At 61.8% G+C, this 111,868-nt stretch carries 115 protein-coding genes (1 of these 115 cut by a window edge); 58 read left to right on the forward strand and 57 right to left on the reverse strand.

Going from position 1 to position 111,868, the window contains the following annotated elements:
• Window positions 1-206 precede the first annotated feature (206 nt).
• The 3 genes from hemH to ASD83_RS08750 form a co-directional block, all read right to left on the reverse strand.
• Entirely contained in the window at window positions 207-1,229 is a 1,023-nt protein-coding gene (hemH, locus tag ASD83_RS08740) for a ferrochelatase (RefSeq protein ID WP_056310021.1), read from the reverse strand.
• A gap of 102 nt (window positions 1,230-1,331) precedes the next feature.
• On the reverse strand, window positions 1,332-3,008 hold the full coding sequence (locus tag ASD83_RS20920; protein ID WP_056310023.1) for a DUF1007 family protein: 1,677 nt from the start codon (window positions 3,006-3,008) through the stop codon (window positions 1,332-1,334).
• Between the two features lie 12 nt (window positions 3,009-3,020).
• Window positions 3,021-3,917, reverse strand: a complete 897-nt coding sequence (locus ASD83_RS08750; protein WP_200946487.1) for a LysR family transcriptional regulator — start codon at window positions 3,915-3,917, stop codon at window positions 3,021-3,023.
• Window positions 3,918-4,236: 319 nt separating this feature from the next.
• On the opposite strand from ASD83_RS08750, the gene ASD83_RS08755 reads away from it, so the two are divergent.
• Both ASD83_RS08755 and ASD83_RS08760 read left to right on the forward strand, forming a co-directional pair.
• On the forward strand, window positions 4,237-4,659 hold the full coding sequence (locus ASD83_RS08755; RefSeq protein WP_056310028.1) for a MarR family winged helix-turn-helix transcriptional regulator: 423 nt from the start codon (window positions 4,237-4,239) through the stop codon (window positions 4,657-4,659).
• 150 nt (window positions 4,660-4,809) lie between these two features.
• A complete protein-coding gene (locus ASD83_RS08760) occupies window positions 4,810-5,295 on the forward strand; it encodes an SH3 domain-containing protein (protein WP_056310030.1) in 486 nt (161 codons plus the stop codon).
• 51 nt (window positions 5,296-5,346) lie between these two features.
• On the opposite strand, the gene ASD83_RS08765 is transcribed toward ASD83_RS08760, so the two are convergent.
• The 3 genes from ASD83_RS08765 to ASD83_RS08775 form a co-directional block, all read right to left on the reverse strand.
• On the reverse strand, window positions 5,347-5,781 hold the full coding sequence (locus ASD83_RS08765) for a hypothetical protein (RefSeq protein WP_056310032.1): 435 nt from the start codon (window positions 5,779-5,781) through the stop codon (window positions 5,347-5,349).
• 60 nt (window positions 5,782-5,841) lie between these two features.
• A complete protein-coding gene (locus tag ASD83_RS08770; RefSeq protein WP_056310034.1) occupies window positions 5,842-6,759 on the reverse strand; it encodes a DMT family transporter in 918 nt (305 codons plus the stop codon).
• A gap of 72 nt (window positions 6,760-6,831) precedes the next feature.
• Window positions 6,832-7,140 (reverse strand): hypothetical protein, encoded by a 309-nt coding sequence (locus ASD83_RS08775; protein ID WP_056310035.1) that lies wholly within the window; start codon window positions 7,138-7,140, stop codon window positions 6,832-6,834.
• A gap of 203 nt (window positions 7,141-7,343) precedes the next feature.
• Here ASD83_RS08775 and ASD83_RS08780 point away from each other — a divergent pair, with 203 nt between their 5' ends.
• The 8 genes from ASD83_RS08780 to ASD83_RS08815 all read left to right on the forward strand — a co-directional run bounded on the left by ASD83_RS08780 (window position 7,344) and on the right by ASD83_RS08815 (window position 15,339).
• Window positions 7,344-8,129 carry an SDR family oxidoreductase gene (locus ASD83_RS08780; RefSeq protein ID WP_056310037.1) on the forward strand — a complete coding sequence of 262 codons (786 nt, stop codon included), beginning with the start codon at window positions 7,344-7,346 and terminating at the stop codon, window positions 8,127-8,129.
• A complete protein-coding gene (gene uvrC, locus ASD83_RS08785; protein WP_056310039.1) occupies window positions 8,126-10,018 on the forward strand; it encodes an excinuclease ABC subunit UvrC in 1,893 nt (630 codons plus the stop codon). The genes ASD83_RS08780 and uvrC overlap by 4 nt, the downstream gene beginning before the upstream one ends.
• Before the next feature lie 240 nt (window positions 10,019-10,258).
• Window positions 10,259-10,612, forward strand: coding sequence for a YciI family protein (locus ASD83_RS08790; protein ID WP_056310041.1), 354 nt, complete (start codon window positions 10,259-10,261; stop codon window positions 10,610-10,612).
• 88 nt (window positions 10,613-10,700) lie between these two features.
• Window positions 10,701-11,204 carry a pyridoxamine 5'-phosphate oxidase family protein gene (locus tag ASD83_RS08795; protein ID WP_056310043.1) on the forward strand — a complete coding sequence of 168 codons (504 nt, stop codon included), beginning with the start codon at window positions 10,701-10,703 and terminating at the stop codon, window positions 11,202-11,204.
• Between the two features lie 97 nt (window positions 11,205-11,301).
• The gene (locus ASD83_RS08800; protein WP_056310045.1) at window positions 11,302-12,300 is read left to right on the forward strand and encodes an ATP-binding cassette domain-containing protein; all 999 of its coding nucleotides are present in this window, start codon (window positions 11,302-11,304) and stop codon (window positions 12,298-12,300) included.
• Window positions 12,297-13,100, forward strand: coding sequence for an ABC transporter permease (locus ASD83_RS08805; RefSeq protein ID WP_056310047.1), 804 nt, complete (start codon window positions 12,297-12,299; stop codon window positions 13,098-13,100). Before ASD83_RS08800 ends, ASD83_RS08805 begins: the two co-directional genes overlap by 4 nt.
• 1 nt (window position 13,101) lies before the next feature.
• Window positions 13,102-13,902 carry an ABC transporter permease gene (locus tag ASD83_RS08810; RefSeq protein WP_056310049.1) on the forward strand — a complete coding sequence of 267 codons (801 nt, stop codon included), beginning with the start codon at window positions 13,102-13,104 and terminating at the stop codon, window positions 13,900-13,902.
• Between the two features lie 363 nt (window positions 13,903-14,265).
• On the forward strand, window positions 14,266-15,339 hold the full coding sequence (locus ASD83_RS08815; RefSeq protein WP_056310051.1) for a 3-deoxy-7-phosphoheptulonate synthase: 1,074 nt from the start codon (window positions 14,266-14,268) through the stop codon (window positions 15,337-15,339).
• Window positions 15,340-15,405: 66 nt separating this feature from the next.
• On the opposite strand, the gene ASD83_RS21455 is transcribed toward ASD83_RS08815, so the two are convergent.
• Window positions 15,406-15,534 (reverse strand): hypothetical protein, encoded by a 129-nt coding sequence (locus ASD83_RS21455; protein WP_274532576.1) that lies wholly within the window; start codon window positions 15,532-15,534, stop codon window positions 15,406-15,408.
• A gap of 364 nt (window positions 15,535-15,898) precedes the next feature.
• Here ASD83_RS21455 and pgsA point away from each other — a divergent pair, with 364 nt between their 5' ends.
• The 3 genes from pgsA (at window position 15,899) to ASD83_RS08830 (ending at window position 17,280) form a co-directional block, all read left to right on the forward strand.
• A complete protein-coding gene (gene pgsA / locus ASD83_RS08820; protein WP_056310053.1) occupies window positions 15,899-16,468 on the forward strand; it encodes a CDP-diacylglycerol--glycerol-3-phosphate 3-phosphatidyltransferase in 570 nt (189 codons plus the stop codon).
• Window positions 16,465-16,716: a MoaD/ThiS family protein gene (locus ASD83_RS08825; RefSeq protein ID WP_056310055.1), complete on the forward strand. Its 252-nt coding sequence runs from the start codon at window positions 16,465-16,467 to the stop codon at window positions 16,714-16,716. The genes pgsA and ASD83_RS08825 overlap by 4 nt, the downstream gene beginning before the upstream one ends.
• 120 nt (window positions 16,717-16,836) lie before the next feature.
• Entirely contained in the window at window positions 16,837-17,280 is a 444-nt protein-coding gene (locus tag ASD83_RS08830) for a molybdenum cofactor biosynthesis protein MoaE (RefSeq protein ID WP_056310056.1), read from the forward strand.
• Here the strand turns inward: ASD83_RS08830 and ASD83_RS08835 are convergent.
• The 3 genes from ASD83_RS08835 to ASD83_RS08845 all read right to left on the reverse strand — a co-directional run bounded on the left by ASD83_RS08835 (window position 17,277) and on the right by ASD83_RS08845 (window position 18,804).
• Entirely contained in the window at window positions 17,277-17,567 is a 291-nt protein-coding gene (locus tag ASD83_RS08835; protein WP_082561075.1) for a type II toxin-antitoxin system RelE/ParE family toxin, read from the reverse strand. The two genes, ASD83_RS08830 and ASD83_RS08835, sit on opposite strands and share 4 nt — an antisense overlap.
• Window positions 17,560-17,820 carry a type II toxin-antitoxin system ParD family antitoxin gene (locus ASD83_RS08840; protein WP_056310058.1) on the reverse strand — a complete coding sequence of 87 codons (261 nt, stop codon included), beginning with the start codon at window positions 17,818-17,820 and terminating at the stop codon, window positions 17,560-17,562. Before ASD83_RS08840 ends, ASD83_RS08835 begins: the two co-directional genes overlap by 8 nt.
• Window positions 17,821-17,913: 93 nt before the next feature.
• Entirely contained in the window at window positions 17,914-18,804 is an 891-nt protein-coding gene (locus ASD83_RS08845) for a branched-chain amino acid aminotransferase (protein WP_056310060.1), read from the reverse strand.
• Between the two features lie 135 nt (window positions 18,805-18,939).
• On the opposite strand from ASD83_RS08845, the gene ASD83_RS08850 reads away from it, so the two are divergent.
• Both ASD83_RS08850 and ASD83_RS08855 read left to right on the forward strand, forming a co-directional pair.
• Window positions 18,940-19,458 (forward strand): MarR family transcriptional regulator, encoded by a 519-nt coding sequence (locus tag ASD83_RS08850; RefSeq protein ID WP_082561076.1) that lies wholly within the window; start codon window positions 18,940-18,942, stop codon window positions 19,456-19,458.
• Between the two features lie 258 nt (window positions 19,459-19,716).
• Window positions 19,717-20,061 (forward strand): hypothetical protein, encoded by a 345-nt coding sequence (locus ASD83_RS08855; RefSeq protein ID WP_056310062.1) that lies wholly within the window; start codon window positions 19,717-19,719, stop codon window positions 20,059-20,061.
• 460 nt (window positions 20,062-20,521) lie between these two features.
• Here the strand turns inward: ASD83_RS08855 and proC are convergent, their stop codons facing one another.
• The 4 genes from proC to ASD83_RS08875 all read right to left on the reverse strand — a co-directional run bounded on the left by proC (window position 20,522) and on the right by ASD83_RS08875 (window position 23,204).
• Complete coding sequence (gene proC, locus ASD83_RS08860) at window positions 20,522-21,343, reverse strand: pyrroline-5-carboxylate reductase (protein WP_056310064.1); 822 nt, start codon at window positions 21,341-21,343, stop codon at window positions 20,522-20,524.
• Window positions 21,343-21,843: a YbjN domain-containing protein gene (locus ASD83_RS08865; protein WP_056310065.1), complete on the reverse strand. Its 501-nt coding sequence runs from the start codon at window positions 21,841-21,843 to the stop codon at window positions 21,343-21,345. Before ASD83_RS08865 ends, proC begins: the two co-directional genes overlap by 1 nt.
• Before the next feature lie 385 nt (window positions 21,844-22,228).
• Window positions 22,229-22,951, reverse strand: a complete 723-nt coding sequence (locus ASD83_RS08870; protein ID WP_156385894.1) for a metallophosphoesterase family protein — start codon at window positions 22,949-22,951, stop codon at window positions 22,229-22,231.
• A 4-nt stretch (window positions 22,952-22,955) separates the two neighbouring features.
• Window positions 22,956-23,204 (reverse strand): accessory factor UbiK family protein, encoded by a 249-nt coding sequence (locus ASD83_RS08875; RefSeq protein WP_056312240.1) that lies wholly within the window; start codon window positions 23,202-23,204, stop codon window positions 22,956-22,958.
• 193 nt (window positions 23,205-23,397) lie between these two features.
• On the opposite strand from ASD83_RS08875, the gene ASD83_RS08880 reads away from it, so the two are divergent.
• The gene (locus ASD83_RS08880) at window positions 23,398-24,093 is read left to right on the forward strand and encodes an outer membrane protein (RefSeq protein ID WP_056310069.1); all 696 of its coding nucleotides are present in this window, start codon (window positions 23,398-23,400) and stop codon (window positions 24,091-24,093) included.
• Between the two features lie 86 nt (window positions 24,094-24,179).
• Here the strand turns inward: ASD83_RS08880 and ASD83_RS08885 are convergent, their stop codons facing one another.
• The 3 genes from ASD83_RS08885 to ASD83_RS08895 all read right to left on the reverse strand — a co-directional run bounded on the left by ASD83_RS08885 (window position 24,180) and on the right by ASD83_RS08895 (window position 26,911).
• Window positions 24,180-25,190: an ABC transporter substrate-binding protein gene (locus tag ASD83_RS08885; protein WP_056310071.1), complete on the reverse strand. Its 1,011-nt coding sequence runs from the start codon at window positions 25,188-25,190 to the stop codon at window positions 24,180-24,182.
• An 18-nt stretch (window positions 25,191-25,208) separates the two neighbouring features.
• The gene (locus tag ASD83_RS08890) at window positions 25,209-26,114 is read right to left on the reverse strand and encodes an ABC transporter permease (RefSeq protein WP_056310073.1); all 906 of its coding nucleotides are present in this window, start codon (window positions 26,112-26,114) and stop codon (window positions 25,209-25,211) included.
• A gap of 221 nt (window positions 26,115-26,335) precedes the next feature.
• Window positions 26,336-26,911 carry a dihydrofolate reductase family protein gene (locus tag ASD83_RS08895; protein WP_056310075.1) on the reverse strand — a complete coding sequence of 192 codons (576 nt, stop codon included), beginning with the start codon at window positions 26,909-26,911 and terminating at the stop codon, window positions 26,336-26,338.
• Window positions 26,912-27,045: 134 nt separating this feature from the next.
• Here ASD83_RS08895 and ASD83_RS08900 point away from each other — a divergent pair, with 134 nt between their 5' ends.
• A complete protein-coding gene (locus ASD83_RS08900) occupies window positions 27,046-28,266 on the forward strand; it encodes an MFS transporter (protein ID WP_056310077.1) in 1,221 nt (406 codons plus the stop codon).
• Window positions 28,267-28,347: 81 nt separating this feature from the next.
• The gene (locus ASD83_RS08905) at window positions 28,348-29,397 is read left to right on the forward strand and encodes a phospho-N-acetylmuramoyl-pentapeptide-transferase (RefSeq protein ID WP_156385895.1); all 1,050 of its coding nucleotides are present in this window, start codon (window positions 28,348-28,350) and stop codon (window positions 29,395-29,397) included.
• Window positions 29,398-29,415: 18 nt separating this feature from the next.
• On the opposite strand, the gene ASD83_RS08910 is transcribed toward ASD83_RS08905, so the two are convergent.
• The gene (locus ASD83_RS08910; protein WP_056310080.1) at window positions 29,416-29,649 is read right to left on the reverse strand and encodes a hypothetical protein; all 234 of its coding nucleotides are present in this window, start codon (window positions 29,647-29,649) and stop codon (window positions 29,416-29,418) included.
• Window positions 29,650-29,963: 314 nt separating this feature from the next.
• Between ASD83_RS08910 and lgt the strand changes: the two genes are divergently transcribed.
• The 6 genes from lgt to pth all read left to right on the forward strand — a co-directional run bounded on the left by lgt (window position 29,964) and on the right by pth (window position 35,519).
• Window positions 29,964-30,830, forward strand: coding sequence for a prolipoprotein diacylglyceryl transferase (lgt, locus tag ASD83_RS08915; protein WP_244489131.1), 867 nt, complete (start codon window positions 29,964-29,966; stop codon window positions 30,828-30,830).
• A 12-nt stretch (window positions 30,831-30,842) separates the two neighbouring features.
• Window positions 30,843-31,922, forward strand: a complete 1,080-nt coding sequence (locus ASD83_RS08920) for a class I SAM-dependent methyltransferase (RefSeq protein WP_056310081.1) — start codon at window positions 30,843-30,845, stop codon at window positions 31,920-31,922.
• Window positions 31,919-32,680, forward strand: coding sequence for a peptidoglycan editing factor PgeF (gene pgeF / locus ASD83_RS08925; protein ID WP_056310083.1), 762 nt, complete (start codon window positions 31,919-31,921; stop codon window positions 32,678-32,680). Before ASD83_RS08920 ends, pgeF begins: the two co-directional genes overlap by 4 nt.
• Window positions 32,681-32,798: 118 nt before the next feature.
• Window positions 32,799-33,731 carry a ribose-phosphate pyrophosphokinase gene (locus tag ASD83_RS08930; protein ID WP_056310085.1) on the forward strand — a complete coding sequence of 311 codons (933 nt, stop codon included), beginning with the start codon at window positions 32,799-32,801 and terminating at the stop codon, window positions 33,729-33,731.
• Between the two features lie 277 nt (window positions 33,732-34,008).
• On the forward strand, window positions 34,009-34,629 hold the full coding sequence (locus ASD83_RS08935; RefSeq protein WP_056310087.1) for a 50S ribosomal protein L25/general stress protein Ctc: 621 nt from the start codon (window positions 34,009-34,011) through the stop codon (window positions 34,627-34,629).
• A gap of 173 nt (window positions 34,630-34,802) precedes the next feature.
• Window positions 34,803-35,519: an aminoacyl-tRNA hydrolase gene (gene pth / locus ASD83_RS08940; RefSeq protein ID WP_056310089.1), complete on the forward strand. Its 717-nt coding sequence runs from the start codon at window positions 34,803-34,805 to the stop codon at window positions 35,517-35,519.
• A 423-nt stretch (window positions 35,520-35,942) separates the two neighbouring features.
• Here pth and ASD83_RS08945 read toward each other — a convergent pair whose 3' ends face one another.
• The 5 genes from ASD83_RS08945 to ASD83_RS08965 all read right to left on the reverse strand — a co-directional run bounded on the left by ASD83_RS08945 (window position 35,943) and on the right by ASD83_RS08965 (window position 43,462).
• Window positions 35,943-37,310: an alpha-glucosidase/alpha-galactosidase gene (locus ASD83_RS08945; RefSeq protein WP_056310091.1), complete on the reverse strand. Its 1,368-nt coding sequence runs from the start codon at window positions 37,308-37,310 to the stop codon at window positions 35,943-35,945.
• A gap of 20 nt (window positions 37,311-37,330) precedes the next feature.
• On the reverse strand, window positions 37,331-38,995 hold the full coding sequence (locus ASD83_RS08950; RefSeq protein ID WP_056310093.1) for an ABC transporter ATP-binding protein: 1,665 nt from the start codon (window positions 38,993-38,995) through the stop codon (window positions 37,331-37,333).
• 10 nt (window positions 38,996-39,005) lie between these two features.
• Window positions 39,006-40,193, reverse strand: a complete 1,188-nt coding sequence (locus ASD83_RS08955; protein WP_082561079.1) for an ABC transporter permease — start codon at window positions 40,191-40,193, stop codon at window positions 39,006-39,008.
• Entirely contained in the window at window positions 40,190-41,200 is a 1,011-nt protein-coding gene (locus ASD83_RS08960) for an ABC transporter permease (protein WP_056310095.1), read from the reverse strand. Before ASD83_RS08960 ends, ASD83_RS08955 begins: the two co-directional genes overlap by 4 nt.
• A gap of 243 nt (window positions 41,201-41,443) precedes the next feature.
• On the reverse strand, window positions 41,444-43,462 hold the full coding sequence (locus ASD83_RS08965) for an ABC transporter substrate-binding protein (protein ID WP_056310097.1): 2,019 nt from the start codon (window positions 43,460-43,462) through the stop codon (window positions 41,444-41,446).
• Window positions 43,463-43,677: 215 nt separating this feature from the next.
• Here ASD83_RS08965 and ASD83_RS08970 point away from each other — a divergent pair, with 215 nt between their 5' ends.
• Entirely contained in the window at window positions 43,678-44,598 is a 921-nt protein-coding gene (locus ASD83_RS08970; protein ID WP_056310098.1) for a helix-turn-helix domain-containing protein, read from the forward strand.
• 114 nt (window positions 44,599-44,712) lie between these two features.
• Here ASD83_RS08970 and ASD83_RS08975 read toward each other — a convergent pair whose 3' ends face one another.
• Window positions 44,713-45,519, reverse strand: a complete 807-nt coding sequence (locus ASD83_RS08975; protein WP_082561082.1) for a helix-turn-helix domain-containing protein — start codon at window positions 45,517-45,519, stop codon at window positions 44,713-44,715.
• A gap of 85 nt (window positions 45,520-45,604) precedes the next feature.
• Between ASD83_RS08975 and ASD83_RS08980 the strand changes: the two genes are divergently transcribed.
• Window positions 45,605-46,426 (forward strand): phytanoyl-CoA dioxygenase family protein, encoded by an 822-nt coding sequence (locus ASD83_RS08980; protein ID WP_056310100.1) that lies wholly within the window; start codon window positions 45,605-45,607, stop codon window positions 46,424-46,426.
• 202 nt (window positions 46,427-46,628) lie between these two features.
• On the opposite strand, the gene ychF is transcribed toward ASD83_RS08980, so the two are convergent.
• The 6 genes from ychF to ASD83_RS09010 all read right to left on the reverse strand — a co-directional run bounded on the left by ychF (window position 46,629) and on the right by ASD83_RS09010 (window position 52,336).
• Window positions 46,629-47,726: a redox-regulated ATPase YchF gene (gene ychF / locus ASD83_RS08985; RefSeq protein WP_056310102.1), complete on the reverse strand. Its 1,098-nt coding sequence runs from the start codon at window positions 47,724-47,726 to the stop codon at window positions 46,629-46,631.
• Window positions 47,727-47,962: 236 nt separating this feature from the next.
• Entirely contained in the window at window positions 47,963-48,541 is a 579-nt protein-coding gene (locus ASD83_RS08990) for a LysE family translocator (RefSeq protein WP_056310104.1), read from the reverse strand.
• The gene (locus tag ASD83_RS08995; protein ID WP_056310106.1) at window positions 48,538-50,079 is read right to left on the reverse strand and encodes a tryptophan halogenase family protein; all 1,542 of its coding nucleotides are present in this window, start codon (window positions 50,077-50,079) and stop codon (window positions 48,538-48,540) included. Before ASD83_RS08995 ends, ASD83_RS08990 begins: the two co-directional genes overlap by 4 nt.
• A gap of 107 nt (window positions 50,080-50,186) precedes the next feature.
• Window positions 50,187-50,480: a type II toxin-antitoxin system RelE/ParE family toxin gene (locus tag ASD83_RS09000; protein ID WP_056310108.1), complete on the reverse strand. Its 294-nt coding sequence runs from the start codon at window positions 50,478-50,480 to the stop codon at window positions 50,187-50,189.
• Window positions 50,468-50,740 carry a CopG family ribbon-helix-helix protein gene (locus tag ASD83_RS09005; RefSeq protein WP_056310110.1) on the reverse strand — a complete coding sequence of 91 codons (273 nt, stop codon included), beginning with the start codon at window positions 50,738-50,740 and terminating at the stop codon, window positions 50,468-50,470. Before ASD83_RS09005 ends, ASD83_RS09000 begins: the two co-directional genes overlap by 13 nt.
• Window positions 50,741-50,881: 141 nt before the next feature.
• Entirely contained in the window at window positions 50,882-52,336 is a 1,455-nt protein-coding gene (locus ASD83_RS09010) for an alpha-glucosidase/alpha-galactosidase (RefSeq protein WP_056310112.1), read from the reverse strand.
• Between the two features lie 90 nt (window positions 52,337-52,426).
• On the opposite strand from ASD83_RS09010, the gene ASD83_RS09015 reads away from it, so the two are divergent.
• From ASD83_RS09015 to ASD83_RS09060, 10 genes are all read left to right on the forward strand, one after another.
• Window positions 52,427-53,308, forward strand: coding sequence for an AraC family transcriptional regulator (locus ASD83_RS09015; protein ID WP_056310114.1), 882 nt, complete (start codon window positions 52,427-52,429; stop codon window positions 53,306-53,308).
• Window positions 53,309-53,471: 163 nt separating this feature from the next.
• Entirely contained in the window at window positions 53,472-53,945 is a 474-nt protein-coding gene (locus tag ASD83_RS09020; RefSeq protein ID WP_056310116.1) for a molybdopterin-dependent oxidoreductase, read from the forward strand.
• A 57-nt stretch (window positions 53,946-54,002) separates the two neighbouring features.
• The gene (locus ASD83_RS09025; RefSeq protein WP_056310118.1) at window positions 54,003-56,297 is read left to right on the forward strand and encodes a putative bifunctional diguanylate cyclase/phosphodiesterase; all 2,295 of its coding nucleotides are present in this window, start codon (window positions 54,003-54,005) and stop codon (window positions 56,295-56,297) included.
• Between the two features lie 80 nt (window positions 56,298-56,377).
• Complete coding sequence (locus tag ASD83_RS09030; RefSeq protein WP_056310119.1) at window positions 56,378-56,851, forward strand: MaoC family dehydratase; 474 nt, start codon at window positions 56,378-56,380, stop codon at window positions 56,849-56,851.
• Window positions 56,848-57,405, forward strand: a complete 558-nt coding sequence (locus tag ASD83_RS09035) for a MaoC family dehydratase (RefSeq protein ID WP_056310121.1) — start codon at window positions 56,848-56,850, stop codon at window positions 57,403-57,405. Before ASD83_RS09030 ends, ASD83_RS09035 begins: the two co-directional genes overlap by 4 nt.
• 31 nt (window positions 57,406-57,436) lie before the next feature.
• Entirely contained in the window at window positions 57,437-57,781 is a 345-nt protein-coding gene (locus ASD83_RS09040; protein WP_156385896.1) for a hypothetical protein, read from the forward strand.
• Window positions 57,782-57,940: 159 nt separating this feature from the next.
• On the forward strand, window positions 57,941-58,960 hold the full coding sequence (locus tag ASD83_RS09045; RefSeq protein WP_056310126.1) for a TerC family protein: 1,020 nt from the start codon (window positions 57,941-57,943) through the stop codon (window positions 58,958-58,960).
• A gap of 339 nt (window positions 58,961-59,299) precedes the next feature.
• On the forward strand, window positions 59,300-59,473 hold the full coding sequence (locus tag ASD83_RS20925) for a hypothetical protein (RefSeq protein ID WP_156385897.1): 174 nt from the start codon (window positions 59,300-59,302) through the stop codon (window positions 59,471-59,473).
• A 162-nt stretch (window positions 59,474-59,635) separates the two neighbouring features.
• Complete coding sequence (locus ASD83_RS09055) at window positions 59,636-60,034, forward strand: VOC family protein (RefSeq protein WP_056310130.1); 399 nt, start codon at window positions 59,636-59,638, stop codon at window positions 60,032-60,034.
• A gap of 71 nt (window positions 60,035-60,105) precedes the next feature.
• Window positions 60,106-60,504, forward strand: a complete 399-nt coding sequence (locus tag ASD83_RS09060; RefSeq protein WP_056310132.1) for a GFA family protein — start codon at window positions 60,106-60,108, stop codon at window positions 60,502-60,504.
• Window positions 60,505-60,694: 190 nt separating this feature from the next.
• Here the strand turns inward: ASD83_RS09060 and ASD83_RS09065 are convergent, their stop codons facing one another.
• The 5 genes from ASD83_RS09065 to petA all read right to left on the reverse strand — a co-directional run bounded on the left by ASD83_RS09065 (window position 60,695) and on the right by petA (window position 64,454).
• A complete protein-coding gene (locus tag ASD83_RS09065) occupies window positions 60,695-61,228 on the reverse strand; it encodes an adenine phosphoribosyltransferase (protein ID WP_056310134.1) in 534 nt (177 codons plus the stop codon).
• 24 nt (window positions 61,229-61,252) lie between these two features.
• Window positions 61,253-61,447: a hypothetical protein gene (locus ASD83_RS09070; protein WP_056310136.1), complete on the reverse strand. Its 195-nt coding sequence runs from the start codon at window positions 61,445-61,447 to the stop codon at window positions 61,253-61,255.
• A 327-nt stretch (window positions 61,448-61,774) separates the two neighbouring features.
• Window positions 61,775-62,644: a cytochrome c1 gene (locus tag ASD83_RS09075; protein ID WP_056310138.1), complete on the reverse strand. Its 870-nt coding sequence runs from the start codon at window positions 62,642-62,644 to the stop codon at window positions 61,775-61,777.
• A 14-nt stretch (window positions 62,645-62,658) separates the two neighbouring features.
• Window positions 62,659-63,912, reverse strand: a complete 1,254-nt coding sequence (locus tag ASD83_RS09080) for a cytochrome b (protein WP_056310140.1) — start codon at window positions 63,910-63,912, stop codon at window positions 62,659-62,661.
• 14 nt (window positions 63,913-63,926) lie between these two features.
• Window positions 63,927-64,454: a ubiquinol-cytochrome c reductase iron-sulfur subunit gene (gene petA / locus ASD83_RS09085; protein ID WP_056310142.1), complete on the reverse strand. Its 528-nt coding sequence runs from the start codon at window positions 64,452-64,454 to the stop codon at window positions 63,927-63,929.
• A 226-nt stretch (window positions 64,455-64,680) separates the two neighbouring features.
• On the opposite strand from petA, the gene ASD83_RS09090 reads away from it, so the two are divergent.
• The 4 genes from ASD83_RS09090 (at window position 64,681) to ASD83_RS09105 (ending at window position 67,478) form a co-directional block, all read left to right on the forward strand.
• Window positions 64,681-65,151, forward strand: a complete 471-nt coding sequence (locus ASD83_RS09090) for a tRNA (cytidine(34)-2'-O)-methyltransferase (RefSeq protein WP_056310144.1) — start codon at window positions 64,681-64,683, stop codon at window positions 65,149-65,151.
• 18 nt (window positions 65,152-65,169) lie between these two features.
• Entirely contained in the window at window positions 65,170-66,042 is an 873-nt protein-coding gene (gene hemF / locus ASD83_RS09095; protein WP_056310146.1) for an oxygen-dependent coproporphyrinogen oxidase, read from the forward strand.
• Window position 66,043: 1 nt separating this feature from the next.
• A complete protein-coding gene (locus ASD83_RS09100; RefSeq protein WP_056310147.1) occupies window positions 66,044-67,216 on the forward strand; it encodes an AAA family ATPase in 1,173 nt (390 codons plus the stop codon).
• Window positions 67,217-67,280: 64 nt separating this feature from the next.
• Window positions 67,281-67,478 carry a DUF1059 domain-containing protein gene (locus ASD83_RS09105; protein ID WP_056310150.1) on the forward strand — a complete coding sequence of 66 codons (198 nt, stop codon included), beginning with the start codon at window positions 67,281-67,283 and terminating at the stop codon, window positions 67,476-67,478.
• 8 nt (window positions 67,479-67,486) lie between these two features.
• Here the strand turns inward: ASD83_RS09105 and ASD83_RS09110 are convergent, their stop codons facing one another.
• The 3 genes from ASD83_RS09110 to ASD83_RS09120 form a co-directional block, all read right to left on the reverse strand.
• Window positions 67,487-68,665, reverse strand: a complete 1,179-nt coding sequence (locus ASD83_RS09110) for a CCA tRNA nucleotidyltransferase (protein ID WP_056310152.1) — start codon at window positions 68,663-68,665, stop codon at window positions 67,487-67,489.
• The gene (locus ASD83_RS09115; protein ID WP_056310154.1) at window positions 68,662-69,282 is read right to left on the reverse strand and encodes a CoA pyrophosphatase; all 621 of its coding nucleotides are present in this window, start codon (window positions 69,280-69,282) and stop codon (window positions 68,662-68,664) included. The genes ASD83_RS09110 and ASD83_RS09115 overlap by 4 nt, the downstream gene beginning before the upstream one ends.
• Window positions 69,283-69,360: 78 nt before the next feature.
• On the reverse strand, window positions 69,361-69,909 hold the full coding sequence (locus ASD83_RS09120) for a GNAT family N-acetyltransferase (RefSeq protein WP_056310156.1): 549 nt from the start codon (window positions 69,907-69,909) through the stop codon (window positions 69,361-69,363).
• 363 nt (window positions 69,910-70,272) lie between these two features.
• On the opposite strand from ASD83_RS09120, the gene ASD83_RS09125 reads away from it, so the two are divergent.
• Window positions 70,273-71,232 carry a glutathione S-transferase family protein gene (locus ASD83_RS09125; RefSeq protein WP_056310158.1) on the forward strand — a complete coding sequence of 320 codons (960 nt, stop codon included), beginning with the start codon at window positions 70,273-70,275 and terminating at the stop codon, window positions 71,230-71,232.
• 7 nt (window positions 71,233-71,239) lie between these two features.
• Here ASD83_RS09125 and ASD83_RS09130 read toward each other — a convergent pair whose 3' ends face one another.
• Entirely contained in the window at window positions 71,240-71,713 is a 474-nt protein-coding gene (locus ASD83_RS09130; protein ID WP_035080555.1) for an NUDIX domain-containing protein, read from the reverse strand.
• A 212-nt stretch (window positions 71,714-71,925) separates the two neighbouring features.
• On the opposite strand from ASD83_RS09130, the gene ASD83_RS09135 reads away from it, so the two are divergent.
• Entirely contained in the window at window positions 71,926-72,816 is an 891-nt protein-coding gene (locus ASD83_RS09135) for a metallophosphoesterase family protein (RefSeq protein ID WP_056310163.1), read from the forward strand.
• 187 nt (window positions 72,817-73,003) lie between these two features.
• Here ASD83_RS09135 and ASD83_RS09140 read toward each other — a convergent pair whose 3' ends face one another.
• Genes ASD83_RS09140 through ASD83_RS09155 form a run of 4 tightly spaced genes read right to left on the reverse strand, consistent with a single transcriptional unit; the run spans window position 73,004 to window position 76,955 of the window.
• Window positions 73,004-73,921 carry a phosphotriesterase gene (locus ASD83_RS09140; RefSeq protein ID WP_056310165.1) on the reverse strand — a complete coding sequence of 306 codons (918 nt, stop codon included), beginning with the start codon at window positions 73,919-73,921 and terminating at the stop codon, window positions 73,004-73,006.
• 34 nt (window positions 73,922-73,955) lie between these two features.
• Complete coding sequence (locus tag ASD83_RS09145; RefSeq protein ID WP_056310167.1) at window positions 73,956-75,044, reverse strand: ABC transporter ATP-binding protein; 1,089 nt, start codon at window positions 75,042-75,044, stop codon at window positions 73,956-73,958.
• Between the two features lie 31 nt (window positions 75,045-75,075).
• Window positions 75,076-75,720 carry a ThuA domain-containing protein gene (locus ASD83_RS09150; protein WP_056310169.1) on the reverse strand — a complete coding sequence of 215 codons (645 nt, stop codon included), beginning with the start codon at window positions 75,718-75,720 and terminating at the stop codon, window positions 75,076-75,078.
• Window positions 75,717-76,955 carry an ROK family transcriptional regulator gene (locus ASD83_RS09155; RefSeq protein ID WP_056310171.1) on the reverse strand — a complete coding sequence of 413 codons (1,239 nt, stop codon included), beginning with the start codon at window positions 76,953-76,955 and terminating at the stop codon, window positions 75,717-75,719. The genes ASD83_RS09150 and ASD83_RS09155 overlap by 4 nt, the downstream gene beginning before the upstream one ends.
• Before the next feature lie 287 nt (window positions 76,956-77,242).
• On the opposite strand from ASD83_RS09155, the gene ASD83_RS09160 reads away from it, so the two are divergent.
• The 3 genes from ASD83_RS09160 (at window position 77,243) to ASD83_RS09170 (ending at window position 80,391) form a co-directional block, all read left to right on the forward strand.
• Window positions 77,243-78,499: an extracellular solute-binding protein gene (locus ASD83_RS09160; protein ID WP_056310173.1), complete on the forward strand. Its 1,257-nt coding sequence runs from the start codon at window positions 77,243-77,245 to the stop codon at window positions 78,497-78,499.
• Window positions 78,500-78,616: 117 nt separating this feature from the next.
• Window positions 78,617-79,549: a carbohydrate ABC transporter permease gene (locus ASD83_RS09165; protein WP_056310175.1), complete on the forward strand. Its 933-nt coding sequence runs from the start codon at window positions 78,617-78,619 to the stop codon at window positions 79,547-79,549.
• Window positions 79,549-80,391: a carbohydrate ABC transporter permease gene (locus ASD83_RS09170; RefSeq protein WP_056310177.1), complete on the forward strand. Its 843-nt coding sequence runs from the start codon at window positions 79,549-79,551 to the stop codon at window positions 80,389-80,391. Before ASD83_RS09165 ends, ASD83_RS09170 begins: the two co-directional genes overlap by 1 nt.
• Here ASD83_RS09170 and ASD83_RS09175 read toward each other — a convergent pair.
• A complete protein-coding gene (locus ASD83_RS09175; RefSeq protein ID WP_056310179.1) occupies window positions 80,388-81,401 on the reverse strand; it encodes a LacI family DNA-binding transcriptional regulator in 1,014 nt (337 codons plus the stop codon). The genes ASD83_RS09170 and ASD83_RS09175 overlap by 4 nt on opposite strands.
• Before the next feature lie 121 nt (window positions 81,402-81,522).
• On the opposite strand from ASD83_RS09175, the gene ASD83_RS09180 reads away from it, so the two are divergent.
• From ASD83_RS09180 to ASD83_RS09220, 9 genes are all read left to right on the forward strand, one after another.
• Window positions 81,523-82,482, forward strand: coding sequence for a glycosyl hydrolase family 32 (locus ASD83_RS09180; protein WP_056310181.1), 960 nt, complete (start codon window positions 81,523-81,525; stop codon window positions 82,480-82,482).
• Window positions 82,479-83,636, forward strand: a complete 1,158-nt coding sequence (locus tag ASD83_RS09185; protein ID WP_056310183.1) for a serine hydrolase domain-containing protein — start codon at window positions 82,479-82,481, stop codon at window positions 83,634-83,636. Before ASD83_RS09180 ends, ASD83_RS09185 begins: the two co-directional genes overlap by 4 nt.
• 112 nt (window positions 83,637-83,748) lie before the next feature.
• A complete protein-coding gene (locus tag ASD83_RS09190) occupies window positions 83,749-85,050 on the forward strand; it encodes an ABC transporter substrate-binding protein (RefSeq protein WP_200946488.1) in 1,302 nt (433 codons plus the stop codon).
• Window positions 85,051-85,207: 157 nt separating this feature from the next.
• On the forward strand, window positions 85,208-86,143 hold the full coding sequence (locus tag ASD83_RS09195) for a carbohydrate ABC transporter permease (RefSeq protein ID WP_056310185.1): 936 nt from the start codon (window positions 85,208-85,210) through the stop codon (window positions 86,141-86,143).
• A complete protein-coding gene (locus ASD83_RS09200) occupies window positions 86,140-86,964 on the forward strand; it encodes a carbohydrate ABC transporter permease (RefSeq protein WP_056310187.1) in 825 nt (274 codons plus the stop codon). Before ASD83_RS09195 ends, ASD83_RS09200 begins: the two co-directional genes overlap by 4 nt.
• 13 nt (window positions 86,965-86,977) lie before the next feature.
• Window positions 86,978-88,066 (forward strand): ABC transporter ATP-binding protein, encoded by a 1,089-nt coding sequence (locus ASD83_RS09205; protein WP_056310189.1) that lies wholly within the window; start codon window positions 86,978-86,980, stop codon window positions 88,064-88,066.
• Between the two features lie 107 nt (window positions 88,067-88,173).
• The gene (locus ASD83_RS09210) at window positions 88,174-89,505 is read left to right on the forward strand and encodes an endonuclease domain-containing protein (RefSeq protein ID WP_156385899.1); all 1,332 of its coding nucleotides are present in this window, start codon (window positions 88,174-88,176) and stop codon (window positions 89,503-89,505) included.
• On the forward strand, window positions 89,495-90,796 hold the full coding sequence (gene murD / locus ASD83_RS09215; protein ID WP_056310192.1) for a UDP-N-acetylmuramoyl-L-alanine--D-glutamate ligase: 1,302 nt from the start codon (window positions 89,495-89,497) through the stop codon (window positions 90,794-90,796). The genes ASD83_RS09210 and murD overlap by 11 nt, the downstream gene beginning before the upstream one ends.
• Window positions 90,793-91,125, forward strand: a complete 333-nt coding sequence (locus ASD83_RS09220; RefSeq protein WP_056310194.1) for an SMR family transporter — start codon at window positions 90,793-90,795, stop codon at window positions 91,123-91,125. The genes murD and ASD83_RS09220 overlap by 4 nt, the downstream gene beginning before the upstream one ends.
• Window positions 91,126-91,253: 128 nt before the next feature.
• On the opposite strand, the gene ASD83_RS09225 is transcribed toward ASD83_RS09220, so the two are convergent.
• Window positions 91,254-92,990 (reverse strand): tetratricopeptide repeat protein, encoded by a 1,737-nt coding sequence (locus ASD83_RS09225; RefSeq protein WP_056310196.1) that lies wholly within the window; start codon window positions 92,988-92,990, stop codon window positions 91,254-91,256.
• A gap of 268 nt (window positions 92,991-93,258) precedes the next feature.
• Here ASD83_RS09225 and ASD83_RS09230 point away from each other — a divergent pair, with 268 nt between their 5' ends.
• Complete coding sequence (locus ASD83_RS09230; protein WP_056310197.1) at window positions 93,259-93,705, forward strand: hypothetical protein; 447 nt, start codon at window positions 93,259-93,261, stop codon at window positions 93,703-93,705.
• A 256-nt stretch (window positions 93,706-93,961) separates the two neighbouring features.
• Here ASD83_RS09230 and ASD83_RS09235 read toward each other — a convergent pair whose 3' ends face one another.
• The 3 genes from ASD83_RS09235 to ASD83_RS20930 all read right to left on the reverse strand — a co-directional run bounded on the left by ASD83_RS09235 (window position 93,962) and on the right by ASD83_RS20930 (window position 95,894).
• Complete coding sequence (locus tag ASD83_RS09235; protein WP_056310199.1) at window positions 93,962-94,510, reverse strand: MgtC/SapB family protein; 549 nt, start codon at window positions 94,508-94,510, stop codon at window positions 93,962-93,964.
• 60 nt (window positions 94,511-94,570) lie between these two features.
• Window positions 94,571-95,617: an NAD(P)-dependent alcohol dehydrogenase gene (locus tag ASD83_RS09240; protein ID WP_056310202.1), complete on the reverse strand. Its 1,047-nt coding sequence runs from the start codon at window positions 95,615-95,617 to the stop codon at window positions 94,571-94,573.
• 115 nt (window positions 95,618-95,732) lie between these two features.
• Entirely contained in the window at window positions 95,733-95,894 is a 162-nt protein-coding gene (locus ASD83_RS20930; protein WP_156385900.1) for a hypothetical protein, read from the reverse strand.
• A 123-nt stretch (window positions 95,895-96,017) separates the two neighbouring features.
• Between ASD83_RS20930 and ade the strand changes: the two genes are divergently transcribed.
• Genes ade through ASD83_RS09255 form a run of 3 tightly spaced genes read left to right on the forward strand, consistent with a single transcriptional unit; the run spans window position 96,018 to window position 100,178 of the window.
• Complete coding sequence (ade, locus tag ASD83_RS09245; protein WP_056310204.1) at window positions 96,018-97,727, forward strand: adenine deaminase; 1,710 nt, start codon at window positions 96,018-96,020, stop codon at window positions 97,725-97,727.
• Window positions 97,728-97,730: 3 nt separating this feature from the next.
• Complete coding sequence (locus ASD83_RS09250; protein ID WP_056310206.1) at window positions 97,731-99,359, forward strand: CocE/NonD family hydrolase; 1,629 nt, start codon at window positions 97,731-97,733, stop codon at window positions 99,357-99,359.
• A 57-nt stretch (window positions 99,360-99,416) separates the two neighbouring features.
• Entirely contained in the window at window positions 99,417-100,178 is a 762-nt protein-coding gene (locus ASD83_RS09255) for a HugZ family protein (RefSeq protein ID WP_056310208.1), read from the forward strand.
• A gap of 109 nt (window positions 100,179-100,287) precedes the next feature.
• Here ASD83_RS09255 and ASD83_RS09260 read toward each other — a convergent pair whose 3' ends face one another.
• From ASD83_RS09260 to xdhB, 9 genes are all read right to left on the reverse strand, one after another.
• Window positions 100,288-102,450, reverse strand: a complete 2,163-nt coding sequence (locus tag ASD83_RS09260; protein WP_082561087.1) for a malate synthase G — start codon at window positions 102,448-102,450, stop codon at window positions 100,288-100,290.
• A 57-nt stretch (window positions 102,451-102,507) separates the two neighbouring features.
• Window positions 102,508-103,809, reverse strand: coding sequence for a guanine deaminase (gene guaD / locus ASD83_RS09265; protein ID WP_056310213.1), 1,302 nt, complete (start codon window positions 103,807-103,809; stop codon window positions 102,508-102,510).
• Window positions 103,806-105,032 carry a urate hydroxylase PuuD gene (locus tag ASD83_RS09270; protein WP_056310215.1) on the reverse strand — a complete coding sequence of 409 codons (1,227 nt, stop codon included), beginning with the start codon at window positions 105,030-105,032 and terminating at the stop codon, window positions 103,806-103,808. The genes guaD and ASD83_RS09270 overlap by 4 nt, the downstream gene beginning before the upstream one ends.
• A gap of 71 nt (window positions 105,033-105,103) precedes the next feature.
• Window positions 105,104-106,189, reverse strand: a complete 1,086-nt coding sequence (locus tag ASD83_RS09275) for a BMP family ABC transporter substrate-binding protein (protein ID WP_056310217.1) — start codon at window positions 106,187-106,189, stop codon at window positions 105,104-105,106.
• A gap of 55 nt (window positions 106,190-106,244) precedes the next feature.
• On the reverse strand, window positions 106,245-107,165 hold the full coding sequence (locus ASD83_RS09280) for an ABC transporter permease (protein ID WP_056312251.1): 921 nt from the start codon (window positions 107,163-107,165) through the stop codon (window positions 106,245-106,247).
• On the reverse strand, window positions 107,165-108,250 hold the full coding sequence (locus tag ASD83_RS09285) for an ABC transporter permease (RefSeq protein ID WP_244489132.1): 1,086 nt from the start codon (window positions 108,248-108,250) through the stop codon (window positions 107,165-107,167). The genes ASD83_RS09280 and ASD83_RS09285 overlap by 1 nt, the downstream gene beginning before the upstream one ends.
• A complete protein-coding gene (locus ASD83_RS09290; RefSeq protein ID WP_056310219.1) occupies window positions 108,247-109,764 on the reverse strand; it encodes an ABC transporter ATP-binding protein in 1,518 nt (505 codons plus the stop codon). Before ASD83_RS09290 ends, ASD83_RS09285 begins: the two co-directional genes overlap by 4 nt.
• A 1-nt stretch (window position 109,765) precedes the next feature.
• Entirely contained in the window at window positions 109,766-110,626 is an 861-nt protein-coding gene (gene xdhC / locus ASD83_RS09295; RefSeq protein WP_056310221.1) for a xanthine dehydrogenase accessory protein XdhC, read from the reverse strand.
• A 157-nt stretch (window positions 110,627-110,783) separates the two neighbouring features.
• Window positions 110,784-111,868, reverse strand: partial view of a xanthine dehydrogenase molybdopterin binding subunit gene (gene xdhB / locus ASD83_RS09300; RefSeq protein WP_056310224.1) — the 3' end only. 1,246 nt of this gene lie beyond the right edge of the window; only the last 1,085 of its 2,331 coding nucleotides appear in the window; its start codon lies off the right edge, out of view; the stop codon is at window positions 110,784-110,786.

Here is a 111,868-nt window from a genome sequence, read left to right on the forward strand (position 1 = left end):
GGCGACACATTGGCCATCTCGTACAGGCCATCGAGCCATCTGAGTGCGCAAATTATATCGCCAACGCCGGCTACAGAGCTACCTAAACGTGAAATGCTCGAGGTGCCTACACCCCACTGGCTGTCACCCCGGGGTTCATCCTGAGATCTCAAGTTGGGCCCCGGCCTTCGCCGGGGTGACAACCGAGTTTTGAGACTGAACGCGGCTTACAGCCAGCCACTCAGCTCGCGCCGCACCATATCCTCGATCATGTCCATGCCGGCCGGGCTGTCATTCAGGCACGGGATATAGGCATATTTCTCGCCCCCGGCCTGGAGAAATGTCTCCTTGCCGCCCATAGCGATTTCTTCGAGCGTCTCGATGCAATCGGCCGAAAATGCCGGCGCCAGGATCGCGACCTTCTTGATGCCCTTGCCCGGCAGTGCTTCCAGCGTCTTGTCGGTATAGGGCTGCAGCCATTCCGTCGGCCCGAACCGGCTCTGGAACGTCACCATCAGCTTCTCTTTCGGCCAGCCGAGATATTCCCGCACCAGCCGCGTCGTCTTGTGGCACTGGCAGTGGTAGGGGTCGCCCTTCTGCAGATATTCGACCGGCATGCCGTGATAGCTGGTGATCACCACATCCGGCTCGAAATCAAGCGCCGCAACCCCGTCCCGGATCGAATTGCCCAGCGTCTCGATATATTTTGGGTCTTCGTAATAGGCCGGCGCCGTGCGCACGGCCGGCTGCCAGCGCATGGTCTTCAGCGCATCAAACGCCTTGTCGTTCGCAGTTGCCGTCGTTGTAGCAGAATACTGCGGGTAGAGCGGCACGAGGAGTATTTTTTGGCAGCCCGCCTTTTGCATCTTTTCGAGCACGCTCTGCGTCGATGGATTGCCATAGCGCATGGCATATTCGACCATCACGCCATCCCCGCTCATACGCTCCGCCAGCGCCTCGGCCTGCCCCCGCGTGATAACGCGCAGCGGACTCTCGTTCCGCTCCTTGTCCCAGACCATGTCATAGGCATGCCCGGCCTTTTGCGGCCGGACATTGAGGATGACCAGATTGAGGATCGGCCACCAAAGCCATTTCGGCGTCTCGATCACGCGCGGATCGGACAGGAATTCCTTGAGATAGCGCCGAACGCTCCAAAAATCCGTCGCATCGGGCGTACCGAGATTGAGCAGCACAACGCCAATCTTCTTTGCGACAACGGGGGGATGGCTGGGAGGCAGGTGATCGGACATGGGGCGCCAGTTTGGAAAACTTCCAGAATTGCCGGCACCATAGCCAGTTCTCACCCCGCCGCAAGGCGGCGATGGGTCGCGCTCTTGGCCCAATCTGACGCGCTAGAGGCTTGCCATCAGCAGCAACACGCCAAACAGCAGCACGAAAACCGCCCCGGCCAGTTCCGCCCACCAGACCACGCCCTGCGCCAACTTGCTGTCACCGCCCCCGAGCCGGCTCACCAACCCCTTGGCGCCCACCGCGAGCGAAGCGAGCACGGCGACGGTTATCGCGGTCCCGAGCCCCATCAGCAGCACCGAAACGACACCCGCCAACAACACGCCCTGCGATAGTGCAAACACCATCACCACCAGCGCCCCGGAGCACGGCCGCAGCCCCACCGCCAGCACCACGCCCAGCTTTTCCCGCCAGCTCCCCTTGAGATCGGCAGGCGCGACAGCATGATGCATATGCTCGGCATGATGCTCATGCGAGTGATCGTGCTCATGCTCATGATGGTGCGCATGGTCATGTCCATGATGATGATCATGGCCGTGATCGTGCCCATCATGATCATGCCAGATGTCCCGTTTCACCGGCTCTTCATGATGATGATGGTGGTGCCCCCAGCCAAAAATCTTGCGCGCGATCAGCCAAACGCCCAGCAGCGCCACCAGCGCATAGCTCAGCACACCAACCCAATAGGCCGCATCGCCCATGGCCGTACTGGTCATCTGCAACACGCCGGCCAACACCAGCACAAAGCCGATTGCCACCAGCGATTGCAGCAGCGCCGAGAGCGCGCTCAGCGCAATGCCCTGGCGCAATTGCCGTTCATTGGCGAGCACATAAGATGAGATCACCACCTTGCCATGCCCCGGCCCGGCCGCATGGAAAATCCCATAAAGAAAGCTCAGCCCGCCCAGCACCCAGAACGCCGTCCAGTCCGTCCGCATCCGGTCGAGCGCATCCGTCATGGCATGATAGAAATTCCGCTGCTGCTCCTGCACCCAGCCGAAAAAACCGCTCCGCGGCAGATTGAGTCCCGGTTCAGGCGGCGGGCCGCCAAAAGGCTTTGCCGGCCGCGCCTGCGCCACATGCGCCGTCGCGTCGAGCGCCGTCACCGGCGCCGGTGCATCACCGCACGAAATGACGATCATCCCCTGCGTGCCGCGCATCGCCGCCGCGAGGTCCGGCGGCAGTTCCAGCACTTCCGGCCCCAGCGCATAGAGCCGCTCTTCGGTCGCCCGATCCATCGGGCGCGGCGGCACCATTTCGGTACTGCAACTTGCCGGCGCATTTTCCAGCGTCACCTGCCCCACATCGGCAAAACTGATCGCCACATAATATTCCGCGTCGAAAATCCCCAGCTCAAAGCGCGGTCCCGGCGCCACCGGCTCGACGGCATTGATGGAAAAATCCAGCGTTACCTTATTGCCCTCGTAGCGCATGCGCTGATCGCCCGCCGACGTGAAATGCACGTCATCGCCGGCCACCGTATAAAACCCATATTCGGCCAGCCCGACCATGTTTTCGTCGGCCAGGTCCTGCATTTCCTCGGACGAGACAATGCCGTCGCCATTGGTATCGAGACCCTGCACCATCCACACCGAAAAGGCCGTGTCAAAAGTCCAGCTATTGCGCAGCGTCGCAATCCGGCCTGCATCGTCAAAAACGACGGCAACCTTGGCATCGATGAAAATATGCGGATGCGCCATGACCGGCTGAACCAGCCCGAACAGCACCAGAAACAGCCCCGCAAACCGCAGAGCCCACGCCCCAAAACGCGAAAAACCCACGCCCCAAACCCGTCAGTTGATCGGGTGCACTGCGAACCAGTCCACCAGATGGTCGATCAATGCCCGCACTTTGCCGGCCAGATGCCGCCGGTGCGGATAAACCGCCTGCAGCGTCTGTCCCGTCGGCAGAAAGCCAGACAGCACCGGCACGAGTTCGCCACTCGCCACCAGCGGGTCAGCGAGATAGGACGGCAATACGACAAATCCGAGGCCCATTGCCGCCGCCTTGCGCGCGGCCAGCGGCGAATTGACCCGCAGCGGCCCGCTCACCGGCACGGAAATCGTCTTGTCATTCTCGATGAAGCGCCAGTTCGATTGGCCCTGCAGATTGACGTCGATGATGCAGGGCAAATGCCTGAGATCATCGGGATGCTGCGGCACACCAATGGTCTTGATCAGCCCCGGCGACGCCCCCACCACCACATGCATATCGGCAATTTTTCGCGCGATCAGCGAAGAATCGCCCAGCGTCGAAATCCGCAAGGCCACATCGATCCCCTCGTCGACGAGATCGACATAACGATCCTCCAGCCGCAGATCGAGCGTCACCTTCGGATACTTCTTGAGATATTCGAAGATCGCTGGCGCCAGTGTCGACTCGCCAAAATTGCGCGGCGCCGAAACCCGCAGCATGCCGCGCGGCTCGGCCGTCTGGTCGGTAATCGTCGCATCGAGATCGTCAAGCTGCTGCAACAGCGAAGAGGCCTCGCGATAGTAAGCCTCCCCCGCCTCGGTCAGGCTCAGTTTCCGCGTCGTGCGGTTCATCAGCCGCACCCCGAGATAGTCCTCGAGATCGGTCACATATTTGCTGAGCAGCGCCTTTGAGCGGCCATGGGAGCGCGCCGCCGCCGAAAATCCACCGGCATCAAAGACCTGCACGAATGCGCGAATGCGGGCAAGATCCTGCAAATTGGCCTCCATTGCCGGGAATCATCCAAACGGCATTGCACCGCTGAACACCACCAATCGACGCATAACTCATCTGCAATGAGTGAACAATAACGGGTCTTGGAACCAGCCGACATTCAGGTCAGGATGAGGCGAAAATGGCGGTTTTCGAGAACCGGAGCGCAGCGTACGTTTGGGTACGTGAGCACCGGAAGCGCAGAAAACTGGCATTTGCAGACCAGCATCACCTGAACGTCGAGTGGTTCTGGGCGTTCTCTGATTAACGATAGGATAGATGCGTCATCGACGCGCAACCGGAGTTCGGACTATTTTCCTGCTCATGGCCAGACCCTCACCCAGCTCCTCGCTCTATCAGCTCATTGCGGCTGGGCAATTGGCGCATAAGGCTTTGCTCGTTCCGCTCAAGGAACGCGGCCTCGAGCCCGGCGACGATGCTGTCCTCTTCGAACTCGGACGCTCCGGCACGACGGAACAGCATCTGGCCGAAACGCTGGGCCTGCCGCTCGACATGCTCGAACCGCGGCTCACCCGCCTCATCGGCCGCGATCTCGTCGATCGCCGCGCCGTCGGCCCCGAGCTCGTTCCTGGCATCGCCCTCACCGAGCGCGGCATCCGCATCCGCAATAGTCTCGCCGATCATTGGGCCCAGCTCGAAGAGGCGCTCCTGGGCGAACTCAAGCCCAAGCAGCGCAAGAAATTCGGCCAGATTCTCCGCCGCTTCACCGACCTTCTGCAATTTTGAGTGTTTTGCCCCCGTCCGGCGCAACGCGCTGACGCTTCGCGCATTTCCTGAAGTGATTGTCTGAAGGCTTCGTTCAGTCTGGGTTCATCCACAATGGGCTTTAGTGGGTACAGGCAAAAACAAGCCAACGACAGGGAAAGGAGAACTCCCATGGCTCTTAATCGCAAGCTGATCACGTCCGCGCTTGCCACCCTGGCAGTGCTGGCGACCACCGCTGCGGCCTCCGCCGCGCCTGCAATCGCCACCGGCAATGTCAACGTGCGCTCCGGTCCGGGCACCGGCTACGCTGTAGTCGATGCGCTGCGTCGCGGCGAACGCGTGGATATCCAATACTGCCGCGGCAGCTGGTGCTTCGTTGAAAAGCGCGGCCCCGATGGCTGGGTTTCCGCCAATTATCTGTCCAGCGGCAATGGCGGCGGATGGAATGGTGGCTGGGATGGCGGCTATGAACCCGCTCCACCGCCGCGCCCGCCGCACTGGAACCCGCGTCCTCCGCGTCCGCCGCACTGGAACCCCAATCCGCGCCCGCCACATTGGGGCGGCGGCCCCCGTCCATATCCGCAGCCCTATCCGGTCAATCCGGGCGCCAGCTTCTGCTTCAACGGCCCCAACGGCTACTTCTGCGCCGGCAGCTAAATCCGGCAGATACGCAAATCAGACGCACCGGGTCCCCACCCGGTGCGTTTTTCATTCCACCGTCAACCGCTCGACATCGACGCCATATCGCTCCAGCGGAGCCCGCGCCTTGCGCACCAAAAATTCGTTTAAGCCATAGGCGACGATCCCGCCCACGGCCACGGCAATGCCAAAACCGCGCCACCCGTCCTGGCTGGCAATCGTGATCGCCGAAAACAACGTCACGCCGCCCACCCCGAGCAGAAACCAGCCCCGTTTCTGGCTCGCCACGCGAAAATTCCGCGCTCCCGCATGCAGCAGATCGCGCAATTCGCTATCGCTCATGGCGACGAGTTCGGCATTGCGCCGCTCGCGCCGGATGGTCTCGATATAGGCGTCCACCCGCCGCAGGGTCAGCGCCTCGCGCGCCTTGGTCACCTTTCCGCGGGTAAGCAGCGTCCAGCCGCCACCGATCAGCAGCAGCACCAAGGCGATTTGTAGCCACATGCAAAAGCCTCCCTTTTCTAAGCTTCACATGCCTATTCGAGCGCGCGCCTGCAAGACCCTCTATTCCTCGCCCACCGGCGCCACCGCCACCCCGGGAATCCGCTTCCGCCGTTCCCGCGCCATCACCACCAGCCCCGCCGCCACGATAACGGCCGCGCCTATGAGCGAGATCGGATCGATCCACTGCCCGAAAACCACAATGCTGAGCACGATGGCCCAGGGCAGCGAGAAATAATTGAACGGCTGCAACACGCTGGCCGGCGCCATGGTCAGCGCATAGACCATTAGCCCGTGGCCGGCACAGGTGGTCAGCATGGTCACGACAACAAGCGCAAAATCGGTCCACGGCATCGGCTGCCAGAAAAATATCCCGACCCCGCTCGACATGACGAGCCCCACCAGCGCGCCATAGGCAAGGCTCGTCGCGGCGCTGTCGCTGGCCGAAACCTGCCGCGTCAAGACTATATAGAGAGCATAAAATGCCGCCGAAGCCAGCGCGAAGGCCACGCCCCATTCAAGCGGCACGCCGCCCGGCCGCAGAATGATCAGCGCCCCCAAAAGCCCCGCCCCGACTGCCGCAAAGCGGAAAACACCGACCTTCTCGCCCAGAATCGGAATCGCAAAAACCGTCACCAGCAGCGGATAGACGATGACGATGGCCTGCAATTCCCCCAGCGCCACGGTCTGCAGCGCAATGGCAAAGCACCAGATATCGGCCATCAACAAGACGCCGCGCAGGATTTGCCGCTTCGGCATTTTCGAATGCAGCGCCTGACGCAGCGGCCCCTGCCGCAGCACGATGATGAGCGCGAAGACGGCAAAGCCCCAATAGCGCATCATAGTGATCTGGAAGGGCGAATGCTCCTGCACCAAGAGCTTGGCGACGGCGTCCTGAACCCCGAAGACGGCGATGGTGGTGAGGGTAAGCGCAATCGCGCGGCCGAGATTGTCCGCGCGTGTATCAAGGGGGGAGGACATGGTCACCGAAGACAAGAGTGTGGCGCCTCGCAAATATCGGCCTCGCGGGGCGCCGGAAGGCTAGCGCAAGATTTAGGCCTTAGCCATGGCGGACTTGACGATGCCCACGATTGCCGTCAGCACGCCACCGCCGACAAGACCCGTCGCGCCCTGCCCGGCAAGAGCGCCGAGATCGAGGCCACCCGTGCCGGCCGCTGCACCCACCAGCGTGTCGAGACCGGGAATCCGGCCAGCAAGCCAAGTGACCACCAGGCCGCCGATCGCACCGACAATGGTATTGCCGGAGGTACCGAGGCTGAGGTTCTTGGCAAGTTGTCCGATAACGTTGCCGCCGGCACCGCCGCCAATCAACTGAACGAGAATAGGCACTAAGACTTCCATTTTAGTCCCCTCTTTTTCACGGAATCTCCAACGTCCGTGTAGAGAAAGTCTAATCCTCCTCGCTCAACAGTGAAAGCACAAAGCTGCTGCCGTATTCTGTCATCGCATCGAGGATAGATGAGGCCGGGGAAGCACTTGCGCTTTTCTCACAACCCTCACGCCCCGATTGAAGCCCACCGTCAATCCGGCCTATTGTCCGCCCGATGTCCGAAACGCCCCGAATCTTTCCAAATCATCCCGGCACAGCGCTCGTCACCGGCGCCAGCACCCGCATCGGCGCCGCCATCGCACGCGCCCTTGCCGGGGCCGGCCACGCTGTCATCGTCCACTTCCGCTCGAACGAAAGCCGCGCGCGTGATCTCGCCGGGGAAATCACCGCAGCCGGCGGCCGCGCCGCCACCGTCAAAGCCGATCTCGCCAGCCGCGCCGACCGCGCCGAGCTGATCGCCAGAGCCCAAAAACCCTTCGGCCCGCTGACGATCCTCGTCAACAATGCCTCGGTCTTTCATCCCGACAGTATCCGCGATGTGAACGAAGAGCTCTGGGACCAGCACTTTTCCATCCACGCCGAAGCCCCCATATTTCTCTCGCGCGACTTTGCCGCGCAGCTGCCCAACGGCGTGGAGGGAAACATCATCAACATGATCGACGAACGGGTTCTAAAACCGAGCCCCGCCTATTTCAGCTATACCCTCTCGAAATCCGTGCTCTGGACCGCCACCCAGACCATGGCCCAGTCCCTCGCGCCCGCCATTCGCGTCAACGCCATTGGCCCCGGCCCCGTCCTGCCCCATGAAGGCCAAAGCGCGGAAGACTTCGAAGAGAGCCTGAAAACCCTGCCGTTGAAACGCCACGCCGACCCCGAAGCCATCGCCCAGGGCGTCCTCGCCATTCTCTCCATGCCATCCTTCACCGGCCAGATGCTCGCCCTCGATGGCGGCAAGCATCTCGATTATCCCAGCCGCCGCGGCCCCACGCCCCGAAAATGACCGACAACACGACCCCCGCCCCCCTTCCCGCCGGCCCCGAAGTCATCAAGAACTTCGTCCGCACCCTGCCCTCGGCGCCGGGCGTCTATCGCATGCTCGATGAAAACGGCGAGGTCATCTATGTCGGCAAGGCGCGCTCGCTAAAATCCCGCGTCACCAATTACACCCGCCCCGAAGGCCTCTCCGTGCGCATCCAGCGCATGATCATGGCCACGGTCTCAATGGAGTTCGTCCGCACCGAGACCGAAGCCGAGGCCCTGCTCCTCGAAGCCAATCTCATCAAGCGGCTGAAACCGCGCTTCAACGTCCTCCTCCGCGACGACAAGAGCTTTCCCTACATTCTGATCGCCACCGATCACGAGGCCCCCGAACTCACCAAACACCGCGGCAGCCGCCGTCGCCCGGGTCACTATTTCGGCCCCTTCGCCTCCGCCGTCGCCGTCAGCCGCACCATCGCGAGCCTCCAAAAGGCCTTCCTCCTCCGCAATTGCTCCGACAGCTTTTACGCTGCAAGAACAAGACCTTGCCTCCAATACCAGATCAAGCGCTGCGCCGGCCCCTGCACCCGCGAAATCAGCCTGGAAGCCTATGGCGAACTCGTTGAAGATGCCCGCCTCTTCCTCACCGGCAAGTCCCAGACCGTCAGGGACCACCTGCAAAAGGACATGGCATCAGCCGCCGAAAACCTCGACTTCGAACGCGCCGCCCTGATCCGCGATCGCCTCGGCGCCCTCGCCGTCGTCCAGTCACAGGGCGGCGATGCCACCGCGCGCAATGTCGAAGAAGCCGACGTTTTCGCCATTCATCACGAAGGCGGCCAGTTCTGCGTGCAGGTCTTCTTCTTCCGTGCCTTCCAGAATTGGGGCAACCACGCCTTCCGCCCCAAGGCCGACGACTCGCTCTCCGACGCCGAAGTCCTCGAAGCCTTCATCGGCCAGTTCTACGAAGACCGCACCCCGCCAAGCCTCGTGCTCCTCAGCCACGACATGTCCGAGCGCGACGTGCTCGAAGAGGCGCTCCGCACCCGCGCCGGTCAAAAGGTCCGCGTCGAGACGCCCCAGCGCGGCGAAAAGCGCGATCTCGTCAATTACGCCCTCCAAAACGCCCGCGAAGCCCTCGGCCGCCAACTCGCCGAAGGCGCCTCCCACCGCGCCCTTTTGGAAGGCGTCGGCGAAATCTTCGGCTTGGAAGAAACCCCGCGCCGCATCGAAGTCTATGACAACTCCCACATTTCCGGCACCAATGCGGTGGGCGGCATGATCGTCGCGGGCGAAGAGGGCTTTTCCAAAAAGCACTACCGCACCTTCAACATCAAATCGACCGACATCACCCCCGGCGACGACTTTGGCATGATGCGCGAGGTCCTCACCCGCCGCTTCACCCGCCTCGCCGCCGAAAGCGAAACCGACGCCGAAGACGAGGCGACCGGCATGCCCGATTGGCCCGATGTCGTCTTCATCGACGGCGGCGCCGGCCAGCTCAATGCCGTGCGCGAAGTCGTCGCCGAACTGAACCTTGCCAAGGAAGTTGTGTTCATCGGCATCGCCAAGGGCGAAGAACGCGACGCAGGGCGCGAAAAATTCTTCATGGAAGGCAAGGACGCCTTCATGCTCCCCCACCGCGACCCCGTCCTCTACTATGTCCAGCGCCTCCGCGACGAAGCCCACCGCTTCGCCATCGGCACCCACCGCGCCCGCCGCAAAAAGGACGTGGTGAAAAACCCCCTCGACGAAATCGAAGGCATCGGCCCCACCAGAAAGCGCGCCCTCCTAAACCACTTCGGCTCCGCCAAAGCCGTAGCCCGCGCCAGCCTGACAGACCTCCAATCCATCCCCACCATCTCCAAAGCCATGGCCCAACTGGTCTACGATCATTTCAATCGGACGTAGCCTGACGCGACGATGGGCGTGAGGCCTTTGCCCCGAAGACCTCATGGTGAGGTGCGCAGCAAAGCGTAGCCTCGAACCACGAGGTTGGGCGAGTGGAGGCCCATTGCCATGCTCGCGCAAAGCACCTCACCATGAGCGCTACGTGAAAACTCTGCGGTGCTCGCGCTAAAACCCTCAGCCCCGTCGAAATCCGCTTACCTCATTCGTCGCACCATCAGAACCCCAACCCCGGAGCGTCCGATGAAATTCCTCACCATGGTCAAAACCCTCAACCCCCAAACCGCCACCCAGCCTCCCGCTGCCCTGATGCACGCCATCGTACAACTCGGCATGGAAGCCGGCACGAAAATGACCGAAACCGGCGGCATGGCGCTGGCCGGCACCGTCACCACCCGCCAGGGCCAGATGATCACCGATGGCCCCTTCGCCGAAGCCAAGGAAATGGTCGGCGGCTACGCCGTCTACGAGCTCGAAACCGAAGCCGAAATCGTCCGCTGGACCGAACGTTTCGTCGATCTCCATCGCAAGCACTGGCCGGAATGGGACGGCGAAGTCACCATTCTCCACCTCCAACAGTTCAATATGGCCGGCTGAGCGCTCCGATGTGATCGCCCCGCGTTCACATCGCCGCAACCACCCTCGCATCCACCCGTTCGTCTCCCAACCCACAAGGAGCCGAACCATGACCGACGAGAACAATCACATCCTGCCGCCCGGCGAAGCGGTCGACCGCATCTGGAAGCTGGCGGAGAAGATCGACATCTGCATGTTCACCACCTGGGACGGCAAGCAGCAGCGTAGCCGCCCCATGTCGGCCCGCATCCGCCGCGCGGAAAACGCTATCTATTTCCTCACCGATCTCGAAGGCCACAAGCTCACGGAGATCGAACAATTTCCCCACGTTTCCCTCGCCTGGGCCGACAATGGCGGCCACAAATACGCAGTCATCGCCGGCGAGGCAGAAGTCCTTAATGACCGCGCCATGATCGCAGACCTTTGGGAAAGCTTCGACAAAGCCTGGTGGGACGACGAAAAGGATCCGCAGATCCGTATCCTCAAGGTAACGCCGGACGATGGCGAGGTTTGGGACAGCCCCAACATGCTGGTCGCCACGGCTAAAATGCTGGTCGCAGCGGCGACCGGCGCCAAGCCCGACATGGGCGACACCGCCAAGGTTCGCATGTAACACGTCCCGCCCGCGGCTCACCCCGCGGGCCTTTCTTTCCATCCCTTCCTACGCCCCGAGAATCGGTTAGCTTGCCCTGCCTTTGGGGAGGGGACACATGGCTATCATCTCGGCATCATCAGTCGAAAAAGTCTTCCGCCAGCCCAAGCGCCAGGCCGGGTTCGGCGGCGCCATCCGCAGCCTGTTCTCCCGCGAATTCACCGAAATTCGCGCCGTCGATGGCATTTCCTTCGCCATCGAGCCCGGCGAAGCCGTGGGCTATCTCGGCCCCAACGGCGCCGGCAAATCCACCATGATCAAGATGATGACCGGCATTCTGGTCCCATCTTCGGGCACGGTGGAAGTCCTCGGCCGCGAGCCCCATAGCCACCGCATCACCAATGCCGCCGAAATCGGCGTCGTCTTCGGCCAGCGCAGCCAACTCTGGTGGGACCTGCCCGTCCGCGACAGCTTTGAGCTCAACCGCCACATCTACGACATCCCCGCCCCGCGCTTTGCCGACAACCTCGCGCGCCTCACCGCCATGCTCGACATGGCATTCTATATCGACCGCCCCGTCCGCCAATTGAGCCTCGGCCAGCGCATGCGCGCCGAAATCGCCATGGCCCTGCTGCACGATCCCAAAATCCTGTTCCTCGACGAACCCACCATCGGCCTCGATGTCGTCGCCAAGGACACGGTTCGAAAATTCCTCGCCGAAGTAAACCGCGAGCGCGGCACCACTATCATTCTCACCACCCACGACCTCGTTGATATCGAGGAAATCTGCCCGCGCCTCATCATGGTCGACGACGGCAAACTGCTCTTCGACGGCGAACTCAAACACCTCCGCACCGCCCTCGGCTCCCGCCGCCGCCTAAAACTCGAATTCGGCACCGATCCCGGTCCCATCACTCTCAAAACCGCTGCGCTCGTCACCGACGAAGGCGCGGCAAAGCACTTCCTCCTCGAAAGCGAACAGACCTCCATTCTCGATGTCCTGACCGAACTCGGCTCCGGCCACGATCTCAAGGACGTAAAGCTCGAAGAGCCCGACATCGAAGAGGTGATCCGCACCTTTTATCGCAACAAGGCCCAGACGGGAGCCGCGCCATGAAGCTCGCCGCCTATCCGGCCTTCACCGCCACGGCCTTCCAGTCCCGCCTCGCTTATCGCAATCAGGTCTGGTCGGGCGTTTTCGGCGAACTGGTTTTTATGTTCGCCCGCATCGCTATCTGGACATCCGTCTTCAGCACCGTGGCCTCGAGTAGCGTCGATGGCGTGACGCTGCCGCAGATGATCACCTATGCCCTCCTCGCGGGCCCGGTGCTCTATTGGGATTATTCGCGCCTGCTGCGCGATATCGGCACGGCGGTAAAATCGGGCGACATCGCCGTCTACCTGCTCAAGCCCCTGCTCTACCCGGCCTATATGCTGGCCAGCCACATCGGCAATTTCCTCTTCGATCTGCTCACGGTCACCGTGCCGGTAGCAATCATCATCGCCTTCACAGTCGGCCTCGTGCCCCCCGCGAGCCTCTTCCATGGCTTCGCGTTCCTGGCCTTCTGGTTCCTCTCCTTCGCCATGCTGTTTCTGCTGACCGCCATCCTTGGCCTCGCCGCCTTCTGGTTGATGACTGCCGATTCCCTCGACTGGTTCTTCAACAGCATCATGACGCTGCTTGCCGGCGGCATCGTCCCGCTCTGGTTCTTCCCCGGCTGGCTCGCCGCCATCGCGGGCAACCTCCCCTTCGCCTGGGTCTCTTACTATCCCGCCGCCATTTATATCGGGCAATTGGACCCGGCCCAGGTGCTGACGGCCTTCGTCGTCGGCCTCCTCTGGTTCGCCGTGTTGCTGGGCTTCCTGCTCTGGATCTGGGCCAGGGCGCGCCACCGCCTCATCGTGCAGGGAGGCTGATATGGCTCGTCTTCACATTGTTATTCCGGCGCTGGTCCACGCCTTCATCAAGAGCAAGACCGAATATCCCGGGGCCATGGTGCTGGGCTGGCTGTCCCAATTCGCCGCCTATGGCTCCATGTACACCACCATTTCCCTCATTCTGGCGCGCTTCGGTACGCTGGGCGGCTGGGTCTGGCCTGAAATCGCCCTGCTCCTGTCGTTCCATCTCCTCGCCTATTCGCTCGGCGCCTCGCTCAGCTTCGTGCAATTCCGCGAGATGGAAGAAAAGGTGCGCATGGGCACGATGGACGCCATCCTCGTAAAACCCATCAGCCCCTGGACCTATATCGTCTTTTCCGGCCTCAATATCGGATATGCCGGGCACATCATCCTCGCCATCGGCCTGATGGTCTGGGCGCTCTCCCAGGTTGAGGTCACCTGGACCATTCAGTCAGCGCTGATGTTTCTCTGCTACCTCGTCAGCGCCGCGATGATCGTAGCCGCCATCATGACCATGATCGGCGCCACCGCGCTTGTCTGGGTCAAGTCCAACCATCTTTTCTCGATCTTCTTCGGCTTCTGGGAATTGGCCCGCTACCCGCTCAACATCTTCCCCCTGCCCTTGCAGATTCTCATGCTCACCTTCGCGCCGCTGGCCTTCATGGCCTATGTCCCCGTGGCCGCAACGCTCGGCAAACCAGTCCCCCTCCTCGGCGATTGGGCTGGCCTCGCCTCCCTGTTGGCAGGCCCCCTCGCCGTTCTCCTGGGCACCCTCCACTGGCGCCACTGCATCCGCAACTATCAGGGCGCGGGTGGATAAAGCCAAAATCTGCAGTAGCCCTCATGGTGAGGTGCGCAGCGTAGCGAAGCCTCGAACCACGAGGGCGTGGCGCCCCGGCCGGCCCTTCTCCTCCCCCTACCAGGGGGAGGCCGGGTGGGGGTCCTTGCCCTAGCCCACCCCTCCCAAAGTCGGGACTCGACACCTCCAGAATCCTCCGCTACACATTTGCCCATGATCAACGCAGCGACCTTTTATTGGTATTTTAGCTATCCGCTCCCGGCGGAGGCTATCGCGCGCGTGTCCTGATCCCCTAGAGACCAGACCCAAATCGCAAGCCAGCCGCCCGAATCCCGAGGCGGCTTTTTTGTTGGCCCCTCGACTAAAAACTCCGAGGACCATCAAATGCTCAAATCCACCGACGACCTTCGCATCACCGAAATAAAACCGCTGACCACGCCCATCGAGGTCATGCGTCAGCACCCGCGCACCGACGCCGCTACCCGCACCGTCCTCGCCGCCCGCCACGCCTTCCACAATATTCTGACCGGTCAGGACGACCGGCTCGCCGTCATCGTCGGCCCCTGCTCCATCCACGATCCCAAGGCGGCGATGGACTATGCCAACCGCCTCGTCGCGCTGCGCGAAACGCTCGGCGATCGCCTCGAAATCATCATGCGCGTCTACTTCGAAAAACCCCGCACCACCGTGGGCTGGAAGGGTCTGATCAACGATCCCGATCTCGATGGCAGCTTCAACATCACCCAGGGGTTGCACACCGCCCGCACCCTGCTGCTCGATGTCGCCAATCTCGGCCTCCCCGCCGCCTGCGAATTCCTCGACATGACGACCCCGCAATACATTGCCGACCTCGTCTCCTGGGCCGCCATCGGCGCCCGCACCACCGAGTCGCAGATCCACCGCGAACTGGCCTCCGGCCTCTCCTGCCCCGTCGGCTTCAAGAACGGCACCGATGGCAATGTCAAAATCGCCCTCGACGCCGTGCTCTCGGCATCGAACCCGCACCATTTCCTCGCCGTCACCAAAGACGGCCGCTCCGCCATCGCCGCCACATCAGGCAATGAGGACTGCCACATCATCCTCCGCGGCGGCAAAACCACCAATTACGACGCCCAGAGCGTCGAAGCCGCGGCTCAGGCCGCGACCAAGGCCGGCCTCAACCCAGCCATCATGATCGACGCCAGCCACGCCAATTCCTCGAAGGATCCGGAAAACCAGCCGCGCGTCCTCGCCGACATCGGCACCCAGCTCACCGCCGGCGACAAACGCATCATCGGCGTCATGATTGAATCGAACCTCGTCGCCGGCCGTCAGGATCTCATCCCCGGCCAGGACCTCGTCTACGGCCAATCCATCACCGACGGCTGCATCGATTGGGACACGACGGTTAAAGCCCTAACCGCCCTCGCCGAAGCCGTCGAAAAGCGCCGCGCGGTCAATAATCAGGCTGTTGCCTGATCTCAAACGCAAAAGCGCCCCCTTCCTTTGGATAGGGGCGCTTGCAAATGAGAGATCGAAGCCGGACTATTCAGCAGCAGTTGGGTGATGGTCGTCGCGCGCCGCATCGTCTTGGCGCTTAAGATAGAGGCCAAACGCTATCAGCGTACCGAAAACAAAAACCGGCCAAAGCCAGAGGATCAGCGTCGTATTCACCTAGTCCTCCATTCCTTTGAGCAATCGTCTTGCAAACATATGTACCATAAGGGCGATGGTTAAGCCAAACCCGCTTAGCGCGACTATGTTCAATATGTTGGTACTGGGATGTATCGTTCCAAGACCAAACCCGATGAAGGGCGCAACGAGCGCTGCAAGTACAGTCCCTGAAGAAACAGCATTAAAAAACGTGGCAGTGAGTTTACGCTGCTCATTCCTTGCGGACTTGTTCACTGCGCTCCGCCCTCAACAGCTCATGAACTCGACCAGCACCACATCAGACGAGCCGCCAAAAGTCGAGTACTCCTTGGCTCATCCCCTCGCCACCCTTGACCCCCCGCCCCCATTCCTGTTCTGTCCCCCCATGGCCAGAAACCCGCTCACCCTCGTCCCGAATATCATCACCATTGCCCGCATCGCGGCGATCGTCCCCATCGTCTATCTGGTGATGGACGGCGACCTTACCCTGCGCATCATCGCACTGGTGCTCTACGTTATTGCGGCGGCCAGCGATTGGGTCGACGGCTACCTCGCCCGCGCCTGGAACCAATATTCCGACCTCGGCCGCATGCTCGACCCTATCGCCGACAAAATCCTCGTCGGCATCCTCATCGCCGCCCTCGCCTGGGATGGCAGCTTTTCCGGCTGGGACATGATCCCGGCCTGCGCCATCCTCTTCCGCGAGTTCTTCATCCCCGGCCTGCGCGAATTCCTTGGCAACGCCGCCGTGGTTCTCCCCGTCAGCCGGTTGGCCAAGTGGAAAACCACCATCCAGCTCGTCGCCCTCGCCGTGGTCCTCGTCGAGCCCCTCGTCCCCGGCCTGCGTCTCGTGTCCGATGTGATCCTCTGGGCCGCCGGCGCGATCACCATCTGGACCGGCTGGAATTACCTCCGCGCCTCCTGGCCGCACCTTTCCGGCACCACAGCGAAATGAAAATCCTCTATTTCGCCTGGCTCCGCGAACGCCTCAACCGCGCCAGCGACGACGTCACCCCGCCCGCCGAGGTAAGAACCCTCAACGACCTCATCACCTGGCTCCGCGCCAATGACGAAGCCCTCGACCTCGCCATGGCGAACCCCAAACAGTTCAAGCTCTCAAAAAACGCCCGCATCGTCCCCTGGGAAACCGAGATCACAGATGCCGACACCATAGCTATCCTGCCGCCGATGACAGGCGGCTGACTCACCCACGGCGTCATCTCCGCGAAAGCGGAAATCCCTGCTTCATCCCGATATCCCCGCTTTCGCGGAGATGACACAGTGATAGTTTGAAAGCCAACGTGGGCCGCTAGAGTGGAACGCATGATCATCATTTCAAACGCCCCCTTCGACCCCGGCGCCCTCCTCACCGAGTTCCAGAACAATCACCCCGAAGCCGGTGCCGCCGTCACCTTCACCGGCATGGTCCGCTCCACGCCCGAGCGCCCGATCACCGCCCTCATCCTCGAATGCTACCCCGACCTCGCCCAAAACGAGATCGCCGCCATCCGCACTGCCGCCATCGCCCGCTTCAACCTCATCGATGCCGCAATCCTCCACCGCTACGGCCGCCTGGTCCCCGGCGAACCCATCATGCAGGTGATGACCCTCGCCCCCCACCGCCAAGCCGCCTTTGACGGCGCCCAATACCTCATGGACTACCTGAAAACCGACGCCCCCTTCTGGAAACAGGAAGAGACCGAAACCGGCACGGAATGGGTGGAAGCAAAAACAGCCGACGACACGGCACGGGATCGCTGGCGCTAATCCAGCCAGGATTTGGGATCAGTCATACCATGTACGATGGCAACCACCAGAATGCCATCCTCAGTGGGCTCGTAGAGCACCAGATATGACCCCACAACCAAGTGCCGCGCTTCCGCGCTTATGTCCTTGCGCGACGCGCCTATACCAGGATTCTCAGTAGCCAGCATAATTGATTCATGTATTCGACGCAGCACACCATTGGCTGCTTGCCGGTTGTGTTGGGCAATATAGCGCCAAATGACATTGATCTGCTTGTTGGCCCGCGGTGAAAACCGCGATTTAGGCACGCTTTTCGTACTCGGCGTTTAATTCAGCAAGCAACTCGTTGAAGTCAATTTCAACCGGCGTTCCACTATCAAGTCCAGCTTGATATTCCCGCCGCAGCCACTCGACCTCCTCCGTCTTTGCCGCTTCCCGCTTCTCCCAAAGCGTCAGCGCCGCGCGCACTGCCTCGCTATCCGACGCAAACTTACCCTCGGCCACCGCCTCCTCAAGAAGCGATGCCTGCTCTTCCGTCACCGATATGGTCAGCGTCTTCATAACCCCACCATATCAAACTCCCGCCCACCCATCAAAAACAAAAAGGCCGGACATCCCTGCCCGGCCCCTTCCATCTCAAATCCGGCGAAAACCCTACTCCGCCGCCGCCCGCTTTGGCTGCACCGCGACCGAATATGCATCGATCAGCGTCCGGCACCCTTCGCCCGGCGTAAACTTGAAATCCCCGATCACCGAAACCGGCGTCACTTCCGCGGCCGTGCCGGTGAGGAAGCATTCGTCGAACTGGCTCAGTTCTTCGGGCATGATATGCCGCTCGGTGACGGTAAAGCCGTTTTCCTTGGCCAGCGCGATCAGCGTCTGCCGCGTCAAACCATTGAGGAAGCAATCCGGCGTCGGCGTCGTGATGTCTTTGCCCTTGATAAAGAACACGTTGGCGCCCGTGGCTTCAGCCACATAGCCGCGATAGTCCAGCATCAGCGCATCGGCATAGCCGTTGGCCATGGCGTGGTCCTTGGAAAGCGTGCAGATCATGTAAAGACCCGCCGCCTTGGCCGAAGATGGAATGGTCTCCGGGCTCGGGCGCTTCCACTTGCTCCATTCGAGGCGGATCCCCTTGAGCTTTTCCTCGACCGAGAAATAACTCGGCCAGACCCAGGCCGCGATCGCCACATGCACCTTGTTGTTGCGCGCCGGCACCGACAGCTCTTCCGAGCCGCGCCAGGCGACGGGACGCACATAGGCGTCAACGAGGCCATTCTTGTCGAGCACGAGCCGCTTTGCCGCTTCGATCTCGTCGACCGAATAGGGGAAGGGCATATCGAGCGTTGCCGCCGAACGGATCAGGCGTTCGGTGTGCTCGCGCGATTTGAAAATTTCGCCGCCATAAGCGCGTTCGCCTTCAAATACCGAGCTGGCATAGTGAAGCCCGTGCGTCAGTACGTGAATCTTCGCGTCCTTCCACGGCTTGAGTTCGCCGTCGAACCAAATCCAGCCATCGCGCTGGTCCATGGGCACGCCTGCCATGATCCTCTCCAGAGTCTTTGTTTTTGCCGTTTGCACGCGAAACGGACGTTCCCTTGATCATGCCCCAAGGGCCATGCCCTTGGCAAACCTGAATGTCTTTGGGATAAGACGGAACGCCTGCGCGATGGAGTGACAATGGCAGAGAGCCAAAAAAATGTCAACAAGGCTGACATAAATTCTGCAAAACCCGCAGAAGCCGGGCTCCCGCTCGACATCATGGGCCTGTTCTTCTTCGCCTATCGCGATTTCACCGGCGATGCCGATGCCCTGCTCGATCGCCAGGGTTTTGGCCGCGCCCATCATCGCGTGCTGTATTTCGTCAACCTGCGCCCCGGCATGCCGGTGGCCGACCTGCTCGATATCCTCAAAATCACCAAGCAGAGCCTTGCCCGCGTGCTCCGCCAGTTGATCGACAATGGCTATATCGAACAGAAAACCGGCCATTCCGACCGCCGCCAGCGCCTGCTTTTCGCCACCGACAAGGGCCGCAGCCTGTTCGCCACGCTCTCGGCCACCCAGGCGAGCCGCATCGAAGACGCCATCGCCGCCCTGCCCCCCGAAGGCGCCCGCATGGTGCGGCAGTTCCTTGTCAGCATGGTCGAGCCTTCCGATCGTTCGGTGCTCGATCGGCTGAACCTGACCCTCAATCTCTGAAATTTTTGAGATCTCAAATTGGGGCCCGCTCAAAGCCGGGATAGCCCCCGCGCCGGATCGAGCAGCCGGGAGTCCCATTCCGCTCCAAATAAAACACTTGTCCATCAATGCCTTATCCGGCACTCTAGAATCGTTTTAATATCGGCGCCTGACCTTCAGGAGCGGCAGATTCTTAGTCTGGTTCAATATTTATCCGAAGCCCAGCGTCTGGAGCAGCAGGGCGAACTGGTCGAAGCCATCTGGTGCTACGAGACTATTTTGCGTGATCCGCTGGTCGGGGAAGACCGGCCCACCCTGCAAGCCGCCGGCCTTGGCCTGGGCCTGCTGCTGATCACCGAAGCCCGCCATTGCGACGAACCAGGCCGCGTCGAACGCCTCGTCAATCGCGCTATTTCAGCCCTGTCCACCGCCAGCCGATCGGACCCCGCCGAGCCCACCCTGAGTCTCGCCCTTGCCGAAGCGCACATCCTGCGGTTTCAACTCTCGGGCCAGACGCAGGATCTCCTCGCCGCCAATATCCAACTGGATGGATTGTCTGAAACAGAGAACCCGCCGCTAGAGCGCATCACCGCGCTCCGGGCCCTTCTCACAGCGCAGCGATAGCGGGGTTCGTGTTTCGAATGGGAGGACTTGGCACAATGGTTTCCCCTTCCACGCGCTATCACCATGACAGACGAACTACGTCCTTCGAACTGCTTCCTGCGAACTGCCAAGCATCTCGAAATCCCATCCACGACGTCATTCCCGCGAAAGCGGGAATCCCCCGTTAGAAACGCAGGTCCCCGAGTTCTCAAACGAAGTGCAACACCAGTTTAAGGTGCGCCTCAGACCCCGATCGGATCGAGGTTGCCCCACCCATCCTCCATTAGATCATTTCTTTTTGCTCTGAAACGCCAATCCAAGAGGCCTCATGGTGAGGTGCTTTGCAGAGCAAAGCCTCGAACCACGAGGTCGAGCGAGTGGAGGCTTCCTGCCACGCCCATAGCCCGACACGCGGCTCTGGAGGAGGCCTACTTTTGTTTCAGGTCTTAAAACCAGAGGATCGCTTCAAGCCATCCAGCCCTCAGCCCCGCCCCAATTCCTCGCTCCGCTTCCGCGCCGCTGCCACCGCGCGATCCATCAGCGGCGTCAGGCCATCTTCACCCATCAACACATTCAGCGCCGCCGCCGTCGTGCCATTGGGCGAAGTCACATTCTGGCGCAACACACTTGCCGGCGCCGCATCGGCCTCCAGCAGCGCGGCCGAACCGATAACGGTCTGCCGCGCCAGCACCATGGCCACATGCTCGTCGAGCCCCTGCGCCACCCCGGCCGCCGCCAGTGCTTCCACGAGGTTGAACACATAGGCCGGCCCCGACCCCGAAACCGCCGTCACCGCATCGAGATCGCCTTCGTCGTCAAACCAGACCACCAGCCCCGCGGCCGAAAGCAGAGCCTCCGCCGCCGACCGCCCATCCTGATCGACCCCGCTTCCGGCAACGACACCCGTGACACCCTTGCCGATCTGAGCGGGCGTATTGGGCATGCTGCGCACCACCCGGTCCGTCCCGGTGCCGCTCGCCAGTCGCGCCAGCGAAATCCCCGCCGCGATGGACACCACCAGCGTCTGCGGCCCGATCACCGGCACAAGGCTCGCCATCACCTCGTCGATGATCTGCGGCTTCACCGCCAGCACCAGCACATTGGGCAAAAGCCCCACGGCATGGTCGTAAATCTTGAGGTCATACTCAGCCGCGAAAGCCTTGGTTTCTTCGCTCGGCCGCGGCTCCACCAGTACCAGATTGGTCGGCGGCAATCCCGCTTCCAGCCACCCGGTCGCCAGCGCCATACCCATCTTGCCGGCACCAACCAGCATGACCGGCCCGATCGCGCGCAAATTCGCCATCACGCTTCTCCCACGGTTTCGAACATCACATGGCTCAGGGCATCCGCCGCCGATTTGCCTGCCCAGACGACGAACTGGAAAGCCTGATAGTAGAGATCGCAGCTATCGCTGGCCGAACGCAAGAGCGCCTCGCATTGCTGCGGCGACACATCCGCGCCGCCGGTCAGCAGATGCGAATTGCGGAAGAGCACGACCCCTTCCTTGTTCCAGATATCGAAGTGGCCGATCCAGAGCTGCTCGTTGATCATGCTGATCAACTGCCGCACTTCAGCGCGCCGTCCATCGGGCACTTTCAGATCGAAAGCACAGGCCACATGGAGACTTTCGAGATCTTCCATCCAGTTGAACGACACATGATAGTCGCTCCAGCCGCCGCGCACCGAAATCGAGATTTCGTCAGCGTCCTGGCGCTCGAAATTCCAGTCATTGATCGATGCGATATGCTCGACGAGGTCCACCGGATGGGACACGCGATCGGGCTCGTGGGCAATCAAGGACATTGGCCGTTTCCATGCTGGCTTGGCTACTGTCGAATGCACCAAGAGGGGCGCATCACGAATGCGGACCCGCTCTCGCGCCTCCTCTGGCCCTCGAATCGTCCACAATGGAAAAGGTACACCGCGTTAGCGATTCAGGGAGTGCGGCTGGTCCCAAAGAGCCCAATCTCTTGTGGATGACGGTAACGAGTTGTTAACCGCGAGCGTAAAGCGATCCCGAACTCGAAATCTGTAGCTCCCTACACACCCTCCCAACCTGCTCCATCAAGGGGAGGTGTCGGTCCGGTGAATTGGCAAGAAGGTTCCCCGAACTCGATCGGCACCTCCCCCTTGATGGGGGAGGTTGGGAGGGGGTGACGGCAAGCATTGCAGATAAGGCGACGCGCCCCTAACCAAGGCTCTCCGGCCCCGCCCATCCATGCCGGATGGATTCGCCCCAGCCGGGAAACCCATTGGCTTCCGCCAGCTTCGCCGCCGCTTCCGTATCATAGGGCACGGCAATCAGCGCCGTCTGCCATCCACGCCGCCCTTTCTCGACCACCGCATAATGCGCATCCGGCGACCCACGCACCAATTGCATCCCGACCGAACCGGGATTGGCAATCAACCGCCCATCCGTCAGCCGCAATGTCCGTGCGATATGGGTATGCCCGCAAAGAATAACCGCCCTATCGATCCCATCAGCATGCCTCGCCACCTCCTCCTCGGCAGGCAGCGTCGTCGTGCGACCATCATAGAAATTATCGAGCCACGGCGCTTCATCGTCGTCGGGCGTGCCGTGACAGACGAAAATCTCGTCGCCCACCCGCGCCGTCGCCGGAAGTCCCGCGAGCCAGACCAATTGCTCAGGCAACAGACACCCCCGCGCAAACCGGTCCACCGCCCCTGCCCGGCGCGAGGCGGGATCAACCGTCCAGCGATCGTGATTGCCGCGAATGGCCACGGCATTGAGCCCCATCAGCCGCTCCGCCGCGCCGGCCGGGTCGATCGGCCCGCTCACATGGTCACCCAGCAACACCACGGCATCGACATGCTCGCCGGCCATATGCTCAAGCACGGCGTCCAGCGCCGGCGCATTGCCATGCACGTCTGAAAGAACAGCGAGCCGCAAGGTTTTATGCGGTTTTTGCGGCCTTGAGCGCAGCCAGTTCTGTGCGCAACGCGTCGATCTCTTCGCCCTGCACCTGCACCAGCTCGCGCAGCGCGTCAAAATCCTCGCGCTTGACCAGTTCCATATCGGCAACGATCCGCTGGGCCTGCGATTTGGCGACGGTTTCCACTTCTCGGCGCACGCCATCGGCCACGCCCGCAGCCTCGTTCATGATCCGGCCAAGGCCATCAAAAATCTTGCTGCTCTGGTTCATGGCTTTTTCCAACTCTTGGGTTGCGCGTCTGGCTTCTATGTAAGCCAGCCCTCCGCGCTTGACCAGTGCGGTGAGAGGCCGCGGGGCATTTCGGGCCGAACTTCAGTAAAACCAGCCACGTTGCCTAACCATTAACCATATACTACTGTTGTCTTGCTTGATTTGTTTTCATCTGAAAATTCAAGGGGGCACGATGAAAAGTACATTTCTGGCGGCATTAGCCGCTTCTTTTATATCGTTAGGCGCCGCCCATGGCGCCGATCTGGTTCTCGGCCATCCGGCTCCGCTGGTCATTCCTGATGCCGGTTTTGATTGGTCGGGCCTTTATGCAGGCCTCAATGCCGGTTACATCGGCGGCGAAGCCAAGTCCGTCGGCGCGGTCACCGGCGTCACCACCAATGTTCCGGTCTCAGGCGGCCTGATCGGCGGCACCCTGGGCTTCAATGCGCAATTCGATCGCATCGTACTCGGCCTCGAAGGCGACATCGCCTGGACCGGCGCAACCGGCACCGCAGTCTGCGCCGCAAACCCGGCCTATAATTGCCAGGGCCAACTCGATTGGCTGGGCACGATCAAGGGCCGCGCCGGCTTCGCCGTGGACCGCGTCCTGTTCTTCGGCACCGCCGGTTTTGCTGCCGGCAACACCACGGCCAACGTCACCCCTGCCGCCCCGGCCCAGACCAACACTTTTGCGGGCACAATGGGTGGCTGGACTGTCGGCGCCGGCATCGAAGCCTTCGTCAGCGACGCCATCACCGTCAAGGCCGAATACAGCTATGTCAGCCTCGGCGGCCTGCAAGCCCCCATCGGCACACTCTCCAGCGTCCAGGCCTCCGACCTGACCACCACCAACCACATCTTCCGCCTCGGCGTGAACTACCACTTCTAGAGCACGTTCCGCCTAAACCCACCCGCTGTCATCCCGGCCCCAAAGCCGGGGTGACACTCCAGTGCATCGACCCACGGGCTCAACACCTACCGCGTCACCGCATCCCCCGCCTCGGACACACCAATCTTTTCCAGCACCCGATCCATCGGCTCAAACCGCGTCCAGAACCGCACCGGGATCTTCACATCCGCCCCCAGCGAGCCACTCTCCTCGAACCAGGTCTGGGTATAGTTCGCGTCGCTCAGTTGCAGCCCTCCATTGACGGTCCAGCTCTTGGCATAAAGCCCGGACAGTTCCGCCAGTGTTTCCGGCGCCACATCGGGTCGCGCCCGCGCCATCGCCTCCACCCAAAGCTGCGGATCGCCCGCAAAATCGCGCGCCGCCAGCGTCAACGCCTCCAGCACCGCATCGACTTCGCCGGCGCGATCCTTCAATACCCCGGCCGAAACGACATTGACCTTGGTCAGCACCGGCGCCGCGCGATAAAACTCCGCGGCATCGACGAGAATATCGAGCCCCGTGCGATCCGGCATGGCCAGAAACACCCCGATCGACATGGTCGTGGCATCGACCCGCCCCTGCGCCAGTGCCTGCGCCCGCACCGCCGGATCGCCAAGCGGCACATAGGTCATCTCTTCGATCCTGGTGCCCCGACTCTGTAGCACCAGCCGCGACAGCGTATAGTCGAGGCTGTTCTCCCGCCCGACCCCAAAGGTACCATTGCTGAGGCTGTCGAAGCTCACGCCATCCCGCGCCGCAATAATATAGGGAATGGCCTTGTCGGTCGAACCGACAGCCACAAGGCTCTTGTCGCCCCGCGCATAAAGCCCCAGCAGTGCCTCGACCGAAATATTGGCCATCTCGCCGCCACCCGTCAGCAGCGCCGTGATCGCCATCGGCGTCTGCGCCGCCGGCACCAGTTCCACTTCGACCCCCGCCCGCTCGAAATACCCCTCGCTCAGTGCCAGATGCAGCACCGAATTGGGCACCAGCGGCACCTCCGTCGAGGTGACGATAATGCGAAACGGCGCCGCTGCCACCGGCACCAGCGAAAGACCTGCCAACACCATGGCAATAGCGATGTAGGTGATCTTCATCTTGTCGCTCCAATCAAGTCAGGGAATGGCAAAGCGCCGCTCCAGATGCCGCAATACCGCCGATGTGGCGCTGCCGATAGCGAGCGCCGTCAGCACGGTGACGAAATAGCGGGGCATATTGAACGAGGCGCCATAGCCGACGATCAGCCCGCCGAGCCCGGTCATTGCCGTATAGATTTCGGCGATAATGCACGCCGTCAGCGCCTGCGCCGCGCCCAGACGCAGCCCCGCGATCATCTGCGGCAAAACCTGTGGCCAAACGACCCGCACCTGCGCCTGCAGGCGAGACGCCCCCAGCCCCATGGCCGCCTCTTCATCGCCCCTGCCCACGCCCTCGAACGCCGCCTGCGCCGTCGTCGTGATGACGATGAACGCGGCGAGCATCACCACGACGATCTTGGCCAAAGGCCCCAACCCCAGCAGCGCCACGAACAGCGGCATGAAGGCGATGATCGGAATATTGGCGAAAAAGTCGAGAATGACCTTCATCACCCGCCCAAAGAGCGGCACCAGCCCCATCAGCACCGCCGTGCTCCAGCCCAGCACCACAGCGAGCCCAAGCCCGGAATAGTAAATCTGCACCGTGCTGCCGACCGCGTTGAAATAGTCGCGCCGCGTATCCTGCATCATCTTGAAAAGCGCGCCGGCCGTCTCGCCGATCGAGGGGATAATGGCCTCGGGATAGTGTCCCGCCACCCATTCCCAGAACCCCAGCAGGCCGACGACAAGGCCGAGCACGATCCAGGTTTCGGCGCGTACGCCCCGCAGCCAGCCGCCCGTTTCCTGCCAGGCCTCCGCAAGCTCCCGCAAGCTGCCGCGCAGCCCGCCACGCTCCCGCGCATTGTCACGACCGGTCTGCGAGCGGGTTTCTTCGTCTGCCAAAGCCAGCCATTTCTGCCGCACGGCGCGGACATTATCTGCCACCCCTCCCAGGCGACAAACGCATTTACCCCGCCTGATAGGAGTGCAAGGTGGCACTGTCAAATATGAGAGGTTCCACCGCCCAGGTGTAACAATTTGTGCCGCATTTCGCCCCCGGCTGTCACCCCGGGCATCAAGCCCCCAGTAGCCCTCATGGTGAGGTGCGCAGCGAAGCGAAGCCTCGAACCACGAGGGCGTGGCACCCAGCATGCAAACCCGGCATATTAAATGCCGTCATTGCCCCGCGGCACATAGCGCATCGCCACCGCGCCCGAGCCATAGTCCAGCCGATCCACCAGCCTCAGGTCCAGCGGCTTCGACAGCCCCGAAAACAACGTCCGTCCATGCCCGGCCACCCGGGGATGCACCACGAATTCGTATTCATCGATCAGCCCCAGCTCCGCCAGCGCCTGCGGCAGCATCACGCCACCCGTCGCCAGTCCCTCACCCGGCCGCTCCCGCAAGGCCCGAACCGTCTTTTCAATATCCGCGACACGCACGATTTCCGCATTCCAGTCCACGGTTTCGAGCGTGTCGGAAACCACATATTTCTTCGCCGCGTGAATGGTCTCGGCGAACGGCACCATCCAGTCCGCCACCCAATCCGGCCGCGCCCCACCTTCCGCCAGCGACCGCCAGCCGGCCTCCATCAACTGATAGGTAATGCGCCCGAAAATCAGCGCATCCGCCCGCGCAATAAACGCCGCCGCCCGGCGATGAAGCTCCTCATCCGGGATCATCGCCTCATGGTCGCAACACCCATCAAGGGTGACATTGATCGAATATCGCAGCGGTCGCATAAAACGAGCCTCCCACAGCCAGCCCCTTTTGAAAAGACCCAGCCCCGCTGGACGAAAGGGCCCCTCCGCGCTCTCGACAGATCGCGGGCCGCAAAGCAAACTCCCGCCAATCTTGCGGGAGTGAAAGTGGACGCATGAAGCAGCAGACGCCACTGGTAGCATTGGCCATTGCTACGGTCGGATCCATCGGCGGCACGCGACTGTCCGCGATCGCCATTCCCTGGCTGGTGCTCTCAACCACCAATAGCCCGGTTTTGACTGGCCTCGCCGGTCTCGCCGAAATGCTGCCCTATGTCTTGGCCAAAGCGCTCAGTGGCCCCTTCATCGACCGCATCGGAGCGCGGCGCATCTCCATCTGGTGCGACTGTCTCTCCGCTGCCGCCGTCAGCATCATTCCGCTGCTCTATTGGTTCGGCATCCTGTCCTTCTGGCTGCTTCTCCCGGCAGTTGCCTTGCTGGGCGTTCTCCGCGCCCCGTCCGACGCCGCCAAGCAGGCGCTGGTTCCGGTCGTGGCGGAGGAGGGCAAGCTCTCCCTCGAGCGCGTCACCGGCATTCTCGGCACCAGCGATCGTCTCGCCGGCACGCTCGGCGCCGCTGGCGCCGGCATGTTGATCGCCCTCCTCGGCTCCGGCCCCGCCCTCCTCGCCAATGCCGTCGCCTTCATCGTCTCGGCCCTGGCCCTGACAATCGGCATGCGCGCCGCCGCCACCACGCAGCCGGAGACCGGCCCTGCCCCGCAAAACTACCTCTCCCAGATGTCCGAAGGCTGGGCCACCTTCAGCCGCGATCCGATCCTCGTTACCCTCGTGGTGACGCTCGCCTTTGTCGGGCTCTTCGACCAGGCCTATGCCACGGTTCTCCTGCCCGTCTGGGTGCGCTCCTCCGGCCTCGACGCCAGCTGGGTCGGCATTCTCCTCGCCATCTTTTCCGGCGCGGCCATTGCCGGTGCAGCGTCCGGCGCCTTCTTTGCCGAACGCCTTCCCCGGCTTCTCATGTATCTGATCGGCTTCACCTTCGCCGGCCCCGTCCCCATGGCGACGCTCGCCTTCAGCCCGCCCTTGTGGCTGATCGTCTCGATTCTCCCCGTCTGCGGTTTCGCGGCCGGTTTCCTCAATCCCATCATCGGCGCCATGCTCTTCGAGCGCATTCCAAAGGCCGCCATGGGCCGCGTGATCGCATTGGTCGGCTCGCTCACCTGGGTGCTCATTCCCTTTGGCGGCATCTATGCGGGCCTCCTCACCGACATCGCCGGCATTCTCACCGCCCTCGGCATCACAGCGGCCCTCTATGCCTTGGCCACCCTGTCCCCCGCGGTAATCTCCCGCTTCCGCGCAATGAAGTTCGCCGTCAGCTAAAGCAACGCCTCATCCCCCCCCCGCTGGACGAAAGGGCACTCCTGGTGCAGCCTCGCCTTGTCTTGCGAAGGAGTCGCCTGCTTGTTTCCCTGGATATCCGATACCCTGTCGGCCGCAATAGGCGCCTTTCGCCTGCTCCGCTCGGACATGCTGCTGATCGCGCTGGGCGCCTGCACCGGTTTTCTCCTCACCGTTCTCGGCATTCCGCGCATCGCCGCGCTCTTGCCCCGAGATAAGGGTCGGGCCTTTGCCGTGGATGCCGAAAAGAGCGTGGGCAAACCCATGGGCGCGGGGTTTTTCTTCGTCTGCGTCTTCGCTCTTTCGGTTTTTCTCTTTGTCCCCTGGCGTTTCGATATTCTGCTGTTCGTCGCCATTGCCTTGCTGGCCTCAGCCGTCGGACTGGTCGATGACGCGACGGGTGGCCTCTCGGAATACAAGCTGGCCTTCTTCGATCTTCTTGCCGCCTGCCTCTCTGCCTGGCTGCTGATGAGCGGCGGCGAACCCATCGCGCTCTGGTTCCCGCTGGTCAGCGGCTCCTTCCTGCTACCGCCCTTCGTCACCTTTCTGCTCTTTGCCGGCGTGATCTGGATTTCGATCAACGCCACCAATTGCAGCGATGGCGTGGATGGCCTCTCGGGCAGCCTCAGCACCGTCTCGCTCGTGTTCCTCGCTTTCCTTCTCTATGGCGTGGTCGGCGACAGGGCGACGGCGGATTACCTGCTCATCCCCTATGATCCTCGCAGCGGCATGTGGGCCAGCCTGGCCTTCATCATGGTCGGCTGTGTCGCCGGCTATCTCTGGCACAATGCGCCGCCCAGCACGGTGCTGATGGGCGACGCCGGCTCCCGCCCTCTTGGCCTGCTGCTCGGCGTGCTGGTCTGCGCCAGCCACAATGTCTTTCTCATCGTCATCGTCGGCTTCGTCATCCTCGCCAATGGCGGTACCGGCATCGCCAAAGTCGCCCTGAAGCGCTTTTTCCGTATCCTGGTCTTCGGCCGCATCCGCTTTCCATTGCACGATCATTTCCGCAAGGAAGTGGGCTGGACCGGCTCACAGGTCCTGATGCGCTTCGTCATCGCGCATCTGATCCTGTCGGCGCTTCTCTATGCTTTGCTGCTAAAAGTCCGATAACCCGCCGCTTTCGCGCCCCTAGTCTGCAAGGCCCGGCGGCAGCGTCCCGGCCTTGAACAGCACCTTGGGCTCATCATAGGTGTCGGCTTCCACATCGACATCGGCCGAATAGGCCCAGATGCCGGCGCGCGACGGCGCGATCCGCTCTGCCGAAGCAATCGCGGCTTCCGCAGACTTGTGAGCCTGAGGTTGATCGGGCTCAAGCTTGCGCCCCTTCTGCCGAAAGCCCTGAACGAAATACAGCGTTGGCATGGTCCATCCTTGTTGTTGGACGGCGGCATACCACGAAAGCAAATGCCCGGGCCGATAAAACCGGCTTATCCAGCGTGATCGACCATAGGGGCGCAGGAGCGCGGCTTTCCCACCCACACGCCCCTTTGTACAACTCCCCTCTTGCGAGCGACCCCACCTAAACGCTACGGAAATGGCAACACCCTGAGAGCCTGTTTTGATATTCGCTGCGGCGATTCAGATGGCAGTGTTTTCGAGAACCGGAGCGCAGCGTCCATCAGCACGTGAGCACCGGAAGCGCAGAAAACGCCGCCAGATGACCGCCGCAGTAGAATTTGGAACAGGCTGAACTGGCCGAGCCGGCAAAAGGACAACCCTTGCCCTTCCCCAATATCGACCCAATCGCTTTCGCCATCGGCCCCGTCGCCATCCGCTGGTATGCGCTCGCCTATCTCTGCGGCGTGCTGCTCGGCGCTGCCTACGGCTATCTGCTGCTGCGCAACGAGCGCCTCTGGCACAAGGGCGCGCCGCCCTTCCCCGCCAAGGACATCTGGGACTTTGCCTTCTGGACCATGCTCGCCATCGTCATCGGCGGCCGCGTCGGCTACGTGCTGTTCTACAACCTGCCCTATTACCTCGCGAACCCGCTCGAGATCATCAACACGCTCGATGGCGGCATGTCCTATCACGGCGGCATGCTCGGCCTGATGCTCGCCGGCATCCTCTTCACCCGCTCCAAGGGCGGCAATTGGCTCTCGGCGCTCGATCTTCTCGGCGCCGTCGCCACCATCGGCATTTTCCTCGGCCGCATCGCCAATTTCATCAATGCCGAACTCTACGGCGCGCCGACCACCCTACCCTGGGGCGTCGTCTTCCCCACCGATCCCCTGCAGGTCGCCCGCCACCCGAGCCAGCTTTATGAAGCAGCGCTCGAAGGCTTCCTCCTCTTCCTGATCATCCGCCTCGCCACCCACGTCTTCTATGCCCTGCGCAAACCCGGCCTCGTCGCCGGCATTTTCGCCATCGGCTATTCGCTGTCGCGCATCCTCGTCGAATTCGTTCGCCTCCCCGATCAGCAGCTCGGCTACCTCTATGGCGGCTGGCTCACCATGGGTCAGATCCTCAGTCTCCCCATTCTTCTCGGCGGTCTGATCCTCGTCATTTTCGCGCTGACGCGCCCTGTTAACCAATTGCGTCCCTAGGAGGTTCTCAACGTGAACAGTCCGCTAACACTTTCACAGCAGATCGACCTCCAGATCACCACCAGCGGCCCCATGTCCGTCGCGACCTATATGGGCCTCTGCCTCACCCATCCGACCAAGGGCTATTACAAGGGTGCCGATCCCCTCGGCGCCAAGGGTGACTTCATCACCGCGCCCGAAATTTCCCAGATGTTTGGAGAGCTTATCGGTTTTCACCTCGTCAGCGTCTGGCAACAGATGGACGAGCCCAAGAGTTTTAACCTCGTCGAACTCGGGCCGGGCCGCGGCACGCTCATGGCCGACATCCTCCGCGTCGCCTGCCGCGCCCCCGGTTTCCGCGATGGCCTCAAATTAAAGCTCTTCGAAACCAACCCCGCTCTTACCGTCGAACAGCGGAATCGCCTCGAAAGCTACGAGCCGCAATGGCTTGAAAACTTTGAGAAATTTGAAGACGGCCCCATCCTCGTCGTCGCCAACGAATTCTTCGATGCCCTCCCCATTCGCCAGTTCGTCCGCAAAACCGACGGCTGGCACGAGCGCCAGGTCGGCCTCGTCGATGGCAAGCGCGCCTTCGGCCTTTCCCCCACGCCGATCCCCAATGACGCCATGCCCACCGCGGTCGCCAATGCCGAGCCCGACAGCCTCTTCGAAGTCTGCTTCGCTGGCAGCGAAGTCATGTCGCGCCTCGCAAAAATGGTGGCAAAACAAGGCGGTAGCGTGCTCGCTATCGATTACGGTTACGCCCGCACCCAGACCGGCGACACGCTCCAGGGCGTTAGAAACCACGCCTATGCAGACGTCCTCGAAGCGCCAGGCGAAACCGACCTCTCCGCCCACGTCGATTTCGGCGCCCTCGGCGCCGTGACTCAAGAAATCGGCCTCACAGCCCAACCCCTTGCCACACAAGGCGAATTTCTCACACGCCTCGGCATCGCCGAACGCGCCAACGCCCTTTCCGGCGCCAATCCCGGCTCCGCCGAAGACATTCGCACCGCCAGGGATCGCCTCACCGGCAAAGACCAGATGGGCGAGCTCTTCAAAGTCTTCTGTGCCCACTCCCCCGGCCTGACCCCGCCGGGTTTCACCGCATGATCGACTTCGCCTCCGTCCAGTCACTCACCGACACCGGCGTCGTCCACCACGGCTTTTTCGGCCGCCACGGCGGCGTTTCGTCAGGCGATTTCGCCGGCCTCAACGTCTCCCAAACCGTCGGAGACACCCCCGAAGCCGTCGAAGAAAACCGCGCCCTCGTCGCCAAAACCCTCGGCGGCGCGCCGCTTGTCACCCTCAAACAGGTCCACTCCAACCGCGTCATCACCGTCGAAGCCGGCGCTATCCCCGACCGCACCATCGAAGCTGACGCGATCGTGACCCGCCGCGCCGACGTGCTCCTCGGCATCCTCACCGCCGACTGCTCCCCCCTCCTCTTCCTCGACCGCCACGCCGGCATCGTCGGCGCCGCCCATGCCGGTTGGCGCGGTGCCGTCGATGGCATTTTGGAAAACACCGTCGCCGCCATGGAAGCGCTGGGCGCCCAGCGCCGCCGCATCCAGCTCGCCATCGGCCCCACCATCAGCCAGCAGAATTACGAAGTCGGCGAACAGTTTAAGGCCGACGCCTTGAATCAAAATGCGAAGGCCGAACCCGCCTTCCACACACCGCCCAACGGAAAACCCCACTTCGACCTCCCCGGCTATCTCGCCGCCGAAGCCCGCGCCCTCGGTCTCGCCGAAGTCACCGATACGGCCCTCTGCACCTATGCCGATCCCGCCCGCTTTTTCTCCCACCGCTACGCCACGCACCAGCAAACGAGGACCGGTCGCCAGATCGCCGTCATCGGCCTCGCTTAGCCCTTAATTTACGCATGAGACCAATGGGGCGTTGCAGTCATAAAAATGACTCGATAAAGCTGCCCGCGAAACTGGAAGGTCCCTCCTCCCCGGGGACTGGTTGAGACAGGATCGCCCAATGAAACTGGTGACTGGCAACTCCAATCGTGCCCTCGCCCAAGCCGTCGCCAGCTATCTTGAGCTCCCCCTGACCGATTGCACGGTCAAGCGCTTCGCAGACAAGGAAGTTTACGTCGAGATCCACGAAAACGTTCGTGGCGAAGACGTCTTCGTGCTGCAGTCGACCAGCTACCCGGCCAATGACAATCTGATGGAACTGCTGATCCTGACCGACGCCCTGCGCCGGTCCTCGGCCCGCCGGATCACCGCGGTCCTCCCCTATTTCGGCTATGCCCGTCAGGACCGCCGCGCCGCCGGCCGCACCCCGATTTCGGCCAAGCTGGTGTCCAACCTGATCACCGAAGCCGGCGTCAATCGCGTCATCACGCTCGATCTGCACGCCGCCCAGATCCAGGGCTTCTTCGATATCCCGACCGACAATCTCTACGCCGCGCCGATCATCACGCGCGACATTCTCGACAACTATAAGCTCGACAACACCATGATCGTCTCGCCGGACGTCGGCGGCGTGGCCCGCGCCCGCGCCGTGGCCCAGCGCCTCGGCACCGATCTCGCCATCGTCGACAAGCGCCGCCCCAAGGCAGGCGTGTCCGAAGTGATGAACATCATCGGCGACGTGTCCGGCAAATCCTGCATCCTCATCGACGACATCGTCGATAGCGGCGGCACGCTCGTAAACGCCGCCGACGCGCTACTTAAAGCCGGCGCCAACGAGGTTTCCGCCTATATCACCCACGGCGTTCTCTCCGAAGGCGCCTCCGAGCGCATCGCCGCCAGCAAGCTCAAGGAGCTGGTGGTCACCGACTCCATCGAAGACACCGCCGCCACCAAGGCCGCCCCCAATATCCGCCGCATCACCATCGCCCCCCTGATCGGCGAAGCCATCGCCCGCACCGCCAGCGAGCAGAGCGTATCTAGCCTCTTCGACTAAAGCTTAAGGCCCCCCCTCCCAACCTCCCCCATCAAGGGGGAGGTGCATGCCGGCGTTCCTGACGGGATGTGGCCCCAAACTCAATGCAACACCTCCCCCTTGATGGGGGAGGTTGGGAGGGGGTGTGGCGCGCACAAATCCCGCCGCATCCCCCAGAATCCCTTGCCCCCACTCCCCCTTTCCTCTATAGCCCGGCGCATGAAGCGCTCGTCACCCCTGGAGGACGGGCGCGTATGCTGTTGTGATGACGCATACACCAACCCAATGGATACTTTCCATGGCTCAGACCAAAGTGCTCAAGGCACAGGCGCGTAACGCAGTGGGCAAGGGGGCCGCTCGCGAAGCTCGTCGTCAGGGACTCGTTCCCGCTGTTATTTATGGTGACAAGAAGCCCCCCGTCGCCGTTTCCGTGGCCTATAAGGACGCGCTGAAGTTCATCTACGCCGGTGGCTTCAAGTCCCACATGCTCGACCTCGACGTCGATGGCACGATCCACAAGGTCATCCCGCGCGATTACCAGCTCGACGTCGTCATGGATCAGCCGATCCACATCGACTTCCTGCGCGTCGCCAAGGGCGCCAAGATCAACGTTCAGGTTCCGGTTCACTTCGAAAACGAAGAAGCCAGCCCCGGCCTGAAGCGTGGCGGCACGCTGAACATCGTGCACCACACGCTCGACCTGACCGTTTCTGCGGATAGCATCCCGGAATTCGTGACCGTCGATCTGACCGGCCTCGATATCGGTGACACCGTCCACATCTCGAACATCAAGCTGCCCAAGGGCGCTGCTGACCACAGCCACGAAGAAGACGTGACGATCGCCACGATCGTTGCTCCTTCCGCGCTGAAGTCCAGCGGCGGTGACGCCGCTGCCGAAGAAGAAACGACCGCCGAGTAATCGGTTTCGTTTCCAAACGTTTTAGGGGCGGCCTTCGGGTCGCCCCTTTTCTTTTCCACCCTCGGTGTCATTCCCGCGAAAGCGGGAATCTCCGTTTTGAAGCACCGGGGCTTCTCACGGCAGGCAGCTACGGCTATTCCCTTTCCTACTCGTTGTTTTGAATAGAGCGCGCCATGAAACTGCTTGTCGGGCTGGGCAATCCGGGCGGCCAATATGAAGGCAATCGCCACAATATCGGCTTCATGGCCGTGGACGCGATCGCGCGCGCCAACGGTATTTCCGGCTGGAAATCCAAGAATTCCGGCCTTATCGCCGAAGGCAGCATCGGCCCCGAGCGCGTCCTGCTGCTCAAGCCCCAGACTTTCATGAACAAGTCCGGCGACAGCGTGCAAAAGGTCGCCAGCTTCTACAAAATCACCCCCGCCGACATCATCGTCTTCTACGACGAACTCGACCTCGCCCCCGGCAAAGTCCGCGTCAAAGTGGGCGGCGGCAATGGCGGCCACAATGGTCTGCGTTCCATCGACCCGCAGATCGGCCTCGACTACAAACGCGTCCGCCTCGGCATCGGCCACCCCGGCAAGGAATTCGTCACCCACCACGTCCTCGGCGACTTCGCCAAGGCCGACAAGACCTGGCTCGATCCCCTCCTCGACGACATCGGCCGCCACGCCGGCATGCTACTCGCGGGCGATGACGCCGGCTTCATGAACAAGCTGGCCCTATCAGCCAAGGGAGGCGAAGGCGGCGGCGGCGGTCCCCAATCCTCCCCCGCCCCCAAAGCCCAAAGCCACATCCGCCAGGCCCGCGAGAGCAAACCCCAGGTGGACGTGCCAAAGTCCGGCCCCATGGCCGACATGCTCAACAAGTTGTTTGGCAAGGGCGAGTAGCCCTCTCACGCACGGAGCCTCCCCTCGCCCCTTGAGGGAGAGGGACAGACCAACTTTGCGTTCAGCAAATTGATCAGGGTGAGGGGTATCCCTCAGTAGCCCTCATGGTGAGGCGCTTTGCGCAGCAAAGCCTCGAACCACGAGGGCGTGGCACGAAGCCTCCACTCACCCGCCCTCGTGGTTCGAGGCTGCGCTTCGCTCCGCACCTCACCATGAGGTCTTCGGAGCAAAAAGGCCCCGGCGTTTTCGCACCGAGGCCTCAATCTCACATAACTCAGCTCGTAGGTTGTATGGACAGTTGAGTCAGAGCGAGTCGAAAATGGTGGTCTTCGAGACCCGGAGCGGAGCGTACATCAGTACGTGAGCGCCGGAAGCGCAGAAGACTGCCATTTGCAGACCGCTATGGCCAACTGACCGCATGACCTAAGCGACCCGCTGCTTCCGCGGCCCCCGCGCCCATTCCGGCAACATGGTCCCGTGAGCCTCGAGCAAATCATCCACCACATTCCAGATCTGATCCAGATCCAGTTCCGCAGCCGTATGCGGGTCCATCATCGCGGCATGATAGATATGCTCGCGATTTTCCTCGATCAGCGCCCGAACCGTCAGTTCCTGCACATTGATATTGGTGCGGATCAGCGCCGTCAGCTGCGGCGGCAATTCGCCGATATAGGTCGGCTGCAACCCGTTATCGTCCACAAGGCAAGGCACTTCCACCGCCGCATTATGCGGCAGCGAGGTGATCACCCCATTATTGCGGAGGTTGCCATAAATCACCGAAGGCTCGCCCGTCCAGACCGAGTTGACGATGGACGAAGCATATTCCTTGGACTGCTTGACCTCGATCCGGTCGGCCTTCTTGTATTCTTCCGAAGTGCGCTTCCAGTTGGCGATCTGCTCGACGCAGCGCTTGGGATATTCATCCAGCGGAATGCCGAATTTTTCGATGATATCCTCGCGCCCTTCCTTGATGAAATAGGGCGTGTATTCGGCAAAGTGCTCCGAGCTCTCGGTCACAAAGTACCCAAGCCGCGTCATCATCTCGTAGCGCACCTTGTTCGGGCAGCGCGGGTTCCAGCCGGGCTTCGGCGCACGGCCCTCGCGATAGGCGCGGTGCAGTTCAGGATAGAGATCCTTGTAGGTCCCGTCCGCCTGGCGGTGCTCGAACTTGAGATAGAAGGCCATGTGGTTGATACCGGCCGAGCGATAGCGGATTTCCTCGTAGGGAATGTCGAGGTCGTGCGCCAATTCCATGGCCGTGCCCTGCACCGAGTGGCAGAGGCCGACCTGCTTGATCGTCGGATACTTTTCCGAGATCGCCCAGGTATTTATCGCCATCGGGTTGACGTATTGCAGCATGATCGCGTCGGGCGCCACTTGCAGCATATCCTCGCAAATGCTCCACAAATGCGGCACGGTCCGCAGCCCACGCATGATGCCGCCAACGCCAAGCGTATCGGCAATCGTCTGGCGCAGATTGTACTTCTTGGGCACGTCGAAATCGACGACCGTGGAAGGCTCATAGCCGCCGATCTGGAAGCAGACGACGACGAAATTGGTGCCGTCCAGCGCCTGGCGCTGGTTGGAGAACGTTTCCACCGTCGCCGGCACGCCCAGCGTTGCCACCAGCTTCTTGGCGATGATGGCGCTTTCCTCAAGCCGTGTCGGATTGATGTCCATCAGGCGGATCTGCGCGCCGGCCAGCGCCGGGCGCTGCAGAATATCGCCGACGATATTCTTCATGAACACCGAGGAACCAGCCCCGATGAAGGTAATCTTTGGGTTTGCCATGTCGTAAAAAACTCCAGTCGTCAGGCAGCAATTTCGAATGCGGCGCGGACAAGCCGGGCCGTATATTCGGTTTGGGGATTGGTGAGAACTTCGTTGACCGGCCCCTGCTCCACGATCTTGCCGTGTTGCATCACCATCACCCGATGGCAAAGGGCCCGCACGACCTTCAGGTCATGCGAAATGAAGAGATAGGAGAGGCCCTTCTCGTTCTGCAGTTTTCGCAAGAGATCGATGATCTGGGCCTGCACCGAAAGGTCGAGCGCCGAAGTCGGCTCGTCGAGGAGGATGAATTCGGGCTCGAGCGCAATTGCCCTTGCGATGGCGATACGCTGGCGCTGCCCACCCGAAAATTCATGCGGAAAGCGGTTGAGAATAGTGTCCGGCATGCCCGCATCGCGCAGCGCCTGCCGCACCCGCTCCAGCCGCTCATTGCGGTTGGCCCCGAGCCCGTTGACGATCAGCCCTTCCTCGATGATCTGGCCGATCGACATGCGCGGATTAAGGCTCGCAAACGGGTCCTGGAACACGATCTGCATCCGGCTCCGCAGCGGCCGCATCGCCTTGCGATCCTTGTCATGGATCGGTTCGCCATCAAAGAAGATTTGCCCGCCCTGATTGCCGATCAGCCGGATCAGCGCCTGCCCGAACGTGGTCTTGCCCGAGCCGCTCTCGCCCACGATCCCGAGCGTTTCATGCCGCATCAGCTTGATGTCGAGATTGTCGACGGCCTTCAGTTCAAAAAAGTCCGGATTGAACATGCCGCCGCGCTTGAGCGTATAGGTGACCTTCACCTCCTTGCCCTCCAGCACCGTCTCGTGCACGCCCTCTTCGAGCGGCAGCGCCGTGCCTTTGGGTTCGGACGCCAGCAGATGCCGCGTATAGGCGTGCTGCGGATTGGCAAACAGCGCCTCGGTCTCGTTGTGCTCCTGCACAGCCCCGTTCTGCATCACATAGACATAGTCGGAAAACTGCCGCACCACGGTCAGGTCATGGGTGATCAGGATCACCGCCATGCCATACTTGTCCTTCAAATCCTTGATCAGATTAAGGATTTGCGCCTGCACCGTCACGTCGAGCGCCGTCGTCGGCTCGTCGGCGATAAGAACATCCGGCCGGTTCGCCAGCGCCATGGCGATCATCACGCGCTGCCGCTGCCCGCCCGAAAGCTGGTGCGGATAGTTGTTCAACCGCGCGCGCGGTTCAGGAATCTGCACCTCTTCGAGCAGCTTCTCCGCCCGCTTCATCGCCTCCTGCTTGGAGACGCGATTGTGCAGATGGATGATCTCGCAAATCTGCTGACCGACCGTATAGACCGGGTTCAGCGAGCTCATCGGCTCCTGAAAGATCATGGCAATGTCATTGCCGCGCAGTTTTCGCATGTCGCGGTCGGTCATACCAACGACATTCTTGCCCGAAAGCGTAATCCGCGTGTTCTTGCCAATGGTCGCGCGCTTGGTCAGCAGCTTCATCAGCGTGCGCGCCGTCACCGATTTACCCGAGCCGCTCTCCCCCACAAGCGCAATCGTCTCGCCCTTATGCAGTTGAAACGACACATCCTTCACCGCCTGCACCACCCCGCCCTCGACCTTGAAGTCAACGGCGACATTGCGAGCATCGAGGATCAGTTCGCGTCCATGCGATCCGAGATCAAGCCGTTCAGCGGGCGCAAAATTGCTTGTTGTCATTTTCGCGTCCTCAATAGGGGTCGATGGCATCGCGCAGGCCGTCACCCAGCGCGTTGAAGGCAAAGACGGTGATCAGCACGAAGATCACCGGCGAGAGGATCCAGGGATAAGACCCGATCACCGAGAACGTCCCCGTATCCTGCAACATCAGCCCCCACGAAATCAGCGGCGGCTTCACGGCGAAGCCTAAAAACCCGAGGAAACTCTCAAGCAGCACGACACTCGGAATAGCCAGCGTGATCGACACGATGATGTGGCTCAACACATTGGGCAGGATATGCCGCGTAATGATCCGCCCGTCCGAAGACCCGACGGCAATCGCTGCCCGAACATAATCGATCCGCGCCAGCGACAGCGTTTTCGACCGCACCTCGCGGCTCAACTGCGCCCACCCCAACACCGCCATGACGAAAATCACAAACGTCAGAAACACATTGGACGGCGCGGTGACGGGTATCAGCGAGGTCAGCGCCAGGTAGAGCGGCAATTGCGGAAAGGCCAACACGAACTCGACAAACCGCTGCACCCACGCGTCAAGCCGCCCCCCGATATAGCCCGAGGTGATACCGACCAGCGTGCCGACAACCGTCGTCAGCGCCACCACCACCAGAGCAATGGTCAACGAAATCCGCGACCCGACAATGCCGCGCGAAAGAATATCGCGCCCAAACTTGTCCGTCCCCAACAGCTGGATCGGCCGTCCATCGGTCGAGCCGAAAAAGTGGATATTGGACGGAATGACCCAGAAGAAATTGTACGCATAGCCCGGCACGAAAAACCCGGTCGGCGTCGGATTATCCAGCACCGGCCCCGTCAGCGGCTGAAAGGTGATGGGATCGAACTCCCCCGTATCTCCAATGGGATAAACCCACGGAATAAGGCTGAAATTGCCGTCCGGATTCTCAAACGCAATCACGTCCGGCGGCGCAAATGGCAGGTTCGTCGCCTTGGGGTCCATCGGCGCAAAAAAGTCCGAGAAAATCGACACGAAAATCAGCAGCGCCACCAGCACCAGCCCGATCATACCCATGGTCGAGCGCCGGAACCGGCGCCACACCAGCGCCCCATAAGTCTCGTTGCCCGAGCCATAGCGCGACACGACCGGCGCCGCATTCGCCTCTTCGGCCGGCGTCGGCGCCGCCCCGCCCGCCACGTCGGTCGGCAGCGGAATGCTTGAACGTGTATCGTCCCGGCTCATTCTGCCTTCCCTCCCAGACGAACCCGCGGATCGAGCGCAACCAGCAGCAGATCGGAAATGATATTGCCGATGATCAGCGTCGTCGCGAGCACCAGCATGAAGGTCGCCGTCACATAGACGTCGCCCACCCCCATGGAGCCCACAATCGCCGGCCCGACAGTCGCAAGACCGAACACAATGGCGACTTCGATTTCGCCCGTGAGCATGTAGGGCAGCACCACGCCCTGATAGGCGACCAGCGGATGCAGCGCATTGGGCACGGCATGCTTCATGATCACGGCGCTTTCCGGCAGGCCCTTGGCCCGCGCCGTCTCGACATATTGGCTATTGAGCACGTCGAGGAGGTTGGCGCGCATCACGCGCATATTGTAGGCGAGCCCGCCAAAGGTGGCGATAAACACCACCGGCCACACATGCTGCACGAGGTTGACGAATTTGTCCCAGCTCCACGGCGCCCCGCCATAGCGGGCCGAGAAGAACATCCCCACCTCGCTGACGTTCAATTTGAAAACCAGCAGGTACAAAATAATGATCGCCAGCAAAAACCGCGGGATCGTCATGCCGAGGAACGAGACGATGCCCAAGAGCGTGTCGACCCAAGAATACTGCCGCGTCGCCGCAACGATGCCGAGGCCGATGCCCAGCAGCGACGCGAGGATATGGCACACGAGAGCCAGCGCGATCGTCGCCGGCAGGCGCTCCATCACCACGGTGCCCACGGGCTTGTTGTAGAAAAACGAGTGGCCGAAATCGAACCGGGTCACGATGCCGGTGATCCAGCGGAAATACTGCATGATGATCGGATCGTTGAGGCCATTGGCCTGCCGATAGATCTCCGCCTGCGCCTCGGCCTGCGGCGCCGGAACGCCACCCTGATTGATCAGCATCGAGCGGATCGTATCGCCATAGTCGCCCGGAGGCGCCTGAATGATGGCAAACGTCACGACGCTGAGCAGGAACAGCAGCGGTATCGCGCCAAGAATGCGAAAGACAAGAAATCGAAGCATTAAGGCCTCTTCGGGAACTAAATGATCCTCACCCGTCCCCACAAACACCGGCTGTCATCCCGGCCTTGAGCCGGGACCCATCTTGAGATCTCAGGATGGCCCCCGGCCTTCGCCGGGGTGACAACGGAGTGTTTTGCAGGTCCCCGAACACTGCAAGCACAGGTCCGGTTGGCTCGGCGCCTCGCCTCTATGAGGAGGGGGTTGAATGAGGGGCGGCTCACACCGCCCCTCGGCTTTGTCAAATCACACCGGGCCAGCACCGCCTGGCTTGCCGGGCAGCGTTTCCGGATGCAGTTCGAAGTCGCCCTGCTTGTCTTCCGGCACGAACACCCGTTCGCGGATGATGTTGTCTTCAGCCCAGTTGAACATGAAGATCGGTGCACCAGCCGGGATATTGGCGAAGCGCTTGTTGATGATCAGCGCACCCGGATACTGGGTGAGACCCACCGTGTAGATGTTCTCGGTATAGATGTGCTGATACTGCTTCATCAGTTCGGCGCGTTCGGCATTGTCGCTCGACGAGATGAACTTGTTGACGATATCAACCAGTTCCTGCTCGAAAGGCAGCACATCCACGGTGCCGTCGGTTCCCCCACGATGGAAGAAGCTGGTGCGCGGCCCCGTCGGGGCAAGCTGCGCCGTGCCCTGAACCACCGAGACCATTTCCGATCCCTGGCGGCGAACATGCCAGTCGAACTGGCCTGCCTGCTGCATGTCATCGCGCGCCGTACCCGACTGGAAGTTCGCAATCACGCGAATGCCAAGCGGTTCCATCTGCGCGATAACGCCTTCGGCAAGGTTGGTGTCGGTGCCGTAGTCGGTATTCGCGAGGACGGTGATTTCCACATCCGGGCCGCCATCGGGGAAGTTGCGGATGCCATTGCCATCGGTATCGACAAGGCCGATTCCGTCAAGCAAGGCGCCTGCGGCCTCGATATTGTACGGATAATAGACAGTGGACGCCTTGTCGTAATAGGCCGTGCCGGCATAAAGCCCGCCCGGATAGATGGCCGTGAACGGACCACGCACCAGCGATTCACCCAGGCGCTGACGATCGACGGCGATCGAGATTGCCTTGCGGAAATCGAGGTTGCGGTTGAGTTCGCGGACACGCTGGGCGCGTTCGTCGGGTTCACCCCAGCCATTGGCCGAAAGGTTCATTTCGAGCGCATAGCCGATGGTGCGGGCACCAAACTGCAGGCGGGCCGGCGCGCTGTCCTCAGCCGAGCGACGCAGCGCTTCGACATAGCTTTCGGCCTGTTCGAGGTTCGAGAAGTCGCCCGAACCGGCAACAGCCTGAACGTCGCGGTCAGCCCAGGTCGAGAGGCGATAGTGCATCTCGTTGAGATAGGGCAGCTGGTTGCCGTTCTCGTCCACCTTCCAATAATAGGGGTTGCGGCGCATGACGATGATATCGTCGGGACGATATTCGACCGGCACCCATGCACCCATCACCGGAATATTCATATATTCGGGCGGGAAGGCGTTCTTGTACTGCTCGTATGTATTCGACGGCTTATATTTCGGATGCTCGGGCTTGAGGATATGGCTCGGGCCGGGGCAGAACGAACCATAGGCCATCGCATAGAGATACTGCGTCGGGCGGACATCCTTGAACGTCCACTTGATCGTATAAGGATCAAGCGCTTCCAGCGTCGTGCCGACACCAAAGGTTTCCGGCGTCGCATTGTTGAGCGGGGTCACGTTGGGGTCGTTGACGTTGTCGTTCCAGAAGAACATCACGTCGTCGGCGTCGAAGGCATCGCCATCAGACCACTTTGCACCCTCGATCAGGTGCATGGTCAGCTCGTGCCCATCCTCGGACCATTCCCAGCTTTTCGCCAGGTTCGGCATCGGCTCAAGCTCGTCGGCCTTGACCTCGAACAGGGGTCCGGTGCGCGTCAGACATTCGGAAAGCCCGATATCGATACCGCCCCAACCCTGGCTCTGGCCGCCGATATAGTTCCAGCCTTCCGGCCGTCCGCCGATAACGTGACGCATGGTGTCGCCGTAAACGCCGATGCCCTCCGGCATATTGCCGGTCTTGTAGACCATCGGCTCCTTGGGCAGGCGCTCGGCCACCGGTGGCAGCGTGCCGGCGTCGACATATTTCGAGGTCACCCAGTCGGGTTCATGATATTCGGGCAGTGCTTTATATTCGAGGATATCGCTGATCGAGACGAATGTGGGTTCGCTCAGCGCGGCGAATTCCGGCGGATCCGGCAGCTCGCCGGTCAGTTCCTGCGCCGGAATGGCAAGCATGGAGACGGACAGCAAAAGTCCTGCCCCGCCAAGGGCATAGATAGGTTTTCTCAATAGATCCTCCCTTCGCAACGGGACGCGTTTCATGCGTCGAGCCAGTCACTCCCACTGACTCTGGGCCCCGTGCATGACTATCAGCCTACGACTTGCATCAGGCGAAACAATCCGGAATGATAGAGACTAATTCCGGGTTTCTAAGAACCACGCTGATAAGTATGACTGTTACCGAACCCATCCCCGCCGCACGCCTGCGTGAAAAGGCCCCGCGCCCGACCCCGCGCCCCGACCGTAGTTTCTATGCCTCGGGCAAAGCCTTCGGCCGCTTCGGCATCCGCGCCTTCCCCCCCCAGATCATGCCTGCCCCCCACAGCCACGGCCATATCGAGTTCAACTGGTTGACCGAGGGCCACATGGACTACGTTTTCGATGGCGGCCCGGTCACCGTCGCCGCCAATCGCCTCGTCGCCTTTTGGGCCGGCATTCCCCATCAGACAGTGGACTTGCGTGATATCGGCGAGGGCCGGCAGCTCAATATTTACCTGCCCATGGACGCCTTTCTCGAAATGCCGCAGCTCGGCCGCCTCACCGAAACCTTGATGGGCGGCGGCGTCATCCAACTCACCCCCGATTGCATCGGCCTTGAAACGCTGGAACGCTGGCACGGCGACTATCGCAGCGGCAATGCCCTGCGCTCCGACCTCGTCCGCGCCGAGATCGCCACCATGTTCCGTAGAGCCGCCATCACCGGCTGGGACACCCTCCTCCCCGCCTGGCTCGAAAAATCCGCCACCCGCACCCGCACCACCACCCCCGTCCGTTACGTCGTGCGCATGGTCCGCCACATCGTCGAAAACATCACCGATCCTCTTTCCGCCGAAGACATCGCCAGAGTTGTCGGGCTCCACCCCAACTACGCCACCAACCTCTTCACCAAGGTCATGCACATCTCGGTGCAAAAATTCGTCACCCGCATGCGCCTCATCCGCGCCCGCAGCCTTCTCTTCGACGGCAGCCTCTCCATAGCCAACGTCGCCTTCCAATCCGGCTTCGTCAGCCAAACCCAATTCTACGAACATTTCCGCAAGGCCTACGGCATGACCCCCAGCCAGATGCGCAAGGACACGATTGAGGGCTAGACGCCGTCCCGCAGGTCAAATCGCTCCGATGGAGCGGAGTGGTGCGCCCTCCCAGTAGCCCTCATGGTGAGGTGCTTTGCCCTTGCAAAGCCTCGAACCACGAGGGCGTGCCCCCTACTCTCCAACCCGCCGAAACTGCAGCGGCGAAACCCCCATCCACCGCCGAAACCGCTGCGAAAAATAAAACTGGCTCTCAAACCCAGCACTGGCCGCCACCTGCTTGATGGGAAAACTGGTGCGTCGCAACAAATCCGCCGCCAGTTGCATCCTCCGCCCCTCGATATGCCCCTGCACCGTCTCGCCAGTCTCCTCCCGAAACAAATGCGCCAGCCGCGACGGCGATAACCCAACAGCCGCCGCGACATCATCGATCAGCAGCTTTTCCGCCAGCCGACCGTCGATAAAATCCAGCGCTCGGCGGATACGCCCGTCCCCAGCTCGCGACTCCCGCCGGTTATACGCGTCGCACCCCAGCAGCACGGCCTCAAGCGCATTAAAGGCCAGGGCCTCCCGCCGCGAATGCTGGCTATTCAGCAGGTCATGCACCCCCGCAAACTGCTTCGCCAGTGCGTCGTCTTCGATACGAAGATGCATCAACCCATCAGCCACCGCCGGCCAGTTGAGCCACTCCGCCCAATCCGGCCGTGGCTGAAAATGCGCCCAGACCAGTTCCCACCGCTCGAGGCTCGCCTCCACCCCATAGTCATGCGGCGTCCCCGGCCGCAGCAGCACCCAGTCCCCCGGCTCGACGATCAGTTCGCCACCTGCATGCCCAAACCGCCCGCGCCCACCTGTCGTATGCACAAGCAGCCAATCGCTCACCCCGCGCCGCCGCACCGCGCGATAGCCCGATGTCTCATGAAAATGCCCGGTAAGCAGCCGTCGGGTCGCCCGATACGGGCTTTCTGCAATATCGCTCATAGCAGGATATTACATATCTTTGGCAGCATGTTCCATGGCCAGCCATACGCCCTCCGCCTAACCTCGCTTAAAAGGGGAGGTCGAAATGACATATGCTTTTCTCAATTCCGCGCAGGCGGCGCAGTTCGAGCGCGACGGTTTTCTTGCCATCCGCGGCCTCATCGCCCCCGAAGAAATCGCCGAAATCCGCCAAACCTTCATGGACGCCGCCGCCGACGGCCCCGTCCCAGGCCTCTCCGACACCCCGCGCGGCAACACGCCGAACGACCCGCTCAGCCGCTACCCGCGCATGATGCACCCGCATAAGCACGCCGACAAAGACGTCGGCCGCCTCGCCATGCGCTACATGCTCGATCCGCGCCTGCAGCCCATCCTTGCCGATCTCTTCGGCGAAGAACCCTTTGCCTGCCAATCCATGTTCTATTTCAAGCCCCCCGGCGCCCGCGGTCAGGACCTGCACCAGGACAATTTCTATCTCCGCGTCAAACCCGGCACCTGCATGGCCGCCTGGATCGCCGTCGACGATGCCGACGCCGGCAATGGCGGCATGATGTGCGTGCCCGAGACCGCCATGCTCGACATCGCTTGCCCCGAACAGGCCGACCCGGCCCTGTTCTTCACCACCGAACACGTCGAACCGCCCCCCGGCCTCGAACCACAAATGATGCAGCTCAAAGCCGGCGACGTCCTCTTCTTCAACGGCAGCGTCATCCACGGCTCGACGCCAAACACCAGCAAGGACCGCTTCCGCCGCTCGCTGATCTTTCATTACATCCCGGCCAGCACCAAAGAGATCAGCCACTGGTACGAAGCCCTCAGCTTCACCGGCGACAAACAGGACATCGCCATCAACCTGGACGGCGGCCCCTGCGGCACCACGCAGCCGTTGCCCGCCGGACCACACTAAGACCCCTCAGTAGACCTCATGGTGAGGTGCGCAGCGAAGCGCAGCCTCGAACCACGAGGTCGTGGCACGGAGCCCAAAACAAAAATCCCCGCTTTCGCGGGGATTAATTTGGTCATGTGGCCCAGCCATTCGAGCGTAGCTCTCATGGCCTTAAGCGCTAAAATCGCTCCACCGGAGCGATTTTGCCGCGGAGCGGCCGCGCTTAAGTATTAAACTTGAACAGCATCACGTCGCCGTCTTTGACGACATATTCCTTGCCTTCGTCGCGCGCCTTGCCCGCTTCCTTGGCCGGCACTTCGCCGCCCAGCGTCACGAAATCATCAAACCCAATCGTCTGCGCACGAATGAACCCACGCTCAAAATCGGTATGGATGACACCCGCCGCCGCCGGAGCCTTGTCGCCCTTGTGGATCGTCCAGGCGCGCGTTTCCTTGGGCCCGACCGTGAAATAGGTCTGCAACCCAAGGAGGTCATAGGCTTCACGAATAAGCCGGTTCAAGCCAGCCTCATGCAGCCCCAGTGATTCCAGATATTCCGCCTGTTCCGCATCGGGCAGTTGCGCCAACTGCGATTCGATCTCAGCCGAAATGATCACCACGCCCGCATCATTCGCCTTGGCATAGTCCTCAACCAGCTTGCTCATCGCATTGCCGTTTTCGGCCGAACCTTCATCGACATTGCAAACGTAGAGCACAGGCTTCGAGGTAAGCAGCTGCAGCTCCTGAAACGCCTTTTCTTCCTCGGCCGAACGCTCGACAAAGCGCGCCGACTTGCCATCGCGCAAAAGCACCAGCGAACGGTCGATCAGCTCGAGCGTCAGCTTGGCGTCCTTGTCATTGCCCTTGGCCTTCTTTTCCACTCCATTGCGGCGCTTCTCGAGGCTTTCGAGATCAGCCAGCATCAGCTCGGTTTCCACCACTTCGGCGTCCGCCAGCGGATCGACCTTGTTGGCGACGTGGATGATATTGCCGTCCTCAAAGCAGCGCAGCACATAGGCAATGGCGTCGCATTCGCGAATATTAGCCAAAAACTGGTTCCCCAGCCCTTCGCCCTTCGACGCGCCTTTCACCAGACCGGCAATATCCACAAAGCTCATGCGCGCCGGCAGAATGTTGACGGATTTGCCAATCGCCGCCAGCTTCTGCAGCCGCGCATCAGGCACCGGCACATCGCCCACATTGGGCTCGATGGTGCAGAACGGGAAATTAGCGGCAGCAGCCGCAGCCGTGCGGGTCAGTGCATTGAAAAGCGTCGACTTGCCGACATTCGGCAGGCCGACGATGCCCATCTTAAAGCCCATGGGAAACTCCGGGAAATTGTTGGGTTTCAATTGGGTCGGTTTGGTGTGGATGTCAATGCTTCGAGGTGTGCGGCATAGCCCCGGAAGGCTCCATGCAACAAGTAGACCTCATGGTGAGGTGCGTAGCGGAGCGAAGCCTCGAACCACGAGGGCGTGGCACAAAGGCCTCCACTCTCTCGGCCTCGTGGTTCGAGGCCCCGCTTTGCGGCGCACCTCACCATGAGGCCTTCACGGGCTCACCCCAGCGTCTGCACCCCCAACACCGTCGCAAACACCATCAGCGCCAGCGCCGTAATCCTTTCCACCCGCGTCGACGTCAGCCACCCCGCCGACCCTCGCTGCATCAACGCCCCCAACATCATCCACCCAACCGCCGTACCAACAACCAGCACCGCAAACACCCCATCAAACGGCAACCGCTCGACAAACCCCACTGCCGGAAAAATCGCAAAAGCAAAAACCAGCGCCTTGGGATTAACCAGCGTCGTCACGAAAACCCGCCCCAGCGTAATCCCCCGCTGCCCCAAATCCGCCCGCCCCGCATTCCGCCATAGCTTCCAGGCCGACCAAAAAAGAAACGCCACGGCCACGAGCTTGGCAACCACCGCCACCAGCGGCTCCCGCGCGGCCACCACCCCAACGATCTCGATCCACACCGTAATCGCAATCGCGTAGCCGCCGAGTTCTCCAACCAGCAGATGCAGCGAGCGCCGCACCCCGCGCTGCGCCCCACTCGCCGCCATCAGCGTATTGGTCGGCCCCGGCGTCGCCAGCAATCCCAACACCGCCAGCACAAACCCCAACCAGCCGCTCACGCCATCCCCTGCACGATATCGAGAAACTCCCGGTGCCCCAGCGCCTGGTTCGCCGCCGCCCGATATTCCTTCACCAAGCTTTCAAACGCCTGCTGCGCAAACCGCCGCAGTTTCGGGTCCCGATCCATTTCCCTCCGCGCCAGAGTCTGGTCCAGCAGCCCCAGCCCATTGAGCACGGGATAGTGCAGCTGCGTCTCGATATGCGGCAACCCGCCGAGATAATTCGGAAAATGCTCATGCCGCGGCATTTCCAGTCTCCACCGCGCCAACCGCTCCTTGGTCTCGGGATGGATGCGATTGGCCCGCACCTCCCGCCAGAACGGCGTATCGTCCCGCTCGGTCACATAATGCGTGTTCACAAACGTGCGGAAATCATCGACCTGCCGCCCCACCCGCTCGTTATAGTCATCCCGCGCCTTCTGGGAAATCTTGCTGGGTTCGTCCATAAAACGCTGCGCAAACAGCATCATCTGCACGATCGTCCCATGGATCGAAGTCGACTCCAGCGGCTCCAAAAAACTCGAACTCAGCCCCACCGCCACGCAATTGCCGATCCACGCTTTCTCAAGCCGCCCGATCTGAAAACGAATATCGCTCCGCACCTCGATCTCGTGGCCCAAGACGCGCTCGACTTCCTCCTTCGCCTGTTCCGGCGTCGAAAATTCATCCGAATAAACATAGCCGCAGCCAAAGCGCGTCCGCGTCGGAATCTGCCACATCCACCCCGAACTCTGCGCCCAGGCCCGCGTATAATTGGGCAGCTCCTCCCCCTCCTTTACATCGATCCAGAACGGCAGCGCCCGATTGACCGGCAGTTCATGCGCGTAAGATTTCCACGGCGCCCCCAGCGCCTTGACGATGATCTCCTTCCGAAACCCCGTCGCATCGATAAAGAAATCGCCCTCCAGCCGCGAATTGTCGTCCAGCACCAGCGCCGTGATATCGCCGCTCTCGCCATCCCGCTCGACCCCGGCCACCAGCGCATCGACCTTCTCGACACCCTTCGACTTGCTGGCAAAAAACTTCCCCACCAGCGCCTGATCGAAATGATACGCGTGATGAAACGGCCCCAGCGGGATCAGTGACCCGTCGGCCTTCAGCGCATAAGGCGCCTTCTTCTCTTCCAGCAGCGGCTGGAAGAGGTGCATCTCCTGCACCGCCCTGCCCGCCGCCACCGCATAGACATTCAAATAATCCGAAGGCGCCCCCGCCGGCGCCTGCACCACCTGATGCGGATCATCGATCGGCCCGTAATAGGTATACCCCCTGCGCCGCCAATCCTCGTGCCGAATGCCGAGCTTGAAGCTCGCATCGGTCTTGCGGAAAAATTCGAACTCATCGATCCCAAAATGCTTCAACAGCACTCGAAACGCCGCCGTCGTCGCCTCCCCCACGCCAACCGTGGGAATCCGCGAACTCTCGACCACCGAAATCCTGAAATCAAACCCGCGCCGCCGCGCCTCATCCTGAATGATGAACGCCGCGATCCACCCCGCCGTCCCGCCCCCGACGACAACAAAATGCGCTGGCTTTGCCATGAGTTAGTCCTCCCCGCGGCAAAGCTATTTGGCGGAGAAGACGGCGGCAAGCACTCCTGTGAAAACCGGACCAAAGGGCTGAATGGTCGGACCGCAATCCAATTTCCTCAGTATCCAGTCTCTTTCTGGTGCCACACGCGCAAGATAAAAACCTCGTCCCTGCGCTCATTATACCCGTATCGAACGATGTAGCCCGCATCACCAAATGGTACGAGCAATTCGCGAACGCCTGCGATCGTATCCGATGGCCTACCCATTTCAGGCGCAGTCGTTAAAGCGCTGGTATGCATCTTGATCGCCTGAGTGGCGCGCTTCGCTGCGAGCGGATTTTTCTCGAGCAGAAATCGTCTTAGACGATCGAGGTCTCGCTGCGCCGATACCGCAAACGTCAGGTGTGGCAAGGGGGCGCCTCCGACTCCTCATCGGTTCCCCAAGTGTCCATCCAGCTGAACACTTCTTCCGCCGTAAGATGGAGTCCGGTTTCGTTATACTCTTCGAGCGCCTCTCGCGTCGCATCATCAAAACGCCGCCGCGCCTCTTCCTTCTCGACGTAGTTTCGGATTGCCTCGCGCATGATCCAGTGCGGCGAGCGCTGCTTACTCTCGGCCAGCGACTGAATACGCTCGCGCATGCTATCATCAAGCTTGACGGAAACGGCCATAGCGACCTCCGGTATTACCTTCTAATACCCTACGCCTGAAACGCTCACGTGTCCACCGGCTCCATACCCCCCCAACGAAAATGGCCCCAGCTTTCGCCGGGGCCAAGATGACGCTTGGGAGGTCGCGTCAAACTCGTAAAACTAGTGGTGCGCGCCGCTCATTTCGCGCAGTTCTTCAACCGAACGGACCTTCTTGCGCGCCGCGCCTTCCCAGTCACGGGTTTTCACCGTCGACTTGGCCACACGCTCCTTTGCCGCCGGCACCGCATCGGCATATTGCGGCAGCCACTGCGCCTGGGCGACAACCATCTCGTCGACCATGGCCCAAACCTCGTCCGGCGTGCAGATCGCGCCGACCAGCGGGTCATGCAGCACGGCCAGCTTCAGCGTATCGAGATTTCCCGTCATCGCCGCTTCGACTGAAAGCCGCTGCACCGAAACCGAAACCGAGCACGTTGCCGCGCAGGCCGTCGGCAGGGTGATGCCCTCGATCATGTTGATGCCAAAACGATCGACATAGCCGGGGCTTTCGATGATCGCGTCATCGGGCAGATTGGTGATAATGCCATTGTTGCGCCGGTTGAAATGCCCGCGATAGGGCCGCCCAGTCTCGAACGCCTCGATGATATAGCTGGCGTGTTCGCTGGTCCGCTTATGTTCGGAAAGCGGCTTGTTCGCCTGCTCCTTGAACATCGGGAAATCGGTCTCGAACCAGTTCCGGCGCTCGGTCGAATAGCGCAGATACCCGCCCGTCTCGCCGTGGATCCAGTCGCTCATGTCGATCCAGCGATTGATCTCGTCCGGACGCTTCCGGTACCAGGGCAAATACTCGGAGAGATGCCCATTCGACTCCGTCGAATAAACGCCAAACCGCTTGAGCACGTCGATCCGCACCTTCTCGGTCTTGGAATAGATCGGGTGCCGCTCAAAGCCTTCAATGAGCTCTTCCTTCTCGATCTTCCGGCCCTTGGCGCGAATATCGATATACCAGGTCTGGTGATTGATCCCCGAGCAGACATAGTCCAGCTCGCTATCCTTCACGCCCAGTACCTCGGCAATCTGATGCGCCCCGTGCTGCACGCCATGGCACAGCCCCACCACATTGACGCCGCCATAGAGGTCCGCCGCCCAGGTGTTCATTGCCATAGGATTGGCATAGTTGAGGAACAGCGCACCCGGCTCGGCCACTTCGCGGATATCCCGACAGAAATCGAGGATCACCGGAATGTTGCGCTGGCCATACAAAATGCCGCCCGCGCAGATGGTGTCGCCGACGCATTGGTCGACGCCATATTTGAGCGGAATGGAAATATCAGTCGCAAACGCCTCGAGCCCGCCGACACGCACACAGCTCATGATGTAGCGCGCCCCGGTCAGCGCCGCGCGCCGATCGGTCGTCGCGGTCACTTTCGCCGGCAGCTTGTTCACCGAAACGATGGTCTCGATGATCTGGCGCACCATGTCGAGATTATGCGGATTGATATCCGTGAGCGCGAACTCGACATCGGCGAATTCCGGCACCTTCAGCAGGTCCGAAATGAGCGTCTTGGTGAAGCCGACCGAGCCCGCGCCGATCACCGTAACCTTGAATGACATATTCCCTCCCACGCACCGCTCAGCGGTAACAGTCTGTTACCAATAGCTAGCCGTTGGGCACGCATTGGTGTAGAGAAAACCTGTGCCATCATGGGTAATTTTGTGCTCTCAAAACTTCTCGATCACGGCCACGACATCCGCTCGCTGAACCTGCCGCGCAGCGCCGCCCCGCTTCATTGCATGGGCGTCAGCGCCGGCTACGAGCAGCGCCGCAACGAAGTCTATTCCTGGGATGGCACAGAGCGCGGCACTGCTCCTTTCCTCGTCATCCAACACACCACTCTGGGCGAAGGCCGCCTTGATTATGCGGGTACGCGACACCGGCTAACCCCCGGAAAAACAATGCTTGTTACCATGCCGCACGCCCACCGCTACTGGCTCGAACGCGGCGGCGAATGGGAATATTTCTGGCTGCTCCTCAACGGCCGCGAAGCCCTCCGCCTCGCCCGCGAAATCCTCGATAGCTCCGGCCCGGTGCTTGAACCGGCTGCCGCCCAGGTCGACCGGCTGGCCGCCGCCTGCCTTGACCTCCTGCAAATGCCCGCCCCCTCGCCCGGCCTCGCCTCCACCGCCGCCTACGCCGCCATGACCAGCCTCCATGACACCGTCTTCGGCAGCCGCCCCGCGCCCGAGCGACAGCTCCCGCCAGGCATTGCGCGCGTCGTCTCGCACATCGAGGCAAATATCGCTGCCGCCCTTCCGATCGATCGGCTGGCGGGAATCGCCGAAATGAGTCGGGCCCATTTCGTGCGCAGCTTCGGGGCGGCGCTGGGCGCGACGCCATCCGGCTATGTCCTTGAAAAGCGGCTTGAAAGGGTGGAACGTCTGCTGCTGGCAACGGAAATGTCCGTCGCCGCCATTGCCGAAGCCAGCGGATTCACCGATGCAAATTACATGGCTAAGGTCTTGCGCCGGCATCGTAATATGGCGCCCCTGGAGTTTCGTGCCGCGGGGCGGCGCGCCAGCCTTTGAGGCTGCGGGCTCGCAAAGGCGCTTGCCTCAACACCGCCGTATTGCCGACAAATCGATGGATGAAAGCGACGTCCTGTTAAGCCTGCCACAACGATCACTTGGAACTTAACGGCTCTTAAGAGTTCAAGGCGCAGGCTGAAGGAATGTGCAAAGGAGCACGCCAATGATCTCACTGCGATTCGTACCCGCCATCGTTCTGGCCGCCTTCGCTTTCGCCATGCCAACATTCGCCGAGGATGTTCCGGCCGTGACGATCAGCAGCGCAGCCGGTTCCGTCACTTTTGATCGCACCGAACTCGAAGCCATGGGCCTGGTCTCGATCAAGACCACCACCCCCTGGAACGAAGGCGTCGTCGACTTCGAAGGCGTGCCGCTCAAAGCGCTGCTGGAAAAGGCCAATGCATCAGGCGAAACGGCCACCGTCATCGCGCTCAACGATTACAGCGTCGATGTGCCTACGGCCGATTTCGACGAGTTCGGCACCATTCTTGCGGTCAAGCGCAATGGCGACTATATGCCCGTGGACGATCAGGGTCCCTTCTTCGTGATCTATCCCTTTGATTCCAATCCAGTTTTGCAAGGCCAGCCCTATTACGGACGGGCCGTGTGGCAGGTCAAGGAAATCACTGTACAGTAGCGGCTTGCTCGCCCAGGGAGAGGGCGGGCCAGCGGAACATAGGATGAAGCCGTCACCATGCGGTTCCTTCGCATAGCGCTGACCGTCGTCATTCTGGGCTTCATCGCCTCGGCGATCTATATTTCTGCCCTGGTTTTCCAGCGCCAGACCGCCCTCGAAGGCGTCGGCCTGGGCAATGTCACCTGGATGGTGGCCCAGGCTCCGAGCGAATTCGCCCGGCTCGAACAGCGCGTCAGCGCCTTCGCGGCGGGCGATCCCGCCATTTCCGCCGATGAGGTGAAGCTGCGCTTCGACATCGTCGTCAATCGTCTCAAGACCTTGCGGACCCGGGACGTCGAGAATTTCGCGCTTTCCGATCCGCGCATCGGCTATATCCTGGACGACCTCGAACAGGCGCTCGAAACATCACGCCCCTTGCTGGCGGAGCTGCACGTTCCGGGCACGCCGTCGCGCATTCTCGACATACTGGAACCGATCTATCCCAAGCTCGCGCGGCTCTCGACCGACGCCAATGTGTGGAACGTGGCGCGGATCGAAGCCGACCGCGAGGGCCTTTTCGCCCTGCAATGGGCCTTCACCTATGTTGCCGTCGGCCTGATCGTCTGCGGTGTCTTCCTCACCGCGCTCCTCTTGGTGCACAACACCCTCCTCGGCCGCGCACAACAAGTCCTGCAGCAGAAGGAGCGGACCCTCGCCCTGCAGAACGCGCGCTTCGACGCCGCGCTCGATGCCATGTCGCTCGGCCTCTGCCTTCTCGATGCGCACAACCACATCATTGTCTGCAACCCGCGCTTTCTCGCCATTTTCGGCCTCAATGCAGCACGCGCAACCCCCGGCACCGCCATCGCCGATCTGATCGACGCAGACCTGCTCGCCGACCATGTTGACGACCAGGCCGGGGACAGCGGAGACTTTGCCCTCCTCAACAACCACACCCGCCACCTGCCCAGCGGCATGGTGCTCGAAATTTCCCGCGAACCCACGGCCGAAGGCGGCTGGGTCTGCACGTTCGAGGACGTGACCGAACGCCATCGGGCACAGAACCGCATCGTGCATATGGCGCACCACGATAATCTCACCGGCATGGCCAACCGCCTGCGTTTCTGGGAAAGCATCGGCCAGGCGGTGCGCGGCCTGTCGATGCGCGCCCAGCCCTTCGCCATACTCTATCTCGATCTCGACCGGTTCAAAGAGGTCAACGATACGCTTGGCCACCCCATCGGCGATGCACTCTTGCGTCAGGTTGCCGAGCGCCTGCGCGCGACCTCATCGGCCAGAGACATGGTAGCGCGCCTCGGCGGCGACGAATTCGCCGTGCTCCACTATTGCCTCGACAACTCGGCCGACAGTTCGCAGGCGCTTGCCGAACGCATTATCGCCAGCATCGCCCAGCCCTACCATATCGAGGACAACGAGATCGTCGTCAGCACCAGCGTCGGCATCGCCCTCGCCCCGGCCGATGGCACCGACGCCGATCAGCTGATGAAGAACGCCGACCTCGCGCTCTATAGCGCCAAGGCCGAGGGTGCCGGCACCTATCGCTTCTTCTCCGCGCAGATGGAACAGTCGCTCCAGAACCGGCGCCACCTCGAAATGGACCTGCGCGGCGGCATCAAGCTCGGCCAGTTCGAGCTCTTCTATCAGCCGCTGGTGCGCCTCGATACGGGCCGCGTCGTATCGGGCGAAGCGCTGATGCGCTGGCGTCATCCCGAACACGGCATGATTTCGCCCGCCCAGTTCATTCCCCTCGCCGAGGAGACCGGAGCCATAGAAGTGCTCGGCGAATGGGCGCTGCAGCAGGCCTGCCAGGACGCGCTCAATTGGCCCCACCATGTGCGCGTTTCGGTCAATCTCTCCCCGGTCCAGTTCCGCGGCGCGGGTCTGGTCGACATCGTCAAGGCCGTGCTGGCCACAAGCGAACTCGACGCCCGCCGGCTCGAACTCGAAATCACCGAGTCCGTGCTCCTCCAGAACAATGCCGTCAACCTCGAATCCCTGCATCAGTTGCGCGCCCTCGGCCTCACGGTTGCCCTCGACGATTTCGGCACTGGCTATTCGTCCCTGAGCTACCTCCAGCGTTTCCCCTTCGACAAACTCAAGATCGATCAGAGCTTTGTGCGCGATCTCGCCGACCGGCCGGACAGCCTCTCTATCGTCCAGTCCATCGCCACGCTCGGCCGCAATCTGCGGATGACCACCACGGCCGAGGGTGTCGAGACCCAGGCGCAGCTTGACATCATCACCCGCGCCGGTTGCACCGAAGCCCAGGGCTACTTCTTCGGCGCCCCCATGCCCGAGGCCGAATTCCGCGCCATGCTGATGCGGCAAGACCGGGTGAGCGCCGACGTCTGAGCCCCGCCGCGCCTGCCGCCGTCACCCTTGCCCCCGACATTTTCTCGTGCGAAAACATAGTTGACGTATAGGGAAAGACAATGACCAATCCTGTCACCCAAAATCGCAGACATTTCGAGGATCTCGTCGTGGGCGAAGTCATCGCTCTCGGCCAGACGACTGTGACCCGGGAGATGATTTTCACCTTTGCCCGCGAGTTCGACCCGCTGCCCTTTCACATCGACGAAGAGGCGGCGAAAAAAAGCCTCCTCGGTGGCCTCGCTTCGAGCGGCTGGCAGACGGGCGCCCTGAGCCTCCGCATGCTCGTCGATAGCTTTTTGGGCAAGATCGCCTCCGCCGGCGGCCTCGGTTTCGAAAGCCTGAAATGGAAGAACCCCGTCATGGCCGGCGACACGATCGGCGGCACCGTGACCATCGCCGCCTTGCGGCGCTCGGGCAGCCATCCACAATGGGGCATCGTCACGCTCGATTTCGACATTCGCAATCAGAGCGACAAGCCGGTGATGACCATGCGGCTGTCCAATCTCGTTGAATGCCGCGAGATGGCAGCATGACCCGCTGGTTCGAAGATATCGTCATCGACGAGGCCTTCCCTCTCGGGGATCACACCTTTGCCGAAGACGAAATCATCCGCTTCGCAACACTCTACGATCCGCAATATTTCCACACCGATCCAGAACTGGCGAGACACAGCCATTTCGGCGGGCTCGTCGCCAGCGGCTGGCACACGGTCAGCGTCGGCCATCGCAAAATGGTCGATGCGCTCGACGCAGAAGCCGACCGCCTCAAATCGCAGGGCGACGAACCCGGCGTCTCCGGTCCCTCCCCCGGCGTCAATTCCATGGAGTTCAAAGCGCCAGTGCGCCCCGGCGACACCGTCACCTATGAATTGATCGTGACCGGCAAGCGGGCATCCAATTCCCTGCCCGGCTGGGGCCTGCTGTTCAACCGCCTGACGGCGACAAACCAGCGTGGCGAACTCGTCTATCGCGCCGAAATCGTGGGCTTTTCCAAGCTCCGCGACTATTCCATGCCCCTCAAATTGAAAGTGTTGCTGGCGCTCACCAGAGTACCGGTGATCGGCCCGCTTCTGCGCCGGAGCACTTGAAAGGCGACGGGCGCCCCGGCACTCTCCGTGCATGCGCCGATTCGCCCTTGCCCTATTGCTGTTCCCCGCCCTGTCCCTGCCCTCGATGGCGCAGGTCTATCAAGGCAACTGGTCCTGCCGGGACGCGACGACCAATCGCGTCGGCATTCTGACGATCTACGGCAGCGTCTATGGCTGGGCCTCGCGCACCACGGGCGACCCCAATTCCGGCACCGGAACGGTAACCCCCTATGAGGACGGCGTCGGCTTCAACGACGGCAACCTCAAAGCCAATATGGGCATTCAGGCCGCCCGCATGGTCCAGGACCCCGTCAACGGCGTCGCCGTGCAGCTGGAAACGGCCGATACCATCGTCATGCTCTGCACGCCGCGCTGAGGCGTTCCTTGCTCCAGGCGCGCCTTCACCAAAGGTAGGGGCTTGACCTTTTCGCCCGATTGCACAATTTAGAGGGGCAATGCCGGGCCCCTCTGGTCATGGACTCTCCATGGCGATGTCGGAATTGCTCCACCTCGTTACATGGAGAAGGTCCGGCGTATGGAAACGCTTTTTGCCGCCCTTTCGGGCGATTTTCTCGGAACCCCCGTCTATTTCTGGATCGCGTTCATTGCGATCGTCATTGGTCTGCTTGTTTTCGACCTCGGCATTCTGCACAAGGATGAGCACGAGATCGAAGCCAAGGAGAGCCTGCTGCTCTATGGCTTTTATGTCCTGATTGCCCTCGCCTTCGGCGCCTGGGTCTGGTGGCAGCGCGGCGCCACGGCTGGTCTCGAATTCTACACCGGCTATCTGCTCGAACAGAGCCTGGCGATGGACAATATGTTCGTCATCGCCACCATCTTCGGCTTCCTCGGCATTCCCCGCCTCTACCAGCATCGTGTGCTGTTCTGGGGCATTCTGGGCGTGATCCTCTTCCGTGCCGTGCTGATTGGCGTCGGCGCCGCGCTGGTCAACCAGTTCAGCTGGATCCTGCTCGGCTTTGGTGCCTTCCTGATCTTCACCGGCTTCCGCATGTTCCGCCATCAGGATGAGGAACCGCATCTGGAGGACAACAAGGTCTTCCAGTTCATCTCCAAGCACTTCCGGGTCACCAAGGAACTGCATGGCCGCTCTTTCACCGTCAAGCAGGCGCACCCGACCACCGGCAAGCTGGTGACCTGGCTGACCCCGCTGGCCGTGGCCCTGATCATGGTCGAAATCGTCGACCTGATCTTCGCGGTGGACTCCGTGCCGGCCGTTTTCGCGGTCACTCAGGACACATTCATCGTCTACACCTCGAACATCTTCGCCATCCTCGGCCTGCGCTCGCTGTACTTTGCCCTGGCCGCGGCAATGAACCGCTTCCGCTACCTCCAGACCTCGCTGGCGATCATTCTGGTGCTGGTCGGTATCAAGATTTCGCTGGTGCCCTTCCACATCCACATCGACACCCTGCTCTCGCTGCTGGTGACGCTGGCGATCCTGGCGGGCGGCGTCATCTTCTCGCTCTGGAAGACCCGCAACGAGCCCAATATCAGCGCTCAGGAAGACCCCAAGCAGGGTCAGCTCGAGCCCTGATCGGCACCATCAGAACCCAAAGAGGCGACCCGGTTGACCCGGGCCGCCTCTTTTTTGTATATTTCCTTGCGCAACGCGCTTTGGAGGCCCTGTCCAGAAATGATCTGAAACCGCACCCCTGACGCTTCTGACTTGTCTTGGCACCCCCGTATCGGGGACCGGCCAGTCATGATGGCGCGTGTGGCAGCGGTCGATCTACGGACGGCCCAAATCTTTCCCTGGCTCCCCTCTGCCCCCGCTATCGGCGTCTCTGCTTTTCCGCATCCGCGCGCATTCCCGCGCGTCCTGTTCCACTTGGCTTGGCCACCGGGAAACGCCGCTGGCCGGAAGGATAGACCTATGCCGAAAAACCAGTTCCAACGCCCGCAACCGATCAACCATGCGCACAACGTGCCGCGGCACGGACAACAGCCGCCCCAGCCCCAAAAGCTGCAGCCAAAAGCCAAGGCCCCGGCCAAAACACCTGGCCTGCCGCCACTCGAAAAGCTGCTGGATGGCAAACAACACCACTAAAATGGGCGAGGCCGGTGGAAAACACCGGCCTCACTTTTCCAAGCGACAACAAGAGCTTCGTTGAAACCGCCACAATGGAAAGCCCGACAAGCAAAGCAGTGCTCTAAACTTGCCGCATTTGCCCAATAGCAGAATTGTCATAATGACAAAGGAGAAGCGCAAATGGGTGTGATCCACGAGATCGTCTTCGACTGCGACAAGCCGGCTGTTCTCGCTCGTTTCTGGGCCGAACTTCTCGATGGCTATGCTGTACGGCCCTATGATGCAGACGAGATTGCTCGCCTTGCGGCCCTCGGCCTGACGCCCGAGACCGATACGACCGTGATGGTCGATGGTCCCGGCCCCTCGATCTGCTTCCAGAACGTCGATGGCCGCGTCTACGACAATAACCGCGTGCATCTCGACATCGAGACCGGCAATCGCAGCAGCGAGGTCGAACGCCTGAAGACAGCCGGAGCCACGCTGGACCGGGTTTTGCCCACCTATACGGTGATGCGCGACCCCGAGGGCAACCAGTTCTGCCTCGTTGACCCCCGCATGACGGAAATGGCGGCGGCCTGATCCAGAGCGTGCTGACATGACCTGTCAGTCTCTGCCGCTACATCGGGACCATCCAGTTTGAGGAGAATCCCATGTCGCTGATCGCAACCTGCCACTGCGGTGCCACGCGCATCACCCTGCCCCGCTTGCCCACTGAAGGCAAGAGCTGCAATTGCAGTTTCTGCCAGCGCACCGGCGCGATCTGGGCCTATTTCGAAGAGGGTGAGCTGGCGTTCAATTCGCTCGACAGCGACAAGATTTATTCTGCCAGCGGCGGCATGAACGAACACCACTTCTGCGCCAATTGCGGCATCCATACCTGGGGCAGTTCACCCGACTGGGCCTCCGTCTACAATGCCGATGGCACACCCAAGGGCGAACCGGGCGCCATGCCCAGCACGCGCACCTTCGCCATCAATCTCAACGCCGTCGATTCGCTCGACTGGTCGAAGCTGAAGATCGAAAAGATGGACGGCCGCAACAACTGGTAGGCCCGCCTCCCGGTAGCCCTCACGGTCTCTCGGTAGCCCTCATGATCCAGTAGCTCTCATGGTGAGGTGCCCTCGGGCTTGACCGAGGGCATCGAACCACGGGGGCGTGGCAGAGGAGCTGTCATGCGCATGACCTCGTCCTTCCACGCCGCTTCGCGGCGCCTCAGGATGCGCTCGAGCAAATGCTGGCTTAGTGCCCCTCAAACGCCATCAGCGCATGAACATCGACCTTTTCCGCCCGCAGCTTGTCGGCGCCGCCAAGGTCCGGCAGGTCGATGGCAAACGAGGCATGATCGCAGGTGGCACCCGTCCGGCGGATCAAGCCGACCGCGGCAATGGCCGTACCCCCGGTAGCGATCAGATCATCGACCACGAGCACCTTGTGCGTTTCGTTCAGCACATCGGCATGGATCTCGATCGTATCGACCCCATATTCCAGCGCATAATTCTGGCCAATCGTCGTGCCCGGCAGCTTGCCGCGCTTGCGAACCGGCACGAAACCGACGCCAAGCGCAATGGCGACGCCTGCCCCGAAGATAAAGCCGCGCGCTTCGATACCGGCGACATGAGTAAAACCCAGCCCACGATGCGCTGCAGCCATCCGCTCGACGCTTTCCTTGAACCCTTCCGGGTGCTCGATCAGCGTGGTGATGTCACGAAAGAGGATCCCCGGCTTAGGATAGTCCGGAATCGTGCGGACGAGCGACTTCAGGTCGAGCGACATGGAAGGCCTTGTAAGACTTGGAAATCAGGGAGTGCGGCGACCGACGATATGGCGGGCGATGACGCCAGCATTGTAGGCGACGCTGCGGGTCGCAGTGACGGCGGCTTCGCGAGCCTTGGGATTGTTGGCCACAGCTTGAATGCCGGCGCGGACGGCAGGATGGCGGCTCACGGTCATGGCGGCGGACACGACGGTGACAGCCAGGCGAATGGCGGACAAGGCAACCTCCTCCCACAAAACCAATACTGCCTCATATTGCGGTTGAGGCTTGGAATGGCAAGGGGCCTTGCGAGGGTGTGAGGGGAAAAAGAAAAGGGGCCCGAGGGCCCCTGATCCAAATCTTCGCTGTAAGCCCTGCGAGCGTAGCTCTTCGGGCCCGACCATCTGAAATCGCCCTACCGAGGCGATTTTGCCGCGACGGCAAAAAGAAAGGGGCCTTGCGGCCCCAATCTTGAAGTGCAGTGCATGCCCTGCGAGCGTAGCTCTTCGGGCCTGACCACTTGAAATCGCCCCACCGGGGCGATTTTGCCGCGGAGCGGCCGATGGTCAGTGTTCGATACCAGCCCAGATCTTGCGCTTGGTGCCATACATCAGGCCGGCAAACAGCACGAGGAAGATCAGCACGGCAAAACCGGTCTGCTTGCGCGAGACCAAGTGCGGCTCGGCCATCCACATCATGAAGGCGGCAACGTCGGTGGAATACTGTTCCAGCGTTTGCGGCACAGACTGGCCGTCTTCGCTTTCTGCATAGCTGACCACCCCATCCGCCAGTGGCGGAGCCATGCCGATGGCGTGGCCGGGGAAGTAGTCATTGTAATGCTTGCCTTCAGGCAGCTGGAAAGGCGTGCCATCCGCACTGTGCGGGGCCGTTTCCGGCACCTCTTCATGATAGCCGTTGAGCAGCGCGTGGATATAATCCGGGCCGCCTTCCTGGTAACCGGTGAAGTAGTTGAAAATCCAGGTCGGGAACGGATCGGTCACGCCGCGGGCCTTGGCCAGCACCGAGAAGTCAGGCGGCAACGCGCCGCCATTGGCATCGCGGGCTTCCTGATCGTTGGCGAAAGGCGAAGGCCAGCGATCGGCCGGCACGGCCGGACGGCGGCCGCTTTCGGCGGTGATATCGGCCACTTCATATTCCAGCGCCAATGCACGAACCTGTGCCTCGGAGAACTCCGGGCCACCCTCTTCCATCAGATTGCGGAAGGAGATGAGGTGCGCGCTGTGGCAGCTCGAGCAGACTTCCCGGAAAACCTGGAAGCCGCGCTGCAGCTGGTTGGTGTCGTAGGTACCGAAGATGCCGCCGAACGACCAGGACTGGCGTTCGACATGCGCACCGCCCCCGGCTGCCTGGGCCGGAGCCATGGCAAGACCGGCGGCGAGCGCGGCAGCAGTGATGATGAGCTTACGGATGTTCATGTTACTCGCCCCGATCACGCGTGTGCATTCTTGCCGAGAACGCTCTCGGAAATGCTGGTTGGCAGGGGCTTTGGCGTTTCGATACGCGACAGCACCGGCAGGATCACGAGGAAGTAGATGAAGTAGTAAGCAGTGCAGACCTTGGCCATCACGGTGTAGATGCCCTCGGCCGGCTGTGCGCCGAGATACATCAGACCAACGAAGTTGATGGCAAACAGCGCAAAGAACCACTTGAACATCGGACGGAACACGCCCGAACGAACCTTGGACGTATCGAGCCACGGCACGATCAGCAGCATGAGCATCGCGCCGCCCATGGCGATAACGCCGCCGAGCTTGGAGTCGATGAACAGGATGTTGAAATCGATGGCGCGCAGGATCGTATAGAACGGCAGCAGATACCATTCCGGCACGATGTGGGCCGGCGTCACCTGGGCATTGGCCATCACATAGTTGTCAGGGTGACCAAGAATGTCAGGCGCGAAGAACACGAACCAGGCAAACGGGATCATGAACAGCACCATGCCGTAGAGATCCTTCATCGTGTAATACGGATGGAAGGGCACGGTATCACGGCTATCCTTCACCTCGACGCCGACCGGGTTGTTATTGCCCGGCACGTGCAGCGCCCAGATGTGCAGCGCCACGACAGCTGCGATGATGAACGGCAGCAGGTAGTGCAGCGAGAAGAAGCGGTTGAGCGTCGGATTGCCGACCGCAAAGCCGCCAAGCACGAGCTGCTTGATATTTTCGCCGACCAGCGGAATGGCGGTGAAAATGTTGGAGATAACCGTCGCACCCCAGAAGCTCATCTGGCCCCAGGGCAGGATGTAGCCCATGAACGCAGTAGCCGTGGTGAGGAGGAAGATCACAACGCCGAGGATCCAGAGGATTTCGCGCGGTGCTTTGTAGGAGCCGTAGAACAGCCCGCGGAACATGTGGATATAAAGCGCGATGAAGAACATCGAGGCGCCCACCGCGTGGGTTGCCTGGATGATGCGGCCGCCATTGACGTCGCGACGGATATGCTCGACCGAGTCGAACGCCATCGCCACATTGGGCGTATAGTGCATCGCCAAAATGATGCCGGTGACGATCTGCACACCGAGGCACATCACGAGAATGGCGCCGAACGTCCACCAGTAGTTGAGGTTCTTCGGCGTGGGGAAGTCCATGAGATGTTCTTTGGCAAAACGCACCACCGGCAGGCGGTCGTCCAGCCACTTCTCAACGGCATTTCCTGGAACGTAAGTCGAATGTTCTGACATCGGAAAAGCCCCCACTAACCGATCTGGACCAGCGTATCGCTGAGAAATTCATACGGCGGCACGACCAGATTCTTGGGTGCGGGGCCGCGGCGGATACGACCAGCCGAGTCATAGTGCGAACCATGGCATGGGCAGAACCAGCCATCGAAATCGCCCGATTCACCAACAGGGATACACCCGAGATGGGTGCAATTGGCGATCATGATCAGCCACTGTTCGTGGCCGGGCTTGGTACGTGCCTCGTCGGTTTCCGGATCCTTGAGGTCGGACATCGGAACGGCCTGGGCTTCCTCGATTTCCTTGGGCGTACGATGACGCACAAAGACCGGCAGACCGCGCCACATGATGGTCACCGACTGCCCTTCGGCAATCGGGCCCACATCATATTGAATGCTGGCAAGCGCCAGCGTGGACGCGTCCGGATTGAGCTGATTGATCAGCGGCCATACCACTGCGGCGGCACCAACAGCGCCGACGGCGCCTGTGGCGACGAAGAGAAAATCCCGCCGGTTGGTGGATGAGTGTTCTGCTTGCGTGGACAAGTCCGTTTCCCCGTACGATGCACAAATGACGGAACCGGCTCCAGCCCTCGACACCATAAGCAGAATCGACAAGCCAGCCGCCCTCAAGCGGTCCGTCAGTTGCGGTTCTTTTTGCACTCTCGGCTGGGCTTGTCCAGTGCGCGACGGGTGACAGTTTGCTCAAGCGCAACTATATCCTAACGCCGAACCTCTCGGATGGACCGGGCACGCCCCGGGGACAGTGCCCTTGTCGCTCGATCTTGCCCTCTATCAGCCCGACATTGCCAACAATACCGGCACGCTGGTGCGCCTCGGCGCCTGCCTTGGCCTCACCGTCCATATCATTCACCCCTCGGGCTTCCCCATCACCCCGCAAAACCTGTCACGCAGCGGCCTCGACTATGTGGAGCACGCCGTCATCCAGCAGCACGACAGTTTTGAGGCCTTCGACGCCTGGCGAACCGCAGAACACCGGCGGCTCGTCCTGCTGACCACCAAATCCAGCCAATCAGCCTACGAAGCCAGTTTCGCCTCCGGCGATATCCTGATGCTGGGCCGCGAAAGCGCCGGCGTCCCTGATTCTGTGGCCGAGCGCAGCGACCTGCGCATTCGCATTCCCATGCGCCCCGGTTTGCGCTCGATCAATGTTGCGCTCGCCGGCAGCATGATAGTTGGCGAGGCCATGAGACAGATTGGCCGCTTTACAGAGCTTTCCTGAAGGTCCATTCCCCCCGCTATGACCCTCCCTGCCGATATCGAAACCAAGAAGACCACCGCCGCCGCCTGGTTCCGCGCCCTGCGCGACCGCATCTGCGCCGGCCTCGAAGCCATCGAAGCCGAAGTCACCGGCCCCAATGCCCATATGCCCGCCGGCAAGTTCGAGCGCACCCCCTGGGACCGTGCCGCCGGCGGCGGGGGCGAAATGTCCATGCTCCATGGCCGCGTCTTCGAAAAAGCCGGCGTCCATATTTCCTCGGTCCACGGCAATTTCTCCGAGGATTTTGCCAAGCAGATGCCGGGCACCGAAGCTGGCACGGCCTTCTGGAGTTCGGGCATTTCCCTGATCATCCACCCCTGGAACCCCCATGTTCCGGCCGTGCATATGAACACGCGCATGATCGTCACGGGAAAACAGTGGTGGGGCGGCGGCGCCGACCTGACCCCCGTACTCGATCGCAAACGCAGCCAGGACGATCCCGATACGCTCGAATTCCACGCTGCCATGCGGCAAGCCTGCGAAGGCCGCCCCGGCGTCGATTACGATCGTTTCAAAGCCTGGTGCGACGAATATTTCTTCCTGCCCCACCGCAACGAACCGCGCGGCACTGGCGGCATCTTTTACGACCACTTCAATTCCGGCGATTGGGACGCCGACTTCGCCTTCACCAAAGCGGTGGGCGAAGCCTTCAACACCATTTATCCCAAGCTGGTCCGCCGCCATTTCGAAACCAACTGGACCGAAGCAGAACGCGACGAACAATTGGTGCGTCGCGGCCGCTATGTGGAGTTCAACCTCCTCTACGATCGCGGCACCACTTTCGGGCTCAAGACCGGCGGCAATGTGAACTCCATTCTCTCCTCCATGCCACCCGCGGTGAAATGGCCCTGACATGACCCTCGCGGCGCTCGAGATATCAGGCTATCGCTCGGTGCGCCGCATCCGCTTCCCCCTGCGCCAGCTGACCGTACTCATCGGCGGCAATGGCGTGGGCAAGACCAATCTCTACCGCTCGCTCGAACTCATGCAGAGCGCTGCCAGGGGCACTTTTGCCGAGGAACTGGCCCGCGAAGGCGGCTTGGCCTCGGTCTTCTGGGCCGGCGGCAAAAACCTCACCGCCGATGGCAGTTTCGATCCCAAATTTCGCACCGATGGCTACCGCGCAGGCGAAAGCCGCCGTCTGGTTCTTGAGGCCGAATTCAGCGAACTGGAGGGCTTTGACGAGGGCTTGCGCTACCGCCTGGAAGCCGGCTTTGCGCCGCCCACCTCTGCCGCCTTTCCAAACGAAGCCCAGATCAAAAGCGAACTGGCCGAAATGCGCCACCGCGGCAAGCCGGTGATGCTGATGGAGCGCAAGGGCCCTGTTGCCTGGGCCCGCGACGCCAGCGGCCGCCGCGAAACCGCCGACGAAGATCTCCTCCCTAGCGAGCCCGCCCTGGCCCGCCTCGGCGGTCGCCCGGAAATCGCCACGCTGCGCGATGCCATTCTCGGCTGGCGCTTCTTCCATGGGTTCCGGACTGATCCGGACTCGGCGCTCCGCCGGCCGTCGCGTGCGGTGACCTCCCCTACCCTTGCCTCCGACGGCAGCAATCTGGGCGCCGTATTCGCCACCCTGCGCCATATTCGAGGCGATACGATCGACCTCGACCGCGCCATCGCCGATGCCTTCCCGGGCGTCGAGCTGGTCATTCCTCCCGTCGAGGATCACGCCACCTTCGGCTTTCGCTATCCCGAAATGCCCAAGCGGGTCTTTGCGCCACACGAGCTCTCGGACGGCACCCTGCAGTTTCTGGCTCTTGCCGGGGCGCTGATGTCCTATCGCCTGCCCCCGTTCATTGCGCTCAACGAACCCGAAACCAGCCTCCACCCCTCGCTGCTGCCCATCCTCGCGCGCATGATCGTCAAGGCAGCGGAGCGGAGCCAGATCTGGGTCGTCACGCACGACCGCGAACTTGGCAATGCAATCGGCGAAGGCAGTGGCGTCCTGCCGCGCGAAGTCATCCGCGGCGACGATGGCACCTGGCTCGAAGGTCTGGGGCAGCTCGGCGAATTCGCCGACGACTAGGAACCACCCCCGCCACTGCGACGTTTCTGCCTCTACCCCGAGAGAATACGAAGGAGGAAACGCAATGAAACGCTTTGATTCCGGTACGCTTATCCCCGGCTCGACCTGGAAGGCCGAAGCCGAAAGTGAGGCTGAAGTGGTGCGGCGCGCCGTGGAAAACCTCAAGAATTTCCACGGTGAAACCATAGTTCGCCCCGAAATGGTGGAGCGGATCAAGGAGCGCATTGTGGACGTAGATGCCAAAGGCACCACGAAGCACTAAGCCTCGCGCTATCGGATATCCAGGCTTTCCAGAAGCTCATCCCGCGTCAGCGAAAAGGCGCTTTGCACCCAAAGCGTCTCCAGCCGGGCCAGAGTTGCTCCTACTTCTGGCCCGGGTTCGATCCCGTTTGCCACTATATCCTTGCCCGAAACCGGAAAATCCGGATTGGGCAGCCGCGCAATTTCGCGGGCTGCTTCCATCAGCCGCTCGCGCGGCCAATTGTGCTGGGCAGCGGCCACCGCCAATCCCTCGATAGCCTCATCGCGATAGCGATAGACCCCCAGCGCCACCTGATCCTCGGACATAAGCGCCGCCGCCGAAAAAACCCGCCGCGCCGCTTCAACCGATGCATTGGAAAGCCGCCAGCGCTCCTGCTGGGCGTCGATATCGCTCCCCGCCAAAAGCGCCAGCCGCGCCGCAGGATTGTGGCCACCCAGAACCTCATAGCGCAAAACCGCCGACAACTCGCTGCGCGATAGTGCCAAAAGCCCGATCTCGTTCATCACCGCGATGGTCAGCGCAATTTTCGGCAATGCCAGCATCCGCAGCATTTCCGAGCCAACACGCTCCGCCGACAGATGATCGAGCTTCCCCACCGCCAGCTGACAAGCCGCCAGCCCCTCCGCATCGAGCTTCTCGCCACCATGGCTCGCCGAAAAGCGGAAGAACCGGTAGACGCGCAAGCCATCCTCGGCGATGCGCTCGGCGGCATTGCCGATAAAGCGCACACGGCCCGCGAGAGCATCCCCCGCCCCCTTCAGCGGATCGAAAAGCCTGCCATCAAACCCACAATAGATCGCGTTGAGCGTCAAATCCCGGCGCTTGGCGTCCTCGGTCCAGTCCGTGCCGAACTGCACCTGCGCATGGCGGCCGTCGGTCTCGACATCGCGCCGCAGCGTCGTGACTTCCACCGTGGTCTCGTTAAGCCGCAGCGTCACCGTCCCATGGTCGATACCCGTGGGATAAACCACAATCCCCGCCGCTTTCGCGCGCTGCATCACCGCGACGGGAAGCAGCTCGGTGGCCATATCGATATCGGCCTCAGGGCTCAGTCGCCCCATCAAGGTATCGCGGACGATCCCCCCGACGGCGCGCGTCTTGCCCTCGTGCCCATCGAGCGCGGCGAAAATCGCCTGCACCTCCGGACGGGCAAGCCATTCAGTTTGCGGCAGATGGTCGGGGATCATGGTTCACCCAAAATAAGGTCACGGAATTTTCGGGTGAGATTGGCTGTAATGCCCCAGATCACGTGGCCATCGTGATCGATCTGCCAGGTCGAATGCTCCTTGCCGCCCCGTTTGATGCGAAAACGCCCATAGCTGGCGGAATCGAGAATACGCTTGAGCGGCACTTCGAACACCGAATGCACTTCACCGGGGTTGGGCACGAAGGGCCCGCTCGGCAGCACTTCGGCAATAACAGGCGTGATCAGGTAATTGCTGCCGGTGAAATAGGGCTCCATATAGCCCAGAATATTGGCTTCGGCCGGCTCAAGTCCGACTTCCTCATTGGCTTCCCGCAAAGCCGCAGCGCCTGCATGCGCATCGCCCGCATCCATCTTGCCGCCCGGAAAAGCCACCTGGCCCGAATGCGAACGCAGGTCCGGCGATCGCTCGGTATAAAGGACGGTATGTCCCTCGGGCCGGCGCACAAGCCCGATCAACACCGCAGCAAGCGTTGGCGGCCGCGAAAAAGGCTCGAGTGGCGCCCAGTCGGGCACGAGGTCATTCCCCACCGGCAAGGCGGGCGGCAAAGCCAGAAGGCGGCCGGCAAGGAGTTCGGCAATCGGCATATCGATGGGCAAGGAAGCGTCCGGGCGAATAGGCATCACGGGCAGGAGTTTATGCGAGCCCCTGCCCCGATGCACCCGTTTTGATCGCCCTCAGGCGCCGGCTTCAAAAGCAGCGATCGAACCGGTCAGCGTCTTCGCCAATTCCGGATCATCGGCCAGCAGCAGCACACGGCTGGTGTCCACCGGGCCGGGAAACTGGATATTGCCTGGCGTCGTCGGCACCCAGCCAAGCGGGCAATAATAATCCTGATCGCCCACCAGCAGCACGAAATGCCCTTCGCCGCGCGCCAAGGCGCGCTTGCTGACTTCCCGCGCCAGGAGCTTGCCAGCGCCCCGCTTGCGGAAATTGGGATGCGTCGCCAGCGGCCCGAGCAGATACCCTTTAACGCCGCCAACGCTGATCGGCGTCATCCACACAGCGCCCGAGGGCGTGCCATCGACGTCCGAGATCAGGCTCAGGCTCGGATCAATCGGGAACCGCTCGCGGACCCGGAACGCGGTGCGCGCAAACCGGCCTGGACCAAAGGCAATCGCCTGCAGGTCTTCGACAAATGCATCATCGGCAGGGGTAGCAGGCCGAACGACAGGCTGGCCAGGAAGAAGGGTAGCGACGGCCTCGGCCGCAACGAGCGTGGTCATGGGTCTATCCAGGAAAGATTTACGTGCAGATGGACATGCGATCGCCCCAAGGGGACCGCGCGAAATCGACCAACTAGGGTCGTCGGAACATCTGCAAAACCTTCACCATCCTGGACGCCTCCACGTCTGAATCCGCATTAGCACCAGCATGGTCGCCCGTAAATGGGAATATCGGCATCATGGCTGAAATTCCTGTTGTCTCTGCATCGGTGTATCCCAATTGCACAACGCATTGTTGCGCCCGAGGTGCCTTATCAGTTCTGATCGCGGCGACTAAGTTTGCGGCAACAGAAACGACGCAGCGCGGCGTGGACGCAGATGAGCGGACAATGCCGACAGCAAGATGACGAAAAAGGACCAAAGATGGGACAATTGATCGACGGCAAATGGTCGGACAAGTGGTACGACACCAGCAAGACCGGCGGTAAATTCGTGCGCTCGCAATCCGGCTTCCGCAATTGGGTCACCGCTGACGGCAGCCCCGGCCCCACCGGCGAAGGCGGCTACGCTGCCGAGGCCGGTCGCTACCATCTCTATGTGTCGCTCGCCTGTCCCTGGGCCCACCGCACCCTGATCTTCCGCAAGCTCAAGGAACTCGAAAGCCTGATCTCGGTCTCAGTGGTTTCCCCAAAAATGCCCGACGAAACCGGCTGGAGTTTCAAGACCGACGAAGGCTCGACCGGCGACACCCTGCTCGGCAAGGATTTTCTCCACCAGGTCTATACGGCAGCGAAGCCCGACTACACCGGCCGCGTCACCGTACCTGTCCTCTGGGACAAGAAGACCAACACGATCGTTTCCAACGAAAGTGCTGAGATTATCCGCATGTTCAATTCAGCCTTCAACGAGCTGACCGGCAACACCGACGACTACTACCCCGAAGCCTCGCGCGAAACGATCGACGCGATCAATGCCCGCGTCTATGACGACATCAACAACGGCGTCTACAAAGCTGGCTTCGCGACGACCCAGGTCGCTTATGAAGAGGCCGCCAACAAGCTTTTCGACGCCCTCGATTGGACCGAAGGCCTATTGGGCGAAAACGCCTACCTGACCGGCGATAGCATCACCGAAGCCGACTGGCGCCTGTTCACGACCCTCGTGCGCTTCGACGCCGTCTATTTCGGCCACTTCAAGTGCAACCGCCGGCAGATCGCCGACTATCCGAACCTGTCGCACTACCTGAAAGCGCTCTACGAAGTTCCCGGCGTCAAGGAAACGGTCGATATCGGCCACATCCAGACGCACTACTATTGGAGCCACATCACCATCAACCCGCACCGCATCGTGCCGATCGGCCCCAAACTGTCGTTCGTCGATTAAGGCCGGCTCAGTACCCCCAGACATCCCGCTTGGGCGCACCGTCGAACACTTCGTCGATGCGCTGGGACGTCGCGGGGGTCACGCCTTCAGGCAATTTCGTGATCTCGAACCACCCGCCCTCGGCGATCTCGTGATCCTTCTTGCGCACGAAAACGAACTCGTGTGACCGTGCCACATAGAACAGCACGTGGTCGCGGTTCGTGACCGAGCTCGAATTGTGATAGACGCCGAAGAGCTCCATCGGGCCGGTAACGCGATGCCCGGTTTCTTCCAGCGTTTCGCGCGCGCCGGAGGCCTCCGCCGTTTCGCCCGGCTCGATCCCGCCGCCGGGGAACTGCCAGCCCGGAATGAGCGTATGGCGGATCAGGTACACCTTGTTGCCATCAACCAGCATGACGCGCGTGCCGATCGTCATGTGGCGAATGATGCCGATAATGGTGAGAAACACCTTGGCGCGCACGCGCTGGAATCGGTTCATCATGTCTGGCTTCTCCGTCGAACTTGCCGCAGGGGTAGCGTTTCCTGCGCAAAAGTCGATAGCGCTTTCGCGCTTTCCCGATGCAGCCAAGCGCCTATTCAAGCGTTTGAAGCCCACCTGTTTCAAACCGGTCACCAGATTTTGCCCCGAAAATCCGACCCTTGCGGTCGATTGACCGTTTCCCTGCGTAAAACCTTCTGGCAAAACCCCTCCCGATGACAACGCTTGCGCACATATCGGATATTCACCTCTCGCCCATGCCGGAGGTGGCCCTGGGGAACCTTGTCGGCAAGCGCCTGACCGGCTACCTCAACTGGAAGCTCAAGCGCCACGGCGAGCTCAACTCCGAAACGCTGACGCGCCTCGTCGCGCATATGCAGGAGCAGAACGCCGATTTCACCGCCGTAACGGGCGATCTCACCAACCTCGCCCTGCCCGCCGAAATTCGCCGTGCCGGGGAGTGGTTGCAGGCTCTGGGCACCAGCGATCGCACCGCCGTGTGCCCCGGCAATCACGATGCCTATGTGCCCGGCGCCCTCGAAATGGCGCGCGACATGTGGGGCGAATATCTCAAGGGCGAGACGCTCGAAGGCGCGCCTTTTCCCTTCGTGCGCCGCGTCGGCGACGTCGCGATCATCTCCTGTTCAAGCGCCGTGCCCACTCCCCCCTTCTTCGCCATCGGGCGCTTCGAAGAAAAGCAGGCTGCGCGGCTCGAACGGATGCTAAAACTTCTGGGCGATGCCGGCTATTTCCGCGTCGTGATGATTCATCACCCGCCCAATGCCGAATTGCAGCATCCTTCCTTCGGCCTCAAGGGCCACCGGCTCTTCCGCAAGGTCATCGCCACCTTTGGTGCCGAAATGATCCTCCACGGCCACACGCACCGCTCCTCGATCCACCATATTCCCGGGCTCGACCACGAAGTCCCGGTGATCGGCGTTGCCGCGGCCAGCGCAGCGCAGGGTGGAACGCTGGACGACCCGGCCCGCTACAACCTCTTCCGTATCGAGAAAAACGGCGACGGCTGGTCCTGCACCATGCGCGAATACGGCTTCCAGCGCATCGGCAGCGACATCGTCATGCGCATGCAGATGCGGATCTACTAAAGAATTTCACTCTCTGATTGAGCGAGCTTTCTCCAGTAGACCTCATGGTGAGGTGCGGAACGAAGTGGAGCCTCGAACCACGAGGGCGTGCACCGATGCCTCAACGCCACGCCCTCGTGGTTCGAGGCTTTGCTCTGCAAAGCACCTCACCATGAAGGCTACTGGAGCTACACCGTTTTCACCCCCATCACGGCCGCGAAAACGCAGCGAACGGATTGCGATGGGTAAGCCCCACAATCGTCTCCTCGCCGACCCCTGCCGCCGCCAGCATGGGCAGGAGTTCGGTGCTGACCACCGTATAAGGTTTTGGCTCCCCACCCTTGGGGAGCGCCGGGTCGAACCAGCCACGATCATGGCTGATCAGCAATTTGTCCCCAAGCCCCGCGTCCAGCGCCTTAAGCACCAGCCCGGCACTTTCCTCGACCGGAACCGCACCCACATTGTCATATTCGATCCAGGCGCCGCGCTCCACGAGCGCTTTGTGCAGTCCGAAATCGGGCTCCGCCTGGGTATGAATGGAAACAAAACGAGCAGCCGATCCGCCTTCGGCTTCAATGATATCGAGCTGGTCCATCACCACCCGCCCCCGGATCGTATGGCTGCCGATCAGAGCGTCGGTCGCAATGGCCGCCCGCGTTGCCGCGCGCAGAATGCGCTCCTCCAGCCTGGTCATGCCATCGTCGCCGGCACTGAGCTTGATCCAGCCCGCCTTGAAGCCGGTCTGCTCGATACCGTCCTGTAGCTCCGCCAGCATCCAGTCATGGAGCGCGTCTTCACTCGCCGCCGCCACCCATGCCGGTATCCAGGGCTCCCGATAATTACCGGTCGGCACCACTATGGGAAAATTGGTGGCCTTGCTGACAGCCAGATCCATGTCGGCGCGCCGGCCCACCCCCCCTGTCGAACACTCGACGAGCGCCGTCACCCCGAGCGCCTTGATCGCCTCGATCTGCGGCACCATCAGCGCCAAAACCTCCTCCACGGAAGCTTCGGCATAGCCGGGCTGGTCAGGCGTCCGCAGATCGACAAACACATGCTCATGCGGCAGGATCATGCCCAGCTGATCGGCGCCGAGCGCACCGAGGGTCGTATAAAGTCGGCGCATTTCATATCTCCCAAACGGCCCGGACAGTGGCCCGCTACATCCTTGATCCATCGAGCCCAAAGGCCAGCGCCGCATCAGGCTCGATCCCGACAGCAATCGGCGCGCCGACCGCAACACGCGAATGGCCCTTTTGTTGAATGGTTACCTTGGTTTCCCCATCCGTGCCCACACCATAGACATAGGACACGCCGCCAAGCTGCTCGATCACCTGCGCGCTCGCCGTCAATACCGGACCGCCCAATGCCGCATCGGCAAAATGCTCCGGCCGGATGCCGACATTGATCTTTTCGCCCACAGCCCCGCCCGAACCGCGGCGTTTCACCTGCAGAGCCGGCGCATCGAAAGCCGACAGCGATACCGTCAGCATCTGCCCCTCGATCGCAATAATCGTGCCCTCAAGAAAATTCATCCTAGGCGAGCCGATAAACCCGGCCACAAAGATATTGTCGGGATTATCATAGAGCTCGACCGGGCTCCCCTGCTGCTCGATGCGCCCGGCACGCAGCACGACGATACGGTCAGCCAGCGTCATGGCCTCCACCTGATCATGGGTCACATAAACCATGGTCGCGCCGAGCTGATGGTGCAGCTTGGCGATCTCGATACGCATCTGCACCCGCAGTTCCGCATCGAGATTGCTCAGCGGCTCGTCGAACAGAAAGGCCTTGGGCTGGCGCACGATGGCGCGGCCAATGGCGACACGCTGGCGCTGGCCACCCGATAATTGCCGCGGCTTGCGATCGAGCAGTTCGGTCAGTTCCAAAATGCGCGCCGCCCCTTCGACGCGCTCGGCCACCTCGTCCTTGGCCGCCCCGCCCATGCGCAGGCCAAAGCCGAGATTCTGCGCCACTGTCATATGCGGATAAAGCGCATAGGACTGGAACACCATGGCGACCCCGCGTTCGGATGGATCGAAATCGGTCACATCCTCGCCCCCGATCAGCACCTGGCCCGACGAGAGCTCCTCAAGCCCGGAAATGCTGCGCAGCAGTGTCGATTTCCCGCAGCCCGAGGGGCCGACGAAAACGACGAATTCCCCGTCCCCGATATCGAGATTGATGTCGTGCAGAACCTTCACCGAGCCAAAGCTCTTGTTGATCCCACGCAATTGCAGTTCAGCCATCGCATCCTCCTTGCAGATGGTTCAATTCTCTTCAGCGTGCCGCCCAAAGCGCCCCGCGCTCGAAGATGGTCCGCATTTGCGGCACCTTGAATTCGTCAGCGACGTGCCCGAGCGCAGAGTAGAACACCCGCCCCTTGCCGAAGCGCCGCTTCCAGACCACGGGCATCACCACACCCGCAATCTCCTCGACATACTCGCCGGTAAAGGTGGTGGTCGCCAGCACGTCGACGCTGGGGTCGAAATGCATGTAATATTGCTCGGAGCGATAGGGAAAGTCGCCGATACCGGCGGTGATCGGATCATCCGACGCAGAAATATTGACGGTATAGTCGATGATATTGCCCGGATGCGCCACCCATTGGCCGCCCGTCATGAACTGATAATCCGGCTCATTGCGAAAACTGTCGCACATCAGCCCGTGAAACCCGGCCAGCCCCGTCCCCCCGCGCACCGCGGCCAGCAGATTGGTCAGCTCCTCGCGCTCGATCCGGGACATGGTGATGGCCGGAATGATCAGGTCGCGCTTGCCGAGATCGGCATCGGCAAAGGCCTCGGTGGTCGATTCGATGGTCACGTCAAAGCCATGCTCCTCCAGCATGGCGCCAACCAGCCGGGCACTCTGTTCGGGTGTGTGGCCATCCCAGCCTCCCCAGACGATCAGGGCCGATTTGGTCATTGCGCAGTCTCCTCATAAGTCGATGTCCAAGGGGCGCTGTAAACGTCGCGCAGCATCAATGCTGCGGCGCCACGTGCCCAAAGCTGGTCGTCCATTTCGTGGAAAATGATCTTGGTGGTGGCAAAATGCGCCCGAAAACTGTTCGCTGCCACGGCCGTCATAAGCGCGGGCTGCACCAGTTCGGCAAAGCGCCTGGTCTCGAGCGCCACGATGATCTTTTCGGGATTGATCAGGTTGACGATGTGGGAAATCCCGAGGCCCAGTCTGCTGCCGAAAGCCTCGATAATCTCCGTGGCCCCGGCAACGCCGCTATCGGCGGCTTCCGCCAGCGCGCTCAACAGGTCCGCCCGCACCAGCGGGCTCGCCAGAAATTCCTCGCCAAGCCGGGCCGAGGCTTCCCGCTTCACCGCCGAGACGCCGATATAGGCATTGAGACAATCGTGCTGGCCACAATCGCATTCGGCGCCCGCCTCGCCGACCTTGATATGCCCGAAAGTCGGTCCCAGCGTGCTCGCCCCCCGATGCAGGTCCGCATCGAGCCACAGCCCGAGGCTCACGGTCTGGTCGAGCGTGATCACCGCAAAGCTCTTTTCCTTCTGTGCGTGGCCGAACCAGCTTTCGGCCAGCGCCAGCAGATTTGCCGGCTTTTCGAGCCGCACCGGCAGCCCCGTCCGTTCGCCCAATACGCTCCCGAGCGGAATTTCCCGCTCGCCGAAAACCGAGCTCGAATAGCTGCGGCCCGAGCGCGGATCGACCAGTCCCGGCACACCGATGCCGATCCCCTTGAGCCGGCTCCGGTCGACGCCCGAGCGCGTCATGCATTCGTCGAGCGCATCTTCGATCAGGTCGGCAATAACCTCCACCGGCTGCCGGGCCATGCGGATCGGCAGTTGCAGCGACGAAACAAGCTCGCCGCGAAAATCCACCAGCGTCACCGTGGTCAGCGCGTCGGAAATCTTGATGCCCAGCACATAGGCGGCGTCGGGCACAAGGCCGAGCAACACCCGCGGCCGCCCGCGCTGGATTTCCCCATTGGCCGGCGTGTGAATGGCATGGATCAGCCCTTCTTCGATCAATGCCCCGGTAATGGCCGATACGGTCGTGCCGCTCAGTAGCGTGCGTTCCGAAATCTCGACGCGCGAAATCTGTCCGTGATGGCGAATGGCCTCGAGCACGTGGAACTTGTTGATTTCCCGCATCAGCAGCGGGTCGGCAATCTTGACGACCAAGTCCATACTCCCGGCGTCAAACCGCCAACCTGATTTACTAAGCTATCCGTATCAAATATCCGGGTAGCACAACACGCCGAATGTCGTTTCGGCGCCAAAATCAGGCAAATCCTCCCAATCTCATCCCCTTCTGGCCGCTTATGGGGCCAGCCAGCAGATGTGAGGTACGTTCCTCTTGTATCTTTAATAAGGGATGCGTAGAAAGTATCAAGTGGCGAGTTCGGGGAGAGACCTCGCTGCGGCGGCCGGGAGGGGACCATCTGGTCCATGGCCGCATCACAAAGGAGGAACCAATGAAGCATCTTGCGCTTGCCGCGGTGCTGGGTCTGGCCGCAATTTTGCCGGCCCAGGCCCAAACCGTCGTCAGACACCTGCACATCACGTCCATTCCGGCCGAAGTCGAACTGATGCAGTCGATTGCGGACGAGTTCATGGCCGCCAATCCCGACATCAAGGTCGAGCTGCCCTTCCTCGAAAACGAGGCGTTCAAGGCCAAGCTGACGACCCTTCTGCAGTCGGCCGATGCGCCCGACGTGTTCCACTCCTGGGGTGGCGGCGTCTTTTACGAACAGGCCAAGGCTGGGTTCCTGCGTCCCGTCGAGGATGTGCTGACCCAGGAGGCCAAGGATAATCAGGGCCAGGCCGGCGTTTCCGCCTTCACCGCGCCCGATGGTCATATCTATGGCGTGGCGCGCGATGTCAGCGAAGTCGTGCTTTGGTACAACAAGGCACTCTTTGAACAGGCCGGCGTCGATCCGGCCAGCATGCAGACCTGGGAAGGCTTCCTTGCCGGGGTCCAGACCTTCAAGGATGCCGGCATCACCCCGATCGCCATCGGCGCCAAGGACAAGTGGCCGGCCCACTTCTGGTGGTCGAAGCTCGTCGTGCGGCTGGCTGGCAAGGATGGCTTTGAAGCGGCGGCCCGCGGCGAAGGCGACGGCTTTGAGGGCGAAGATTTCGTCAAGGCTGGACAGTATTTCCTTGAGCTGGCTGACCTCGAACCCTGGCAGCAGGGGTTCCTTGCCGCCAGCTATGGCGATGCCTCCGGTCTCTTCGGCGACGGCAAGGCGGCAATGCACCTGATGGGCGATTGGGATTACGGCGCCATGAAGGACAATTCCGCCAATAAAGCGGGCATTCCCGACGACCAGCTCGGCATCCTGCCCTTCCCCACCATTGAAGGCGGCAAGGGCGACCCGACCGACACGCTCGGTGGTCTTGGCGGCATTCTCTTCTCCAAGAACGCGTCCGATGCGGCCGTGAAATGGGTCGAGTTCTTCAACTCGGTCGAACAGCAGAAGAAGTACGCGGAAGCGGCCTATTACATCCCCATCGCCAAGGGCGCTGCCGATGTCATGACCAATCCGTTCAAGCAGCAGATCGCCCGCAATATCGGCGGCGCGCACTGGCATGCCCTGTTCTTCGACCAGGCCCTTGGCCCCAATGTGGGCGGCGTCGTCAACGACGTCTCGGCAGAACTCGCCGGCAATTCCATCAGCGCCGAAGAAGCGGCCGAACTGATCAAGGAAGCGGTGGACGATTCGCTCTAGGGCGTCAGTCCACCCACCCCTGCCGGCGGACGGTCTCCCTGTCCGCCCGCCGGCAGCCCTCGCCTAAGCCGATAGTACCCCTCGCGCCCCGGCGCTGCGGGACGGGAGAACCACGTGATGACCACCCTTTCCAACACAGCCAATGCGGGCGCTTCCGTCGCGCCGCGGCGGTGGCGCTATGTCGAGCGCAAGAGCCTCTTGCCGCTCCTGCTGTTCCTGCCGCCCGCGCTCATTCTCTTCAGCCTCTTCGTCGTCCTGCCCATGGTCGATGCGGCGACCTTTTCCTTCTTCAACTGGAATGGCTACGGGCCGATCACCGATTTCGTCGGCCTCGAAAACTATGCCGATGTCCTGACCCACCGCAATTTCGGCACCGCCGTCCGCAACAGCCTCATCGTCGTTGCCGTCTCGCTGCTTATCCAGTTGCCGCTCGCCATGTGGTGCGCCATCGCCCTGGCCGAGCGTTCGGTTTCCATCAATGTCATGCGCACGCTGTTCTTCCTGCCCTTCATGCTGGCCGAAGTTGCCGCGGGTCTGATCTGGAAGTTCGTTTATGACGGCAATTACGGCCTGTTGCCTGCCGTCGGCTCAGCCATCGGGGTCGACATGCCCTTCGTCCTCGGCGACAAATTCTGGGTCATCCCGGCCATCATGCTGGTCATCACCTGGAAATATTTCGGCTTCCACATGATGATCTTCATCGCCGGCCTCCAATCGATCCCCAATGAGGTGATCGAGGCGGCCCGGCTCGATGGCGTCAAGCGCTGGCAGATCGTGCGCCACATCAAGATCCCGATGATCCGCTCGGCCATCGTCATCTCGGTCTTCTTCGCCATCACCGGCGCCCTGCAACTCTTCGACCTGATCATTCCGCTATCCAATGGCGGCCCCTCGCATTCGAGCCACACCATCGTCACCTTCCTCTACCAATTCGGCATTCTGCGCATGAAGCTCGGTTTTGGTGGTGCGGTGAGCGTGCTGCTCTTCATCGCCTGCGTGATCGTGGCCCTCGCCTATCGTCGCATTCTCTTCAGGGTGGAGCACAATTGATGGCCGCCGCATCCAAAAAACGCCGCTCCCCCGTCTCCCCACTGCAATGGCTGACCCTCCTGATCGTCGCCACGTTCGTGATCGTGCCGTTCTACACAACGGCGCTCGGCGGCTTCAAGGAAATCGGGGAATTGCGGGTCAATCCCTTCGGCCTGCCCGCCAGCTGGGACCCGGTGCGTTTCGTCGAAATCCTCGGCGGACCACGCTATTTCTCTTCGCTCGGCAATTCCCTGCTCATCGCCCTCGGCACGGTGGTTCTGTCCACCCTCATCGCCTCGATGACGGCCTTTGCCCTGGCCCATATCAAATTCTTCGGCCGCAACTTCATCATGGGCTACCTGATGCTCGGCCTGCTCTTCCCCTCGGCCACCGGCATCCTGCCCCTCTTCATCAAGATGCGTGATCTCGGCATGCTCGACAGCCATTGGGGCATCATCATCGTGCAGGTCGCCTTCAGCGTGTCCTTCGCCGTGCTGCTGTTCCACAATTTCTTCAAGGAACTGCCCAAGGAACTGATCGACGCCGCCCGCATGGACAATTGCGGCTATATCCGCATCTACTGGTACATCACCCTGCCGCTCTGCCTGCCGATCATCGCGACAGTCGGCGTGTTCAATTTTGTCGGCAGCTGGAACAGCTTCCTCCTGCCCCTGATCGTGCTCAATTCCGAATCCAAATACACTTGGCCGCTGGGGATCATGCAGTTCCAGGGTCAATATGGCTCGGACTGGCCACGCATCCTCGCCTTCCTCACCCTCTCGATCATGCCCGCCATCGCCTTCTTCCTCCTGGCGCAGCGCTACGTCATCTCGGGGCTCACCGGCGGAGCGGTCAAAGGCTAGACGCGGGGCAAGGAGCCCCGCTCGATCACCGGCATTTCGATCAGTTGCGGCGCGCTTGCCTCGCCAAGCAACAGCTCCACCGCCCGCCGCCCCATTTCTTCATGCGGCAGGCCGATAGTGGTCAGCCCGGGCCTGAGATAGGAGGCCAATTCGTCATTGTCGAAGGAGACGACCGCGACATCCTCGGGCACGCTGAGTCGCGCCTCCGCCAGTGCCTGATAGGCGCCAAAGGCCAAACGGTCGTTGAGGCAAAGGATCGCCCGCGGCCGCGTCGATTTCAGCACCTTGCGCGTCAGCTCGTAACCATGCCCCGGCTCCCAGTTCCAGCAGCTGAGCTCTGCCAGAAACGCCATATCCGCCGCCTTCATCGCCGCGCGAATGCCGGCAAAACGCCGCGCAATGGTTTCCGAACGAAACAGCCCCGCCTCCACCTCGGCATTGTGCCCCAAAAGCACCACGCCATCGCTGATCCCGGCTTCCAGTAGCCGCTCCACCACCCGCTGCCCGCCGCGATATTCATCCGGCAGCACCGAAACGGGAAAGCGCGCGCTGGTGCCGTTCAGCATCACCGTCGGCACATTGATCGGCAGGTCCGGCACGAAAACTTCGCGCGCCCGCATGGCGGCAAAGATCAGTCCATCGACCTGGCGGTCGAGCGCCGCCTCCACCGCCTGAATTTCGCGCGCCGGCTCGCCCCCGGTCTCGAGCACCAGCATCACATGCTTGGCCTCTTCCGCCGCCGCCAGCGCCCCGCGAATAAGCCCGCTCGCAAAGCGCGTCGTCGCCACATAGTCCGAGATGAACGCGATGGAGCGCGACTTGTCCGTCCGCAGCGCCCGCGCCGCGACATTGGGCCGATAGCCCAGGCTCGCCGCCGCCGCGTGCACCTTGGCGTGGGCCTCGACGGAAAGGCGCGTGTCCGGCCGTCCGGTCAGGATCATCGAAGCGGCCGTGGTGGAGAGGCCTGCAAGACGCGCCACGTCGGCCAGCGTTACCCTTTTCTTCGTCAAGCCCCATGCCTCCTGCCCCAAACGGGAGCCGTCACCCTTGCCGTTGCATAACCACGCCGGTCTCGCTTGACAACCAGAGCGCGCCATTGCATTTGCTAAATGCTTTTAGCAGGGGGAGTGAATGGGTTTCAACCTGTCCGATCACTGGGTCTGGGATTTCTGGCTGGCCGACGACGGCGCCACGTACCATCTCTATTATCTCCACGCTCCAAAATCGCTCGGCAATCCCGATCTGCGCCACCGCAATGCGCGCATCGGCCACGCCACCTCGCCCGATCTCATGACCTGGACCGATCACGGCCGCGCCTTCGACGCCGGCCTTCCCGGCAGTTTCGATGGCAGCGCCACCTGGACCGGCAGCGTCGTGCGCGACCCCACGGGCCTCTGGCGCATGTTCTACACCGGCTCGCGCTTCCTCTCGCCCGACACCATGGCCAATATCGAAACCGTGGGCCTCGCCACCTCCACCGATCTTGCCACCTGGACCAAGCAGCCCGGCCCCGTTCTCGTCGCCGATCCCGCGCTTTATGAAACCCTCGGCACCTCCACCTGGCCCGAAGAGGCCTGGCGCGACCCCTGGGTCTTCTGGGACGAGCCGAGCCAGCTGTGGCACATGCTGATCACCGCCCGCAGCAAAACCGGCACCGAGCCCGATCGCGGCGTCATGGCCCACGCCACCTCGCCCGATCTGTCCAATTGGACGGCCCAGCCCGCCCTCAGCCAGCCCGGCTCCGGCTTTGCCCATCTCGAAGTTTTCCAGATTGTCGAAATCGCCGGCCGCCAGCACATCATCTTCTGCTGCGACACAGCCAAACTCACCGGCGCCCGCGCCAACCAGACCGGCGGGGTCTGGACCCAGCCGCTCGACAGCTTCCCTGCCCAAGTCGATTTCCGCCAGGCCCGCCGCCTCGTCGATGAGCGCCTCTATGCCGGCCGCGTCGCCTTCACCCGCGCCGGCAAGCCCCATCTCCTCGCCTTCAACAATGTCAGCGCCGATGGCCAATTTCTCGGCGGCATTTCCGATCCCCTGCCCCTCGTCATCGGCGCGGATGGCTATCTCGAACTGGAGCGCGCAGCATGAGCCCCACCATTTCCGGCTTCGCCGCCCCCGGCTACGAAACCGTCGCCGAAGCCTTCGCCCGCGCCTTCGATGACCGCCCCGAAATGGGTGCCGCCCTCCACATCCTGCGCGATGGCGAAACCGTGGTCGATCTCTGGGGCGGCGTAGCCGACGCCCGCAGCGGCCGCGCTTGGCAGCAGGATACGCCCTCCGTGATCTTCTCCTGCACCAAGGGTCTGGTTTCCATCCTCGCCGCCCGCCTCGTTCAAGACGGCAAGCTCGATTACGACGCGCCCGTCAACCGCTATTGGCCCGAATTCGCCGCCGCCGGCAAGGCAGAGGTCACCGTCGGCGATGCCCTCGCCCATCGCGCCGGCCTCTCCGCCCCGCGCCTCGACCTCACCGAAGACGACATCGTCGATTGGGATCGCATGGCCGAAGTTCTGGCGGAGCAGGAGCCGCTCTGGCCCCTCGGCACCGGCTACGCCTATCATGCCCTCACCCATGGCTGGGTCGCCGGCGAAATCATCCGCCGCGTCGCCGGCCAATCGGTCGGCCAATATTTTGCCGATCTCATCACCCGGCCCCTCGGCATTCCCGCCTGGATTGGCCTCCCCGAAAGCGAAGCCCCCCGCGCGGCTCATCTCCGCGTCAGTCCGCCGCTTTCCACCCTCTGGGCCGATGAAGCGGCAAAACCCGCGCCCAATTGGCCCTATAAAGCCATGACCCTGGGCGATGCCCTCCCCGCCGATCTCGTCTCGGAAACCGGCGGCTTCAACACCCAGCGCATCCGCGCCGCCGAAATTCCCGGCGCCGGCGGCATCGCCTCGGCCGAAGCCCTCGCCACCATCTGGTCGGCAACCGTCACGCCGACGCGCGGCACAAAACTGCTCGATGCTTCGGTGATCGCCGCGGCCACCCGCCCGCGGAGCGAGGGTGTCTCGGTCTTCGGCGGCGAGCCGCCCTTTTCCCGCTGGGGCTGCGGCTTCCAGCTCGATTCCGAAGCGCGTCGCTATCTCGACGATCACTGCTTCGGGCATGACGGTGCCGGTGGGCAAGTCGGCTTTGCCGATCCCGGGCACAATATCGGTTTCGGCTTCGTCACCAATTGGATGATGGGTCCGGAAGACCAGCGCGCCACGGCCATTATCGCGGCCCTGCGCGCTTGTCTCTAGTCGCCGCGTACGAGCGACGTCGCGGATATTGACACCGCGCCGCGCCCATGCGCTAAATCCATTTAGCAGACGGAAACATCCCTGCATCCCTGACCCTTGGAGGAGGCAAATCTTGAACACCCCATCCCGCCACGCCCTTCGCATTCTCGCCACCCTGTCGGTCGCTGCCAGCGCCGGCACGGCCATTGCCGCCCCGAGCTGCGGCACCGATCCGGTGGTGCTCAATGCCTATTTCGAAACCGGCTTTCCCTTGCCGACGCGCCTGAGCGCAGAGTTCACCAAGCAGTTCCCCAATGTCACCTTCGACATCAAGGAAGATCAGTTCGCCAATATGATGGAGAACTCCCCGCGCATCCTGTCCGAAGACAATGCGCCCGATCTCATTCGCCTGCCCTCGCTCACCGATCTTGTGGCGAACAACCTGCTGCTCAATCTCGACAGCTATTTCACCGAATTCGGCTGGGACAAGTTCCCTGCTGGCCAGCTGGTGCAGTTGCGCGTCGAAGAAGGCGGCCGTCCGCGCGGCACCGGCTCGCTCTTTGGCATGGGCCTCAACTATTCCATGACCGGCGTTTTTTACAACAAGGCGCTGGCCGAACAGATCGGCATGACCGAGCCGCCGAAAACCGTTGCTGAGCTTGACGCCCTGATGGCCAAGGCCAAGGAAGCCGGTCTCCTGCCAATCATGCAGTGGAACAAGGGCACGGCCGGCCTCGCCTTCCCGCTGCAAAACCTGATGGGCGCCTATGGCCCGCCAGAGCCGATCAACGACTGGATCTTCCAGAAGGATGGCGCCACCATCAACACCGCCGATGCCCTTGAAGCCGCCGAACATCTCGACGGCTGGATCAAGGCTGGCTATTTCCCGCCCGATGCCAATGCCATCGAATATTTCCAGATGATGAGCCGCTTCATCGGCGGCGAGGGCCTCTTCATGTTCAACGGCGATTGGGAATCGGGCAATCTCGACACCAATGCCAAGGACAAGTTCGGCTTCTTCATCATGCCGAGCGCCGAAGAAGGCGGTCGCCACGCCTCGATGTCCGCTCCGCTGAGCTACGGTATCGGCGCCAAAGCGGCTCATGCCGATTGCGCTGCCTTCTTCCTCGATTGGGTCGCGACCAATGAAGAAGCCCGCAAGATCAACGTCGCCGTCGGCGGCTCCAATCCCGGTGGCCCGGCCGATATGGCCATTCCCCCGGTCGAACCCGGCTCGGTGACCGAACAGTCCCTCGCTGCCGGTGCAGTCCTTGCGCAGGATAATGGCGCCATGGACTTCATCGCCAATGCCACCGGCGCCATCTTCGCCGCCGGCTGGACCCCTGAACTGCAGAAAATGGTCGGCGGCCAACAGACCGCCACCGGCCTTGTCGAAGCCGTCCAGAAGGAATACGAGACCCAGCTGTCCCGCTAAGTCTTGGCATCAGGGAAGGGCGGCCCGTGCTCCGGGCCTGCCCTCCCACCGGCTGTCATCCCGGCGAAAGCCGGGGTGACAAGCGCGGGTGATATTGCCCCAACTAAAAGTGGAATGCTCCGAGAGCATCTCGGCTGCCAAGCAACCGGAATAAACCATGACTGAACATCCATCGTCCGTTCCGGACGCCAGGCAGCGCGCCAAAAAGGCTCCGCCGGCGCGGAAAAGCCGCAAGGCCCGGCTCACCGCCTGGCTCTTCATCACGCCGGCTTTCCTCGCCTATGCCGCCTTCGTGCTCGTGCCGCTTGGCATGAGCGTCTATTATTCTTTCCTCCGTTGGGACGGCATCGGGGAAGCGCGCTTCCACGGCCTGACCAACTACATCACCGTCCTCACCGATCCCAAGCTCCTGCAGATCATCGGCAATGCCTTCCAGCTGGTGCTCTATTTCACCATCATCCCGGTGGGTCTCGGGCTTGCCGTGGCCTCGGCCATTCGCGGCCAGATGAATGGCCGGTTCGGCATGGCGACGCGGACCATCCTCTTCCTGCCCCAGGTTATTCCGCTGGTTGCCGCCGGCATCGCCTGGAGCTGGATGTTCGCCTCGACTGGCCTGATCAATCAGGCACTCAAATCCGTCGGGCTTTCGAGCTGGGCAAAGGGCTGGCTTGGCGATTTCGTCTGGGCTCTGCCCGCCGTCGGCGTCATCGGCGCTTGGGTGTTGCTCGGCCTCTGCACCATGCTGCTCGTCACCGGCATCACCAAGATCGACACCAGCCTTTATGAAGCCGCGCGTCTCGATGGCGCCCGCCCCTGGCACGAGTTCCGCTACATCACCCTGCCCGGCCTCCGTCAGGAAATCGGCGTCTGCGTCACCGTCACCGTGATCGCGGCCCTCGCCAGCTTCGACATCGTCTATATTTCCACGCAAGGCGGTCCGGGCATTACCACCACCGTGCCGGGGCTCGAAATCTATCGCCTCGCTTTCGCCCATCGTCAGGTCGGCCTCGCCTCGGCGCTGGCCATCGTGCTGATGGTCCTGGTGCTGCTCTCGATCGCTCCCGTTCAATGGTTCACGCGGGACAAGAAATGAAGAGTTCCACGACCAATACTATTCTCGCCCGCACGCTCATCGTTCTCCTGATGGCGATCACGCTGCTGCCTTTCCTCAGCATGCTTTCGGCTGCGCTCGCGCCACAGGGCAGCTATCCCAATGGCCTCCAATGGCCCGCCGATCCGCAATGGGGCAATTTCGTCCGCGCTTTCGAAGTCGCGAAGATGGACCAGCTTCTGCTCTCGAGCGGCCTCATCGTGCTCGGCGTCGTCCCCCTCGCGGTGCTGCTCGCCACCATGGCCGGCTATGGCCTCGCCAAGCTGACATCAGACAAGTACAAGTGGCTCTATCTCCTCTTCGTCTTCGGCCTGACCCTGCCCTTCGAAGCGGTCATCACCCCGCTCTATTATGAAGTGCGGGCCATGGGCCTCCTCAACACCCGCTTCGCCATCATTCTCCCGCTCCTCGGCCTTTACATGCCCTTCGGCGTCTATTGGATGCGCGCCCATTTTCTCAATGTGCCGCAGGACCTCAGCGAAGCCGCCCAGATCGACGGCGCCACCCGCTGGACCGAATTCTGGCACGTGCAGGTGCCGCTGGCGCGCCCGGCGATCATGTCGCTGACCATCCTGCTGTTCCTCTGGACCTGGAACCAGTTCCTTCTGCCCGTCGTCTTGGTGCAGGATCCCATGCAGCGCACCATGGCCGGCGCCCTCGGCGCCTTCCAGGGCCAGTGGGGCACCGACATTCCGCTTCTCTGCGCGGGATCGCTGCTGATCCTCACCCCCACCGTCATCATCTTCCTTATTTTCCAACGCCAGTTCGTCGCCGCCCTCATGCAGGGCGCGGTCAAAGGCTGATCGGAGTTTCATCATGGCCGGATTGAGCCTGCACGCGCTGCACAAAACCTACGGCAAGGTCGAGGTCATCAAGGGTGTGGACCTGACCATCGAAGACGGCGAATTCGTCGTCTTCGTCGGCCCCTCGGGCTGCGGCAAGTCCACCTTGCTGCGCATGATCGCGGGCCTTGAAGACATCACCGGGGGCGAACTCTATATCGGCGACAAGCTCTGCAATGATGTCGAGCCGCGCGACCGTTCCATCGCCATGGTCTTCCAGTCCTATGCGCTCTATCCGCATATGACGGTCTACGACAATGTCGGCTTTGGCCTCAAACTCGCCAAGACGCCGAAAGACGTCCGCGATCAGAAAATCCGCGAAGCCGCGCGCATCCTGAAAATGGAACACCTGCTCGACCGCAAACCGGGGCAGCTCTCCGGCGGTCAGCGCCAGCGCGTCGCCATCGGCCGCGCCATCGTGCGCAAGCCCGAAGTCTTCCTCTTCGACGAGCCACTCTCCAACCTCGACGCCGCGCTCCGCGTCGACACCCGCATGGAGATCGCAAAGCTCCACGCCGATCTCGGCGCTACCATGGTCTATGTCACCCACGATCAGGTGGAAGCCATGACGCTGGCCGACAAGATCGTCGTGCTCGATGCCGGCGTCGTCCAGCAGGTCGGCAGTCCGATCGAACTCTATCAGCGCCCCACCAATCTCTTCGTCGCCGGCTTCATCGGTTCGCCAAAAATGAACTTCGTTGAAGTGACCGTCGAGGCCGTCGATGCGGACAGCATCACAGTCACCAGCAAGGATGTCGCAAGTCTTCGCGTTCCAGCGCGAACGGAGGGTGTCGATGTTAACAGTCTGCTAACATTAGGTATCCGTCCGCACGACCTATTGCCGGCCAATAGTGGTGCCATTGTCGGTCGCGTCAGCCTCGTCGAACGGCTCGGCAATGAGACGATTGTCAATATTGAACTGGCCTCCGGCGCCCCCTGGCTCGCCGTTCTCGATGGCGATCAGGCCCTCCGCGTCGGCGAAAGCCTCGCCCTCGCCGCCGAACCGGCCAAGGCAATTCTCTTAGACAAGGACGGCAAGGCGCTGCTGGCGCCGCTGAAATAAAGCACTGACGTCTGGATGGAGGGGGCGATCGGCAAACACCGCTTCGCCCCACTCCCGCCACGGCTGCAAATCACCTATATGGTTATACAAAGCCGCGTGAGTTGCCCGTGACCGAATCCTTTTCCATCCTGCCCCCGAGTTTTGATCCGACCAGCGGCGAGGCCCGCTTTCCCTATCGTTTGGGAGCGCTGAGCTTTACCGAAGTGCTGGGCCTTCCCGGCGGGATAAAGCCCGAGCTTGCGCAAACCCCAGCCTTCAAAAAGCTTCTCGATCTGACGGCCTTCGTCCTGGGCGTCAGCTATTTCAAACTCCGCGCACCCTTCGACATCGCAGCACCTGACATAGCCCTAACCGCGGCAGAAAAGGCTTTCGTCATAGACGTTTACGAGAACGGCCTCGGCGAATTCTACGCGCGCAATAACCTGGCGCGCTTTGGCCGGCTGAACCTCTCGACCGCCGATGATCCGCTCGAGCGCAAGCCTGCGCCTGACCTCAAGGAGCGGACGCTGCTTCCGATCGGGGGCGGCAAGGATTCCCTCGTCAGCGTCGAACTTCTCAGCCATGTCGGCGTCGACTTCACCCCCTTCGCCGTCAACCCCAAGGGGCCGATCCTGACCTCGGTGGAGGCCATCGGCCGCGAACCGCTCTACGTAACCCGCACGCTCGACGCCGAAATGATCCGCCTTGGCAAAGAGCCGGATTACTACAACGGCCACGTTCCCTCGACCGCGATCAACTCCATGATCGCCTCGCTCTGCGCCCTGCTTTTCGGCTACGACCAGATCGTGCTCAGCAACGAACGCTCCGCCAGCGAGGGCAATATCGAATTCGACGGGCGCGAGACCAATCATCAATATTCCAAGTCGCTCGGCTTCGAACTGCTGATCGCCGACATCCTCGGAGCCGCAACCGGCGGCGCACTGAAATACTTCTCGCTGCTCCGCCCCTATTCAGAGGCCCGGATCGCCTCGCTTTTCACACAAGGGCAGCGCTTCGACGCGGTATTTTCAAGCTGCAATCGCAATTTCCGCCTCACCGGCAATGACGGGCCTCTATGGTGCGGCGAATGCCCGAAATGTCATTTCGTCTTCCTGATCTTCGCGCCCTTCATGGCCAAGGACAGGCTGCTGCGAATCTTCGGCAAGAACCTCCTCGACATCCCGGCCAATGAGCGCTCCTTCCGCGAACTGGCAGGGCTTGCCGGGCAAAAGCCCTGGGAATGCGTCGGCGAAATTCTTGAGGCCGCTGCATGCTTCTACACCCTGACGCGCCATGCCGATTGGCATCAGGACGCGATCGTGCGCGGCGTCAAAGCAGACCTTTTCGCCCAGTATGGCGAAGAGCGCCTGCAACTCGCCATGGCCGAATGCCTGACCGATAGTCACGACCACCACATTCCTCCGGCGCTGGCCGCCAAGGTGGCCGCCTATGCGGTTTGACGAGCCCGTCCTTCTTTATGGCGCCGGGCGTGAAGCCAATTCGACGCGGCAATTCCTCAAACGCATTCAACCGGACCTGAAAGTCTTCGTGACGGTGGATTCCGGCACGGCGGATATCCCCGAGACGGAAGCCATTGCGGCGGCGGACCTTCCGGCCGCCATCGCCGCACGGCGCTTCGGCACCATCGTCAAAAGCCCGGGCGTCTCGCGCTACAAGCCGATCCTTGCCGCGGCGTCCGAGGCCGGAATTGCTCTAACCTCGAACCTCAATCTCTGGGGCGCCACCTACCGGCAGGGGCGTACGGTCATCGCCATTTCCGGCACCAAGGGCAAATCGACGACGGCGACGCTGGTGCACCTCATGCTGACCCGCTCCGGCCTCGATGCGGGCTTAGCTGGCAATGTCGGTCTCGCGCCCCTCGAAATCGCCGACAAACACGCCATCGTGGTCTTCGAACTGTCGAGCTACCAAACCGCCGACATGGGTTTCATTCCCGATATCGCCGGTATCACCAATCTCTATCCCGAGCACGTCGACTGGCACGGTTCGGTCGAGCGCTACTATGACGACAAGCTCAATCTGGTCGACCGCGACGGCAGCTTTGCCGTTGCGCTGGGCCATGCCGCAGCCAGCAATGCCCGCGTCGCCAAGGCGGTGCGCGACCACCGCCGGCTGGTGCAGCCGCTGTCCGCCGAGCAAGCCATCGCCCTCGAAGGCGCCGTCTCCCGCTCGCGTCTCAAAGGAGCACATAATCTCGACAACGCCATTCTCGCGGCCGAAATCGCCCTCGCAGCCGGCGCAACCATGGACGGGATTCTCGCCGGCATCGCCGCATTCCGGCCCCTGCCCCATCGCCTCGAAGAGCATCGCATAGGCTCGCTGACCGTGGTCAACGATTCCATCTCGACGACGCCTGAGGCGACCAAAGCCGCGCTCGCCGCCTATCCCGGCCGGCGCATCGCGCTGATCGCCGGCGGCCACGAGCGCGAGCAGGACTATGCCGAGCTCTCCACCCTGCTTGCACCGCGCGGCGTGACCACGCTCGTCACCTTGCCCGTAACCGGCGAACGCCTGGCGACGGCAACGCGCAAAGCGGCCCCGGATATCGACGTGACGGAAGCGCCTGACCTGGAAACAGCCATCACGACGCTCGAAGAAAAGCGGGAAAAATTCGACACCATCATCCTGTCGCCCGGCGCGCCGTCCTATAATCAGTTCAAGAATTTCGAAGAGCGCGGCCAGCGTTTCGTCGAACTCTGCCGCACCCATTTTTCGGACGCACAATCATGAACGGGGCCGCCTATCTCGCCATTGCCATTGTCGGCGAGGTAATCGCCACCTCGTTCCTCCGCGCCTCGTCCGGCTTCACCCAGCTTGTGCCTTCCATCGTGGTGGTAGTGGGTTATTGCATAACCTTCTATTTCTTCTCGCTTGCCCTGCAGACTATTCCGGTGGGCATCGGCTACGCCATCTGGTCTGGCGTTGGCATCATTCTCGTCTCGATCATCGCATTCTTCGCTTATGGCCAGACGCTGGATCTACCGGCCCTGATCGGCATCGGGCTCATCCTCGCGGGTGTGCTTGTGATCAACCTCTTCAGCCAGTCGAGCGCCCATTGAGGCGCCGGAGATTCACGTTTTAGATAACCTGACAGCAGTCCTCATGGTGAGGTGCTTTGCAGAGCAAAGCCTGGAACCACGAGGACGTGATGCCAAAACATCCCGGCACGTCTCGTGGTTCGAGTGCGCTAGTAAGCCGTCACCAACGACAACTGCGGCACCCCAGCCTCGGTCAGCGCAATGCGGATGCGATCGAGCAAGGCGGTGTCGGTAATGCGGCGGCGGAGTTGCGTCACGATCCCCACATTGCGAAAGCTGGGAACGGCGAGCACGCGCGGCAATTGGCGCGAAACCTGCGCATCATCACCTGTCCCTTCCGCCGCCAGGATCGCCAGCACCGGCCCTATCTCCCCATCCGACCTCGAATAAATCTCGGCGAAACGTGCTGCCTTGGCAAAGTCCCCGTCCCGCAAGGCTGCGAGCGCGGGCACCCCATAATACCAATCGGGAATGATCGTATAGGCAGACAGCGCGCGCTGAGCCAACGGCAAGGCCTGCTCGAGCTGGCCGATAAAGGCCATGTGGCGCGCATGGGCTGCTAGCGCATCAAGATTGGACGGATTGGACTGCATGGCCGTACCATAGGCGGCCTCGGCGAGGTTATGCTCCCCAATGGCCTCGTGGAGGCGCGCCCGCTGGTCCCAAACAAAGCTGCTGGTCGGCGACAATTGCACCGCCTGGGCCAACATCTCGCCAGCCACGCGGAAACGCTCAAGCTGGCCCGAGGTGGACGCATCGGGCGCGTTCACCGCTTCCGCAGTCAGGCTCGCCATGGCAGCCAAAGCGATGCCGCTCGCCTGGCCGTGCTCGATCAGGGCGGCGTAGCACGATCGTGTTCGCTCGGCGGCCCCAACGGTGGCGCTCTCGCGATACATGGTGAAAAGCATGCGGCAGAGATAGGGGCTCTCGCTCCCCGTAACGCTGTTCTGGCTTAGATACTGCCGCGCCCGTGCGTGCAGAGGCCCTCGGGGATTGCCGAGAACATCAAGAATGTTGACGGAGAGCCGATCGATACGCCCCGGCTCGGCCAGTTGGTCCGCCGTGAGAATGAGTGAGCGATTCCACACCACGCCGTTGATCGAAAGATCGGTGAGGATAATGCTGTATTGCAGGTTCGCAGGCACCGCCGGATCACGCCGCACAATTCCGGTCAGCACAAAGCCATTGGCCGGGCTGGGCGGCGCATTGGCCGCGCTACGCCCACCATAATCGACCGACAGGAAATGCAATTGCTGCAACCGGCTGACAAGGTCCACCGCCAGCCCCGAAACGGAGGCGGTGATCGAGGGATCATCGGTGAGGTTCTGGAACTCCATGACCCGCAAGATGGGCTCTTGAATAGCAGCGTTCGCCGTAACCAATTGCTCTTGTCTCGGCCCCCAGGTGGAGAGCGAATAGGCTAGCGCAGCGGCGCCTATCGCAATGACCAGAAGCACGAGCCATGACACAGTGACGTGTCCACGCGGCGCGGGTGCCTCACTCCCTTCAAGGTCTACGAAAGGCGCGGCCGGCTTGGCGACACCATCGGACACAACAAAATCGGGAACATACCGTCCGATCGGCAAGATAATTTGCAGCCGCTCATCCGCGCCGGGGCCGCGATAATACTGATCTAACAGACCTCTTAGACGCCGCGCCTGCACCCGCACGATGGGATCGCTCTGCGGATCGAAATCGGCCGGGCGCCCAAAAACATCAACGGCAATCGAATAAGCCTTGATCGACTGACTATCGCCGTCGAGCCTGCGATTGACGATATAGTCGAGAAAGCGCGTGAGTTGGGGCGATCTGGCCATTTCAGGCCAGGTCGTGAGACGATCCAGCGCCGCCAGCACTGCATCCCTATCGTCAGTGGCCTCGGCCATTTTACCCCCGTGCGGGGGTTAATAGGGACCCCTTACATGTAAATTGCAACCCCGACTTACCTGAATTTTACCCGAGTTTGCCTATCCGCGCCGGACGACTTCACGCATATGCCGGGCGTCAGTTCGCTGAGCAGACACGGTTCCGATGGCTAGGCCCCGCCGGATGCGTGAAACCACCCAAGAGTTTCCGAACCACCATGCGCCCCGGCGGCCGCATGTTTCTCCACAAGAGTGATTTGCCCGGCGTTCTTCGGGCAGAGGTAAGCGTGTGACCAGTCCGTTTGCACAGGCGCCCTTCATCGGGCTGATCGACGACGATGGCCATTCGGCCCGCCTGTTCATGCGTGGGCTGGCGGCCAATGAAGGCCCTTCGGTGCGCCACTATGGCAGCGACGAAGAAGGTGTCGCAGATCTTTCGGAAGTGCTGAGCGATCCGCAATCGCACTGGCCGGAGGTGCTGGTGGTGGACCTTAAGGGTCACAGCCGCGCCAACCTTGAGTTTGTCCGCCGCCACCAGGCCTGGTTGCACCAAAAGGGTGTCGCGCTGGTGGTGATGGTGCCGCCCACCGATCGGGCCGGGCGCATGATCTATCTCGAAGCCGGCGCTACCGCCGTCTTCTTCCGCCAGCCGGAAGCCGATGCCTATCGGCACGAACTGGCGGGCATTGCGAATTTCTGGGCGCGCAGTGAGCGTCTGGATGCTGTTGGCATGTAACTCCTGCGTCCACAGGTTGCGTGCCTGGACGGAGAACAGCGCCGCGAGCCACGGTTTTGACCGTGTCCTGCGTCCCAGGCGTTGTCCTCCGTCTTCGAAATACAGACGTCGATCTGCACCATCGACGTCTGACACCGCTGGTTCAACTCCAAGTGAGCTAGCGTGCGGGCAAACGGTTGCGGTACCTCCCGATCGCGACCGTACGGGGGGAGAGGCATCTCGTCCGGCAGCGCTACTGTCCCTCAGCGCAGTTGGGCTATCTATCCTGCCTCTCCCCGCGGCCCAGCTTCTCCGCATTCTCTTCAGCCGCATCGTCTTCTCCGGCCTTGTGGCCGATGAGGCGATGCGACAAAGCCCGCATGGCCGCAAGCACGAGAACTGCCAGAATGGTCGTTCCGGCCGCCACGGTGTAAAATCCGAGCGCACAGGCGACGCCAACGGCGCCGGCCATCCACATTCCGGCGCCTGTCGTCAGCCCCTGCACACTCCCCCCGGAGCGGAAGATAGCGCCGGCGCCCAAAAAGGCGATGCCTGCCGTAACGGCCTCGACCGCGCGAATGGGATCGGCCTGCACGCCCGCTCCGCTGCCCGTGCCGATCGTGTGAAATATCTCGAAGGTGAGGATGGTGAAGAGAGCGGCAGCCACCGCGATAAGAATGTGGGTGCGCAATCCAGCTTCAGCTGTGCGCACTTCGCGCTCGAAGCCGATCACCGCCCCGCAGAACGCAGCGATGATCAGCCTGATGGCGATGATATGTTCAGGAAGATAAGTCTGGGTTAGTCCAAAGCTATTGCCCGTATCCATGCCCAAAATCCGAAAGTGACGCTGCCGTCACAATCGCAGGGGCATGGACTTGGTTCCGCCTCAGGAAGCGACGCGGATTTGCAGCTTCACGTCGTCCGGGCGCGCCTCGACCGCGCGGTCGAATGCGGCCTTGGAGTCTTCGAAAGCAAAAGTCTCGGAGATCAGCGGCTTCAAATCCACCTTGCCCGAGGCAATGAGCGCAATCGCCCGGTCATATTGGTGAGCGTAGCGGAAGACGTTTTCGATCCGCAGTTCCTTGGCCGAGGCAGCGGCGATATCGACCTTGGTCGGCTCCACCGGCAGACCAACCACCACAATGCACCCACCGGGCCGCGGCAGGTCCATGATCGTCTCCCAGGCGCGCGGTGACCCCGAGCATTCAAACACCACGTCCGCACCCCAGCCCTCGGTCAATTCGCCGATCTTCTCGATGAGATTGGTCTCGCGAATATTGACCGGAATGATGCCTTGATAGCGCGCGGCAATATCGAGCTTGGGTTGGGCGAGGTCGGCAACGATAACCCGGGCACAGCCGCCAGCCAGTGCCGCCAGCGCCACCATTGTGCCAATCGGGCCGGCACCAAGCACAACGGCGGTGTCGCCCGGCGTGATGCGGGCCTTGCTGGCGGCCTGCATGCCCACGGCAAAGGGCTCGACCATGGCGCCTTCGGCAAAGCTCACATGGTCCGGCAGCTTGAATGTGTAATTGGCTGGATGAACGACTTCGGCTGTAAGAACCCCGTGGATAGGCGGCGTCGCCCAGAAGCGCACGGCAGGATCGACATTATACATGCCAAGGCGACTGGCCCGCGAATTCGGATCGGGAATGCCCGGCTCCATGCAAACGCGATCGCCAACCTTGAGATGACTTACGCCCTCCCCCACTTCAACCACGGTGCCCGCGGCCTCGTGCCCCAGCACCATCGGCGCCTCGACGACGAAGGGCCCAATGCGGCCATGGGTATAATAGTGCACGTCCGACCCGCAGACGCCGACCGTATGAATGGCGATCCGCACCATGCCCGGCCCGACCTCAAGCGGCAGGTCAATTTCCCGCAAGCCGAGTTCATGCTGCTTTTCCAGAACCAGCGCGCGCACCTTGGCCATGACATCCTCCAGACTCTTATGGCGCGAGCATTAGCCCATCACTTGAGCAACAGCCAGTGCCTCGCAGGAGCAAAACCACCGATAATTCGACTACCGCCGCCCGGCGCGCCAAGGCTTAGTTTGGCGCTGCGGGCATGGCCATGCTGTAGACGATATAGATGACGATGAAGGCGATCACGACGCCGATCAGCGACATGACGAGCACACGCGCGTTCATTTTGCGCGGACTGGCCTGACGCACCTCGGTCGTGCTCTTGTGGGGATCGTAGGTTTCCATGGTCTTCTCCCAAAAAGTCTCGGGAATCCAACGCCTGTCGATAGGCAGGGTTCCTTGGTGGGGGCTTGACGCAGCGAGCGGAGCGACCGACTTTCCGGCATGTTCAGCCCAGAGTCCGCAGATATGACCCCCTCCGCCCTCCTTACCCGCATGATCATGGCCGGACAGGGCAAGGAACCGGCGGATCTCGTCATCCGTAATGTGGGCATGGTCGACGTCATCACCGGCGCAGTCACGATTACCGACATCGCAATCGTCGCCGACCGTATCGTCGGCACCCATGCGCGCTATGAGGGCAAGACCGAGATCGACGGCAGCGGCCGCTTCGCCGTGCCCGGCTTCATCGACACCCATCTCCACATCGAATCCTCGCTGGTGACCCCACTCGAATTCGACCGTTGCGTGCTGCCGCACGGCGTCACCACCGTCCTTTGCGACCCCCACGAAATCGCCAATGTGCTGGGGGCCGAGGGCATCCGCTATTTCCTCGACAGTGCCGAACGCACCATCATGGATGTGCGGGTCAACCTCTCCTCCTGCGTCCCGGCAACACCCTTCGAAACAGCGGGCGCCCAGCTGGAGGTGGAAGACCTTCTCCCCTTCCGCAGCCACCCCAAAGTGCTGGGCCTGGCGGAAATGATGAATTTTCCGGGCGTGCTCAACGCCGATCCCGGAATTCTCGCCAAACTCGTGGCCTTCCAGGACGGCCATGTCGACGGCCACGCGCCACTCCTTCTCGGCCAGGGCCTCAACGGCTACCTCGCCGCCGGCATCCGCACCGACCACGAAGCCACCAGCGCCGCTGAGGCGCGCGAAAAACTCGCCAAGGGCATGGCCATCCTCATCCGCGAGGGTTCGGTTTCGAAAGACCTGCAAGCGCTGGCCGAAATTCTCGACGAGAACACTTCGGCCTTCGTCGCGCTCTGCACCGATGACCGCAATCCGCTCGACATTGCCGAGGAAGGCCATCTCGACAGTTCAATCCGGCGTCTGATCGCCATGGGACGGCCGCTGCACCACGTCTATCGCGCCGCCAGCCACTCGGCCGCCCGCATCTTCGGCCTCAGGGATCGCGGCCTGCTCGGTCCCGGCTGGCGTGCCGATATCGCGGTTGTCGATAGCCTCGAAGATTGCCGCGTCTCCGATGTCATCGCGGCAGGCCGTATCGTAACGCCCGAGCTGTTCGAAACCCGCAGCACCGTCGCCCCAGTCGGCCTCCACTCCGTCAAAGCAAAACCCGTTACCGCCGAGGCTTTCATCACCGAGCCCAAACCCGGCCAGAACCGCGTCCCGGTCATCGGGGTAAAACCCGGCCTCATCCTGACCTTCCGCGAAGAAGCCAGCCTCGCCTCGACCGAAAAAGGCCTGCAGCCCGACACCGACGCAGATGTCATCAAAGTCGCCGTCATCGAACGCCACGGCAAGAACGGCAATATCGGCCGCTCCTTCGTCACCGGTTTCGGCCTCAAGCGCGGCGCCATCGCCTCCTCGGTCGGCCACGACAGCCACAACATCACCGTGGTTGGCGCCACCGACGAAGACATGGCCGTCGCCGTCAATCGCCTGATAGAGCTGGGCGGCGGCTTTGCCGTTGCGGATGGCGGCAAAGTAACAGCCGAACTGGCCCTCCCCATCGCCGGCCTCATGAGCCTCAAAAGCTTCGAGGATGTCGCCCACGACCTCCACCACCTGCGCGACGCCGCCAAGGCGCTCGATTGCATCCTGCCCGAACCCTTCCTGCAGGTCGCCTTCCTCGCATTGCCAGTCATCCCACATCTCAAGATGACCGATCGCGGCCTTTTCGACGTCGATAAATTCGATTTCGTGAGCTGACCGATGAGCCTGTCCTCGCTCTATCTCGCCTGGGTCGAAGACCTGCCGCCTCGGCTCAATGGCGTAACGAAAACGCGCGGACTATCCCTCACGATGGATGATGGCGTCGTCCTCAAGACCGACCACTATGCGCCCCGGGCCGATGGTCCACACCCGACCATCCTGATGCGCCTGCCCTATGGCAGGCGCGGTTTCAGCGCCATTTGCGAAGCCTATGCCGAGCGTGGTTTTCACGTCGTCATACAGGCTTGCCGCGGCACCGAGCGCTCGGGCGGCGAGTTCGACCCCTTTGCCAAAGAACGCGCCGATGGCCTGGCGACGCTCAAATGGATCAAGGAGCAGCCCTGGTTCGACGGGCGCATCGGCCTCACCGGCCCCAGCTATCTCGGCTATGCCCAATGGGCCATTTCCGACGCCCTGCCCCCGGTGGCCGCCATGGCAACCAAAGTCACGACCTCAAACTTCCGCCCCGTCGTCTTTCCCTCCGGAGCCTTCCATCTCAATCTCTGGCTGAGTTGGGTGCAAGTCATCGAAGGCCTGCGCAGCCGTCCGCTGGCCACCGCCGCCCGCATGTTCTCGGGCGATATCGAACGCCGCACCGATCGCGCTGCCGCCGTCCTGCCAGTAATCGAAGCCGACAAGATCGCCGTGGGCCACAAGATCGGCTTCTGGCGCTACTGGTTCACGCATGCCATCGGCAATGACGATTTCTGGAAAGAGATAGACCACAGCCATCGCCTGTCAAAGACCACACCGCCCGTGCACTTCATCTCGGGCTGGTACGATTTCATGCTCGATCCCCTCCTTGCCGACTATCAACGGCTGGTGGAACTCGGCCACCAACCATATCTCACCATCGGCACCTGGTTTCACATCGCCGAGGAATTGCAGCGCGACAACCTGCGCGAGACGCTGCTCTGGATGCGCGCCAAGCTGCTGGGCGATGCCTCAGGCCTACGCAAAAACCCGATCCGCATCCACATTTCGGGGCGAAATGAATGGCATGAATTCGGCCACTATCCCCCGGGCCCGCCTGCGCCGATCAACCTGAGTATCGGCCCGGACCGGCAACTGGTGGAGAGCGGCCCGTCCAGCACCGGCAGCGATAGCTATCGCTACGACCCCAATGACCCGACACCCAATCTCGGCGGCGCCATCTTCGCCTTTACCGGCGCTGGCGCCCAGGACAATGCGCCGCTCGAAAGCCGCCCCGACGTCCTCACCTATACCGGCCCCACACTCCTCAAATCCCTGACCATCATCGGCCAGTGCCAGATACGCCTCCGCGCCCGCGCCAGCCTGCCGTATGCCGACTTCTTCGTGCGCCTCTCCGATGTCGGCCCCGACGGCATCTCCACCAATATCTGCGATGGCCTCCTCCGCGTAACGCCTGAAACCAGCACCGAGGCCGACGGCAGCTGGACTCTCCACTTCCCCCTCCACGCCACGGCTCACAGCTTCCTTCCCGGCCACCGCCTGCGCCTCCTGATCGCCTCCGGCGCCCATCCGCGCTACGCGCGCAATCCCGGCACCGGGGAGCCCATCAGCACGGCCACGACGCTCCTCGCCAATGACATAGAGATCCTCCACGAGGGCACAGGCATCACCCTGCCGACTCACGAATTAATCTGACATTGACGATCAGCATTTAATCCCTTAGTGCCGCTGAAGCACTTGAGGAGCCCGACCATGGCGGAAGAAAAGTCCGTATTGCAACCGACCAGCGACGAAGCCCGGCGCCAGGCAAAAACCCTCGTTCGCGCGACCCGCTATGGCGCGCTGGCAACGCTCGATCCGCAGACCGGCGCACCGCAGGTGACGCGCGTCGGCGTCTCGACCGATTTCGACGGCGCCCCGGTCCTGCTGATTTCCGGCCTCGCCGCACACTTCCCGGCCCTCAAAGCCGACGGCCGCTGCTCGCTCCTCCTCGGCGAAACCGGCAAGGGCGATCCCTTGGCTCACCCCCGCATTTCGATCGCCGCCGAAGCAAAAATCCTCGAGCGCGACAACCCCGATAGCCAACGCATCGCGGCTCGCTATCTGGCCCACCAGCCCAAGGCAAAACTCTATGCCGAACTCGGCGACTTCCGCTTCGTTCGCCTTGAACCGCGCTCCGCCAGCCTCAATGGCGGCTTCGGCAAGGCTTTCGCCCTGACCGCCTCCGACCTGCTCTCTAATGGCGATCCAGCCCTCGCTGCGGCCGAAGGCAATGCCCTCGAGCATATGAACGAAGACCATTTCGAGGCTATCGATCTCTATGCCCGCCACTACGCCAAGGCGCCCGGCGGCAAATGGGTCCTCACCGGCATCGACGCCGAAGGCATCGACATCGCCAATGGCGACGACACCAGACGCATCTTCTTTGAAAAGCCCATCACCATGCCGCAGGACATGCACGTGGTGCTCGTCCAGATGGCCCGCGCCGCGCGGGTGGCATTTATGGAGGTTTGAAGAACCCCCACCCAGCCTCCCCCTGGGAGGGGTCTTTCAGTGGCTCCCAAAGGCCTCGTCAAACTCAATATGTCCCTCCCCCTACCAGGGGGAGGCTAGGTGGGGGTTCCTACTTCGCCTCGCGCGCCTTCACCTTGCGCCGCGCGGCATGCAGCAGCGGCTCGGTATAGCCGCTCGGCTGGTCCGCACCCTTGAGCGCAAGATCCAGCGCCGCCTGGAAAGCCACCGACTGATAATTCTCCGACATCGGCCGATAGATCGGATCGCCCTCGTTCTGCTGATCGACGATCACCGCCATCCGCTCGAAGGTGGACGTCACCTCGTCACGACTGACCAGACCATGGCGCAGCCAATTGGCCACCGCCTGGGAGGAAATACGGCACGTGGCGCGATCCTCCATCAGCCCGACATTGTTGATATCGGGCACTTTGGAACAGCCCACGCCCTGTTGCACCCAGCGCACCACATAGCCCAAAATACCCTGGGCATTGTTCTCAAGTTCGCGCGTAATCTCTTCGCGGCTCAGCGCATAGGGCGCCTGAACCGGCATCGAGAAGAGATCGGCAAGCCCCGGCACGGGCTGGTTGTGGCGGCGCGTCTGCGCCTCGAACACATCCACCTGATGATAGTGCAGCGCATGCAGCGTCGCCGCGGTTGGCGAGGGTACCCAGGCGGTATTCGCGCCAGCATTCGGGTGACCGATTTTGGCGTCCATCATCGCCGCCATATCATCCGGCCGCGCCCACATGCCCTTGCCGATCTGCGCTTTGCCCGAGAACCCGCAGGCAAGCCCGATCAGCACATTGCGATCTTCATACGAGCTGATCCAGCGCTCGGACTTGATCTCGTCCTTGCGCAGCACGGCGCCGGCTTCCATCGAGGTATGAATTTCGTCGCCGGTGCGATCAAGGAAGCCGGTATTGATGAAAAACACGCGCTCCCGCGCTTCATAGATCGCCGCCTTGAGATTGGCCGAGGTGCGGCGCTCTTCGTCCATGATGCCGATCTTGATCGTATTCGGCTTGAGACCCAAAAAGCCTTCGACTGAGGCGAAGATGGCGCAAGCAAATGCCACTTCTTCCGGCCCATGCATCTTGGGCTTCACGACATAGATCGAGCCGGTGCGCGAATTATTGCCCTTGTCGTGCAAGGCGCAAAGCGCCGTCACCGCGGCGTCCATCAACCCTTCGCCGACAGGCTTGCCATCGAGCAGCACCGCATCGGTGGTCATCAGGTGTCCGACATTGCGCACCAGCAGCAGCGAGCGCCCCTTGAGCACCAGCGGTTGGCCGTTGACGTCCTTATAGGTGCGGTCGGCCTTAAGCCGGCGCGTAACCGTCTGGCCGCCCTTCTCAAACGTATCCTGCAGCGAGCCGTCATTGAGACCCAGCCAGTTGCGATAAACGCCGACCTTGTCCTCGGCATCGACGGCCGCAACCGAGTCTTCGCAATCCTGAATAGTCGTCAGCGCCGACTCGACGATGACATCGGACAGCCCCGCCTTGTGCGTCGAACCGATCGGGCTCTTGGGGTCGATAACGAGAACGGCATGAAGCCCATTGTGGCGCAACACCAGCTCGCCGCTGTCTTCGGTCCCGCCATAGCCCACAAAAGCCGATGGATCACGCAGGCCCGTGCGGCCCGCTGCAGTATCGACCTGCAGGTGACGCCCTTCACCATCCTTGACCACATGATAGCCCGTGACCTCGGCATGGCTGCCGGTCGCCAGCGGAAAACTCTCATCCAAGAATTGCGCCGCACGCGCAACAACGGCAGCGCCGCGAGCCGGATTAAAACCTTTGCCCGGCGCCAGATCGCCATCGCGCGAAATCGCATCGGTGCCATAGAGCGCATCATAGAGGCTGCCCCAGCGCGCATTGGCAGCGTTCAGGGCATAACGCGCATTGGAAACCGGCACGACCAGCTGCGGGCCGCAAAGGCTCGAAATCTCGGGATCGAGATTTTCTGTCTCGATGGTAAAATCACCCGGTTCGGCAACGAGATAGCCGATCTCCCTGAGGAAGAACTCATAGCCCTGCGGATTGTTGGTGACCGGGCCGTATTTGTGGTGCCACTCGTCGATCTGGCTCTGCAGATCGTCGCGGCGGGCGAGCAGCCGCGCATTGGTCGGCACGTGCTCGCGCAGCAGAGCGGCAAAACCGGTCCAAAACTGGTCTGCGGATACGGCGAGACCTTTGAGCGCTTCTTTTTCTACGAAATCCACCAGCAGGGGATGCACTGAAAGACCGGATTTCGTCAGATAGTCGCTCATGCCAAATACCTCGCAAGACAACAGTTTGGCGACAGCTTTAGGCCATCGCGCTCTGCCTCACAACCCGCCTAAAGTAGACTTCGCCCTTGCGCCAGCCACATAGACCTCGGCAATCGCCCGGTCGTCGCCAAGCGTCTGCAGAAGGAACAATTCCTCGACCAGCGTTTCGACCGTTCCCATGCGCATCCGCATGGTCGGCGTCGCCCGCGCATCGAGCACGACGAGATCCGCCGCCCGCCCCGGCGCCACGCTGCCGATGGTATCGGCGAGGCCAAGTGCTTCGGCATTGCCGCGGGTCGCAAGGTGAAATGAAGCGAGCGGATTGAACCGCTGCCCGCGCAGCTGCAGCACCTTAAAGGCCTCGTCCATAGTCTTGAGCATGGAGAAACTGGTGCCCGCGCCAATGTCCGTTGCCAGCCCGATCCGCACCCCGTGCTTGAGCATCCGGTCGCGATCAAAAAGCCCCGAACCCAGAAACAGATTCGATGTCGGACAAAACACCGCTACCGAACCGGCATTGGCAATGGCCGCCGTCTCGCGATGGTTGAGGTGGATCGAGTGTCCGAGCAGCGTCCGTTCCGTAAGCAGACCGTAGCGCTCATAGATGCCCGTATAGTCCGGCGCATCGGGATAGAGTTCCATGGAATAAGAAATCTCGGCGTCGTTCTCGCTGAGATGGGTTTGTACGTGGCAATCGCCATGCTCGGCTACCAGCGCCTGCGCCATCTCCATCTGCTCTTGCGTCGAGGTAATGGCAAAACGCGGCGAGATGGCATAAAGGCCCCTGCCCCTTTTGTGCCAGCGGGCGATCAGCGCCTTGGTATCGTCATAGCTCGATTGCGCCGTATCCAGCAGATCGTCCGGCGCATTGCGATCCATCATCACCTTGCCGCCGACCATCAGCATATTGCGCCGCTGCGCCTCGGCAAAGAAGGCATCCACCGACCGCGGATGGCTCGAACAATACGCGACCGCCGTCGTCGTCCCATGCCGGATCAGCGCGTCATAAAAATCCATGGCAACGGCATCGGCATGCCCCTGCTGGGCAAACTTCTGCTCCTCCACAAACGTGTACGTATTGAGCCATTCGAGCAGCGAACCGGCATAGGAGGCCATCATCTGGCTCTGCACATAGTGCAGATGCATATCGATGAACCCGGCCATGATCAGGTTCGGCCGATGGTCGATCACCACCGCGTCTGTCCGGTCCGCTTCGGCAAAATCCCCAACGGCGGTGATGACGCCATTTTCGATGCTGACCGCGCCATCTTCGAGATAAAGATAGCTCTCGCTATCCTCGATACTTTCCGGCGCGCGCGAAAAACTCAGCACGCGACCACGCAGGATCGTGCGGCTCATGAGCGCGAACCCTCGCGGAACCACTCGACCAGCAGCGCCCGCTCTTCTGCCGTCATTTCGGTCACATTACCCGGCGGCATGGCATGGGCGTAGCCCGCCTGCATGGCAATATCCTTGGCGTGGTTTGCGATGGCCACGTCATTATCAAGAATGACATTTTTGGGCGCCTCGAACACACCCGGCCATGCCGGTTCCGCCGTGTGGCACATGGCACAGCGGGTCTGCACAGTCAGGCTGGCCGACGCAAAATGCTCCGTCGCCATGAACCGTTCGCCCGTCGCGCTGGCCAGCGTTTCCGTATCAAAGCCCGGCAATTTCGGCGCCGTGGAGAGCCACGCGATCACCAAAAACAGGATCACCGCTACGCCCCAGGTCCAGTGCGGGTTACCCTTCCGCGCATGGCGCGTGTTGAAATAATGCCGGATGACCACGCCGACGAGAAAGATCAGCGAGGCGATGATCCAGTTCCACTGCGTGGCAAAGGCCAGCGGATAGTGGGACGAGAGCATGAAGAAAATGACGGGCAGCGTCAGATAGTTGTTATGCAGCGAGCGCTGCTTGGCGATCTTGCCATATTTGGCATCGGGCACCTTGCCCGCCTTGAGATCGCCCACCACGATTTTCTGGTTGGGAATGATGATCATGGCCACGTTCGCCGCCATGATGGTCGCGGTAAACGCGCCCATATGCAGCATGGCCGCGCGGCCGGTGAACAGCTGCGTATAGCCCCAGCTCGCCGCTACCAGAATGGCGAACAGCACCAGCATCAAGCCGGTGGTGGATTGTCCAATCGGCGATTTGCACAGCGCGTCGTAGAGCACCCAGCCCAAGACAATGGAGCCAACGGAGAGCAGGATCGCCCCCCAGCTTGGAATATCGAGCACATTGCGATCAACGAGATAGAGGTCCGCACCGACATAATAAATCAGCGCCAGCAGCATGGCGCCGCTTATCCAGGTCCAGTAGCTCTCCCACTTGAACCAGGTCAGGTGCTCCGGAAGAAATTCCGGCGCCACGAGATATTTGTTGATGTGATAAAACCCGCCGCCATGCACCTGCCATTCCTCGCCATAGGCAAGCGGCGGCAGGCTCGGAGTCTTGCGCAATCCCAGATCAAGCGCGATGAAATAGAACGACGAACCGATCCAGGCGATGGCCGTGATCACATGCAGCCAGCGCACGGCAAACATCAGCCATTCGTAGAAAATTGCCAGATCGCCCATCGCCCCGTCCTCTCAGTCGTAAAAAGGGGCGGGCGTGAGCCCGCCCCCAAAGATCAGAAGTCCAATCAAAATCAGGCGGGCGGAATGACGCCTTCGACATACCAGTCCATGCTGAGCAGCTCGCCATCGGTCATGGTGACGCCGGCAGCGACGCGCTCGGTGCCGGTGTGATCGTTGATCGGGCCGGTGAAAATGTGCACGGAACCATCGATCTGACCAGTGCGCATGGCCTCAGCAGCGGTGACGACATCGGCCGGAACCTTGGCGTTGTAGGGGCCCATCTGGACCACGTCTTCCTTGAGACCTTCCCAGGTATCGCCAGGAGCCCAGGTACCGGCAATCACCGCCTTGGCAGAAGCCAGGTAATGCGGACCCCAGTGGTCGATGATGGCGGTCAGCTGGGTTTCCGGAGCAAAGGCCGACATGTCGGCACCCTGACCGAAACCACCCACGATGCCACGCTCAGCAGCAACCTGCAGGGCGGCTGGACCGTCAGTGTGCTGGGCAACGATGTCGATGCCCTGATCGATCATGGCACGGGCAGCGTCAGCTTCCTTGGCCGGGTCGTTCCAGGTCGAGATATAGACCGGGGTGATGGTGAATTCTGGGTTCACCTGACGTGCGGCGAGCACGAAGGAGTTGATACCCATCACCACTTCCGGGATCGGGAAGGAGCCGATGTAACCAGCCTTGGCGGTCTTGGACATGTGGCCGGCGATCACGCCGCAAACGGCGCGGCCTTCGTAGAAGCGGGCATTGTAGAGGCCCACATTGTCGGCCTTCATGTAGCCGGTGGCGTGCTCGAAGGCGACGTCAGGGAATTCCGGCGCGACCTTGATCACCGAGTCGCCAAAGCCGAAGCTGGTTGCGAAGATCAGCTTGCAGCCCTGCTGGGCCAGTTCACGCACGACGCGTTCGCAGTCCGGGCCTTCCGGCACGTTTTCGACGAACATGGTCTCAACCGCATCGCCGAGGTTTTCCTCGACATAGAGGCGGCCCTGATTGTGCGCGTAGTTATAGCCATTGTCGTTGATCGAGCCGACATAGATGAAGCCGATCTTGAGCTTTTCGGCCTGGCCGAAAGCGGTGCCGCCGAGCAGCGGCAGGGTCATGGCGGCGCCACCGACCTTGATAAATCCACGACGGGATAGAGTCATATTTGTTTCTCCTGACTGACGTTCCGATTGCATGAGGCGGTCATTGAACGCCGCCTCAATTGCTGGGCATAAACGGCTTGCCGAGGCAGGCCGGTGCATTGGTAGACGCATCGCGCCGGAGCGAAATCAGCACCAGCACGACGATGGTAGCGATGTAGGGCAAAGCGGCCCAGAGTTCTGACGGAATAGCCGACAGCGGCCCGCCGCCGGCCTTGGCATAGAGCTCCATGGTCATCACGAGACCAAAGAGATAGGCCCCGCCCAGCAGACGGAACGGCCGCCATGACGCAAAGACCACGAGCGCAACGGCGATCCAGCCGCGCCCGGCCGTCATCCCCTCAGCCCATTGCGGCGTGAGCGTCAGCGGAAAGCATGCCCCCGCAATGCCGGCCATGGCCCCGCCGAACATCACCGCAAAGTAGCGCACCTTGACCACCGAATAGCCGATCGAATGCGCCGAAAGATCGTTCTCGCCCACGGCCCGCAGGATCAGACCCGCACGGGTCTTCTTGAGGAAAAACCAGATGGCAAAGACCATGAAAATGGCGAAATAGGCCGGAAACGAATAGCCGAAAAGCACGCGCAACACCGGATGCGCCGCCAACTCCGGAAAGATCGGCGACATCAGCGACACCGGCCGCGCCGAATAGGACGCCCCCGCCAGCGCCGAAAAGCCGGTGCCGAAAATGGTCAGCGCCAGGCCGGTGGCGGTCTGGTTTGCCGACAGCGAGAGGGTAAGAAACCCAAAGATCAGCGACGCCGCCATACCCGCACCCGCCCCGCAGATCAGGGCGAGGTAGTGATTGCCGGTATGAAACTGCACCACGAAGCCGGCAATTGCCCCCAGCAGCATCATGCCTTCGACACCGAGATTGAGCACCCCAGAGCGCTCGACAACCAGTTCGCCCAAGGCCGCAATAAGAATGGGAGTCGAGGCACCGACAACGGTGACGAGAATGGCGATCGTCAGATCCATCATGCCGCTCCCGCGCTGGCTTCAGGGCTGATGCGGCGAATGCGATAACGCACCAGAATATCGCCGGCAAGCAGCAGAAAGAGCATCATCGCCTGGAAAATGCCCGTGGCTTCGTCAGGCAGGCCAATGGTCGTCTGCGCCACCTGCCCGCCAACGAACGTGATCGCCAGCACCACGCCGGCCACAATCACCCCCAGCGGATTGAGCCGCCCGAGGAAGGCGACGATAATGGCGGTAAAGCCGTAATTGGTCGGAAAGCCCGGCACCATCCGCTGGAACGGCCCGGCCACTTCCAGCATGCCGGCGAGACCCGCCAGCCCACCGCTGACCAGCATGGCGAGCCAAATGGTCTTGTTCTCGGAAAAGCCGCCATAGCGCGCCGCATGCGGCGCTGCACCAACGACCCGCATGCGGTATCCGAACACGGTTTTGCTCATCACGAACCAGGCGATCAGCGCCACGATCACGGCAATCGGCACACCCAGATGCACGATGGTGCCGGGAATGATATTGGGCAGCCGCGCCGCTTCGGAAAAGAGCCGCGATTGCGGAAAGCCGATGCCCATCGGATCCTTCCACGGACCGCGGATAAGATAGTAGATCACCTGCACCGACGCATAGGTCAGCATCAGGCTGGTCAGGATTTCGTTGACGTTCAACCGCGTCTTGAGAAAGGCCGGAATGGAGGCATAGGCCATGCCCCCCACCATGCCGGCAATGGCCATGAGCGGCAGGATCCACCAGCCCGACATGCCCCAGGTGAAGAGAGCCACACCGGTCGCCGCCAGCGCCCCGATAATATACTGCCCTTCGGCACCGATATTCCAGACATTGGCGCGATAGGCGACCGACAGGCCCGTCCCGATGATGATCAGCGGCGCCGCCTTGATCCCGAGGTCCTGCCATTTGTAGGGATTGGTCAACGGCGTGAAGAAGATTTCCTGCACGGCGCGCAGGCCATTGTAGCCAATGGCCGAAAACAGCAGGCAGCCGAGGATCATGGTCAGCACCACGGCCGCGACCGGGGTGCCATAGAGCATCAGTTTGGAGGGTTCTGGACGCTTTTCGAGCCGGAAGCGCATCATGCGGTCTCCATCGAACCGTGAACGCCGCCCATCAGCAGCCCAATTTCTTCCACGCTGAAATCCTTCACCGGCCGGGTCGCGCTGAGGCGCCCCATATTGATGACCGCCAGCGTGTCGCAAAGCGCCCGCAGCTCGTCGAGATCCTGGCTGATGACCACAATAGCCGAACCCGCCGCCGCCAGATCGACCAGCGCCTGATGAATAGCCGCCGCCGCACCGGCATCGACGCCCCAGGTCGGTTGGCTGACCACCAGCACACTCGGCTTCTGCAGGATTTCGCGGCCCATAATGTATTTTTGCAGGTTCCCACCCGACAGCGACCCGGCGGTAGAAGCCGGCCCCAGCGCCTTCACCGCAAAATCCGCAATCACCTTGCCCGTATAGGTTTTTGCCGCGCCCGAATTGATCAGCCCCAGCACCACCATGCCGAGCCGGTCGCGCGCCGTCAGCACGGAATTGTCCGAGAGCGAGAAATCGCCCACCGCCGCATGGCCATTGCGCTCTTCCGGCACGGCGCAAAGGCCCTGCTTGCGGCGCTGTGTCGTATTCATCATGCCAATGCCAAAACCGTCGATGGTGATGGCCTCGCGGTCATCGCCGATCAGCTCGCCTGACAGCGCATCGAGCAGCGCGTTCTGGCCATTGCCGGCGACGCCTGCCACGCCCAAAATTTCGCCGGCCCGCACCGTAAAACTAACATCGTCGACGGCCACATCGAAATGCCCGGTCTTGATCGTCGATAGCCTATTCACCACCAACTTCGGCGGCCCAAAGGCTCCGCCCTCCGCCTTGACAATATCCTTCAGCCCCGTGCCGATCATCTTCTCGGCCATGGAGCGGCTGGTCTCCTGCTTCGGATCGCACGTATCCACCAGCTTGCCACCACGCAAAATGGTCGCCGTGTCGCACAAGGCTTTGATTTCATGCAGCTTGTGCGAAATATAGAGGATCGAACATCCCTCGGCCGCGAGCGTGCGCAAAACCGTAAAAAGCTGCTCCACCTCCTGCGGCGTCAGTACCGACGTCGGCTCATCCATGATGAGAAGCTGCGGATCGAGCAGCAAAGCCCGCACGATTTCGATGCGCTGCCGCTCGCCTACCGAAAGCGTCGCCACCGTCCGGTGTGGATCGAGCGCCAGCCCATAGGTCTCCATGACCGCGCGGATACGGCTCTCAAGTTCGCGAGACGGAATTTTCGCATCCATGCCGAGCGCGATATTTTCGAGCACCGTCAGCGCTTCGAACAGCGAAAAATGCTGGAACACCATGCCGATGCCGAGTTTGCGCGCGGCTTTGGGATTGGCCACCACGACAGGCTCACCATTCCAGCGGATTTCACCGGCATCGGGCTGCATGATGCCGTAGATCATTTTGACGAGGGTGGATTTGCCGGCGCCGTTTTCGCCGAGAAGCGCGTGGATCTCGCCGGGTTTTACCGCAAATGACACATGGTCATTGGCCAGAACGCCCGGGAATTGCTTGGTAATGCCGGTCAGTTCGAGCCGATTGGGCATATCAAAATCCACTCGCCACCCCCTGCTTTCCGGGGGTGGGCGTGCGCCCGTTCGATGCTTCCCGTTCCCCAATCTGGACCATAACTTCAGCCGCCGCTAGTACTGCAATAACCGATGGCCGTTTATCCCCAAGCCCTTGCGCCCCAATAGGTAAGACCAGCCGCGACAACAGCGCCTTGTCGCCCCCTTGCTCCACAAACCAGCTCGCAAACTTGGCGCGCTTCGTCTTCGAACCAACCATGCCGACATAAGGACTGTCGAGACGGTTCAGCGCTTCTGCGGCAATAAGAAAATCGAGCGCATGGTCATGCGTCATGATGAGGAAAGAACTGCCCTCGGGCGCCGACCGCACCACGGCCTCGGGCATGGCAACGCGCCGGTGCGCAATCCCCGGCGGCAGCTGGTCAAGCTCGTCCTGCCGCGTATCGATCACTTCCATCCGCACCGGCAACACAGACAATATCTGCGCCAGCGCCCGCCCGACATGCCCCGCCCCGAAGACATAGACCTGCGGAGTGGATGCCACCTCGGCCTCCACTCGCGCCATAAGATCACGGCGAATGACTGCATCGGCGTAGCGTAGACCAACCTTCACCCGCCCGCCGCAACACTGCCCGATCTCCGGCCCCAGCGGCACATCCATCGCCGCCTCAGCCCGCCCCTCGGCAATCAACCGTCGCGCATGGTCGATGACCATATATTCAAGCGCGCCACCCCCAATCGTCCCGAAAATCGCCCCCAGCGCCACCAGCATGAACGTGCCTTCCTCGCGCGGCGACGAGCCACGGACAGAGGTCAACTCGCAAGCGATGACGTCGGAATTGGCAGCGAGGAAGGTTTCGAGGGTGGCGGCGGTAGTCATTTTGGCACCTCGCCTGCCGTGGTCCCCCCCTCCCGACCTCCCCCATCAAGGGGGAGGTGAAGGACAGTGGTCAAAACTGGATCGTGCCACAAACTCGATGCGGCACCTCCCCCTTGATGGGGGAGGTTGGGAGGGGGTGGGGCCAAAAGCACCAATCTCACCCCCGCGCCTCCTTCTTCAGCCGCTCGACACCCATCAACACCCGCTCGGGCGTCACCGGCATATCCAGCTGCGGCGCGATTTTGTATTCCGCCACACTCGCCACCGCCATGCCGATCGCCTCCGGCACACTCATCGCCAGCATGAGCGGCGGCTCACCGACCGCCTTCGAACGCCCGATCGTCGGCTCCTTGTTCACCGACCACTCAGCCAGCTTCACATTGAATATCGGCGGCACGTCACTCGCGAGCGGGATTTTATACGTCGAAGGCGCGTGCGTCCGCAGTTGCCCCTTGGCGTCCCAAACCAACTCTTCCGTCGTCAACCAACCCATGCCCTGCACGAAGGCACCTTCCACCTGGCCAAGGTCGATAGCCGGATTCAGCGATTTACCCACATCATGCAAAATATCGACGCGATCGACAGTGTACTCACCCGTCAGCGTATCAATCGTCACTTCGCTGACGGAAGCGCCATACGAGAAATAATAGAACGGACGACCGCGCCCCGTCGCTCGGTCCCAATGGATCTTCGGCGTCTGATAAAACCCCGCCGCCGAAAGCTGCACTCGGTTCATGAAACCCGACATCGCCAGCTCGGCAAATGGCACAAACTTCGGCCCGGCCTGAATACCGCCCTGCACCCATTCGCACGCGGCTTCTTCCACCTGATGAAGCTTGGCCGCATGAACAAGCAGCCGCTCCTTGATCTGCCGGCAGGCGTCATAAGCCGCCATGCCATTGAGATCGGAGCCCGACGACGCCGCCGTCGCCGAGGTATTCGGCACCTTCCCCGTAGAAGTCGCCATGATCTTGACCGTGTCGAGGTTCACCCCGAACGCATCGGCCACCACCTGCGCAACCTTGATATAGAGCCCCTGCCCCATCTCGGTGCCGCCATGCGAAAGATGGATCGATCCATCCTTATAAACATGCACCAGCGCGCCCGCCTGATTGTACCAGGTGGCCGTGAAAGAAATCCCGAACTTCACCGGCGTCAGCGAAATGCCCTTCTTGAGCACGGCGCTGGTTTTGTTGAACTCCAGAATAGCCGCACGACGCGCCGCATAGTCTGCCGACGCCT

It is taken from the genome of Devosia sp. Root685 (genome assembly GCF_001427875.1).
In the GTDB taxonomy this organism is placed as follows: Bacteria; Pseudomonadota; Alphaproteobacteria; order Rhizobiales; family Devosiaceae; genus Devosia.

What these genes read in the sequence shown, in the direction of transcription:
- guaD (WP_056310213.1), bottom strand. Translation starts at nt 103,809, where the DNA reads ATGAGCCGCACGATCCTGCGTGGTCGCGTGCTGAGTTTTTCGCGCGCG.
- ASD83_RS08975 (WP_082561082.1), bottom strand. Translation starts at nt 45,519, where the DNA reads ATGAGCGATATTGCAGAAAGCCCGTATCGGGCGACCCGACGGCTGCTT.
- pgeF (WP_056310083.1), top strand. Translation starts at nt 31,919, where the DNA reads ATGATCGACTTCGCCTCCGTCCAGTCACTCACCGACACCGGCGTCGTC.
- ASD83_RS09240 (WP_056310202.1), bottom strand. Translation starts at nt 95,617, where the DNA reads ATGGCCAAGGTGCGCGCGCTGGTTCTGGAAAAGCAGCATGAACTCGGC.
- ASD83_RS09005 (WP_056310110.1), bottom strand. Translation starts at nt 50,740, where the DNA reads ATGGCCGTTTCCGTCAAGCTTGATGATAGCATGCGCGAGCGTATTCAG.
- ASD83_RS08980 (WP_056310100.1), top strand. Translation starts at nt 45,605, where the DNA reads ATGACATATGCTTTTCTCAATTCCGCGCAGGCGGCGCAGTTCGAGCGC.
- ASD83_RS09160 (WP_056310173.1), top strand. Translation starts at nt 77,243, where the DNA reads ATGAAGCATCTTGCGCTTGCCGCGGTGCTGGGTCTGGCCGCAATTTTG.
- ade (WP_056310204.1), top strand. Translation starts at nt 96,018, where the DNA reads ATGACCCCCTCCGCCCTCCTTACCCGCATGATCATGGCCGGACAGGGC.
- ASD83_RS08930 (WP_056310085.1), top strand. Translation starts at nt 32,799, where the DNA reads ATGAAACTGGTGACTGGCAACTCCAATCGTGCCCTCGCCCAAGCCGTC.
- ASD83_RS08755 (WP_056310028.1), top strand. Translation starts at nt 4,237, where the DNA reads ATGGCCAGACCCTCACCCAGCTCCTCGCTCTATCAGCTCATTGCGGCT.
- ASD83_RS08850 (WP_082561076.1), top strand. Translation starts at nt 18,940, where the DNA reads ATGGCAGAGAGCCAAAAAAATGTCAACAAGGCTGACATAAATTCTGCA.
- ASD83_RS08960 (WP_056310095.1), bottom strand. Translation starts at nt 41,200, where the DNA reads ATGCTTCGATTTCTTGTCTTTCGCATTCTTGGCGCGATACCGCTGCTG.
- ASD83_RS09170 (WP_056310177.1), top strand. Translation starts at nt 79,549, where the DNA reads ATGGCCGCCGCATCCAAAAAACGCCGCTCCCCCGTCTCCCCACTGCAA.
- ASD83_RS09045 (WP_056310126.1), top strand. Translation starts at nt 57,941, where the DNA reads ATGGAAACGCTTTTTGCCGCCCTTTCGGGCGATTTTCTCGGAACCCCC.
- ASD83_RS09275 (WP_056310217.1), bottom strand. Translation starts at nt 106,189, where the DNA reads ATGACTCTATCCCGTCGTGGATTTATCAAGGTCGGTGGCGCCGCCATG.
- ASD83_RS09035 (WP_056310121.1), top strand. Translation starts at nt 56,848, where the DNA reads ATGACCCGCTGGTTCGAAGATATCGTCATCGACGAGGCCTTCCCTCTC.
- ASD83_RS08800 (WP_056310045.1), top strand. Translation starts at nt 11,302, where the DNA reads ATGGCTATCATCTCGGCATCATCAGTCGAAAAAGTCTTCCGCCAGCCC.
- ASD83_RS09140 (WP_056310165.1), bottom strand. Translation starts at nt 73,921, where the DNA reads ATGCGCCGACTTTATACGACCCTCGGTGCGCTCGGCGCCGATCAGCTG.
- ASD83_RS08770 (WP_056310034.1), bottom strand. Translation starts at nt 6,759, where the DNA reads ATGTCCTCCCCCCTTGATACACGCGCGGACAATCTCGGCCGCGCGATT.
- ASD83_RS08845 (WP_056310060.1), bottom strand. Translation starts at nt 18,804, where the DNA reads ATGGCAGGCGTGCCCATGGACCAGCGCGATGGCTGGATTTGGTTCGAC.
- ASD83_RS08790 (WP_056310041.1), top strand. Translation starts at nt 10,259, where the DNA reads ATGAAATTCCTCACCATGGTCAAAACCCTCAACCCCCAAACCGCCACC.
- ASD83_RS08955 (WP_082561079.1), bottom strand. Translation starts at nt 40,193, where the DNA reads ATGAGCCGGGACGATACACGTTCAAGCATTCCGCTGCCGACCGACGTG.
- ASD83_RS09180 (WP_056310181.1), top strand. Translation starts at nt 81,523, where the DNA reads ATGGGTTTCAACCTGTCCGATCACTGGGTCTGGGATTTCTGGCTGGCC.
- ASD83_RS08885 (WP_056310071.1), bottom strand. Translation starts at nt 25,190, where the DNA reads ATGAAGATCACCTACATCGCTATTGCCATGGTGTTGGCAGGTCTTTCG.
- ASD83_RS09030 (WP_056310119.1), top strand. Translation starts at nt 56,378, where the DNA reads ATGACCAATCCTGTCACCCAAAATCGCAGACATTTCGAGGATCTCGTC.
- ychF (WP_056310102.1), bottom strand. Translation starts at nt 47,726, where the DNA reads ATGGGCTTTAAGATGGGCATCGTCGGCCTGCCGAATGTCGGCAAGTCG.
- ASD83_RS09235 (WP_056310199.1), bottom strand. Translation starts at nt 94,510, where the DNA reads ATGGATACGGGCAATAGCTTTGGACTAACCCAGACTTATCTTCCTGAA.
- ASD83_RS08965 (WP_056310097.1), bottom strand. Translation starts at nt 43,462, where the DNA reads ATGCTTGCCATTCCGGCGCAGGAACTGACCGGCGAGCTGCCGGATCCG.
- ASD83_RS09225 (WP_056310196.1), bottom strand. Translation starts at nt 92,990, where the DNA reads ATGGCCGAGGCCACTGACGATAGGGATGCAGTGCTGGCGGCGCTGGAT.
- ASD83_RS08875 (WP_056312240.1), bottom strand. Translation starts at nt 23,204, where the DNA reads ATGAACCAGAGCAGCAAGATTTTTGATGGCCTTGGCCGGATCATGAAC.
- ASD83_RS09255 (WP_056310208.1), top strand. Translation starts at nt 99,417, where the DNA reads ATGGCGGAAGAAAAGTCCGTATTGCAACCGACCAGCGACGAAGCCCGG.
- ASD83_RS09195 (WP_056310185.1), top strand. Translation starts at nt 85,208, where the DNA reads ATGACTGAACATCCATCGTCCGTTCCGGACGCCAGGCAGCGCGCCAAA.
- ASD83_RS08950 (WP_056310093.1), bottom strand. Translation starts at nt 38,995, where the DNA reads ATGACAACAAGCAATTTTGCGCCCGCTGAACGGCTTGATCTCGGATCG.
- ASD83_RS09060 (WP_056310132.1), top strand. Translation starts at nt 60,106, where the DNA reads ATGTCGCTGATCGCAACCTGCCACTGCGGTGCCACGCGCATCACCCTG.
- ASD83_RS09125 (WP_056310158.1), top strand. Translation starts at nt 70,273, where the DNA reads ATGGGACAATTGATCGACGGCAAATGGTCGGACAAGTGGTACGACACC.
- ASD83_RS09165 (WP_056310175.1), top strand. Translation starts at nt 78,617, where the DNA reads ATGACCACCCTTTCCAACACAGCCAATGCGGGCGCTTCCGTCGCGCCG.
- ASD83_RS08945 (WP_056310091.1), bottom strand. Translation starts at nt 37,310, where the DNA reads ATGGCAAACCCAAAGATTACCTTCATCGGGGCTGGTTCCTCGGTGTTC.
- ASD83_RS09145 (WP_056310167.1), bottom strand. Translation starts at nt 75,044, where the DNA reads ATGGCTGAACTGCAATTGCGTGGGATCAACAAGAGCTTTGGCTCGGTG.
- ASD83_RS08970 (WP_056310098.1), top strand. Translation starts at nt 43,678, where the DNA reads ATGACTGTTACCGAACCCATCCCCGCCGCACGCCTGCGTGAAAAGGCC.
- ASD83_RS09200 (WP_056310187.1), top strand. Translation starts at nt 86,140, where the DNA reads ATGAAGAGTTCCACGACCAATACTATTCTCGCCCGCACGCTCATCGTT.
- ASD83_RS08910 (WP_056310080.1), bottom strand. Translation starts at nt 29,649, where the DNA reads ATGCCAACGCTGTATTTCGTTCAGGGCTTTCGGCAGAAGGGGCGCAAG.
- ASD83_RS08995 (WP_056310106.1), bottom strand. Translation starts at nt 50,079, where the DNA reads ATGGCAAAGCCAGCGCATTTTGTTGTCGTCGGGGGCGGGACGGCGGGG.
- ASD83_RS09220 (WP_056310194.1), top strand. Translation starts at nt 90,793, where the DNA reads ATGAACGGGGCCGCCTATCTCGCCATTGCCATTGTCGGCGAGGTAATC.
- ASD83_RS20925 (WP_156385897.1), top strand. Translation starts at nt 59,300, where the DNA reads ATGCCGAAAAACCAGTTCCAACGCCCGCAACCGATCAACCATGCGCAC.
- ASD83_RS09280 (WP_056312251.1), bottom strand. Translation starts at nt 107,165, where the DNA reads ATGGATCTGACGATCGCCATTCTCGTCACCGTTGTCGGTGCCTCGACT.
- ASD83_RS08830 (WP_056310056.1), top strand. Translation starts at nt 16,837, where the DNA reads ATGATCATCATTTCAAACGCCCCCTTCGACCCCGGCGCCCTCCTCACC.
- pgsA (WP_056310053.1), top strand. Translation starts at nt 15,899, where the DNA reads ATGGCCAGAAACCCGCTCACCCTCGTCCCGAATATCATCACCATTGCC.
- ASD83_RS09260 (WP_082561087.1), bottom strand. Translation starts at nt 102,450, where the DNA reads ATGAGCGACTATCTGACGAAATCCGGTCTTTCAGTGCATCCCCTGCTG.
- ASD83_RS08760 (WP_056310030.1), top strand. Translation starts at nt 4,810, where the DNA reads ATGGCTCTTAATCGCAAGCTGATCACGTCCGCGCTTGCCACCCTGGCA.
- xdhC (WP_056310221.1), bottom strand. Translation starts at nt 110,626, where the DNA reads ATGACTACCGCCGCCACCCTCGAAACCTTCCTCGCTGCCAATTCCGAC.
- ASD83_RS08795 (WP_056310043.1), top strand. Translation starts at nt 10,701, where the DNA reads ATGACCGACGAGAACAATCACATCCTGCCGCCCGGCGAAGCGGTCGAC.
- ASD83_RS09120 (WP_056310156.1), bottom strand. Translation starts at nt 69,909, where the DNA reads ATGACCACGCTCGTTGCGGCCGAGGCCGTCGCTACCCTTCTTCCTGGC.
- ASD83_RS08935 (WP_056310087.1), top strand. Translation starts at nt 34,009, where the DNA reads ATGGCTCAGACCAAAGTGCTCAAGGCACAGGCGCGTAACGCAGTGGGC.
- ASD83_RS09080 (WP_056310140.1), bottom strand. Translation starts at nt 63,912, where the DNA reads ATGTCAGAACATTCGACTTACGTTCCAGGAAATGCCGTTGAGAAGTGG.
- ASD83_RS09130 (WP_035080555.1), bottom strand. Translation starts at nt 71,713, where the DNA reads ATGATGAACCGATTCCAGCGCGTGCGCGCCAAGGTGTTTCTCACCATT.
- ASD83_RS08815 (WP_056310051.1), top strand. Translation starts at nt 14,266, where the DNA reads ATGCTCAAATCCACCGACGACCTTCGCATCACCGAAATAAAACCGCTG.
- ASD83_RS08810 (WP_056310049.1), top strand. Translation starts at nt 13,102, where the DNA reads ATGGCTCGTCTTCACATTGTTATTCCGGCGCTGGTCCACGCCTTCATC.
- ASD83_RS08880 (WP_056310069.1), top strand. Translation starts at nt 23,398, where the DNA reads ATGAAAAGTACATTTCTGGCGGCATTAGCCGCTTCTTTTATATCGTTA.
- ASD83_RS08825 (WP_056310055.1), top strand. Translation starts at nt 16,465, where the DNA reads ATGAAAATCCTCTATTTCGCCTGGCTCCGCGAACGCCTCAACCGCGCC.
- ASD83_RS08775 (WP_056310035.1), bottom strand. Translation starts at nt 7,140, where the DNA reads ATGGAAGTCTTAGTGCCTATTCTCGTTCAGTTGATTGGCGGCGGTGCC.
- ASD83_RS08865 (WP_056310065.1), bottom strand. Translation starts at nt 21,843, where the DNA reads ATGTCCTTGATTGCCCACGAGCCCGATCGCGTGTCCCATCCGGTGGAC.
- ASD83_RS09290 (WP_056310219.1), bottom strand. Translation starts at nt 109,764, where the DNA reads ATGCCCAATCGGCTCGAACTGACCGGCATTACCAAGCAATTCCCGGGC.
- ASD83_RS08765 (WP_056310032.1), bottom strand. Translation starts at nt 5,781, where the DNA reads ATGTGGCTACAAATCGCCTTGGTGCTGCTGCTGATCGGTGGCGGCTGG.
- ASD83_RS09205 (WP_056310189.1), top strand. Translation starts at nt 86,978, where the DNA reads ATGGCCGGATTGAGCCTGCACGCGCTGCACAAAACCTACGGCAAGGTC.
- ASD83_RS20930 (WP_156385900.1), bottom strand. Translation starts at nt 95,894, where the DNA reads ATGGAAACCTACGATCCCCACAAGAGCACGACCGAGGTGCGTCAGGCC.
- ASD83_RS08895 (WP_056310075.1), bottom strand. Translation starts at nt 26,911, where the DNA reads ATGCGACCGCTGCGATATTCGATCAATGTCACCCTTGATGGGTGTTGC.
- ASD83_RS09025 (WP_056310118.1), top strand. Translation starts at nt 54,003, where the DNA reads ATGCGGTTCCTTCGCATAGCGCTGACCGTCGTCATTCTGGGCTTCATC.
- murD (WP_056310192.1), top strand. Translation starts at nt 89,495, where the DNA reads ATGCGGTTTGACGAGCCCGTCCTTCTTTATGGCGCCGGGCGTGAAGCC.
- ASD83_RS09040 (WP_156385896.1), top strand. Translation starts at nt 57,437, where the DNA reads ATGCGCCGATTCGCCCTTGCCCTATTGCTGTTCCCCGCCCTGTCCCTG.
- hemH (WP_056310021.1), bottom strand. Translation starts at nt 1,229, where the DNA reads ATGTCCGATCACCTGCCTCCCAGCCATCCCCCCGTTGTCGCAAAGAAG.
- uvrC (WP_056310039.1), top strand. Translation starts at nt 8,126, where the DNA reads ATGACCGACAACACGACCCCCGCCCCCCTTCCCGCCGGCCCCGAAGTC.
- ASD83_RS09100 (WP_056310147.1), top strand. Translation starts at nt 66,044, where the DNA reads ATGACCCTCGCGGCGCTCGAGATATCAGGCTATCGCTCGGTGCGCCGC.
- ASD83_RS09135 (WP_056310163.1), top strand. Translation starts at nt 71,926, where the DNA reads ATGACAACGCTTGCGCACATATCGGATATTCACCTCTCGCCCATGCCG.
- hemF (WP_056310146.1), top strand. Translation starts at nt 65,170, where the DNA reads ATGACCCTCCCTGCCGATATCGAAACCAAGAAGACCACCGCCGCCGCC.
- ASD83_RS08805 (WP_056310047.1), top strand. Translation starts at nt 12,297, where the DNA reads ATGAAGCTCGCCGCCTATCCGGCCTTCACCGCCACGGCCTTCCAGTCC.
- ASD83_RS09250 (WP_056310206.1), top strand. Translation starts at nt 97,731, where the DNA reads ATGAGCCTGTCCTCGCTCTATCTCGCCTGGGTCGAAGACCTGCCGCCT.
- ASD83_RS09155 (WP_056310171.1), bottom strand. Translation starts at nt 76,955, where the DNA reads ATGGACTTGGTCGTCAAGATTGCCGACCCGCTGCTGATGCGGGAAATC.
- ASD83_RS08840 (WP_056310058.1), bottom strand. Translation starts at nt 17,820, where the DNA reads ATGAAGACGCTGACCATATCGGTGACGGAAGAGCAGGCATCGCTTCTT.
- ASD83_RS09285 (WP_244489132.1), bottom strand. Translation starts at nt 108,250, where the DNA reads ATGATGCGCTTCCGGCTCGAAAAGCGTCCAGAACCCTCCAAACTGATG.
- ASD83_RS09075 (WP_056310138.1), bottom strand. Translation starts at nt 62,644, where the DNA reads ATGAACATCCGTAAGCTCATCATCACTGCTGCCGCGCTCGCCGCCGGT.
- ASD83_RS09055 (WP_056310130.1), top strand. Translation starts at nt 59,636, where the DNA reads ATGGGTGTGATCCACGAGATCGTCTTCGACTGCGACAAGCCGGCTGTT.
- ASD83_RS09270 (WP_056310215.1), bottom strand. Translation starts at nt 105,032, where the DNA reads ATGGGCGATCTGGCAATTTTCTACGAATGGCTGATGTTTGCCGTGCGC.
- ASD83_RS09065 (WP_056310134.1), bottom strand. Translation starts at nt 61,228, where the DNA reads ATGTCGCTCGACCTGAAGTCGCTCGTCCGCACGATTCCGGACTATCCT.
- ASD83_RS08900 (WP_056310077.1), top strand. Translation starts at nt 27,046, where the DNA reads ATGAAGCAGCAGACGCCACTGGTAGCATTGGCCATTGCTACGGTCGGA.
- proC (WP_056310064.1), bottom strand. Translation starts at nt 21,343, where the DNA reads ATGGCGAATTTGCGCGCGATCGGGCCGGTCATGCTGGTTGGTGCCGGC.
- pth (WP_056310089.1), top strand. Translation starts at nt 34,803, where the DNA reads ATGAAACTGCTTGTCGGGCTGGGCAATCCGGGCGGCCAATATGAAGGC.
- ASD83_RS09020 (WP_056310116.1), top strand. Translation starts at nt 53,472, where the DNA reads ATGATCTCACTGCGATTCGTACCCGCCATCGTTCTGGCCGCCTTCGCT.
- ASD83_RS09185 (WP_056310183.1), top strand. Translation starts at nt 82,479, where the DNA reads ATGAGCCCCACCATTTCCGGCTTCGCCGCCCCCGGCTACGAAACCGTC.
- ASD83_RS09150 (WP_056310169.1), bottom strand. Translation starts at nt 75,720, where the DNA reads ATGACCAAATCGGCCCTGATCGTCTGGGGAGGCTGGGATGGCCACACA.
- ASD83_RS09015 (WP_056310114.1), top strand. Translation starts at nt 52,427, where the DNA reads ATGGGTAATTTTGTGCTCTCAAAACTTCTCGATCACGGCCACGACATC.
- ASD83_RS08780 (WP_056310037.1), top strand. Translation starts at nt 7,344, where the DNA reads ATGTCCGAAACGCCCCGAATCTTTCCAAATCATCCCGGCACAGCGCTC.
- ASD83_RS09010 (WP_056310112.1), bottom strand. Translation starts at nt 52,336, where the DNA reads ATGTCATTCAAGGTTACGGTGATCGGCGCGGGCTCGGTCGGCTTCACC.
- ASD83_RS09105 (WP_056310150.1), top strand. Translation starts at nt 67,281, where the DNA reads ATGAAACGCTTTGATTCCGGTACGCTTATCCCCGGCTCGACCTGGAAG.
- ASD83_RS09110 (WP_056310152.1), bottom strand. Translation starts at nt 68,665, where the DNA reads ATGATCCCCGACCATCTGCCGCAAACTGAATGGCTTGCCCGTCCGGAG.